The organism is Sorangium sp. So ce362, from assembly GCF_051519845.1.
Lineage (GTDB): Bacteria > Myxococcota_A > Polyangia > Polyangiales > Polyangiaceae > Sorangium.
In genome coordinates, this window is record NZ_CP150332.1 from 3,010,454 (window position 1) to 3,125,796 (window position 115,343).

Annotated in this window: 85 protein-coding genes, 1 tRNA gene and 1 pseudogene (2 of these 87 running past the window's edge); 55 read left to right on the forward strand and 32 right to left on the reverse strand. The window is 71.7% G+C overall.

The genetic code is table 11. The annotated features are described in order from the left end of the window. The 8 genes from treY to WMF17_RS12040 all read left to right on the forward strand — a co-directional run. On the forward strand, window positions 1-2,890 hold the 3' portion of the coding sequence (treY, locus tag WMF17_RS12005) for a malto-oligosyltrehalose synthase (RefSeq protein ID WP_437602176.1). 317 nt of this gene lie to the left of the window's left edge; 2,890 of the gene's 3,207 nt are visible here — the last part of the coding sequence; the start codon falls outside the window, past its left edge; it ends in the stop codon at window positions 2,888-2,890. A 1-nt stretch (window position 2,891) separates the two neighbouring features. Then, the gene (gene treZ / locus WMF17_RS12010) at window positions 2,892-4,721 is read left to right on the forward strand and encodes a malto-oligosyltrehalose trehalohydrolase (RefSeq protein ID WP_437602177.1); all 1,830 of its coding nucleotides are present in this window, start codon (window positions 2,892-2,894) and stop codon (window positions 4,719-4,721) included. A 34-nt stretch (window positions 4,722-4,755) separates the two neighbouring features. Then, window positions 4,756-5,556, forward strand: coding sequence for a tRNA (N6-threonylcarbamoyladenosine(37)-N6)-methyltransferase TrmO (gene tsaA / locus WMF17_RS12015; RefSeq protein WP_437649507.1), 801 nt, complete (start codon window positions 4,756-4,758; stop codon window positions 5,554-5,556). 161 nt (window positions 5,557-5,717) lie between these two features. Further along, on the forward strand, window positions 5,718-8,537 hold the full coding sequence (locus WMF17_RS12020; RefSeq protein WP_437602179.1) for a PAS domain S-box protein: 2,820 nt from the start codon (window positions 5,718-5,720) through the stop codon (window positions 8,535-8,537). Window positions 8,538-8,799: 262 nt separating this feature from the next. Further along, window positions 8,800-9,885, forward strand: coding sequence for a polyprenyl synthetase family protein (locus WMF17_RS12025; protein ID WP_437602180.1), 1,086 nt, complete (start codon window positions 8,800-8,802; stop codon window positions 9,883-9,885). 114 nt (window positions 9,886-9,999) lie between these two features. After that, window positions 10,000-13,167: a cation-translocating P-type ATPase gene (locus WMF17_RS12030; RefSeq protein WP_437602181.1), complete on the forward strand. Its 3,168-nt coding sequence runs from the start codon at window positions 10,000-10,002 to the stop codon at window positions 13,165-13,167. Continuing rightward, window positions 13,164-13,448: a hypothetical protein gene (locus tag WMF17_RS12035; RefSeq protein WP_437602182.1), complete on the forward strand. Its 285-nt coding sequence runs from the start codon at window positions 13,164-13,166 to the stop codon at window positions 13,446-13,448. Before WMF17_RS12030 ends, WMF17_RS12035 begins: the two co-directional genes overlap by 4 nt. Beyond that, window positions 13,445-14,059, forward strand: a complete 615-nt coding sequence (locus WMF17_RS12040; RefSeq protein WP_437602183.1) for an HMA2 domain-containing protein — start codon at window positions 13,445-13,447, stop codon at window positions 14,057-14,059. Before WMF17_RS12035 ends, WMF17_RS12040 begins: the two co-directional genes overlap by 4 nt. A gap of 21 nt (window positions 14,060-14,080) precedes the next feature. Here the strand turns inward: WMF17_RS12040 and WMF17_RS12045 are convergent, their stop codons facing one another. Next, window positions 14,081-14,368: a TMEM165/GDT1 family protein gene (locus WMF17_RS12045; protein WP_437604242.1), complete on the reverse strand. Its 288-nt coding sequence runs from the start codon at window positions 14,366-14,368 to the stop codon at window positions 14,081-14,083. 537 nt (window positions 14,369-14,905) lie between these two features. On the opposite strand from WMF17_RS12045, the gene WMF17_RS12050 reads away from it, so the two are divergent. Both WMF17_RS12050 and WMF17_RS12055 read left to right on the forward strand, forming a co-directional pair. Then, on the forward strand, window positions 14,906-15,121 hold the full coding sequence (locus tag WMF17_RS12050; RefSeq protein ID WP_437602184.1) for a hypothetical protein: 216 nt from the start codon (window positions 14,906-14,908) through the stop codon (window positions 15,119-15,121). Next, window positions 15,118-16,236: a collagen-like protein gene (locus WMF17_RS12055; RefSeq protein ID WP_437649509.1), complete on the forward strand. Its 1,119-nt coding sequence runs from the start codon at window positions 15,118-15,120 to the stop codon at window positions 16,234-16,236. Before WMF17_RS12050 ends, WMF17_RS12055 begins: the two co-directional genes overlap by 4 nt. 218 nt (window positions 16,237-16,454) lie before the next feature. On the opposite strand, the gene carB is transcribed toward WMF17_RS12055, so the two are convergent. The 5 genes from carB to WMF17_RS12080 all read right to left on the reverse strand — a co-directional run bounded on the left by carB (window position 16,455) and on the right by WMF17_RS12080 (window position 24,902). Then, window positions 16,455-19,727 (reverse strand): carbamoyl-phosphate synthase (glutamine-hydrolyzing) large subunit, encoded by a 3,273-nt coding sequence (gene carB, locus WMF17_RS12060; RefSeq protein ID WP_437649511.1) that lies wholly within the window; start codon window positions 19,725-19,727, stop codon window positions 16,455-16,457. A 3-nt stretch (window positions 19,728-19,730) separates the two neighbouring features. Continuing rightward, window positions 19,731-20,894 (reverse strand): glutamine-hydrolyzing carbamoyl-phosphate synthase small subunit, encoded by a 1,164-nt coding sequence (gene carA, locus WMF17_RS12065; protein WP_437602187.1) that lies wholly within the window; start codon window positions 20,892-20,894, stop codon window positions 19,731-19,733. A 364-nt stretch (window positions 20,895-21,258) separates the two neighbouring features. Then, window positions 21,259-22,977 carry a carbamoyltransferase family protein gene (locus WMF17_RS12070; protein ID WP_437649513.1) on the reverse strand — a complete coding sequence of 573 codons (1,719 nt, stop codon included), beginning with the start codon at window positions 22,975-22,977 and terminating at the stop codon, window positions 21,259-21,261. Between the two features lie 162 nt (window positions 22,978-23,139). Beyond that, window positions 23,140-24,357: a molybdopterin molybdotransferase MoeA gene (locus WMF17_RS12075; protein ID WP_437649515.1), complete on the reverse strand. Its 1,218-nt coding sequence runs from the start codon at window positions 24,355-24,357 to the stop codon at window positions 23,140-23,142. Next, complete coding sequence (locus WMF17_RS12080; RefSeq protein ID WP_437602190.1) at window positions 24,354-24,902, reverse strand: MogA/MoaB family molybdenum cofactor biosynthesis protein; 549 nt, start codon at window positions 24,900-24,902, stop codon at window positions 24,354-24,356. The genes WMF17_RS12075 and WMF17_RS12080 overlap by 4 nt, the downstream gene beginning before the upstream one ends. Before the next feature lie 273 nt (window positions 24,903-25,175). On the opposite strand from WMF17_RS12080, the gene WMF17_RS12085 reads away from it, so the two are divergent. The 8 genes from WMF17_RS12085 (at window position 25,176) to rodA (ending at window position 33,857) form a co-directional block, all read left to right on the forward strand. Next, on the forward strand, window positions 25,176-26,147 hold the full coding sequence (locus WMF17_RS12085; protein WP_437602191.1) for a prolipoprotein diacylglyceryl transferase: 972 nt from the start codon (window positions 25,176-25,178) through the stop codon (window positions 26,145-26,147). Window positions 26,148-26,807: 660 nt separating this feature from the next. Continuing rightward, entirely contained in the window at window positions 26,808-27,743 is a 936-nt protein-coding gene (locus WMF17_RS12090; protein ID WP_437602192.1) for an RNA recognition motif domain-containing protein, read from the forward strand. Between the two features lie 192 nt (window positions 27,744-27,935). After that, on the forward strand, window positions 27,936-28,097 hold the full coding sequence (gene rpmG, locus WMF17_RS12095) for a 50S ribosomal protein L33 (RefSeq protein WP_437489944.1): 162 nt from the start codon (window positions 27,936-27,938) through the stop codon (window positions 28,095-28,097). Window positions 28,098-28,209: 112 nt separating this feature from the next. Continuing rightward, the gene (locus tag WMF17_RS12100) at window positions 28,210-29,244 is read left to right on the forward strand and encodes a rod shape-determining protein (RefSeq protein WP_061608178.1); all 1,035 of its coding nucleotides are present in this window, start codon (window positions 28,210-28,212) and stop codon (window positions 29,242-29,244) included. A 141-nt stretch (window positions 29,245-29,385) separates the two neighbouring features. After that, window positions 29,386-30,243: a rod shape-determining protein MreC gene (mreC, locus tag WMF17_RS12105; RefSeq protein ID WP_437602193.1), complete on the forward strand. Its 858-nt coding sequence runs from the start codon at window positions 29,386-29,388 to the stop codon at window positions 30,241-30,243. Between the two features lie 4 nt (window positions 30,244-30,247). Further along, window positions 30,248-30,772 carry a hypothetical protein gene (locus tag WMF17_RS12110; protein WP_437489946.1) on the forward strand — a complete coding sequence of 175 codons (525 nt, stop codon included), beginning with the start codon at window positions 30,248-30,250 and terminating at the stop codon, window positions 30,770-30,772. Beyond that, complete coding sequence (gene mrdA, locus WMF17_RS12115; RefSeq protein ID WP_437602194.1) at window positions 30,769-32,724, forward strand: penicillin-binding protein 2; 1,956 nt, start codon at window positions 30,769-30,771, stop codon at window positions 32,722-32,724. The genes WMF17_RS12110 and mrdA overlap by 4 nt, the downstream gene beginning before the upstream one ends. Continuing rightward, window positions 32,721-33,857 carry a rod shape-determining protein RodA gene (rodA, locus tag WMF17_RS12120; protein WP_437602196.1) on the forward strand — a complete coding sequence of 379 codons (1,137 nt, stop codon included), beginning with the start codon at window positions 32,721-32,723 and terminating at the stop codon, window positions 33,855-33,857. The genes mrdA and rodA overlap by 4 nt, the downstream gene beginning before the upstream one ends. 33 nt (window positions 33,858-33,890) lie before the next feature. Here the strand turns inward: rodA and WMF17_RS12125 are convergent, their stop codons facing one another. From WMF17_RS12125 to WMF17_RS12135, 3 genes are all read right to left on the reverse strand, one after another. Beyond that, complete coding sequence (locus WMF17_RS12125; protein WP_437602197.1) at window positions 33,891-35,192, reverse strand: GTP-binding protein; 1,302 nt, start codon at window positions 35,190-35,192, stop codon at window positions 33,891-33,893. 124 nt (window positions 35,193-35,316) lie between these two features. Beyond that, window positions 35,317-36,021: a PA14 domain-containing protein gene (locus tag WMF17_RS12130; RefSeq protein WP_437649517.1), complete on the reverse strand. Its 705-nt coding sequence runs from the start codon at window positions 36,019-36,021 to the stop codon at window positions 35,317-35,319. A gap of 93 nt (window positions 36,022-36,114) precedes the next feature. Then, window positions 36,115-36,990, reverse strand: a complete 876-nt coding sequence (locus WMF17_RS12135) for a rhomboid family intramembrane serine protease (protein WP_437649519.1) — start codon at window positions 36,988-36,990, stop codon at window positions 36,115-36,117. Window positions 36,991-37,472: 482 nt separating this feature from the next. Here WMF17_RS12135 and WMF17_RS12140 point away from each other — a divergent pair, with 482 nt between their 5' ends. From WMF17_RS12140 to WMF17_RS12185, 10 genes are all read left to right on the forward strand, one after another. Then, window positions 37,473-38,102: an RNA polymerase sigma factor gene (locus WMF17_RS12140; protein WP_437602202.1), complete on the forward strand. Its 630-nt coding sequence runs from the start codon at window positions 37,473-37,475 to the stop codon at window positions 38,100-38,102. Beyond that, complete coding sequence (locus tag WMF17_RS12145; RefSeq protein ID WP_437602203.1) at window positions 38,099-38,956, forward strand: hypothetical protein; 858 nt, start codon at window positions 38,099-38,101, stop codon at window positions 38,954-38,956. Before WMF17_RS12140 ends, WMF17_RS12145 begins: the two co-directional genes overlap by 4 nt. Continuing rightward, on the forward strand, window positions 38,956-39,558 hold the full coding sequence (locus tag WMF17_RS12150) for a hypothetical protein (protein ID WP_437602204.1): 603 nt from the start codon (window positions 38,956-38,958) through the stop codon (window positions 39,556-39,558). The genes WMF17_RS12145 and WMF17_RS12150 overlap by 1 nt, the downstream gene beginning before the upstream one ends. Window positions 39,559-39,653: 95 nt before the next feature. Next, window positions 39,654-41,375 carry a DnaJ domain-containing protein gene (locus WMF17_RS12155; RefSeq protein ID WP_437649521.1) on the forward strand — a complete coding sequence of 574 codons (1,722 nt, stop codon included), beginning with the start codon at window positions 39,654-39,656 and terminating at the stop codon, window positions 41,373-41,375. A 166-nt stretch (window positions 41,376-41,541) separates the two neighbouring features. Then, entirely contained in the window at window positions 41,542-43,371 is a 1,830-nt protein-coding gene (dnaK, locus tag WMF17_RS12160) for a molecular chaperone DnaK (protein WP_437489956.1), read from the forward strand. A gap of 34 nt (window positions 43,372-43,405) precedes the next feature. Then, on the forward strand, window positions 43,406-44,806 hold the full coding sequence (locus WMF17_RS12165) for a hypothetical protein (RefSeq protein ID WP_437602206.1): 1,401 nt from the start codon (window positions 43,406-43,408) through the stop codon (window positions 44,804-44,806). Between the two features lie 110 nt (window positions 44,807-44,916). Further along, a complete protein-coding gene (locus tag WMF17_RS12170) occupies window positions 44,917-46,998 on the forward strand; it encodes a M1 family metallopeptidase (protein ID WP_437649523.1) in 2,082 nt (693 codons plus the stop codon). Further along, window positions 46,995-47,945, forward strand: a complete 951-nt coding sequence (locus WMF17_RS12175) for a hypothetical protein (protein ID WP_437649525.1) — start codon at window positions 46,995-46,997, stop codon at window positions 47,943-47,945. Before WMF17_RS12170 ends, WMF17_RS12175 begins: the two co-directional genes overlap by 4 nt. 177 nt (window positions 47,946-48,122) lie before the next feature. Beyond that, window positions 48,123-48,195 (forward strand) — tRNA-Phe (locus WMF17_RS12180). 335 nt (window positions 48,196-48,530) lie between these two features. Further along, entirely contained in the window at window positions 48,531-49,016 is a 486-nt protein-coding gene (locus WMF17_RS12185; RefSeq protein WP_437602210.1) for a response regulator, read from the forward strand. Window positions 49,017-49,320: 304 nt separating this feature from the next. On the opposite strand, the gene WMF17_RS12190 is transcribed toward WMF17_RS12185, so the two are convergent. The 7 genes from WMF17_RS12190 to WMF17_RS12220 all read right to left on the reverse strand — a co-directional run bounded on the left by WMF17_RS12190 (window position 49,321) and on the right by WMF17_RS12220 (window position 57,289). Beyond that, window positions 49,321-49,656 carry a hypothetical protein gene (locus WMF17_RS12190; RefSeq protein ID WP_437649527.1) on the reverse strand — a complete coding sequence of 112 codons (336 nt, stop codon included), beginning with the start codon at window positions 49,654-49,656 and terminating at the stop codon, window positions 49,321-49,323. 147 nt (window positions 49,657-49,803) lie between these two features. Then, complete coding sequence (locus WMF17_RS12195; RefSeq protein WP_437602212.1) at window positions 49,804-50,376, reverse strand: hypothetical protein; 573 nt, start codon at window positions 50,374-50,376, stop codon at window positions 49,804-49,806. Window positions 50,377-50,482: 106 nt separating this feature from the next. Beyond that, complete coding sequence (locus tag WMF17_RS12200) at window positions 50,483-51,394, reverse strand: SH3 domain-containing protein (RefSeq protein ID WP_437602213.1); 912 nt, start codon at window positions 51,392-51,394, stop codon at window positions 50,483-50,485. A gap of 75 nt (window positions 51,395-51,469) precedes the next feature. After that, window positions 51,470-53,830, reverse strand: a complete 2,361-nt coding sequence (locus WMF17_RS12205) for a DUF4340 domain-containing protein (protein ID WP_437649529.1) — start codon at window positions 53,828-53,830, stop codon at window positions 51,470-51,472. Further along, entirely contained in the window at window positions 53,830-55,500 is a 1,671-nt protein-coding gene (locus WMF17_RS12210; protein ID WP_437649531.1) for a GldG family protein, read from the reverse strand. Before WMF17_RS12210 ends, WMF17_RS12205 begins: the two co-directional genes overlap by 1 nt. Then, on the reverse strand, window positions 55,500-56,246 hold the full coding sequence (locus tag WMF17_RS12215) for an ABC transporter permease (RefSeq protein ID WP_437602216.1): 747 nt from the start codon (window positions 56,244-56,246) through the stop codon (window positions 55,500-55,502). Before WMF17_RS12215 ends, WMF17_RS12210 begins: the two co-directional genes overlap by 1 nt. Further along, a complete protein-coding gene (locus tag WMF17_RS12220; protein ID WP_437649533.1) occupies window positions 56,243-57,289 on the reverse strand; it encodes an ABC transporter ATP-binding protein in 1,047 nt (348 codons plus the stop codon). The genes WMF17_RS12215 and WMF17_RS12220 overlap by 4 nt, the downstream gene beginning before the upstream one ends. Before the next feature lie 277 nt (window positions 57,290-57,566). On the opposite strand from WMF17_RS12220, the gene WMF17_RS12225 reads away from it, so the two are divergent. Next, the gene (locus tag WMF17_RS12225) at window positions 57,567-58,034 is read left to right on the forward strand and encodes a DUF3293 domain-containing protein (protein ID WP_437489968.1); all 468 of its coding nucleotides are present in this window, start codon (window positions 57,567-57,569) and stop codon (window positions 58,032-58,034) included. Between the two features lie 129 nt (window positions 58,035-58,163). Next, a complete protein-coding gene (locus WMF17_RS12230; protein ID WP_437602218.1) occupies window positions 58,164-58,604 on the forward strand; it encodes a hypothetical protein in 441 nt (146 codons plus the stop codon). Between the two features lie 130 nt (window positions 58,605-58,734). Here WMF17_RS12230 and WMF17_RS12235 read toward each other — a convergent pair whose 3' ends face one another. Genes WMF17_RS12235 through WMF17_RS12245 form a run of 3 tightly spaced genes read right to left on the reverse strand, consistent with a single transcriptional unit; the run spans window position 58,735 to window position 61,867 of the window. Beyond that, the gene (locus WMF17_RS12235) at window positions 58,735-59,439 is read right to left on the reverse strand and encodes a response regulator transcription factor (protein ID WP_437649535.1); all 705 of its coding nucleotides are present in this window, start codon (window positions 59,437-59,439) and stop codon (window positions 58,735-58,737) included. Between the two features lie 50 nt (window positions 59,440-59,489). After that, a complete protein-coding gene (locus WMF17_RS12240; protein WP_437649537.1) occupies window positions 59,490-60,515 on the reverse strand; it encodes a sensor histidine kinase in 1,026 nt (341 codons plus the stop codon). Window positions 60,516-60,556: 41 nt separating this feature from the next. After that, window positions 60,557-61,867 (reverse strand): thymidine phosphorylase, encoded by a 1,311-nt coding sequence (locus tag WMF17_RS12245; protein ID WP_437649539.1) that lies wholly within the window; start codon window positions 61,865-61,867, stop codon window positions 60,557-60,559. A 144-nt stretch (window positions 61,868-62,011) separates the two neighbouring features. Here WMF17_RS12245 and WMF17_RS12250 point away from each other — a divergent pair, with 144 nt between their 5' ends. The 4 genes from WMF17_RS12250 (at window position 62,012) to WMF17_RS12265 (ending at window position 68,181) form a co-directional block, all read left to right on the forward strand. Next, the gene (locus WMF17_RS12250) at window positions 62,012-63,430 is read left to right on the forward strand and encodes a cytochrome ubiquinol oxidase subunit I (RefSeq protein WP_437649541.1); all 1,419 of its coding nucleotides are present in this window, start codon (window positions 62,012-62,014) and stop codon (window positions 63,428-63,430) included. Next, window positions 63,420-64,457 (forward strand): cytochrome d ubiquinol oxidase subunit II, encoded by a 1,038-nt coding sequence (locus tag WMF17_RS12255; RefSeq protein ID WP_437649543.1) that lies wholly within the window; start codon window positions 63,420-63,422, stop codon window positions 64,455-64,457. Before WMF17_RS12250 ends, WMF17_RS12255 begins: the two co-directional genes overlap by 11 nt. A gap of 289 nt (window positions 64,458-64,746) precedes the next feature. Beyond that, window positions 64,747-66,588, forward strand: coding sequence for an IgGFc-binding protein (locus tag WMF17_RS12260; protein ID WP_437602224.1), 1,842 nt, complete (start codon window positions 64,747-64,749; stop codon window positions 66,586-66,588). Window positions 66,589-66,852: 264 nt separating this feature from the next. After that, the gene (locus tag WMF17_RS12265) at window positions 66,853-68,181 is read left to right on the forward strand and encodes an ISL3 family transposase (protein WP_437644356.1); all 1,329 of its coding nucleotides are present in this window, start codon (window positions 66,853-66,855) and stop codon (window positions 68,179-68,181) included. Window positions 68,182-68,982: 801 nt separating this feature from the next. Here WMF17_RS12265 and WMF17_RS12270 read toward each other — a convergent pair. Continuing rightward, window positions 68,983-70,322, reverse strand: a pseudogene (locus WMF17_RS12270) (IS3 family transposase); the annotation flags it as partial. Window positions 70,323-70,509: 187 nt separating this feature from the next. Between WMF17_RS12270 and WMF17_RS12275 the strand changes: the two are divergent. Then, entirely contained in the window at window positions 70,510-70,770 is a 261-nt protein-coding gene (locus WMF17_RS12275; protein ID WP_437649545.1) for a hypothetical protein, read from the forward strand. 13 nt (window positions 70,771-70,783) lie between these two features. Then, window positions 70,784-71,665 (forward strand): VCBS repeat-containing protein, encoded by an 882-nt coding sequence (locus WMF17_RS12280; RefSeq protein ID WP_437602226.1) that lies wholly within the window; start codon window positions 70,784-70,786, stop codon window positions 71,663-71,665. A gap of 214 nt (window positions 71,666-71,879) precedes the next feature. Here the strand turns inward: WMF17_RS12280 and WMF17_RS12285 are convergent, their stop codons facing one another. Then, complete coding sequence (locus WMF17_RS12285) at window positions 71,880-73,121, reverse strand: formylglycine-generating enzyme family protein (protein ID WP_437604243.1); 1,242 nt, start codon at window positions 73,119-73,121, stop codon at window positions 71,880-71,882. A 351-nt stretch (window positions 73,122-73,472) separates the two neighbouring features. Between WMF17_RS12285 and WMF17_RS12290 the strand changes: the two genes are divergently transcribed. Continuing rightward, on the forward strand, window positions 73,473-75,209 hold the full coding sequence (locus tag WMF17_RS12290) for an OmpA family protein (protein ID WP_437604244.1): 1,737 nt from the start codon (window positions 73,473-73,475) through the stop codon (window positions 75,207-75,209). A 231-nt stretch (window positions 75,210-75,440) separates the two neighbouring features. Here WMF17_RS12290 and WMF17_RS12295 read toward each other — a convergent pair whose 3' ends face one another. Further along, the gene (locus WMF17_RS12295; RefSeq protein WP_437649546.1) at window positions 75,441-76,580 is read right to left on the reverse strand and encodes a hypothetical protein; all 1,140 of its coding nucleotides are present in this window, start codon (window positions 76,578-76,580) and stop codon (window positions 75,441-75,443) included. A gap of 237 nt (window positions 76,581-76,817) precedes the next feature. On the opposite strand from WMF17_RS12295, the gene WMF17_RS12300 reads away from it, so the two are divergent. From WMF17_RS12300 to WMF17_RS12315, 4 genes are all read left to right on the forward strand, one after another. Beyond that, a complete protein-coding gene (locus WMF17_RS12300) occupies window positions 76,818-78,476 on the forward strand; it encodes a hypothetical protein (RefSeq protein ID WP_437649548.1) in 1,659 nt (552 codons plus the stop codon). A 191-nt stretch (window positions 78,477-78,667) separates the two neighbouring features. Further along, window positions 78,668-80,731, forward strand: a complete 2,064-nt coding sequence (locus tag WMF17_RS12305; protein ID WP_437649550.1) for a MopE-related protein — start codon at window positions 78,668-78,670, stop codon at window positions 80,729-80,731. 223 nt (window positions 80,732-80,954) lie between these two features. Then, window positions 80,955-81,587, forward strand: a complete 633-nt coding sequence (locus tag WMF17_RS12310) for a hypothetical protein (protein ID WP_437649551.1) — start codon at window positions 80,955-80,957, stop codon at window positions 81,585-81,587. A 277-nt stretch (window positions 81,588-81,864) separates the two neighbouring features. Continuing rightward, entirely contained in the window at window positions 81,865-83,115 is a 1,251-nt protein-coding gene (locus WMF17_RS12315) for a helix-turn-helix transcriptional regulator (protein ID WP_437649553.1), read from the forward strand. 129 nt (window positions 83,116-83,244) lie between these two features. Here WMF17_RS12315 and WMF17_RS12320 read toward each other — a convergent pair whose 3' ends face one another. After that, complete coding sequence (locus WMF17_RS12320; protein WP_437602232.1) at window positions 83,245-84,633, reverse strand: KamA family radical SAM protein; 1,389 nt, start codon at window positions 84,631-84,633, stop codon at window positions 83,245-83,247. 209 nt (window positions 84,634-84,842) lie between these two features. Then, a complete protein-coding gene (locus WMF17_RS12325; protein ID WP_437602233.1) occupies window positions 84,843-85,547 on the reverse strand; it encodes a transglycosylase SLT domain-containing protein in 705 nt (234 codons plus the stop codon). Between the two features lie 251 nt (window positions 85,548-85,798). Here WMF17_RS12325 and WMF17_RS12330 point away from each other — a divergent pair, with 251 nt between their 5' ends. Next, entirely contained in the window at window positions 85,799-86,284 is a 486-nt protein-coding gene (locus WMF17_RS12330) for a hypothetical protein (RefSeq protein ID WP_437649555.1), read from the forward strand. A 38-nt stretch (window positions 86,285-86,322) separates the two neighbouring features. On the opposite strand, the gene WMF17_RS12335 is transcribed toward WMF17_RS12330, so the two are convergent. Beyond that, window positions 86,323-87,333, reverse strand: a complete 1,011-nt coding sequence (locus WMF17_RS12335; RefSeq protein ID WP_437649557.1) for a CPBP family glutamic-type intramembrane protease — start codon at window positions 87,331-87,333, stop codon at window positions 86,323-86,325. 212 nt (window positions 87,334-87,545) lie between these two features. Between WMF17_RS12335 and WMF17_RS12340 the strand changes: the two genes are divergently transcribed. From WMF17_RS12340 to WMF17_RS12350, 3 genes are all read left to right on the forward strand, one after another. Further along, a complete protein-coding gene (locus WMF17_RS12340) occupies window positions 87,546-87,923 on the forward strand; it encodes a hypothetical protein (RefSeq protein ID WP_437602237.1) in 378 nt (125 codons plus the stop codon). A 226-nt stretch (window positions 87,924-88,149) separates the two neighbouring features. Next, window positions 88,150-90,081 carry a biosynthetic arginine decarboxylase gene (gene speA / locus WMF17_RS12345; RefSeq protein ID WP_437602238.1) on the forward strand — a complete coding sequence of 644 codons (1,932 nt, stop codon included), beginning with the start codon at window positions 88,150-88,152 and terminating at the stop codon, window positions 90,079-90,081. Window positions 90,082-90,089: 8 nt separating this feature from the next. Beyond that, window positions 90,090-90,821: a heme exporter protein CcmB gene (locus tag WMF17_RS12350; protein ID WP_437649559.1), complete on the forward strand. Its 732-nt coding sequence runs from the start codon at window positions 90,090-90,092 to the stop codon at window positions 90,819-90,821. 51 nt (window positions 90,822-90,872) lie between these two features. Here WMF17_RS12350 and WMF17_RS12355 read toward each other — a convergent pair whose 3' ends face one another. After that, on the reverse strand, window positions 90,873-92,147 hold the full coding sequence (locus WMF17_RS12355) for a 2Fe-2S iron-sulfur cluster-binding protein (RefSeq protein WP_437602240.1): 1,275 nt from the start codon (window positions 92,145-92,147) through the stop codon (window positions 90,873-90,875). Window positions 92,148-92,350: 203 nt separating this feature from the next. Here WMF17_RS12355 and WMF17_RS12360 point away from each other — a divergent pair, with 203 nt between their 5' ends. The 6 genes from WMF17_RS12360 to WMF17_RS12385 all read left to right on the forward strand — a co-directional run bounded on the left by WMF17_RS12360 (window position 92,351) and on the right by WMF17_RS12385 (window position 100,976). After that, the gene (locus WMF17_RS12360) at window positions 92,351-92,968 is read left to right on the forward strand and encodes a hypothetical protein (protein WP_437489990.1); all 618 of its coding nucleotides are present in this window, start codon (window positions 92,351-92,353) and stop codon (window positions 92,966-92,968) included. Further along, window positions 92,952-93,629 (forward strand): nicotinate (nicotinamide) nucleotide adenylyltransferase, encoded by a 678-nt coding sequence (nadD, locus tag WMF17_RS12365; RefSeq protein ID WP_437649561.1) that lies wholly within the window; start codon window positions 92,952-92,954, stop codon window positions 93,627-93,629. Before WMF17_RS12360 ends, nadD begins: the two co-directional genes overlap by 17 nt. A 5-nt stretch (window positions 93,630-93,634) precedes the next feature. After that, entirely contained in the window at window positions 93,635-94,513 is an 879-nt protein-coding gene (locus WMF17_RS12370; RefSeq protein WP_437651332.1) for a DUF2520 domain-containing protein, read from the forward strand. Window positions 94,514-94,790: 277 nt separating this feature from the next. After that, entirely contained in the window at window positions 94,791-98,255 is a 3,465-nt protein-coding gene (locus WMF17_RS12375; RefSeq protein WP_437602242.1) for a sigma 54-interacting transcriptional regulator, read from the forward strand. Window positions 98,256-98,259: 4 nt separating this feature from the next. Beyond that, a complete protein-coding gene (locus WMF17_RS12380; RefSeq protein WP_437649563.1) occupies window positions 98,260-98,661 on the forward strand; it encodes a hypothetical protein in 402 nt (133 codons plus the stop codon). Between the two features lie 107 nt (window positions 98,662-98,768). Next, window positions 98,769-100,976 (forward strand): ATP-binding protein, encoded by a 2,208-nt coding sequence (locus tag WMF17_RS12385; RefSeq protein WP_437602244.1) that lies wholly within the window; start codon window positions 98,769-98,771, stop codon window positions 100,974-100,976. Between the two features lie 68 nt (window positions 100,977-101,044). Here the strand turns inward: WMF17_RS12385 and WMF17_RS12390 are convergent, their stop codons facing one another. After that, window positions 101,045-102,124 (reverse strand): L-erythro-3,5-diaminohexanoate dehydrogenase, encoded by a 1,080-nt coding sequence (locus WMF17_RS12390; RefSeq protein ID WP_437602246.1) that lies wholly within the window; start codon window positions 102,122-102,124, stop codon window positions 101,045-101,047. A gap of 348 nt (window positions 102,125-102,472) precedes the next feature. On the opposite strand from WMF17_RS12390, the gene WMF17_RS12395 reads away from it, so the two are divergent. Beyond that, window positions 102,473-103,402, forward strand: coding sequence for a DUF4388 domain-containing protein (locus tag WMF17_RS12395; protein WP_437602247.1), 930 nt, complete (start codon window positions 102,473-102,475; stop codon window positions 103,400-103,402). Window positions 103,403-103,565: 163 nt separating this feature from the next. Here the strand turns inward: WMF17_RS12395 and hisD are convergent, their stop codons facing one another. After that, the gene (gene hisD / locus WMF17_RS12400) at window positions 103,566-104,951 is read right to left on the reverse strand and encodes a histidinol dehydrogenase (RefSeq protein WP_437649564.1); all 1,386 of its coding nucleotides are present in this window, start codon (window positions 104,949-104,951) and stop codon (window positions 103,566-103,568) included. Window positions 104,952-105,116: 165 nt separating this feature from the next. Here hisD and WMF17_RS12405 point away from each other — a divergent pair, with 165 nt between their 5' ends. Beyond that, complete coding sequence (locus WMF17_RS12405) at window positions 105,117-106,109, forward strand: hypothetical protein (RefSeq protein ID WP_437649566.1); 993 nt, start codon at window positions 105,117-105,119, stop codon at window positions 106,107-106,109. A 46-nt stretch (window positions 106,110-106,155) separates the two neighbouring features. Here the strand turns inward: WMF17_RS12405 and WMF17_RS12410 are convergent, their stop codons facing one another. Beyond that, entirely contained in the window at window positions 106,156-108,075 is a 1,920-nt protein-coding gene (locus tag WMF17_RS12410; protein WP_437602250.1) for a serine/threonine-protein kinase, read from the reverse strand. Between the two features lie 54 nt (window positions 108,076-108,129). After that, on the reverse strand, window positions 108,130-108,621 hold the full coding sequence (locus tag WMF17_RS12415; protein ID WP_437490000.1) for an SMI1/KNR4 family protein: 492 nt from the start codon (window positions 108,619-108,621) through the stop codon (window positions 108,130-108,132). Window positions 108,622-108,861: 240 nt separating this feature from the next. Between WMF17_RS12415 and WMF17_RS12420 the strand changes: the two genes are divergently transcribed. Further along, a complete protein-coding gene (locus WMF17_RS12420) occupies window positions 108,862-109,677 on the forward strand; it encodes a uracil phosphoribosyltransferase (protein WP_437579778.1) in 816 nt (271 codons plus the stop codon). Window positions 109,678-109,710: 33 nt separating this feature from the next. Here the strand turns inward: WMF17_RS12420 and WMF17_RS12425 are convergent, their stop codons facing one another. After that, complete coding sequence (locus WMF17_RS12425) at window positions 109,711-110,790, reverse strand: hypothetical protein (protein WP_437602251.1); 1,080 nt, start codon at window positions 110,788-110,790, stop codon at window positions 109,711-109,713. 10 nt (window positions 110,791-110,800) lie between these two features. Further along, window positions 110,801-113,650, reverse strand: coding sequence for a protein kinase domain-containing protein (locus WMF17_RS12430; protein WP_437602252.1), 2,850 nt, complete (start codon window positions 113,648-113,650; stop codon window positions 110,801-110,803). Window positions 113,651-113,791: 141 nt separating this feature from the next. Here WMF17_RS12430 and WMF17_RS12435 point away from each other — a divergent pair, with 141 nt between their 5' ends. Then, window positions 113,792-115,343, forward strand: partial view of a hypothetical protein gene (locus WMF17_RS12435; RefSeq protein ID WP_437649568.1) — the 5' portion only. 35 nt of this gene lie beyond the right edge of the window; the window shows 1,552 of its 1,587 coding nt (coding positions 1-1,552); its start codon is at window positions 113,792-113,794; its stop codon lies off the right edge, out of view.

The following is a 115,343-nucleotide window of genomic DNA, read 5'->3' on the forward strand; positions in this document are numbered from 1 at the left end:
TCGGCTCACGGACGAGCTCGCGGCGCACGGCATGGGCTTCCTCCTCGACTTCGTGCCCAACCACATGGGGGTCGGCACCTCCGACAACGCCTGGTGGAGCGACGTCCTCCAGAACGGCCCGAGCTCGCTCTACGCGCCGTTCTTCGACATCGACTGGGCGCCGCTCAAGACGGAGCTGAAGCACAAGGTGCTGCTCCCCGTGCTCGGCGACCACTACGGGCGCGTGCTCGAGCGCGGCGAGCTCAAGATCGAGTTCGACAGCGGCGCGTTCGTCCTCCGGTACTTCGATCACGTCTTCCCGGTGAACCCGCGGACGTACGGGATGGTCATCGGGCCGCTCGTGCCCGGGCTCGTCGCCGCGCTCGGCGAGGAGAACGACGCGCTGCTCGAGCTGCAGAGCATCATCACAGGGCTCCGCAACATGCCGCCGCGGACCGAGACGCAGCGGGCCAAGGTGATCGAGCGGCGTCGGGAGAAGGAGATCCTCAGGCGGCGGCTCGCGGCCCTCGTCTCCGACTCGCCCGACGTCGCGTCGGCGGTGGCGGAGGGGGTCGAGCGCGTCAACGGCAAGGTGGGCGATCCGCGGAGCTTCGACCCGCTCGAGGCGCTGCTCGAGGAGCAGGCCTACCGGCTGAGCTACTGGCGCAGCGCCGCGGAGGAGATCAACTACCGCCGGTTCTTCGACATCAACGAGCTCGCGGCGATCAGGATGGAGCACCGGCCGGTCTTCACCGAGGCGCACCGGCTCGTCTTCGAGCTCTGCGAGCGCGGACAGGTCACGGGGCTGCGCATCGACCACCCCGACGGCCTCTGGGACCCGATCGGCTACTTCGAGGACCTGCAGCGGGGCTACCTGATCGAGCGCTGCCGCCGCCGCTTCCTCGCCGAGGCCGAGCCGGAGCCGCGGAGCCGTGAGGACGCGCGCAGCCGCCCGCCGGCCGCCACCCGCTTCGCCAAGCTGGAGCCGGCGATCCGCGCGGCCATCGACGAGCGCGCGGGCGCCGGGGGGGCGCACGACCCGCGCGGCGCGTCGATCGCGCGGCCGATGTACGTCGTCGTCGAGAAGATCCTCGCCCGCGGCGAGACGCTGCCCGAGGCGTGGCCCGTCCACGGGACGAGCGGCTACGACTTCACCGCGGCGGTCGGCGAGCTCTTCGTCGACGCCTCGAGCGAGGCGTCGATGAACGCGATCTACGAGCGGTTCATCGGCGATCACCTGGAGTTCGAGGCGCTCGTCTACGAGAAGAAGAAGCTGATCCTGCGGACGGCGCTGGCGAGCGAGCTCAACGTGCTCACGCACGCGCTGAACCGGCTCACCGAGCGCGACCGCCGCTTCCGCGATTTCACCCTGGGTTCGCTCAACGAGGCCCTGCGCGAGGTGATCGCGTGCTTCCCGGTGTACCGCACGTACGTCAACGAGCAGACGCCGACGATCTCGGACCACGACCGGGTCGCGATCGGCCGCGCCGTCGCCCTCGCGCGCCGGCGCAACCCGACGATGGAGGCCACGATCTTCACGTTCGTGCGCTCGGTCCTGATGCTCGACCCGGATCTCTTCCGCGAGGAGGACCGGCGCCACTTCTGCGAGTTCGTGATGAAGCTCCAGCAGCTCACCGGGCCGGTGATGGCGAAGGGGCTCGAGGACACGTCGTTCTACATCTACAACCGGCTCGTGTCGCTGAACGAGGTCGGCGGCGAGCCAGAGCGCTACGGCGCGAGCGTGCTCGCGTTCCACCGCGGCAACGTGCAGCGGCAGAAGACGTGGCCCGCCTCGATGCTCGCGACCTCGACGCACGACACGAAGCGGAGCGAGGACGTGCGCGCGCGGATCAGCGTGCTGTCGGAGATCCCGTCCGCATGGGAGGAGGCGCTCCTCCGCGCGGCCGCCGCGGCGGCGCCGCTCAAGGCCGAGATCGAGGGCCGCCTCGCGCCGGACAGCAACGAGGAGTACCTCTTTTACCAGACGCTCCTCGGGAGCCTGCCGATCGATCCGCTGCTCGGCGCTCCCGGAGGCCCGCGCGCGCCCGAGGGCGACGCGCTCTCGTCCTACGCGGACCGGCTCGTGCACTACATGCGCAAGGCCACGAAGGAGGCGAAGGTCAACACGTCCTGGATCGACGCGCAGCCCGAGTACGACGCCGCCGTCGAGGCGTTCGTGCGCAAGGCGATCTCGTCCGCGGACGTGGTGGGCGCGCTCCTGCCGCTCGCGCGCGTGGTCGCGTGCCACGGCATGTGGGGCTCGCTCTCGCAGACGCTCCTGAAGCTCACGTCGCCGGGCGTGCCCGACATCTATCAGGGCAACGAGGTGTGGGACTTCAGCCTGGTCGACCCCGACAACCGCCGCGTGGTCGACTACGCGTCGCGCGAGAAGGCGCTCGCCGAGATCCGCGCGCGGTGGAACGGCGGCGACCTCACGCTCGCGCGCGAGCTCTGTGCCGGGGCGCGCGACGGCCGCATCAAGCTCTTCGTCACGCACGTCGCGCTCGAGCTGCGCCGGCGGCACCCGGCGCTCTTCGGGGCCGACGGGGACTACGCCCCGCGCGCCGTGATCGGCGACCGCGAGACGCACGTGGTCGCCTTCGCGCGCCGCGGCCAGCAGGACGGGCGCTCGCTCGTCGTGGTCGCGCCCCGGTTCAGCGCGCGGCTGCTCGGCGGGGCCTGCGCCCCGCCGACGGGGAAGGCGTGGGCGGGGACGTTCGTCGACGTGGAGCCCGGCCTCTACACGGATCTCTTCACCGGCGCCGAGATCGAGGCGTCGCCGTCCGGCTCCTCGCCGCGCGACGCGGCCGCGACGTCCGAGCCGAGGGACGGCGCGGTGCTCCCGCTCGACCGCGTGCTCTCCGATTTTCCCGTCGCCCTGCTGCTGCGGGCGGCCCAGCGAGGTCAGTGACATGAAGGCGATTCGCACGATGGGCGCATGGATCGAGGGCGGCGCGGTCCGCTTCCGCGTCTGGGCGCCCGACCACGATCGGATCGAGATCGTCACCTACGGCAAGGACGGCGAGGAGATCACGGGCACGCTGCCCGCGACCCCCACCGGCGGCGGCACCTTCGAGGCGACGGCGCCGGGCCTCGGGGCCGGCGCGCTCTACAAGGTGCGGATCGACGGCGAGGGGCCGTTCCCGGACCCCTACGCGCGCGCGCAGCCGTTCGGCGTGCACGGCCCGTCGGCGGTCGACGACCCCTCGTTCGCGTGGACCGACGCGGGGTGGAAGGGCGTCGCGCTCGAGGACCTCGTCATCTACGAGGTGCACGTCGGCACGGCGACCCCGGAGGGCACGTTCGACGCGCTCATCGGGCGGCTCGCCGACCTCCGGGAGCTCGGGATCACCGCGATCGAGCTCATGCCGGTCGCGAGCTTCCCGGGCGAGCGCGGGTGGGGGTACGACGGGGTCGACCTCTTCGCCCCGGCCGCGGCCTACGGCGGCCCCGAGGGCCTCCGCCGCCTGGTCGACGCGGCGCACGCCGCGGGGCTCGGGGTGATCCTCGATTGCGTCTACAACCACTTCGGCCCCGACGGGAACTACCTCCGCGCCTATTCGAAGCGCTACTTCACCGATCGCCACAAGACGCCCTGGGGCGACGCGGTGAACTACGACGGCGAGGGCGCCGAGCAGGTGCGCGCGCTCGCGATCACGAACGCCGAGATGTGGATCCGCGACTACCACATCGATGGCCTCCGCCTGGACGCGACGCACGCCATCGTCGACGACACCGAGCCCCATATCCTCCGGGAGATCGCCGAGCGCGCGCGGGCGGCCGGCGAGGGGCGCCACGTCGTGGTGATCGCCGAGGACAGCCTGAACGACGCGCGCCTCGTGAAGCCCGTCGAGCAGGGCGGGTACGGCCTCGACGGCGTGTGGGCCGACGACTTCCACCATGAGCTCCGCGTCATCTTCGCCGGCGATCGCGACGGCTACTTCGAGGATCACCGGGGCACGGCCGAGGACCTCGCCGCGACGATCCGCAAGGGGTGGCTCTACGAGGGGCAGGTCTCGAAGCACGCGGGCAAGCCGCGGGGGACGCCCGCCGAGCCGGTGCCGCCGCCGCGGTTCGTGCACTGCATCCAGAACCACGATCAGATCGGCAACCGCGCGCTCGGCGATCGGCTCGGGGACAAGGTGAGCCCGGCGGCCTTCCGGACGACGTCGGCGCTGCTCCTGCTCACGCCGTACACGCCGCTCCTGTTCATGGGCCAGGAGTGGAACGCGCGGACGCCGTTCCAGTACTTCACCGACCACAACGCCGAGCTCGGCCGGCTCGTGACCGAGGGCCGCCGGCGCGAGTTCCAGTACTTCTCCTCGTTCGGCGACGCGGAGGTGCCGGATCCGCAGGATCCGCGGACGTTCGAGCGCTCGAAGCTCGACTGGAGCGAGCGGCAGCGGCCGGAGCACGCCGGCGTGCTCGCCTGGTACCGCGAGCTCCTCGGCCTCCGCGCGTCGCACCCGGCGCTGCGGGGCCGCGCGCGCGACGCCTTCTCGGCCGAGGCGCTCTCCCCGGACGCCGTCCGGATCGAGCGCCGCGGCGGCGAGATCGCCGTGATCGCGCTGGTCGCGCTCCGCGGCGCGCTCGCCCTGGACCTCGGCCGCCCGGAGGCGCGGGGGCTCGCGTTCAGCGAGGAGCCGCGGTTCGGCGGCGCGGCGCAGCGGGCCCCGATCGAGCGCGGCCGGGTGGCGTTCGAGGGCCCGGCGGTCCTGATCGTCGAGGTGCCGCTCCCGTGACGGAGGCGACGGCGATCCCATGGATTCCGGTCCGATGCTGAGGCCTGTCACGTTCACGCCGATCGGCGTGGTGCGCACCCCGTTCCCCGACCGGGTGAGCGCGCCGCGACAGCCGCACGCCGCGGCCGGGGCGGAGGGGACGATCGAGCTCGTGCCCGGCCGCGGCCTGGACCACGCGCTCTGCGACATCGAGGGGTGGGACTACCTCTGGGTGGTCTTCTGGTTCCACCTCAACGAGGGCTGGCGCCCGAAGGTCCTGCCGCCTCGGAGCGCCGGCAAGCGGCGCGGCGTGCTGTCGACACGCTCGCCGCACCGCCCGAACCCGATCGGCCTCAGCGTGGTCAAGCTCCTCGCGGTGGACGGCCTCACCTTGCGCGTGAGCGGCGTGGACATGATCGATGGCACGCCGGTGCTCGATCTGAAGCCGTACGTGCCGTACGCGGACGCCTACCCGCACGCGCGCACCGGCTGGGTCGCGCCGCTCGCTCCGGCCGAGGCGCCGGCGGATCCGGAGCCGGGCTTCGAGGTGGTCTGGGGCGAGCGGGCAGCCGAGCAGGCCGCCTGGCTCGATGCGGCGCACGGGGTCGCCCTGCGGGAGCGGGTGGACCGGGTGCTCGCGCTCGGCCCGCAGCCGCACCCTTACCGGCGGATCCGCGTCGACGGGGACGCGATGCGGCTCGCCGTGACCTCGTGGCGGGTGCGGTTCAGGTCCGAGGGGCGGCGGATCGAGGTGCTGTCGGTGGCGACCGGCTACCGCGAGCAGGAGCTCTGGAGCGGAGATGCGCCCGAGCTCGCCGCCCACCGGCAATTCGTGGAGCGGTTCGGACGCGGCTAGGGCGCGCGCTCTTCTGGCCAGGATCGTCGGGTCTGCCTGGCATGCCGAGGACTCCACCTCGGCGGTCCATCCCCGGCCCTTGCCGAACAAGCTGAGAGCAGCCAAAGCGTCCACAACGTTTTGTCGACAACGCCGGGCGGAGTCGATCGGCTCGAATGGGCGTGATCTCTACAAAGTATGTTCGCAGTGCCAGGCCGTGTGGAGCCGAGCAGCGGGGGACGGATCCGCAGTTCCGTCTGCTCGCCGAGGGCATCCCGCAGCTGGTATGGGCCGCCGGCAGCGACGGCTCGTGCAACTATGTCAACGGTCGCTTTCGCGAGTACACCGGCCTGACGGCGGAGCAGGCGGCCTGCCTCGGGCTGGCCGCCGTCCTCCATCCGGAGGATGCGGCGCGCTGCACCGCCGCGTGGAAGGCGGCCGTCGAGCGGGGCGCGGCGCTCGAGCTGGAGGTCCGCGTGCGGCGGCATGACGGCGCCTATCGCTGGTTCCTCGCTCGATCGGAGCCCATCGCGGACATCGGCGGCCGGGGGGCCCGCTGGCTCGGCACGGCCACCGACATCGACGAGCCGGCGCGAGGGGAGGGGGCGCCGCGCCGGCAGATCGACGGCGAGCCGCACCTGAAGGCGGCCGTCCTGGATCAGGTCGGCGAGGCGCGCCTGCGCGAGAGCGAGGAGCGGTTGCGGCTGGCCCTCACGGGCGGCCAGCTCGGCGTCCGGGAGTGGGATGTGAGCTTCCGCAACATGGCCGATCCGTCGCCCGTCATGGTCTGGGCCACCGGCCCCGACGGGCGCGCCACGTACGGGAACCGGAGCTGGTCCGAGTTCTCGGGCCAGACCGAGGCGACCTCCCTCGGCTTCGGCTGGCTCGACGCGATCCACCCCGAGGACCGCTCGGCGACGATGGAGGTCTTCCGGCGGGCCGAGGCGCGGCGCGAGCCCTTCCGGCTGGATTACCGCCTGCGTCGGCACGACGGCGAGTTCCGCTGGTGCATCGCCTCGGGCTCGCCGCGGCTCGGCCCGGGCGGCGAGCTCCTCGGCTACGTCGGCTCGATCATCGACATCACCGAGCGCAAGCATGCAGAGCTCCTGCTGCAGGAGAGCGAGGCGCGATTCCGCCGCGCCGTGATGGCGGTCCCGTTCCCCATCATGATTCACGCCGACGACGGCCAGGTCGTCTGCGTCAACCGCGCGTGGACGGACATCGCCGGCTACGCCAGCCGGGAGATCCCCACCGTCGAGGAATGGCTCGACAGGGCGCATCCGGCGCAGAAGGACGCCATCCGCTCCAGGATCAAGGCCCTGTACGCGCTGGAGGGCGCCACCAGCGGCGAGCTCGAGGCCGCGATCATCACGGCGAACGGCGAGCAGCGCACGTGGCTGTTTCGCGGGGCTCCGCTGGGAAATGACGCGGCGGGCAGGCGGCTCGTCATCAGCATCGCCCACGACATCACCGTGAGGAAGCAGGTCAGCGACACGCTCCGCGAGAGCGAGGCGAAGTTCCGGTCGCTCGCCGAAGCCATGCCGCAGATCGCCTGGACGGCGCGTCCGGACGGCGGCATCGATTACTACAACCGCAGGTGGTACGAGATCTGCGGTGTGAAGGAGGACGAGGCGACCGGCGACAGCTGGGTCCCCTTCGTGCATCCGGACGATCGCCAGCTGTGCACGGACAGCTGGTTTCGTTCGGTCCTGTCCGGCGAGCCGCTCCAGATCGAATACCGCTTCTGGGTCCTCGGTGCCCGTGAGCACCGCTGGTACCTGGGCCGCGCGGTGCCCGTGCGCGGGCCTTCGGGCGAGATCGAGAAGTGGTATGGCACGTGTACGGATATCCACGATCAGAAGTGCGCCGAGGTGACGCTGAAGGAGGCGGACCAGCGCAAGGACGGGTTCCTGGCGATGCTCGCCCACGAGCTGCGCAACCCGCTCGGGCCCCTCCGCAATGCCGCCGAGCTCCTGCGGCGGTCCGGGCCCCAGCAGCCGTCGACGACGTGGGCGTGCGGCGTGCTCGATCGACAGGTCTCGCACATGGCCCGGCTGGTGGACGATCTCCTCGACGTCTCGCGCGTGGCCCGCGGCCGGATCGAGCTGCGCAAGCAGCGCTGCGACCTGACGCAGCTGCTCCGGCAGACCGCCGAGGACTACCGCAGCACGCTGGAGGCGAGCGGCCTCGGGCTCTCGCTGGAGATCCCGGCCGCGCCGCTGTGGGTCCTCGGCGATCCGACCCGGCTGTCGCAGGCCATCGGCAACGTACTGCACAACGCGAACAAGTTCACCGACGCCGGCGGCCAGGTGACGGTCACCCTGTCGGCGGCGTCCGAGAGCTCCGCCGCGATCCGCGTCCGCGACACGGGCATCGGCATGGATGCGGCGATGCTGGCGCGCGTCTTCGTGCCGTTCAGCCAGGCCGATCGCAGCCTGGACCGCAGCCGGGGCGGGCTCGGGCTGGGCCTCGCGCTGGTCAAGGGGCTCGTCGAGCTGCACGGCGGCGCGGCCTCGGCCGAGAGCGCGGGCATCGGCCATGGCGCGGAGATCGTCCTCCGCCTGCCGCTGGAGCGCGGGATCGCGCCGTCGGTCGGGAGCGCCGCGCCGGCGGCGGACATCGCGGCGCGATCGCTGCGCATCCTGATCATCGAGGACAACGTGGACGCCGCGGAGACCTTGCAAGCGTTGCTCGCCATGGAGGGGCATCAGGTCGAGGTGGCCCTGTCCGGGCCTGCCGGCGTCGAGGCGGCCCGCTCGTTCCTGCCGGAGGTCATCCTGTGCGACATCGGTCTTCCCGGCGGGATGGACGGATACTGCGTGGCGCGTGCTCTGAAGGGAAATCCAGGTCCGTCCCCCTCGCTCATGATCGCGCTGACCGGCTATGGCCGGGAGGAAGATCGGCGCCGGGCCCAGGAAGCCGGCTTCTCGATGCTCCTCATCAAGCCGATCGAGCCGAGCGCGCTGCAGACCCTCCTCGCCTCGATCGCCGCGCGGGGGTGAGACGCAGGGCGCGGGGCTTGCCGGCGCTCGGCGGCCTCGGCGCCTCCACGCCGGAGGCGTGAGGGGGCCGCCTCGACGATCGATCACCGGGCGGTCCCCCCGCCGTCCACGGCCATGGCCTCCGGGGGATCTCCGTCTCCTCTTGGCGCTCGTCGCCCGGGCGACGGATGCTGTGCGCGCGTCGTCATCGGAACGCACGCGGTGCTCCGCGCGAGGCGGGCGCGGCTCCGTGTCACCCGGTCTGCCATATAGCAATGAATCCATGAGCGAGCCGCGGTCGAGCCCTCCTCCTGCAACCCACCAGCGCGACGAAGATCCGGACGGGGAGCGACAGGTGAACGGCCCCACGCGGGGAGATGCGTCGCGCGAGCCGCCCCTGACCCGCGCCTTGCAGCGGGCGCTCGGCGCGCTCCCCGCGGCGCTGCCCGAGGAGCTGTGGGGCGAGGCGCTGGTCGGGCCGGCGCGGGGCTTCTTGCAGCGCCCCGGCAAGGACTTCCGCGCCCGGCTCGTGGCGCTCAGCTGGGCGCTCGGCGGCGGCGACGCCGCGCGGATGCCCGACGAGCTGCCGCTGCTCGTGGAGATCCTCCACGCCGGCTCGCTGATCGTCGACGACGTTCAGGACGACTCCGCCGCGCGGCGCGGCGCGCCGGCGCTCCACCGCGTGTGCGGGGTGCCGCTCGCCATCAACACGGGCAACTGGATGTATTTCTGGGCGTTCGACCTGCTCGGCCGCACGCGCTTCGGCGCCGCGACCCGGCTCGCGCTCTACCGCCGCCTCGGCCGCACCCTCTTGCGCTGCCACGAGGGGCAGGCGCTCGATCTCACCGTGCGCGTCGCGGCGCTGGAGCAGCCGCTCGTGCCCCGGGTGGTGGCGACCATCACGCGCCTGAAGACGGGCAGCCTGATGGGCTTCTGCGGCTACCTCGGGGCCCGCGCTGCGGGCGCGAGGGAGCTGCTCGCGCGGCGCATCGCGCGGTGCTGCCGCGAGATCGGCGTGGGCCTGCAGATGCTTGACGACCTCGGCGGCATCACCTCCGCGGCCCGCGCCGAGAAGGGGCTCGAGGACCTGCGCCACCGCCGCGCGACCTGGCCCTGGGCGTGGCTCGCCGAGAGCGCCGATCCCGCGACCTTCGCCGACGCGCAGCAGCGGCTCGCCCTGGCCGCGGACGAGCGCGCCCTCCGGAGCGTCGCCTCGACGCTCCGCGAGCGGGTCGAGGCGACCGGCCGGATCCACGTCGCGGGCCACGTCGGCGGCGCCCTGGCCACGCTCCGGGCCGCGGTCGGGGGCGCGCCGGCGGTCGTCGAGATCGAGCGCGAGATCGAGCAGCTCAAGCGGAGCTTCGGCTGAAGCCGCGCGCGGCCTGCGCGCCGCCGCGCCGGCCCGGCCGGGCGATGTGGCCGGCTCGCACACCGGCGCTGGCTCGACCTTTGAAGAGGTCTCGATCCCAGCGCGGAGAGGATCATGGGGCGTTCGGGCACGGGCTGGATCGATCTTACCGGCGCGGGCAGGGGACGCGGCGGCGGCAGCGCGCGGCGGCTCCGCCGCTCGCCTGGGCGCGATCTGCACGGGCGCGCCGGGATCGCGCGGGTGCGCGCCGAGGTGGACGGCCTCTTCGGGGATCCTGCGCGCGCCGCGCGCATCGAGCGCGACCTCGCCGCGGTCCCCGGCGTCGTGTCCGCGCGGGCGAGCGCGCGGACCGGGCGGGTGCTCGTGCTCGTGCGGGAAGACGCGGCCGAGGCGTCCGCCGCCGCGCTCGCCGCCCACGCCGTCGTTGGCGCCCCGCCGCCGCCGTCCGCGCGCCGTGCCGCGCTGGCCGTGGCCGAGGGGGTGAGCTCGCTCGTCCGCGGAGCGTACCGTCGCGTGCGCCGCGAGGGCGCGCCGGCCGGACGCGATCGTCGCAGCGGGCGCGCGCCGGCCGAGCGAGACGGCGAGGGCGCCGCCGCTCCCCACCGGGCCCACGCCGAGGACGTGGGCGAGGTCGCCCGCGCGCTCGACGTCGAGCCGACCGCGGGGCTCGGCGCCGACGAGGCGCAGCGCCGCCTCCGCGACGTCGGTCCGAACGAGCTCGCGGGAGTCGCGAGCCGCTCGTCGATCGAGATCCTCGCTGAGCAGATTTTTACAGTACCAACCGCGCTGCTCCTCGGCGCGGCGGGCCTGTCGCTCGCGCTTGGGGATGTGGTCGACGCGGGCGCCGTCCTCCTCGTCGTCGGCGCGAACGCTGCGATCGGCACGTACACCGAGTCGCGCGCCGAGGAGCTCCTGCACGCCTGGGGCGACCTCAGGGTCGGGTGGGCGCGCGTCGTGCGCGACGGGCGCGAGCAGCGGCTCGCCGCGTCGGAGATCGTGCCGGGCGACGTGCTCGCGCTGCGCGCCGACGAGCCGGTCGCGGCGGACGCGCGCGTCGTCGCGTCGCGCGAGCTCGCCGTGGACGAGAGCACGCTGACGGGCGAGAGCGAGCCCGTCGACAAGGGTCCCGCGAAGGTCGACGCCGGCGCCCCGCTCGCCGAGCGCCGGGGCATGGTGTACGCGGGCACCACGGTCGCCTCGGGCGAGGGGACGGCGGTGGTCGTCGCGACGGGCGGGCGGACCGCGCTCGGGGACATCCAGCGGGCGCTCTCCCGCGAGGGCGAGCGCACCCCGCCGATCGAGCGGGAGCTCGCCTGGATCGGCCGGCGCCTCGCGGCCTTCGCGCTCGCGAGCTCCTCGGCGGTGGTGGTCGTCGGCCTCGCGCGGCGTCGGCCTCTCCGCGTGCTCGCGCGGAGCGCCGTCGCCCTCGGTGTCGCGGCCATCCCCGAGGGGTTCCCCGCCGTGGGCACCACCGCGCTCGCTCTCGCCAGCCGCCGCCTGCGCGGCCGCGGTATCGTCATCCGCCGCCTCGCCGCGGCAGAGACGCTCGGCGCCGTGAGCGTCGTCTGCGCCGACAAGACCGGCACGCTCACCGAGAACCGCATGCGGGTCGCCGAGATCTTCCTCCCCGGCGAGGGCGTCCTGCGGGTCGCCCGCGCCGCGCGTGACGAGCGCGGCGGCGGCTCGGGGTCGCCGCGCGGGCTCACGCTCGTCGGCGAGGACGGGCGCGAGGTCGCCTCGAGCGCCCCGTGCGTGCACGCGCTCGCGCGCATCGCCGCGCTGAACGCCGACGTCGAGCTGAGCGACGTCGGCAAGGTCGTCTACGGCAGCGGCACCGAGCGCGCGCTCGTCGAGTTCGCGCTCGCGGCCGGCTATCCCGTGTCGTCGCGGCGCGTCGCCGCGCGGCGCGTGAGCGAGGAGCGCCGCTCGGCCGAGCGCGCGTTCATGGTGACGGTCCACGACCACCCGGAGCTCGGGCACATCGAGCTCGTGAAGGGCGCGCCCGAGCAGGTCGTCGCGCGCTGCGACGCCCCGCGCGGCGCCGGCCGCGACGAGGTGCTCCGGCAGAACGACGCGATGGCCTCGCGCGGGCTGCGCGTGCTCGCCCTCGCGTGGCGGCGGAACGGCCGGCCGGACAACGACGCCCCGCTCGAGCTCGCCGGCCTCGTCGGGCTCCGCGACCCGGCGCGCGCCGGCGCGCGGGAGGCGCTCGCGACCCTCTCCGACGCGGGCATCCGCACCCTGATGCTCACGGGCGATCAGGAGCGGACCGCGCGCGCGATCGGCGTCGAGCTCGGCATTCCGGACGACGCCGTGCACAGCCGGGTCACGCCCGAGGCCAAGCTCGACATCGTGCGCGCGCTCCAGCAGCGCGGCGAGATCGTGGCCATGACGGGCGACGGTGTGAACGACGGCCCCGCGCTCAAGGCGGCGGACGTCGGCGTGGCCATGGGCAAGCGCGGCACGGACATCGCGCGGGCGGTGGCCGACGTGGTCCTCGCCGAGGACGACCTGCCGAGCCTCACCGAGGCGGTCTGCGAGGGGCGGCGGCTGCACGACAACGTCCGCCGCGCGATCGCGTACTTCGTCGCCACGAACGCGAGCGAGGTCCTCGCGATGCTGGCCGGCGCCCTGGCCGGCGTCTCGCCGCTCACGCCCCTGCAGCTCCTCTGGATCAACCTGCTCACCGACGTCGCGCCCGCGCTCGCGCTCGCGCTGGAGCCGGCCGAGCCCGGCGTCATGCGGCGCCCCCCGCGCGACCCTGCCGCGCCGCTGCTCGGCCCGCGCGACCTCCGCGCGCTGGGCCTCGACGCGGCCTTGATGTCCGGGGCGTCGCTCGCTGCCTACGCGCTCGGCGGCCGCGCGGCTGCGGGGTCGAGGGCGTTCACCGCGCTCGTGACCGCGCAGCTGCTCCACATCCTCGCCTGCCGCGCCGGCGCCGCGGAGGAGGCTCCGGGGCCCCTGCCGCGCCAGGACAACCCGCACGTGGCGCGCGCGCTCGCCGCGACCTCCGCGCTCCAGGCGCTCGCGCTCGGCTCCCGCACCCTCGGCCGGGTGCTCGGGGCGCCGCGCCTCCGCGCCGGCGAGCTCGCGCTCGCCGTGCTCGCGGGCGCGCTGCCCTCGCTGCTCCGCGGCTCTCTCGGGCGCGCTGCGGGCGCCGGCCGCGAGATCGTGATCGTCAACCCGGACAACACCGTCGACGTCGTCAACATCGAGCGCGCGGACGAGGACGTGAGCGCCGCGCGCGCCGCCTGTCCGCGCAAGGGGAATAGGGTATCATGAGGTTTCATCCACCGTCGTTCGCCCTGGGGGTCGGCAGCGCCGTCCTCCTGATGGGCAAGAAGCAGCATCTCCGGCCGGTGGTCGTCGAGATCGCGGCGCTCGGGCTCCACCTGGGCAGGCTGGGCCTCGCCTTGGTCGAGCGCCAGCGGGAGCACGCCGAGGATCTCTGGGCCGAGGTCACGGAGCGCGTCCGGCACAAGGCCGGGGGCGCAGTGCGCGGCGAGCGCGCTCCGCGCAGGAGCAACGGCGCCTCGGTGCTCCACGGCGAGCCGTCGTCATGAGGCCGCCGGTGCTCGTCGTCCACGTCCTGGAGCGGCGCGTCCGCCTGCGCGCGCCGGCGCTGTCCGGCCATCGTCGCGCGTGCGAGAGCGTCGCGGCGCAGCTCGCGGCCGATCCTGGCTGCGAGGTCGTGACGGTCCGTCCGGCCACGGGCTCGGTGATCATCGAGCGCCTCGAGGGCGGTCTCGATCCGGAGCGGCTCCGCGCCCGGCTCGCCGAGCTGGTCGGCGAGGCGCGCGCCGACGACGGCCACCTGCTCGTCGCGCCGCGGCCCGAGGGCCACCCTGGCCCGACGCGCGTCGCGCGCGCCGTCGCGCACGCCGTCGTCGGGATCAACGCGGATGTGCGTGAGGCCATGGACTACCGCGCGGATCTCGGCACGCTCTTGCCGGTCTTCTTCGCGACGGCGGGCCTCGCCGAGGTCGGCGTGACGCGCCGGCTGCCTGCGCCGGCCTGGTTCAACCTGCTCTGGTGGTCGCTCCGGTCGTTCATGACGTTCAACCCTGGGGCGGTATCGGAGGAGCTGCGCACCGCCGCCGGCGGGGCGCCCTGCTCCCCGGCCGGCGCGGGCGACCGGCCAGGCGGCGCGGACCCGCCCCGTGGCGAGCTGTAGCGGCGCGGAGCGCGCCGCGGGCTATCCCGCGGCCGGTCGGAGCGCGCCGACCAGGTAGATGCCGCCCATCACGATGAGCAGGGCGCCGGCGAGCCCTTGAGTCCAGCGCGGGTTGATGCGCGAGTTGACCGCCTCGGCCAGCGCGACGGCGATCAGCGTGCTAAGCACCAGGGCGGCGGACGCGCCGATGAACACCGATATGCGGCTCTTGCCGGCGGCGCCGAGCGTGAAGACCGCGATCTGCGTCTTGTCGCCGAGCTCGGCCAGGAACACCGTCCAGAAGGTCGCCAGAAGGACTTTCAGATCCATGGCCAAGATAAAGCACGCTCCCTCCGCGAAGTCTCCTCCGTCGTACAGCGCCGGAGCGCAGTCGGCGGGCTGAGCGGCGCGCGGGGTGAGCGGGCTCTCGGCTGGACCGGCTGCGCGGCGCGAACGCAGAGGAGCGGATTCAGGAGGGGGCGAGAGCATTCCGCCGGAGAGCGAATGTTTCTCGTAGCGCACCTCGCCTCGGACATCTTCTTGCGACGTGAGCGTTTCGGCGCGCTGTCGTGCTCGTGGCGCCTCCGTCGACCCCGACGTAAAGCGGCGATGTCTCACGATGGCTCGGGATTCGATTGAACCTTGGTGGCCTCGCGCGTACCCTTCTGTTCCGGATCGTAAGCCCCGGAAGCAGAGGGGAACACGTTGATGGCGCGATGGCAATTTTCTGTATGGATTGGCCTGTTTATTGCATCGCTCGCCCTGTCTCCCGGCTGCAGCTGCGGCAGCGATGATGTGACGGTGACCGGGCCTGGGTCTGGCGGCGGGGGGTTTGGGGGCGCTGGTGGCGCGGGAGCTGGCCCGCAGGTGGCTTCGAACGGCGGGGGCGGGGAGGGGGGGACCGAGGTCGCGGACCAGGGTGTCGCTGCGAGCGATGTGGTCAGCGCGGGCAAGGTCGTGAGCAGTCCGAGCTACCGCATGGTCTTCACGCTCGGTCAGCCGACCCAGAATCAGGGAAAGACGACCTCGCCGAGCTACCGCATGCAGGGCGGGCTGGCTGGGGCGAACGGGAGCTTGCCATGAACGGGATGGGACGGCGTGTCCTCGCGATTTGTGTCCTCCTCGCCGCCTCGGTCGGCGTCGTGCGCGGCGCGTCCGCCGCGGTGCCGACGCAGATCACGCACCAGGGTCGGCTCTTCACGGCGAACGGAGAGCCGGTCAATGACGCGCTCCTTGTGACGTTCGCCGTCTACGGTGCCGAGGCGCCCGAGGACGACGATTCACCTGTCTGGAGCGAGACGCTCTCGATCTCCTTCGATGACGGCTATTTCTCCACGGTGCTCGAGTTCACCGAGGCGCAGGCCGCGAAGGTCTTCGACGGCTCGGTCCGCTACCTTGGAGTCACGGTCGCGAACGATCGGGAGATGGAGCCTCGCACGCCGATCGGGAGCGTTCCGTACGCGATGGTCGCGAACAATGCTGTTGGTGAGATCACGCCGAAGCTGGTGAAGATCGGTGACAAGGTCATCATCGACGAGAGCGGCAACTGGGTCGGCAACCCGAGCGGGATCGCGGGGCCGCCGGGGCCTCCTGGGTCCCAGGGTCCAGCGGGTCTGCCTGGCGAGATGGGTCCTGCGGGTCCCCCGGGGCCGCCGGGCCCTCCTGGGCCCGATGGGCCGATGGGCCCGGCGGGTCTATCTGGCGACAGGGGTCCTGAGGGCCCCCAGGGGCCTCCCGGGCCGGAGGGCCCGCAGGGGCCGGTCGGTCCGTCGGGTGTGCTCGCGACGTTCACGCTCGCGGGCAATGTTGCCCCCTCTTTTGATGGCGGCAGCGCCGCGTATGTCTTCGTCGGTCCTGCGGGGTCGGTGACCATCACCGGCAGCCAGCGTGTGACCGGATCGGCCTCTGCGATACTCGGGCTGGGGCCGTCCAGCGCTCCGTTCGTCACCCCGGTCGGCCTCTGCTACCAGGGGCGTGACGGCACCGGCGAGATCGTCAACTTCCTCGGAAACCGCTTTGCGTTTCACTATTTCACGCCGACCCCCACAACCTACTCTGTCTCTGGCACGACCGTGCTGTCCGAGGGGTCGTGGAATATCGGCATGTGCCTCCGCAATGAGGGGACCACGATCCTTGGATCGCGCTCGACGACCGCCGGCAGCATGCTGAACGGCTGGTTCATCGTCACGAACGACTGAGGGCGAGTCTCTCGCGCTCGACCTCGCCCTTGAGTCCGCGACAACGATAGGATCGAGGCGCTTCAGAGCCCGCCGTATCGAGGAGCTCCGGAGTGGTGAGCCCGGCGAGCCTCGGAGCCAGCCATATCGAGGAGCTCCAGAAAACGGGAGGCCCGGTGAGCCCCCGCGCCGCGGGACGAACAGGGGCTCACCGGGCCGGGCATCTCGGCAAGAGCCAGTCAGCGCAGCGCCACCGGGCTCCGCGCGATGTACTCGTCGTAGGCGAGCGTCCGCAGATCCTTGATGTCCTTCGCGCGCATCGCCCCGATGACCGCGCGCGCGAGCTGGAGATCCGTGATGAGCGGGATGTTCGCGTCGACCGCCCGCCGCCGGATCAGGTACCCGTCCGGGCGCCCGAGCTGGTCGTACTCGCGGGGGATGTTGATCACGAGATCCACTTTCCCCTGCTCGATCGCGCTCATCGCCGTCTCCCCCTCGTCCGGCTTCTTCGCGAGGCTCGTGCACGCGAGCCCGAGCGCCCGGAGCGCCTCGGCCGTGCCCGGCGTCGCGAAGATGGGGAGCTTCAGGTGCTCGGCGATGACGCGCGCCTCGTCCGCGAACCAGTACTTGTCCTCGAGCGGGCCGAGCGACAGCAAGACGCCCTTCTTGGGGAACCGGAAGCCGGTCGCGAGCAGCGCGTGCAGGAGCGCCTCGTGCATGTCGTCCCCGAAGCAGCCGACCTCGCCGGTGCTCGCCATCTCCACGCCGAGCATCGGATCGGCCCCCACGAGGCGCGAGAACGAGAACATCGGCGCCTTCACGGCGACGTAATCGAGGTCGAGCCCGCGGTTCTCGACCGGCTGCGACACGCCGAGCATCCGGCGCATCGCCTCGCGGACGAAGTTGTTCCCCGTCACCTTGGACACGAACGGGAAGCTCCGCGACGCGCGCAGGTTGCACTCGATGACCTTCACCGTGTTGTGCTTGGCCAGGAACTGCATGTTGAACGGCCCGGTGATCGAGAGCGACCGCGCCACCTGCTGGGCGATCTGCTTGATCCTGCGGATCGTCGCGATGTAGAGCGACTGCGGGGGCAGCACGAGCGTCGCGTCGCCGCTGTGGACGCCGGCGTTCTCGACGTGCTCGCTGATCGCCCAGAGGACGAGCTCCCCCCGGTCGGCGACCGCGTCGATCTCCACCTCGCGGGCGTGGGTCTCGAACTTCGAGACCACCACGGGGTAGATGGGCGAGACGGCCTTGGCCCGGGCGAGGATGCGATCGAGCTCGTTGGGCTCGTGCGCCACGCTCATGGCCGCGCCGCTCAGCACGTAGCTCGGGCGCACGAGGACGGGGAAGCCGCCGAGCTTCTTCACGATCTCGCCCGCCTCGGCCGCGTCGACGACGTGGGCCCAGCGCGGCTGATCGATCTCCAGCCGGTCGAGCAGATCGCTGAATTTCTTCCGGTTCTCGGCGGTGTCGATGCTCCCCGGGCTCGTGCCGAGGATGCGCACCCCCGCCTCGTGCAGCCGGAGCGCCAGGTTGTTCGGGACCTGCCCGCCCATGCTGACCACGATGCCGTACGGCTGCTCCCGCTCGTAGATGTCGAGCACCGTCTCGAAGCTGATCTCGTCGAAGACCAGCTTGTCGCACGTGTCGTAGTCGGTGCTGACCGTCTCCGGGTTGTAGTTCAGCATCATGGTCTCGTAGCCGAGCTCCGAGGCCGCGCGGATCGCGTTGACGCAGCACCAGTCGAACTCGACGCTCGATCCGATGCGGTAGGCGCCGGAGCCGAGCACCATGATCTTCTTCCGCCAGGACGGCGCTACGTCCGTGGCCGACGCGTGATAGCTTGAATAGAGGTAGTTCGTCTCGGCGGGGAACTCGGCCGCGAGCGTGTCGATCTGGGCGAGGTGCGGCACGACCCCGTGCCGCTTCCTGAGCTCACGGATCGAGCCGCGCGCGGCGCCCGTCAGCGTGCCGATCATCCGGTCGCTGAAGCCGAGCTGCTTCGCGTCCCGCAGGATCGCCTCGTCGATCGCGGGCTCCTGCACGGGCGCGGCCCTGTCGGCCTGCGCCGGGACGGGGACCTTGAGCGCCCTGAGGTCCTTGTGCATCCGCACGACGGGCTCGATCTGGTGCAGGAACCACCGGTCGATCTTGGTGAGATCGTGGATCTCGTCGACCGACATCCCCTCCTGCAGCGCGCGGGCGACCGCGAAGATCCGGAGCGGGGTCGCGTTCTGCAGCTCGTCGCGGAGGTCCGTGAAGGTGAACGCCTCGGGGTCGAGCCCCTTCACCCCGATGTCGAGCATCCGGAGCGCCTTCTGGATGACCTCGGGGAACGTCCTGCCGATGGCCATGACCTCGCCGACGCTCTTCATCTCGCTGCCGATCCGCATCGAGGCGCCGCGGAACTTGCCGAGATCCCAGCGCGGGGCCTTGCAGACGAGGTAATCGAGCGCCGGCTCGAAGAACGCTGTCGTCCTGCGGGTGATCGCGTTGGCGATCTCCGGCATCGTGTAGCCGATGGCGATCTTCGCGGCGACGTAGGCGAGCGGGTAACCCGTCGCCTTGCTGGCGAGCGCGCTCGACCGGGAGAGGCGCGCGTTCACCTCGATGACCCGGTAATCGGTGCTGTGCGGGTCGAGCGCATACTGGATGTTGCACTCGCCGACGATCCCGAGGTGGCGGATCGTCTTCAGCGCGACCGAGCGGAGGAGCTGGTACTCCTCGTCGTTCAGCGTCTGCGACGGGGCGACGACGATCGACTCCCCGGTATGGATCCCCATCGGATCGAGGTTCTCCATGTTGCAGACGGTGATGCAGTTGTCGCGTCCGTCGCGGACGACCTCGTATTCGATCTCCTTCCAGCCGCGGAGACACTCCTCGACGAGCACCTGGGGCACGCCGCCGGCGAAGCCGCGCCGCACGGCGTCATCGAGGTCACGCTCGCTCTCGACGATGCCGCTGCCCTTGCCCCCGAGCGCGTAGCCGCCGCGGAGCATGACCGGGAACCCGATCTCGCGCGCCGCGGCCGCGGCCTCGGCCGGCGTGCGGCAGGCGCGGCTCCGGGCCGTCTTCACGCCGATCTCGTCGAGGCGATCGATGAAGAGCCGCCGGTCCTCGGTGTCGCGGATGGACTTGATCGGCGTGCCGAGCACCCGCACGCCGTACTTGTCGAGGATCCCGGTGTCGTGGAGCTCGAGCCCGCAGTTGAGCGCCGTCTGTCCGCCGAAGGAGAGGGCGATCGCGTCGACCTCCTCCTTGACGATGATCCGCTCGACGAACTCCGGGGTGACCGCGCAGAGGTGGATACGGTCGGCGAGCCCCTCGCTCGTCTGGATGGTGGCGATGTTCGGGTTCACGAGGACGGTGGCGATCCCCTCTTCCTTGAGGGCCTTGATCGCCTGCGACCCCGAGTAGTCGAACTCGCCGGCCTGACCGATCTGCAGCGCGCCGGAGCCGAGCACGAGGACGCGCCGGGGTTTCTTGGGGAGGTAGGCGCCGTACATGGCTCAGCTCTTTCCTGCGGTGGGGGTGGGGCGGGGATCCGCGCCGGCGGTCCCTGCGGCTTTGAATCGCGCGTCGGCGGACCCCTTCATCGCGCCGCAGAGGCGCAGGAAGTCGTCGAACAGGTAGCCCGCGTCCTCTGGCCCGGGCGTCGCCTCGGGGTGGAACTGGACGCTGAAGAAGGGGCGCAGCCGCGAGCGGATGCCCTCGTTCGTGCCGTCGTTGATGTTGACGAACCAGGGCTCCCACTCGGCGGGGAGCGACTCGTGCTTCACCGCGTACCCGTGGTTCTGGCTCGTGACGTAGCAGCGGCGGCTCAGGAGGTCCTGCACCGGCTGGTTCACGCCGCGGTGGCCGTACGGCAGCTTGTAGGTGTCCCCGCCGGCGGCCAGCGCCAGGATCTGGTTGCCGAGGCAGATGCCGAAGATCGGCTTCGTGTACGTGTCGAGCAGGCCGCGCACCGCGGCGACCAGCTGGCCGAGGTCCTTCGGGTCGCCGGGTCCGTTGCCGATGAGGATGCCGTCGGCGCGCTCGGCGAGCTCGGCGATGTTCGCGTGGTAGGGGGCGCGGACGACGGTGACCCCGCGCTGGAGGAGCGAGCGGACGATGTTGTCCTTCGCGCCCGCGTCGATGAGGAGCACCTTCATGGGACCGCCCTCGTACGTGATCGGCTCGCGGGGCACCACGAGGCGGAACACGTCGCGCATGTCCACGGCCTCGGCCGAGCGCTTCACTCGCTCCAGGTCCATCTCGGCCGGGAACAGCCAGCCCTTCATGGTGCCGGCCTCCCGGAGCCGCCGCGTCAGCGTGCGCGTGTCGATCCCCGTGATCGCCGGGATGCCCTCGCTCGCGAGCCAGGCGCCGAGGGAGCGGACCGCGGCCTGGTGGCTGTAGCGCTCCACGTAGCTCTGGACCACGAGCCCCTGCAGCTGGATCCGGTCGGCCTCGTAGGGCCCGTCGACGCTGCCTGCCTGCCGCGGCGCGGGCACGCCGTAGTTGCCCACGAGCGGGTACGTGATCGCGAGGATTTGGCCTCTGTACGAGGGATCCGTGAGCGTCTCGACGTACCCCGTCATGCCGGTGTTGAAGACGACCTCGCCGCTCACCGCGCGCGGGGCGCCGAAGCACCGGCCCGTCATGGTCGTGCCGTCTTCGAGTACGAGCTTCATCCGATTCGCATCCATCCTCTTTGACCGCCTGGGCCGCCGCGGCGCGGACCCTTACGCAGGAGGGGCCGCGAGCGCGTGCCGCGCCGTGGGCCCATGGGGTACCAGGTCCGCGCGCGTTCCGCGCGGCGGGCCGGCATCATGCTCGAGGCTGGGCGTCCAAGCACCTCCGGTCGCCGGAGCCTCCAGCTCCGGCATTCCATCGAGGTGGGCATGACGCCCGGCGTCCCGTTCTTCCACATGCCGGGAACGCCCATTTGCCGTCCCCTCGCTCCACGTCAACCAGGAACTTTCGCCTGAGGCTCCCCGGCCGTTTCCTGAGCGCTTTTCGCCGCTCTTCGTGAACCGCCGGGCTGCGCGCCCCCGCCTAGGGGGCCTGCGCGCGCTCGACGTAGGCCCGCTCGAGGACGAGCACATCCATCCTCGTCCGGACGAAGCAGTCGAGCGCCTCCTTCGGGGTGCAAACGATGGGCTCGCTCGCGTTGAACGAGGTGTTCAGGAGGACCGGCGTGCCGGTCAGCCGGCCGAACTCGAGGAGGAGCGCGTGGTAGCGCGGGTTCTCCTGGGCGGTGACCGTCTGCGGGCGGCCCGTGCCGTCGACGTGCATCACGGCGGGGATCTCGGCGCGGCGCTCGGGCTTGAGCTTGTAGACCTTGACCATGAACGGGTCCGGCGAGGTCTGCTCGAAGTAGTCGCCCACGCGCTCCAGCGGGAGCGCCGGCGCGAACGGGCGGAACATCTCGCGGCGCTTGATCCGCTCGTTCATGACGTCCTTCATGTCCGGCCGCCGCGGGTCGCAGAGGATGCTGCGGTTGCCGAGCGCGCGGGGGCCGTACTCCATCCGCCCCTGGAACCAGCCGACCACCTTGCCCTCGCTGATCGCCCTGGCGACGCGGGGGATCAGGTCCTCGTCGGGGAGCGTCTCGAACGCGACCTGCTCCTTGCGGAGCACCTCCTCGATCGCCTCCTGCGAGAAGGCCGGGCCGAAGTAGCTGTGCGTCTGGTGGAAGGCGCGCGGGTTGCCGAGCTTGTGGTGGTGGACGTAGAGCGCCGCCCCGAACGACGTGCCCGCGTCGCCGGCCGCGGGCTGGATGAAGACGTCGTCGAACAGCCCCTTCGGCCGGATCTTCCCGGCGGCCACGCTGTTGAACGCGCAGCCGCCCGCGAGGGCGAGGCGCGGCGAGCCGGTGAGGTGCTTCGCCGTCGCGAGCAGCTCGAAGTAGACCTCCTCGAACACCGCCTGCGCCGAGGCGGCGACCGCCTTGAAGCGGTCCTCCACCTGGCTCTTCGGGCTGCGCGCGGGGCCGAGCAGATCGATCAGGCGCTCGGAGTGGATGGCGCCGTAGCGGGGCTCGCCCTCCCAGGTCATGGAGATGCCCTTCGTGTGGTGCTGGAAGTACTCGAGCCCGAGCTCGAGGGCCCCGTCCTTGATGCGCACCACCTGCCGGAGCTTGTCGAGCAGCTCCGGCTGACCGTAGGCCGCGAGCCCCATGACCTTGTACTCGTCGCCGAACTTCGGGAAGCCGAGGTACTGCGTCAGGCCCGAGTAGAACAGCCCGAGCGAGTGGGGGAAGCCGACGCGCCGGAGGATCTCCAGCTTGTTGCCGCGGCCGCGCGCCCACATCGTGCTCACGAAGTCGCCGAAGCCGTCGATCGACACGACGGCCGCCTCGTCGAAGCCCGAGGGGAAGAACGCGGAGGCGAGGTGCGCGCGGTGGTGCTCGACGTTGTGCGGCTCGGCGCGGATGCGCTTCGGGTCGATGCCGAGCGCGGCGCCGAGGTGCACCTTCGGGTCGCTCGCGCTGAGCGAGCCCTTGAGGAGCCCGGCCGGCGAGCGCCGCGTCAGCGCGTAGAGCAGCTTGTCGCCGAGGTGCGCCCGCGTGTCGCGCCCGATCGCGATGTGATCGATGTCCTCGACCCGCGCGCCGGCGGCGCTGAGGCAGTACTCGACCGCGAGCCGCGGGAAGCCCGCGCAGTGCTTGATCCTGCTGAACCGCTCCTCCTCCGCCGCCGCGACGAGCTGTCCGTCGACGAGCAGCGCGGCCGACGCGTCACCGTGATAGGCGTTGATCCCGAGGATGAGCATGTTTCAGCCATCTTCCGGCGCCCCTGCGCGAGGGTCAAGGCGCGCTCGCCGCGCGGGGGCGCGACAAAAAAGCACGGGATCGTAGGCAAAACCGGCCGCCGCTGGCCAACGCGACGCGGTCGCGCGCCGCCATGCGAACACGCATTCGCACGGCGCGCGCGATCAGATCTCGGCGAGGCGGATGGCCTCGAGGCGATCGCCCTCGTCGATGCGCTCCTGATCGGCCGGCACGAGGACGAGCGCCTCGGCCTCGGCGAAGCTCGTGACCGCGCCCGAGGCCTGGTTCGCGGCGATGCGCGCGACGAGCTCGCCGCTCGAGATCTCGAGGCGGGCGCGGAGGAACTCGGCGCGCCCGGGCTGGCGCCGCAGCGCGCCGGCCGCGCGGACGATCACGCGGGGCGGCAGCGGCGCGGCGTCGCCCTGGAGCGCGCGCAGGAGCGGCACGCCGAAGAGGACGAAGGTGAGCGAGGCGGAGGCCGGGTTGCCCGGCAGGCCGATCACGTGCACGACGCCGCTCCGCGAGAGCTCGGCGCGCCCCACGGCGAGCGGCTTCCCCGGCTTGATGGCGACGCGCCAGAAGTCGAGCGTCACGCCCGCGGCCTCGAGGGCGGGGCGGACCACGTCGTGGTCGCCGACGCTCACGCCCCCGACGGTCACCGCAAGGTCCGACCCGCGCAGCGCCGTCGACACCGCCTCGGCGGCGCGCGCCGCGTCGTCGGGGACGAAGGGCGCGACGCGGACCGCCGCGCCCGCTGCGCGCGCGGTCGCGGCGATGAAGTAGCTGTTCGACTCCGCGACCGTGCCGGCGGGGCCGGGCGAGCCGGGCCCGCGCAGCTCGTCGCCGGAGCACAGCAACGTGACCACGGGGCGGCGCGCGACGAGGACGCTCGGTCGATCGAGCGCCGCCGCGAGCGCCACCTTCCCCGGCGTGAGGCGCGCTCCGCTGCGCAGCGCGACGGCGCCCTCCGCGAGGTCCGCGCCCCGGCGTCGCACCCAGGCGCCGGCGCGCGGCGCCTCCTTCAGGGTGATCTCGTCGCCGCTCCGCTCTGCGTCCTCCTGCGGCACGATCGCGTCCGAGCCGGGCGGCAGCCGCGCGCCCGTGAAGATCCGGCACGCCGTGCCCGGCTGGAGCGATGGCAGCGGCCGGCCGGCAGCGCTCTCGCCGCGCACGGGGAGCCTGAAGGGCCCGCCGCCCGTGAGGTCGGCCAATGCGACGGCGTAGCCGTCCATCGCGCTGTAATCGAAGGCGGGCATCGCGTCGGCCGCCGCGATGTCCTCGGCGAGCACGCGCCCGGCCGCGTCGTCGAGCGGCACCCGCTCCGGGCCGACCGGGACCGCGGCCGAGAGCAGCCGCGCGAGCGCCTCTTCGAAGGGGATCATCCGCGCTGCTCCTTGTCCTGGGTGCTGTCTTTTGTGTGCTGCGTGTGCCGGTGGTGATGGCCGCCCTTGCCCGACGCGAGCGCGACCGCGTGCGCGAGGACAGGGCCGATGAGCTGCGTGACGGCGAGCTCCACCGCCTTCGGGCTGCCCGGGAGCGCGATCACCACGAGCCCTCGCGCGACGCCCGCGGCGGCGCGCGACAGGATCGCGTTCGGCCCGATGGCGTCCCAGCTCAGGCGCCGGAACGCCTCGCCGAAGCCGTCGAGCGTCTTCTCGAAGAGCGGCGCGAGCGCCTCGACGGTCCGGTCGCGCGGCGCGATCCCGGTCCCGCCCGTCGTGACGATCGCGTCGGCCGCACCTGCGCTTGCGATCTGCTCGATCGCCGCTCGCAGCAGCTCCGGCTCCTCGCGGACGACGGCGTGGGACGTCACGGCGAAGCCGGCCTTCTCGAGGAGCTCGCCGAGGAGCTGTCCGCCCTCGTCGTCGTCGAGGGTGCGGGTGTCACTGAGCGTCAGCGTGGCGACGCGCACGGGGGAGCGGCTCATGCGGCAGATTTACGCCTCTCCCTGGCGAATGGCGAACTCTTGATGACGCCGGCGTGGTCATCGTGGTCATCTCGGGGGGCCTGCCCGCGAACGCCGCGGCCGCCCGAGCGCGGGCGGCCCTCGAGCCCCCGTCCGCCGGCGCCGCGCGGAGCGCGCGTCGTCGGCCATCGGTCGTCGAGTCGTCGACGCCGCGCGCGCGCCGTTGCCCTGTGTCGCTCCGGTGTCGTTGACGGCGGATGGCTTTCGCATCGCCGCTGCGCTAGGGGGAGCGGCGTGTCCGGCCCCCTGATCCCTTACATCGATCTCCCCGAGATCCCGCTGTCGTTCCTCGAGCACATCCCGCTCGTGGGCCAGCTCATCGATCCGGCGAAGCCGCCGTCGATCAAGCCGTTCGGCACGCTTGTGGCGCTCGGCGTCTACATCGGCGCCGTGGTCGCCACGCGGCACGCGCGCGAGCGGAAGCTGGACGAGAAGAAGATGAGCGAGTTCATCTTCTGGGTCGTGGCGGCCGGCTTCATCGGCGGGCACGTCTTCGATGCGATCTTCTATCACCCGCAGCGGGTCGCCCGCGATCCTCTCTACCTCTTCGCGCTCTGGGACGGCCTGTCGAGCTTCGGCGGCTTCACCGGCGCGCTGATCGGCGCCGCCTCCTGGCGCTTTTATCGCCGCGAGAAGATCCTGCCTTACTGCGAGGTCGTCAGCAGCGCGTTCCCGCTCGCGTGGGTCTTCGGGCGCGCCGGCTGCGCGTCGGTCCACGATCACCCGGGCCGCCTCTCCGACGCGTGGTTCGCGGTCCAATACCCGCTCGGGAGCGGTCACGTCGGCCGGTTCGATCTCGGCCTCTACGAGTGCCTGCTCACGATCCCCCTCGCGATCGCGTTCGCGGTGCTCTGGCGCCGGAATCCCCATCGTCCTCTCGGGTTCTACATCGGGATCATGTGCACCGCGTACGCGCCGGTGCGGTTCGGGCTCGACTTTCTGCGCGAGCGGGAGGGCACGCTCGTCGGCGGCGATCCGCGCTACGGCGGCCTCACCCCCGCGCAGTGGGCCTGCTTCGGTCTGCTCGCGGTGGGCATCTATTTCCTGCGCATGGCGGCGCGCGGCGAGCCGTCGAGCGCCGGGGTGGGCCCGCTCAACGGCGCTCCGCGCGTCGCGGACGATGACGCGTCCGACGACGACGAAGGGGACGATGAGGGCGACGAAACCGAGGAGCCCCGGGCGTCGCGCGCCCGGGTCAATCGGTAATCCCCCCGAGCCGCGCCCTGCGGCCCTCGTGCGCCCCGGCTGTCGAACCCTTCCTCCGGCGCTTCCATGCTGCAGCAGAGGCGGCGAATGGCGCCCTCGCAGGGCCCGTCGTCCAGGCGGCCCTTGGCTTCCTGGAAAGGCGCATCGGGGCCCACGCGTCTCGCTGTACCGCAAAAATTCATTGTATTTTCAATTACTTGCGCGCCGTCGTCCGGTCGTGTCGGACAGAACGAGATCGCGCGATCCCCTCATGATGCGGCCAGCCCTGGGCGACGTGGCCCTCCCGAGCGCTGCTCTTCCCGACGCTGATGTCCGGCGCCGCCCGCCGGTGACGGGGGGTGGGCGGCGCGGCTGCCCGGTCCGCCGGAGCTGTGCCTCTGGCGTTGGGGGGGCCCGGGACCGCTCCTTACGGGCCTGCTTTGGGCTCGCTCGCCCGTGGCGGGTCCCTTGACGCGCCAGGGGCGCTAGATATCGTGGGGTGGAGTTTGCACCAGAGGGTCGGCCCGCCGACCTTCGCTCGATTGAGCTCGGTTGCCCCTTCCGCCGAAGGCGGGGTCGATCGAGGCGCGCTCGCGAAACGCTCCGCATCATCGACATCGATCACGGAGCGAGTGGACCAAATAAGAGGGAACGCAGGGGCCAACCCCAGGTTTTTCTACAATGGCTGAAGATTCGCGTAAGTTGTTCGTGGCGGGCTTGCCCGACTCCATCACCGAAGACGTTTTGCGGCAGCTCTTCGAGGCCACCGGCGGCAACGTCGTCGAGGTCAGTCTTCCGAAAGATCGTGCGACAGGTCGTCCGCGCGGCTTCGGCTTCGTCACGCTCTCGACAACCGGCGAAGCCAACGCCGCGCGCGAGTCGCTCGACGGGTCCTTTCAGGGCGGCAAGTCCATCTCGGTCCGCCCCTTCCAGGCCGAGCCCCCGCGGCGCGAGGGGCGCCCGATGGGCCCCGGCGGCGGCCCGGGCGTCGGTGGTGGTCTCGGCGGCGGCGGTGCGGGCCTCGGGCCGGCCGGAGCGCCCGATCGGACCCTCTACGTCGGCAATCTCCCCTATGACGCGAGCGTCGAGGAGGTCGAGGGGCTGATCGGCTCGACGGGCGCGGGGCCGGTGGTGCGGGTCCACCTGCCCATGGACCCTGATGGTCGCAAGCGCGGGTTCGGCTTCGTAACGATGGCCAGCGCCGAGGCGGCGCGGGGGGCGATCGATGCGCTGCGCGGTGTGGACGTGCGTGGCCGGCGCCTCGTCGTCAACCTCGCTCATCCGAAGGGCGAGCGCCCCGAGCGCGAGCAGCGCCCCGGCGGCTTCGGCGGCGGCGGCTTCCCCGGCGGTGGCGGCGGCGGTGGCTTCCCCGGCGGCGGCGGTGGCTTCCCCGGCGGCGGCGGCGGTGGTGGCGGCGGCGGCTTCGCGGGCGGCCCTGGCGGCGGCGCGCCTCCGCCTCCTGCGCGCAAGACGTTCGACGATCGCCGGCGGCGCGGCGCACACGACGGCGACGGCCCTCCCGGTGCTGGTGGCGGTGCCGCCGGCGGTGCCGGCCGTCGCAGCAACAACAAGAACTGGGATCGCGGCCGCACGGGTGACGACTGGGACGACGAATGAGCTCTCCCGGTTGACAACTGCACCATTTCTCGTAGGGTAGGCGCCCTCCAGACGGGCGGTCGGGCGTCGCTGAGCCCGCTCACGTCCACTGGTCCCCTGCCGGTTGCGGTGCCAGCGCTCCCGTGCTGCCCGCGCCTAGGTTCAACCAGGGCCGTCTGTGAAACAGATCGGCCCTGTCTTCGGAGATCTCCGATGCGCGACATCATCAAGCTGACGTGCGGTACCTGCGGCCGCGCGAACTACCACACGACGAAGAACAAGCGGACGATGACGGAGAAGTTCGTCATCAAGAAGTTTTGCCCCACCGAGCGCAAGCACACCGAGCACAAAGAAGGCAAGATCTCGAAGGGCTAGGCCCCGCTGCACTGCTGGCTGCTGCCGCCGGGCCCGCCCTTTCGGGCCTCGGGTCTGGCTCCTGCGCCCTCGCGGTGCTCGGCTTAACCTTGTCCATTTCTAGGGCGAAGCGATGATCTTCGACTGGCTCTTCGGCCTGTTCTCGAACGATCTCGCGATCGATCTCGGCACCGCCACCACCCTCATCTACGTGAAGGGCAAGGGGATCGTCTCATGCGAGCCCTCGGTGGTCGCCGTCCAGCGCGATGCTCGCGGCGGCAAGAAGGTGCTCGCCGTCGGCCGCGAGGCGAAGGAGATGCTCGGGCGCACCCCGGGCAACATCCAGGCGGTGAGACCGCTGCGCGACGGCGTCATCGCCGACTTCGAGATCACCGAGGCGATGCTCCGGTACTTCATCGCGCGCGCGCACACCCGCCGCACGCTCGTCAAGCCGCGCATCATCATCTGCGTCCCCTTCGGGATCACCGAGGTCGAGAAGCGGGCGGTGAAGGAGAGCGCCGAGGGCGCCGGCGCGCGCGAGGTCTACCTGATCGAGGAGCCGATGGCGGCGGCGATCGGCGCCGGGCTGCCGATCACCGAGCCCAGCGGCAACATGGTCGTCGACATCGGCGGCGGCACGACCGAGGTCGCCGTCATCTCCCTCGCCGGCATCGTCTACTCGCAGAGCGTTCGCGTCGGCGGCGACAAGATGGACGAGTCGATCATGGCCTACATGAAGCGCAAGTACAACATGGCCATCGGCGAGCAGACCGCGGAGCGCATCAAGATCACGGTCGGCAACGCGTACCCGCTCGAGCAGCAGCTCACGATGGAGGTCAAGGGGCGCGACATGGTCGCGGGCATCCCCAAGACGGTCGTCGTCAACTCGGACGAGATCCGCGACTCGCTGAGCGAGCCGACGAACGCCATCGTGGACGCCGTGCTCATCGCGCTGGAGCGCACGCCGCCGGAGCTCGCCGCCGACATCGTCGACAAGGGCATCGTGCTCACCGGCGGCGGCTCGCTCCTCAAGAACCTCGACGTGCTCCTCCGCGAGGAGACGGGGCTGCCCGTGATGGTGTGCGACGACCCGATCAGCGCCGTGGTGCTCGGCAGCGGCAAGGCGCTGGATCACCTCGAGCTCTTGAAAGAGGTCACGATCAGCTGACGACTGGTCTCGTGCTCCGCCCGTGAGCTTGCCGGCGGGGCTCTGCTGCTGCGGCGCGCGCCTCGCGGGGGCGGGCGCCGCGCGGCGACGACAGGGGTGGCCTCGCGGGTCGTCCCGTACTACCTGGGTCCGGGAGCCACGGTGAACCTGAAACGCTACCGCGACTTCGTGATCGTGCTGCTGGCGCTCGCGGTGCCGTTCTGGTTCCTGCGCGCCAGCATGCGCGACCCCAAGCACAACACGGGGGCCGACCGGATCATCATCGGCCTCGCGGCGCCGATCCAGTACGCGGCCGCGACCCTGGCGCGCGGCCTCTCGAACCTCTGGGGCGACTACATCTACCTGGTCGACGTCAAGGAGGACAACGCCAGGCAGGCCTCGCAGATCGCCCGCCTCCGCGAGCGGGTGCGGAAGCTCGAGGCGCTCGAGGAGGAGAACCGGCGCCTGCGCAGGCTGCTCGATCTGCGCCAGAGCCTCCGCACCGACGTGGTGAGCGCCCAGGTCGTCGGCAAGAGCACCAACGATTTCTTCCGCGTGGTGCGCGTCACCCTCGATCGCGAGGCGCGGGACATCGGCTCCAACCTGCCGGTCCTCTCCGCGGACGGCGTGGTCGGCACGACGCTGAAGAGCGCCGGCGACACGGTCGACGTGCGGCTCGTCGTCGACGGGGGCAGCGGCGTCGATGTGGTCGTCGAGCGGACCGGCGCGCGCGGCTTCGTCCGCGGCACGGGCGACGAGAGCAAGTACTCCTGCAGCGTGGAGTATGTGCAGCGCACCGACGAGATCGAGGTCGGCGACCTCCTCGTGACCAGCGGCGTCGGCCGGCGCTTTCCGAAGGGGATCCCGGTCGGGACCGTGACGCAGGTCATCCGCCGCGATTTCGGCATCTACCAGCAGGTCTACGTCGCCCCGGCCGTCGATTTCTCCCGGCTGGAGGAGGTGCTCATCGTGACGACGACGCCTCCGGAGGAGGCGCCGCCGCAGGCGCAGCGGAGGTGACGCGATGAGAAACTCCGCGTTCCTGGCGATGGGCGCCGCCCTGCTGATCGTTCAGTCGAACCTGTTCCGGCTCATCGGCAAGCTGAACATCCCCGGCTCCACGCCGAGCCTGCTCCTTCCGCTCGTCGTGTTCATGGGGGTGCACGAGTACTCGATGGCGCGGGGCGCCGCGCTCGCCTTCCTGCTCGGCTACCTGCTCGATCTCTTCACCGGCGCGCCGGTCGGCCTGTTCACCTTCATCACCGTGGCGACCTTCGTCGTGTCGCGGGCGGCCGGCGTGCGGCTCGCCGCGCAGACGCTCCTCACGAAGATCGCGCTGGCCTTCGTCTTCGGCCTCGTCGAGGGGGTGCTCATCGTGATCCTCACCGCCATCTTCGGAGGCGACGCGGCGCGCCCCCGCGCGCTCGCCTTGCTCGTGGCGCCGCACGCGGTCTCGACGGCGCTCTTCGCGCCGTTCGTCTTCGCGCTGGCCGAGCGCGTGCACCAGGCGACGATCAACGTCCCGCGGCCGGGGGAGAGCCCGCGGTGAGCCTCCTCGTCCAGCGCTCCGACGTGAGCGAGTTCCGCCGGCGCTTCCGGTGGATCGCGCTCGGCATGATGGTCGGCTTCATGCTGCTCATCGGGCGCCTGTTCTACCTCCAGGTCCTCGAGGCCGACGAGAACATGGCCATCGCCCGCGAGAACATCGTGCGGCGGGTGACGCTCGCGACCACGCGCGGCATCATCCGGGACAAGAACGGCAAGGTGCTCGCGGCGAGCCGGCCCTCGTACAACGTGTACGTCGTCCCGCGGCGCCTCGACATGGAGACGACCTGGCCGAAGATCGTCGAGTACCTCGGCGTCGGGATCGACGAGCGCGCGCGGCTCGAGGCGCTCATCACCTCGATCCGCGCCGACGAGGGCCCGCGCAAGAACCAGCAGATCCTGCTGAAGGAGGACATCTCGCGCGACGCCGTGGCGATCCTGGCGACGCATGACGCCGAGCTGCCGGGGGTCGACGTGGTGCCGGTCCCGGTGCGCTACTACCCGTACGAGGAGGTCGGCTCGCACGTCCTCGGCTACATGGCCGAGGTGGACGCCGAGCGGCTCGCGTCGCTCCGGAGCGTCGGCTACATTGAGGGCGACCGCATCGGCGTCACCGGGATCGAGCGCGCCTGGGAGAGCTACCTCCGCGGCACGCGCGGCTGGGAGAAGGTGCTCGTCGACGCCAAGGGGCGGCGCCGGGCGGGCGGCGAGGGGATCATCGAGGAGCCGCGGCGGGTCGACCCGATCCCCGGACGCGACCTCCGGCTGACGCTCGACGCCGACATCCAGAAGGCGATCGACAAGGCGATGCGCGGGGCGCTCGCCGGCGGCGTCGCGGTCATCGACGTGCGCACCGGCAGGATCCTCGGGCTCTACTCGAAGCCCGGCTACAACCCGAACGCGCTGTCGGGCGGCTCGGGCAAGCAGGTCATCCGCGACGCCTTCCGGCGGCTCTACTCCGATCCGCTGAAGCCCGCCCTCGACAAGACGCTCTCCGGGGCGTACCCGCCCGGCTCGACCTTCAAGCCGTTCACCGCGCTGGCGGCGCTCGAGAAGGGGCTCATCGATCCCCGGCAGTCCTCGCGGTGCCGGGGCGCGCTCACGTTCGGCAAGCGCACCTTCCGGTGCACGCACGTGCACGGGCCGGTCGCGATGCAGAAGGCCATCGCCGAGTCGTGCAACGTCTTCTTCTACCGGCTCGCGGCGGAGTACGGCGTCGGCATGGACGTCATCGCCGAGATGGGCCAGCGCTACGGGCTCGGCGCGCGGACGGGGCTCGGCATCAACGCCGAGGCGGGCGGCAGGATGCCGACTCGGGCGTGGATGACGCTCCGGAACAAGGGCCAGTACCGGCTCGGGTTCGGCCTGAACGCGGCGATCGGCCAGGGCGCGACGACGGTCTCCGTGCTCCAGCTCGCGCTGGCGTACGCGGCGCTCGCGAACGGCGGCACGCTGTACCAGCCGCAGATCGTGCGGGCCGTCGAGACGAGCGCCGGCACGGTCGTCCAGGAGTTCACGCCGCGCGTGCGCCGCCAGATCGACATCCGGCCGGAGAACCTCACCCTCGTGCACCGGGCGATGGTCGCCGGTGTGAACGAGGAGGGCGGCACGGCGTTCAAGGCGCGCGTCGCCGGCGTCGAGATGGCGGGCAAGACCGGGACCGCGCAGGTCTCGCACCGGCTCACGCGCGGCGTCGAGGCCGAGCGGGTCTGGTACTTCAACCGCGAGCATGCCTGGTTCGCCGGCTACGCGCCGGCGCGCGCGCCCGAGGTCGCCGTGGTCGTGCTTGTCGAGCACGGCGGCGCCGGCGGCAAGCACGCGGCGCCCGTCGCCTTCGAGGTCGTCCGCGCGTACCAGGAGCTCGCGAAGGAGCGGCGCGGCGGCCCCAGTGAGGGGCCGCGCGCGGGCAAGAGCAGCGCGGGCCGCACGCCCGCCGCGTCGGGGCGCACGCCATGATCCGGGGCGATTCCCTCTCAGCTCGTGATCGCGACCATTTCGACTGGCCGCTCTTCATCGCCGGGGTGTCGATCGCGGTGCTCGGCGTCGTCAACCTCTACAGCGCGACGAGCGTCTACTCCGGCTCGCGCGCGGAGCTCTACATCAGCCAGGTCTACTGGCTGTTCATGGGCGGCATCATCGGCGGCGTCCTGATCGCGATCGACTACCGGCACCTGGAGCGCCTCGGCTACGTTCTCTACACGTTCGGCGTCTTCTCGCTGGCGCTCGTCTTCGTGCTCGCGCGCGACGTGCGCGGCTCCGCGCGGTGGATCGAGTTCGGGGCGTTCCGCTTCCAGCCCAGCGAGTTCATGAAGGTGTTCCTGGTCATCGCGCTGGCGAAGTTCCTGCACGACGACCCGCGCAACGAGGGCCGCACCCTCCGCGATCTCGCGATCCCGGCGACGCTGACCGCGGTCCCTGCGCTCCTTGTGCTCAAGCAGCCCGATCTCGGGACGGCGACCATCCTCGTGTTCGTCTTCCTGACGATCGCGGCGCTCACGCGGGTGCGGTGGAGGAGCGCCGCGCTGTTCGTCGTGTCCATCCTCATCGCGGTGCCGATCCTCTGGGAGTACGTGCTGCTCGATTACCAGCGCGCCCGCGTCCTCGTGTTCCTCCACCCCGAGGAGGACCTCCTGCACCGCGGCTGGCACGCCCACCACTCGCGCGTGGCGATCGGCAACGGCGGGCTGTTCGGCAACGGGTATCTTCGGGGCACCCAGAACCAGTTCCTCTTCCTGCCGGACCAGTTCACCGACTTCCCGTTCCCGGTCTTCGCCGAGGAGTGGGGGTTCGTCGGGAGCGTGGTCCTCGTGTGCCTCTATGCGTTTCTGGTCGTGTGGGGGATCCGCATCGCGTCGATGGCGAAGGACCGCTTCGGCGCGGTGCTCGGCGTCGGCTGCGCGGCGATCATCTTCTGGCACGCGGTCATCAACCTCGGCATGACGTCGGGCGCGCTGCCGGTCGTCGGCGTCACGCTGCCCCTGTTCTCGTACGGCGGATCGAGCGTGACCACCGTGATGGTCGCGATCGCGCTGCTCATGAGCGTGTCGATGCGCCGCTACTCCGGCGTCGCCTCGCTCGATCGCCTGTGACGGCGGCGGGGCTGCCCTCGCACCTGCGCCGCGTCAGATCGCACTCTCGGCGAGCCGCGCTTCGATGGCGAACGCGAACGCCTTGAGCGCGTCGCGCTCGGTCACCTCGCTGCCGGAGCGCGCTCTCCGGACCGCGGCGCGGAAGCCGAGGTAGCGGCGCCCGTCCAGGCCGAGCAGCGCCGGCACCGTCGAGGCGTCGCGCGGCGCGTCGGTCGAGCCCGCGAGCTCCGCCGCCTTGTCGAGGATCCCCGCGACGAGCGCGTCGCAGCGATCGAGCGCCACGGCGTACCGCTCGGCGGCGATGTCCGCCTCGATCTCGGCGACCACCTCGCGCTCGGCGGTCGGCCACAGCGCCACGAACGAGAGGCCCGGCTGGGCGAGGTGCCTCGTGGCCGCGGACGGTCCATCCGCGCGCGCGGTCGCCGGGGCCTCCGCCGACGCGGCCAGCCTCCGGGCGGCGAGCCGCAGCGACGGCGGTATCCCGCGGCTCACCGGATCCCGGACGCCGGTGCTGCGCGGCGGGACGTCGAGACCCGGCGAGGAGGTCGCGCCGGGCGCGGCCTCTGCCTCGTCCGGGTCGTCGATCGTGGAGTGCGGGGGCATCGTCGACCACGGCTTGCTGGGCGGAGCGAGCCGCGAGATCACCGCATCGAGCTGCGCCGACGGCGGCGGCGACGCGTCGCGAAGCGCGGTGACGAGCCCGCCCTCGATCGCGTCGAACCCGCCGAGCCCGATGCCCATCGCGTCGGGCAGGCGGCTCTCGAAGGCGCGCAGCACCGTGGCGCTGATCTCCTCGAGCCCCTCGTAGATGCCGAGCCCCGTCTTCGCCGACGTGGCCAGCGAGACGGCGCGGGACGGGTTCAGCATCGCATCGAGCTCCTCCAGGGGGAGCAGATCCAGCAGATCGCGCTTGTTGTGCTGAAAGACCAGCGGGATGTGCCTCAGCTCCCGGCCCTGCTCGGCCAGGTTGTCGCGCAGGTTTTCCAGGCTTTCCATGTTTGCGTCGGCGCGAACGGCCTGCGAGTCGCTGACGAACACGATGCCGTCGGCGCCCGTGAGCACCAGCTTTCGGGTCGCGTTGAAGTAGACCTGCCCCGGCACCGTGAAGAGCTGGAGCCGCACGTTCATCCCGCGCAGCTGCGGGAGTCGGACCGGCAGGAAGTCGAAGTAGAGCGTCCGGTCGACCGGCGTTGCCAGGGAGACGAGCTTGCCGCGGTACTCGGGCTTCGCGGTGGCGTGCAGGTACTCGAGCGTGGTCGTCTTCCCGCCCAGGCCGGGCCCGTAATAGACGATCTTGAATACGAGCTCGCGCGACAGTGGGTTCACCGACGCCATGGGCGGCGGCGACGATACACGAAAAGGGGATCGGGGGCGCCGTGGCGTGCGCGCGTCAGCCCGCCGCGCGCCGCGCCGGACGGCGCTGGCCGAGCTCCGGTCGGCCGGCCGGCGCGGTCCTTCGTCAGCGGAGCCCGACGAGCGGCTCGAGCTTGTCCTTCTGGCCCATCTGGAGCAGGAGCGCGACCTGGCCCCGCTGCGCCTGGAAGTAGTCGAGCCGCAGCCGGTGCGTCCCCTCGGTGAGCCGCGTCTCGCCGTCCGCGCTCTTCGCGCTGTGGACCCCGTCGTTCGCGAGCACGCGCTTGTCGTCGATGTAGAGGATCGCGCCGTCGTCCGCGGTGAGCCGGAACTGGTACATGCCCTCCTGGGGCGCCTTGAACTCGCCCTCGAAGCGGATGGCGAACCACTCGTTCTGCGCGAGCGCGCCCGGGAAGCCGGCGGAGAAGTCCTGCGACTTCACCTCGAACTTGTCCGTGTACAGCACAGCGAACGGCACGAGCCCGTCGAAGCTCGGGAGCGTCCGGCTGTTCTCGGGGATCACGTAGGCGAGCCCCCGGAAGGCGCCGTTCTCCCCGTTGCCGAACACGTTCGGGGCGGTGATGCGCGGCGCATTGTGCGTGGGCAGGCGCCACTTCGGGGATTTGCGGCGCGCTGGCTCCGGCTCCGGCTTGGCCGGCTTGCGCGACCGGGAGGCGGTCTTGGCGGGGGGAGGTGGGGGCGGCGGCGACGTCTCTGCCGGCTTGCTGCCGCTCTGGAGGGTGACGTGGCAGCCGCCGAGGAGAGACGCGGCAAGCACGCACGAGGCGATGCGCGATGAGGTTCGGACCATGACGTCTCCGGAGAGGGAACGGACGGACAGGCCCGCCCCCACGTGAATGCGAGGATGGCGCTTAGACGTTCGGGCAGGGCGCGGCAATCAGCGTCACGCCTCGTCAGGGCCGTCCGGCGCGGGCGACCCCGCCGATCGCGGCGACAGCGCCCCGGTCGTCTCCCGCGGAGCCGCCCCGGGCTCGTCGCGCTCCTCGCGTGCGGGCGCCTCGATCCGCGAGAGCCCGTCGATCGACTCCGTGGCACGCCAGAGCGGCGAGCGCTGGGCGAGCCCGAGCGCGGCGAGGCAGGCGAGCACGCCGGCGAGCGCGCCGGCGTTGATCACGCCCTCGAACCGGATCCGCCCCGGGCCCGCGTAGATCAGCCCGAGCAGCGCGCCGCTGGCCAGGCCTCCGATGTGCGCCGCGTTGTTGATGCGGATGCCGGTGTTCGACGCGTTCACGACGAAGCCGAAGAGGACGATGTAGAACACGGCCTGGAGCGCCAGGTCCTTCCAGCGCGGGTCGCGGCGGCGGAGCAGCCAGCCGAGCAGGAGGCCCATCACGCCGAACACCGCGCCGCTCGCGCCCGCGGTGCACACGACCTCGGGCTGCACGAAGAGGTTCCAGGCGGCGCTCGCGACGAATCCGAGCAGGCCCGTGAGGACGTAGGCGATCGCGAACCGCGCCGAGCCGACGGCGGGCTCGGCGGCGCGGGCGAGCATGCCGAGCGTCAGCATGTTCATGCCGAAGTGGACGACGCCCATGTGGACGAAGACCGCGGAGAGCAGGCGGAACGGCTCGAACGGCTCTCCTGGCTCCACGAGGAGCGCGCCGAAGCGGAGGTAGTTCGACCTGTCCCACGCCGAGAGGAGGCCGAGATCGCGGGAGTGCGCGGCCACCATCTGCCCGACGAATACGAACGCCGTGAGCCCGCCGAGGATCTTGGTCGCGAGCAGGCTCCGCCCGTCGAAGGGTCCCCTCGCCGGCACGGCGCGGGCTGCAGGGAGGAGCAGCGGCGCTCCACAGCGGATGCATCGGCTGAAGTCGCTCCCGTTGAGGGCGCCGCAGCGCGCACAATTCAGCGAGCGTCGCCGCTCGCCGGACGGCCCTGCCGTCACAGGCTGGTCCCGACGCGTCGCCCAACCCCGGGGCGTGCGCGAGACCTGAACGTTGTATCGAGGGTCACGAGGGCTTCCTTTCACGGAGAACGCTCCGCGTCGAGGCCGGCACAATGTGGAGGCTCCGGGCCGTAAGGTCCACGGCTTTGGGCCGTTGTCGAGGTGTGAATGCGGCAGCCTCCCCGCGCTCGGTCCCCGCCGCCGCGTGGCGCCCTCGCGGCGGCGCGCGGCGGCACCCCGGCGGCGCGCCCGCGTTCCACCGGGGCCGCGGGGCGCGCCGTCCCGCCGCGGGCGCAAGGCGGACTTCGGTGCGAACCGTCCCACGTCCGGGTATCGTCGCCGCTGTGACGGCGGTGGCAGCAGCGAGGCCCGATCTCGAGGCGGAGCGCCTCCAATGCGAGCGCGCCGCGCAGGGCGATCGCGCCGCGCTGGGCCAGCTGCTCCGCAGGTACGGGCCTGCGCTGTACCGCGCGGTGCTGCTGCCCCGCCTCGGCTCCGACGCGGCCGCGCAGGACGCCCTCGCCGAGACGTACGCGCGGGTGGTCGAGCGGTTCTCCCAGTTCCAGTGGCAGAGCTGCGGCATCTACCCCTGGCTCCGCGTGATCGCGCTGCGCATCGCGCTCGACATGCTCCGCGCGCGCCGCCGCGAGGCGCTCTTCGAGCCCGAGGATCTGCAGCGCGAGATCGACGCCGCCGAGACCGATCTCACCGCCCGCGGCGAGGTCGAGCTCTGCGAGAAGCGCGACCTCGCCGACGCGCGGGCGCGGGTCGATGACGCGCTCGGGCGCCTCAACCCGCGCTACGCCGAGGCGATCCGGCTCCGGGTGCTCGAGGAGCGGTCCCGCGACGAGGTGGCCCGCGCGCTCGGGGTCAGCGTGGCGACGTTCGATGTCGTCCTGCACCGCGCCATGACCGCGCTGAAGAAGGCGCTCGCCGCGGGGGTTGCCGCGCCGCACGCGGAGCATAAGGAAGGGGCGCGATGAAGCCGCGGCGGCCCTCGGATCCGCGCCCCCCGCCGACCGGAAACGGGCCCGTGGAGCGCCGCGGCGGCCCGGAGCGCGGCCGGCGGCTCGCGCTCGTCTCGCCCGAGGCGGAGCCGTTCGCGCCGGCGCCCGACGACGAGCAGCGCGCCGCGCGCGAGCTCGCGGAGGCGCTCGATCGCGGCGAGGTCCCGCTCGCGGAGGCGCTCCGGGCCGCAGCTCGGCCTCTCGGGCTCGACAGGGCCGACCACGAGGCGCTGCTCGCGCGCGCGCTCGGTGACGACGGCGCGTCGCCGACCAGGGCCGAGCGGCGCGCTGCCGAGCGCCTGCGGGAGGCGCTCGATCCTGCGGCCGCCGGCCGGGGCGGGCCCGGGCGGGGCGGCGGCTCCGGCGGCGACGGGGAGCTCGCCTCGCCCGGCGCGCGCGACGAGCTCGCGGAGCTCGCCGTCGCGCTCCGGGCCGCGTGGCGCCCGGCGCCGCTCGCGGAGCTCCGGAGCCGCGCGCTCGTCGAGGGGGCCCTCCGCGCCTCGCCCGCGCCTCGCGCCCGGCGCATCGCGCCGGTCACGATGGCGGCGCTCTCGACCCTCGCCGCGGCGGCGGCCGCCGCGGCGTTGATCTTCGGCCAGCTCCGGGAAGAGCGCGCCTCCGTCGTGCGCGCGTCCGGCGACGACGGCGCGCCGCCCGCGGCGGCCGCGCCGTTGCCCTCGCTGATCGAGGCGCGCTCGACCACCGCGCTCTTCGATCCGGCCGCGCCGTTCCCGAGGGAGGGCGGCCAGACGGAGCGGATCGATCGCATCGCCGCCGCGCGCGCGTCCGATCTGCGCCAGAACCGGTATGCGGCGTGGGGGGTGCGCTGATGCGGAGCGCCCGCCTCGTCGTCGCTTGCCTGGGGCTCCTCGCAGCGGCGCACCTCGGGTGCGCCCGGGACGACGAGCGTGCGCGCGTCGGCGCGGCCCCGGGCGATCCGGCGTGCGCGTGCGCCCCGGCGCAGATCGTCGATCCCACGCTGCTCGCCTTTCTCTCCCGGGCGCGCGCGGCGCACCACGCCGCCGACGTGGCGCTCGGCGCGGGCGATCGCGTGGTCGCGGTCCGCGCCCTCGAGGGGATCATCGCAGCGCCGAGGCCGCCGGGCACGCCGCCGGAGGTCGCCGAGGTGACGGCGGACACCTACGCCCGGCTGGCGGAGCTCCGGGGCGAGGCCGGCGAGTTCGACGCCGCGGCGCGCGACATCGACGCGGGCCTCAGGCTGGCGCCGGCGCCCTCTCATTACGAGGGCCACCTCTACGAGGTGGCGGGCGTGGTCGAGGAGCGCCGCGCGAAGGCGCTGGAAGAGAAGGGGGAGCGCGCGGCGGCGGCGCAGGCCCGCGCGCGCGCGGTCGGCCTGCTGGAGCGGGCGATCTCGATCCAGGATCACGTTATCACCGAGGCCCTGAAGGGCGCCCAGGAAAAGCCTCGCTGAAGCGCGCGCCGGCCGTGGTCTCCAATTGCGACGGGCGCGCGTTCCTCGTTAGACTCGGCGGGAGGGCGTCGCTGCCCGACCCGATGACGCTCCGTGTGCCAAGGCCGAAACCCGGGTACGACCTCAAGTCGCTCCCGCTGAAACCCGCGGACGCGTTCCTCCTGTCCCGGATCGACGGCGTCCTGACCGATCGGGATCTGTCCTTGATCACGGGCATGTCGCACGGCGACACCGTCGAGGCGCTGCGCCGCCTGCGCGATTTCGGCGCCATCCTCCTGGACGGTGAGCCCTCTGGCCCACCTCCGCCGCGGGGCGCGGCCGACGCTGTGCGGCGTGGGGCCGCGGCGGATCCGGAGCGGCCGACGTCGTCCGGGGGCGAGTCCGTCCCGCTCGGCCGCGACGCGCTCCAGCAGGTGGACTCCCTGCCGCTCTACGATCCTTCCGAGCTGGACGAGCCGGTCGAGCTCGCCCCCGACCGGAAGCGGCGGATCCTCGACCTCTACTATCGGCTCGACGATCTCAGCTACTACGCGCTGCTCGGCGTCTCGGACCAGGCGGACAAGAAGCAGATCAAGAGCGCCTATTACCAGCTCGCGCCGGAGTTCCATCCGGACACCTACTTCCGCAAGCAGCTCGGCTCGTACAAGCAGAAGATCGAGGCCCTCTTCACGCGCATCACGCTGGCGCACGACACGCTGACGTCGAAGCAGCGGCGCGCCGAGTACGACGGGTACCTCGAGCAGACCCACAAGAACCGGACGATGGCGGCGCTGATCGAGCAGACGCCCCGCGACATCGCCACGATCTCCACCGCCGTCGACGCCTCGGTGCGCGCTGCGTTCGCCGATCCGCACGACGTGGTCGGGTCGCCCGGACGTTACTCCTCCGAACGCCCACCCGCCGAGCAGGCCCCCGCCGCGGCGTTCACGCGCGCAGCGGCGCCGGCGCAGCCGTCCTACGCGGCGAGCTCGCCGGACCACGGAGGCGCGCCGGCGCGGAGCGCGTCGGCCGGCTCGCCCGCCGCGCCCGCTCCCAGCGCGAAGGATCGGCGCGAGACGTTCGCGCGCAAGCTCACCGGAGGCCTGCGGCGCGCTCCGGCGGGCGCGCCCTCCCCGGCGCCTGCCGCAGCGGCGGCCCCGGCGCCTGCCGCAGCGGCGGTCACGGCGCCCGCCGCTGCGGCGGTGTCGAGGGCCCCGGGCGGCGTCCGATCGCCCGAGTCGATGAGGGCGGTCGAGGCGCTCAAGGCGCGCTACGATTCCGCCCGCAACGAGGCGCTCCGGAACCAGATCGCGCGGCACGCCGAGGCGGCTCGGTCCGCGCTCGACCGGAACGACTACGCGGGGGCGGCCAACGCGTTCCGGATCGCCGCGTCGCTCGCGCCGGAGGACGCCGCGCTCCAGAGGGCGTCGGCCGACGTGCAGCGCCTCGCGGCGGTGGCGCTGGCGGACGGCTACCTCAAGCAGGCCCACTACGAGGCACAGACCGGGCGCTGGGTCGATGCGGCGCTGAGCTATGCGAAGGTGTGCAACGGTCGCCCGGACGACGCCGACGCGCACGAGCGGGTCGCCTACGCGACGCTCCAGGCCGGGGAGAACACGCGACGGGCGGTGGAGTTCGCACGCCGGGCGGTGGAGCTCGTGCCCGCCTCGGTGGAGTACCGGCTGACGCTCGCGCTCTCGTACGCGGCCGCGGGGCTCACGAAGAGCGCGACGGGCGAGCTCGACCGCGCGGGCGAGCTCGCAGGGAACGACGCCCGGCTGCGCGACCTCATCGCCCAGGCGCGCGAGCAGGCCAAGGCGTACGGGAAGCAAGTCTAGCGCCGCCCGGTAACGCCCGCCGCGGTCGGGCCGGGGGCGGCGCCTTCGGAAGGGGCCGAGCACGATTGGCCCGCTCGGCTCCGCGAAACGGTCTAGCATCGTGACCTCGGCGGCCGTTCGGGCCGAAGATCACTAGCCGAAGATCACAAGAGGAGCAGCGGCATCGATGGAGCGTGTCATCGGCATTGACCTTGGCACCACGAATTCGTGCGTTGCCATCGTCGAGGAGGGCGTCCCGACCGTCATCCCGAATCGCGGTGGGTACAAAACGACGCCGTCCATGGTGGCGATCACCGAGGCCGGCAAGCGGCTCTGCGGGCACATCGCGAAGCGGCAGGCGATCACCAACGCCGAGAACACGGTCTACGCCGCGAAGCGGCTGATCGGCCGCAAGTGGTCGTCCCCGCAGGTGAAGAACGCGATCCTGACTGCCTCGTACAAGATCGTCGAGGGGCCGCACGGGGACGTCCGCATCCAGCTGCGCGACAAGACGTACTCGGTCCCCGAGATCAGCGCGATGGTCCTCCAGGAGATGAAGCTGTTCGCCGAGGACTACCTCAACGAGCCCGTCTCGAAGGCGGTGATCACCGTCCCCGCCTACTTCAACGACAACCAGCGGCAGGCGACGAAGGACGCGGGCCAGATCGCGGGGCTCGACGTCATCCGCATCGTCAACGAGCCGACGGCGGCGGCGCTCGCGTACGGGTTCGGCAAGAACTTCGAGAAGACGATCGCCGTGTTCGACCTCGGCGGCGGCACGTTCGACATCTCCGTGCTCGAGATCGGCGCGGGCGGGGTCTTCAAGGTCATCGCCACCGCGGGCGACACGTTCCTCGGCGGCGAGGATTTCGACGCGCGGGTCATCGACTGGCTGGTGCAGGGCTTCAAGGAGCAGCACGACGTCGATCTGCGGCAGGACAGGATGGCGCTCCAGCGGCTCAAGGACGCGGCCGAGAAGGCGAAGTGCGAGCTGTCCAGCGTGCTGGAGACCGAGATCAACCTGCCGTTCATCATCTCGAGCGCGCGCAACGAGGCGCTCCACCTGCAGCGCACGCTCTCGCGGGTCACGCTGCAGGAGCTGTGCGAGGACCTCGTCGAGCGGTGCGTCGAGATCTGCAGCCAGACGCTCGAGGATGCGCGGCTCGATCGCGACGAGATCGAGGACGTCGTGCTCGTCGGCGGCATGACGCGCATGCCGCGGGTGCAGGAGGCCGTGCGCGACTTCTTCGAGCGCGAGCCGTGCAAGGGGGTGCACCCCGACGAGGTGGTCGCGCTCGGCGCGGCGGTGCAGGGCGCCGCGCTCGTGGACGAGACGAAGCAGATGATCCTGCTCGACGTCACGCCGCACGCGCTCGGCATCATGACCTTCGGGTCGAACTTCGAGGAGCTCATCCCGCAGAACACCACCGTGCCCACGAGCCGGTCGAAGATCTTCACGACGAGCCGCGACAACCAGACCGCGGTGAAGATCCTGGTCATGCAGGGCGAGCACCAGAAGGCGACCGACAACGAGCTGCTCGGCGAGTTCATCCTCACGGGCCTGCGCCGCGCACCGAAGGGCCAGGTCGAGATCGAGGTGACGTTCGAGATCAACAGCGACGGCATCGTCTCCGTGAGCGCGAAGGATCTGGAGACGGGCCAGCAGCAGTCGATCCAGGTCACCGCGTCGAGCGGCCTCACGAAGGAGGAGGTGGGCGAGATGATGGAGGCGGCGAAGGAGTACCTCGTCGATCGCCGCGTGAGCGACCAGTTCGAGGGCGTCCGGCAGGAGGCCGAGAAGCTCATCGCCGAGATCGAGCGGATGTTCCCGCAGGTAGAGCAGATCGTGGCGTCCAGCGATTTCGGCCGCGACGCCATCGGCAAGGCGCGCGGGATCGTGGACCGCTCGCGCCAGGCCATTGGCCGGCGCGACGCGGCCGCGGTCAAGGAGCAGATGGAGGCGCTCTCGCGCACCCACCGGATGTTCAAGGGTGTCGTAGCCAGGCCACAGGGATGAACGGTGGCCGCGATGAGGGAAGACGATGCGGTCGGTGCCGCCTGACTCCAAGACCCTGGACTCCTCCTGGGGGCACGATGAGGTGGACGAGCTCGAGGACACCCAGCCCGTCGCCTCGAAGGAGATCCTCGCGCGCATCGCGCTGACGCGCGAGGGGCAGGGCTCACCCCGCATGGCGACCCCGCCCTCCGGCTTGCCCCCGCAGCCGGACGCCGAGGGCAAGATCACCCTTCCGCCGCCAATCCCGGTCAGCGAATACGTGGCAAAGATGATGACCCGTCGCTCTCATTCGAGCTCCGAGATCACCGCCCAGCGGCCGCGCCCGCCCGAGGGGCCTCCGGAGGGGTACCCGCCCGTGCCGACGCGCAAGACGATCCCCTGGGAGCCGCCGCCCGGCAGCAGCTTCTCGGGCAAGCACGGCCCGTCCAGCCTGGAGGCCGCGCGGCTCGACCTGGAGGCCGCGCGGCTCGGCCTGGAGTGCGACGAGCCCGGGGTTCCGTCGCGGCCCGGCGGCCGGATGGGCTTCGGATCGCTCGAGGGCGAGCACGAGCTCGGGCCGGACCTCGACGATTTCCTGCGCGAGCCGGGCCAGGTGTACCCGCACAGCTTCGGGGAGATCGACGTCTTCGGTGGCCCTCCGGTCGATGCGCGGGACGTTCACGACCCCCAGAGCGCGCGGGGGCGCGGATACGCACCCGAGGACGCAGGGCCGCAGGGCATCGATTTCCGGCTCGATCTCGGCTTCGAGGAGCCGGGCCTCGCCATGGATGAGCAGCCGGTCACGCCGCCTCCCGGCACGCTCCGGTACGGCCTGATCGTGGAGGACGACGAGCCCGCCTTCCGCGGCGGGACGGGCGCGCTCGCCGGCTCCACCTCGTACCGGGTCTCCGGCGACACGCAGGGCGGGGCGCGCGCGCCGCGCCGGATCGAGACGGATCGCGCGCCGCGCCGGATCGAGACGGATCGCGCGCCGCGCCGGATCGAGACGGATCGCGCGCCGGCGGCTGCCGCGAGGGTGGACAAGGGGGTCCACTCCCGTGCGACCGAGCCCCAGCTGAGCCTCCAGGGGCCGCGCGAGCAGATGCAGCACCGGTTCGATCAGGGGGACTTCGGGGGCGCGCTCGTCCTCGCGGAGGGCCTGCTCGAGGAGAACCCGAAGGACTCGATGGCGCGGCAGTACGCCGACAGCTGCGTCGAGATGTTGCGGCAGATGTACCAGTCGCGCCTCGGCGACGGCTCGCGCGTGCTCCGCCTCGCGGTGTCGCCGGACCAGCTCCGCTCGTTGAACCTCGATCACCGCGCGGGCTTCTTGCTGTCGTGCATCGACGGGTACAGCTCGATCGACGAGATCCTCGACGTCTCGGGCATGCAGACGCTCGAGGCCTTGCGGCTCCTGTACGAGCTCATGCAGGAGGGGATCGTCGGCGGCGTGTAGGCGTCGGGATCGCCTGAGGTCCCCGGTCCCGGCCTCGAATCGTGCCGGGCGGGCTGCGGCGCGTGTTGACGCGCCTTTCCGCGATGGCGCTGGCTCGCTAGGTTGCACCGGTGCGCACGGCTCTCCAGGCCGCCATCGGTCTCCTCCTCGCGCTGCTCGCCGGCCGAACGGGGGCGTCCCTCGTCGCCACGATCGCGCGCGGCGCTCCAGCGCAGCCGCCGCCGGCCGCTCGCGCAGGCACCGTCGACGCCGCGGGCGCCACCGCAGCCGCTGCCGACGCGGAGCCCGCGGGCATCACCGCAGCCGCTGTCGGCGCCGCCCACGTCACGCCATCGCCGGCGCCTCCTGCCGACGCCGAGCTCGCGGCGCACGCCGATCCGATCGCGAGCTACACGCTGCGCGCGAGCCTCGATCCGGTGCAGCACACGATGCGCGGCGAGGGCACGCTGGTCTGGCGGAACGCGTCGCGCGAGCCGCAGCGCGAGCTGTTCGTCCACCTCTACCTGAACGGCTTCAAGAGCGAGCGCACCGTGTTCCTCCGGTCGGCCATCGGGGGCTTTCGCGGCAACGAAATCTTGTACGATTACGGACACATCCAGGTGAAGCGCTTCGCGGTGCGCGAGATGGGAGGCGCGGACGTCTGGCCCCAGGGGCGCCCCACGACGCCCGGCGATCCCGAGGACGAGACCGACATCCGCGTGGAGCTGCCGCGGCCCGTCGCTCCAGGCGAAGCGATCACGATCGATCTCGCCTGGGACGCGCACCTCCCGTCGCTCGCGCTCAGGACGGGCCACTACGGGAGCTTTCACATGGTGGGGCAGTGGTTTCCGAAGATCGCTCGCCTCGAGCCCGACGGGACCTGGGCGCACTTCCCCTACCATCGACTCTCGGAGTTTTACGCCGACTTCGGGGCCTACGACGTGACCGTCGACGTGCCGGAGCGGTTCGCGGTCGGCGCCACCGGCCGGCTCGTGGAAGAGCGGCGGCTCGACGGCCGCGCGATCCGCCGGTTCGTGCAGGAGGACGTGCACGACTTCGCCTTCGCCGCGTGGGACCGCTTCCGCGAGATGCGCGCGACGACCGACGACGGCGTCGCGATCCGTTGCCTCTTCCCCGAGGGAAGCGAGCGCGAGGCGGCGCTCCAGATCGACCTGGCCCGGTTCGGCCTGTCGCATTTCGGCGCGGCGTTCGGCCGCTACCCGTACGGCACGCTCACGATCGTGCATCCGCCGGAGGGCGCCGAGGAGGCCGGCGGAATGGAGTACCCGACGCTCATCACGACCGGCGGCAGCTGGCTCTGGCCCGTGGTGGGCTTGCGCTTCGTCGAGGCGGTCACGGTGCACGAGCTCGCGCACCAGTGGTTCTACGGCCTCGTCGCCACCAACGAGCACCGCTACCCGTTCCTCGATGAGGGCCTCACCACCTACGCCGAGGCCGAAGCGCTCCGCGCCCGCTACGGCGACAGCTCGGCGGCGCGGCTGCTCGGGCTCGAGATCGACCTCCGGACGCAGTACCGCGCCGACGCGCTCGCGTCGGGCCACAACGGCGCCGTCGCGCAGCCGGCGACGGGCTTCGTGGACGGGGCGGACTACGCCGGCCTCGTGTACGGAAGGCCCGCGGTCCTCCTCGCGACCCTCGCCGGCGTATACGGCGAGGACCTCGTGCGCCGGGCCGTGGGCCGCTACGCGCGCGAGAACCGGTTCCGTCACCCCGGCCCCGAGGCGCTGCTCGAGGCCGTGCGCCGCGAGGTGGGCGACGGGGCGGCCGAGGCGCTCCGCGCCGGGCTCTTCGAGGGCGGGTGGGTCGACTACACGGTCGCGACGTTCCACTCGTGGCCCGCAGGCGACGCGGAGCCCGCTCCGGGTGAGGGCGGCCACGAGGGAGCGGGTTATCGCGGCCACGCCGTCGTGCGGCGCCGCGGCTCGCTCGTGCTCCCCGTCGACGTCGCGCTGCACGGCGAGGACGGCGGCGTGCAGCGGGTCCGGTGGCAGGCGCACGAGAGCGCCGCCCGGATCCCCTACGCCGGCGCCTCGCCGCTGGTCGCCGTGGTGATCGACCCCGACCACCGGGTGCTGCTCGACGAGGACCTCGCGAACAACGCGCGCCGGGCGGATCCGGACCTCCTCGCGCCCAGCGTGCTCTCGCGCGCGAGCTTCGCCGTGGGGCTCGCGCTCACGCTCCTCGGGCCATGAGCGAGCCGGCGGAGGAGGAGGGCGCGATGGTTCCGGGCTCGACGGCGGCCGCAGGGGGCGATCCGCCGCGCGCCCGGCCTGCCGCGCGGCGCGCCGCCGCGCACGAGCGGCCCGGCGCGATCGCGCTCTACTTCGGCTATCGCGTGCTCGCCTCGCTCGTGGTCGCGGCGCCGCTGTCCGTCTTCGCGGCCCAGGTCGTCGGCGATCATCCGCGCGGCGACGCGATCCTGTTCGATCCCGGCGGGCTGATGCTCGGCGAGCTCGGGCGCCTCGGGGCGCTCGCCGCCGCGTCCCTCGCCGCGCAGCTCGGCGTGGGCACCCTGCTCGCCGCCGCGCTCGGGCTGATCCCGCTCGCGGTGCTCCTCGCCGCGCTGAGCCAGGCGGGGCCGCTCTCGGCGCAGGCCCTGGGCGGCCGCGCGGCGCGCGCCATCGGCCCGCTCGCCTTGCTCTGGGGCGTCGCGCTCGCGGCGCAGGTCACGGCCGCCGCGCTCGTCCTGTTCCCCGGGATGAAGCTCTGCGCGGCGCTCCTGGCCCTGCCGCGCAGCCGCGACCTCGCGGCGGCGGCCGTCGCCGCGGTCGCGCTGGTGCACGTCGTGGCCATCGGTCTGCTCCACGACCTCGCGCGGGCCGCCCTCGTGGCCGAGCAGCGGGGCTTCTACACCGCTGTCGCCAGGGGGGTCGACGCGCTGTGCGCCGCGCCGCTCGCGGCCGCCTGGGCCTGCGCTTCTCGAGGCGCGCTCGCCGCCGTCGCGCTCGCAGGCGGGGCGTGGGGGATACACCTCGCCGGCGTCGGCACGGGCCCGCGCGTCGCCGCCGCGTTCGTCGCGCAGCTCGCGGCGCTCGCGGCCGCCGCCTACCTGCGCGCCTCGTGGCTCGCGGCCGCCTTCCGGCTGGTCGATCGCTCCGCGCCCGCGCAGGGCACGGGGACGGACGACACCGCCGAATGACGGCTCCGCATCGCGGCCGCGCCGGCGGTGGCTGCGCCGACAATCACCGCCGCCTCCTGGGCTTCCGACGCGGCACGAGCAGCTCGGGATGCAGAAATCCTTTGACTTACGTCTACATCCGCGTAACGTAGCCCGCCCGTGACCGACGCCTCGGCGTAAGCGCGGGGTCTGCAGCAAGCCCAGGTAGCTCAGTTGGTAGAGCAGAGGATTGAAAATCCTCGTGTGGGCGGTTCGATTCCGTCCCTGGGCACTACCCTTTCTTTCTTGTGCCGGCGATCAGGCTCCGCCGAGCCCTCTTTTCACGCTCTTGCGTGCTCCTCCGCTCCACACGGCTCGGCCGTTGTCGTGGACGCCCGGGCGATTCCACCTCTCGGCCAGGCGCCAGCCGGCCTCATCGGCTGGCCGCTGGGGAGGGCGCGGCGGTCTGTTCAGGAGTACATTCGCGGGTTTGGCCACATCGGGTGACAGTGGAACTTGGTTCCGGTGCGGTAGCGATCCTGGTAAGGTGACGAGGGGACCACTCGTTGCAACCTGAACACTCCGGAGGCGCCCTAGGGAACGGCGCCTCCTCATGGAGGCTCCCTCATGGCCGATCGTCGTGTCGACTCCTCGCGAAAGAGCTCTCCGGAAACGGCCTCCGCTTCCGACTCGGCGCCGCGGAGCCGGCCGTCCGCGCCTGGTAACCAGGCCAGCGAGGGAGCTCGGAAGAAGAAGATCCTCGTCGTCGACGACTCGCTGACTTCGCTGCTGTCACAGCAGCTGGCGCTCGGTGCGGACGACTACGACATCGTCATCGCGCGCAACGGCAAGGAGGCGATCGCGAAGGCCGTGTCGGAGCGCCCCGATCTCATCCTGATGGACGTCGTCATGCCCGCGATGGACGGCTTTCAGGCCTGCAGGTGGCTTCGCGCGTTCGACGCGACGAAGACCGTGCCGATCATCATGATGACGACGAGGAGCGATCAAACGAGCATCAAGATCGGCTTCGCCAACGGGTGCACCGACTACCTCATCAAGCCTTTCGACGGCGACCTGCTGCTCATGAAGGTCCGCACCCACCTTGGCCAATAAGGCCCTCTCGGCCACCCCGGCGCGTGACCGGTCCGCTCCGGCGACCCCCTCGCGATGGGGTCAGGACCTCCACAAGGAGGAACGCACCTTTGCCCACCCGACCTCGGCAGACGGGACCGCAGGCGCTGCGCGAGGGGACCTCAGCGTGCGCCGAGCGCGACGCGGCAGGTAGAGCGTACGGCAGGACGCGCGCGTGGAGGGCTGTCCACCGCGCACGAGGCGCTGTGTCACGATAGGCTCGAAGAGACTACGCCGATTGTCAACGCGCCGCATGGCATCCCCGGCGCCGGCGCTCTGGCCAGGGCTAGAACTGGGCCCAAACGAGAGCGCTCACGTCCAGTCCGGCGCATTCGGTTAGAGCCGCCATCGGCCGGCTGCACCCGGAGACAGCGACGTCGTCGCCGTCGCACACGAACTCATCGTCGATGCAGGAGATGAGCTCGTCGAACTGGTCCTGACAGCCTTCGTACCCTGCAGACCTCTCGGCGTCCTCGATGCGGTCGATACACTCCACCTCATCTCTCTCGCTGCAAGATCCCGTGCAGTCGCACTTGTCTTCGCACAGACTCGAGGGCGAGGCCCCACAGCCCGCGAGCATGGCGAGCGCGAGGGCGACCGTGAACGAGGGGACGAGCTTCAAAGGCGGTATCCTCCAATCGGGCCGCGCAGCGCGCGAGCTACGATGACGCTGCTCCTCTTATCGCGTTCGTGATGGAGGTACAAGCCGCACGTGGGTCGCCAGCGCTGCGCCAGGGGGCTGGCGAGCCTGCGATAGCCTCTCAGTTCCTCAGTTCCGCGTGGCGCCTTCGGCCTGCGCCGGCCAGAGCCGGCGGAAACCGACGCCGACGATGCCCCCGTCGTCGCGCTGCACCAGGCCTCCGAAGCGGCATTTCTCGACCAGCGTGCCTTCCGCCAGCTCGCCGCCGTCCTGGAACCGGATGCGCTGGCCCTCGCTCAGGGCGGCAAAGACGCGCGCATCCGCAGCGACGGCCATGAGCGACTCCAGGGCAGGGACGCGCAACGGCGCGATGTCCGCTGTGCGGGCGCGGTGAACCAGGCCCCGGTGGGTCATGGATCGCACAGAAACAGAGGGCTTATTTTTGTCCGGGGCGGATGACGTTGCTTCGGGGGAGGCAACCCACACGTCGACCGTGGCGCCACGTCTGAAGAGGACCACCCCGGGCAGCGCCTTGCTCGCGGCGGTGGTCAGGAGGACCAGCTCACCCACACCTGGCTCGGTCGACGCGCGCCCGCCGAGGCGGTCGCGCACCGCGTCGACCGTGGGCTTCGCGGCGGCAGACGCCGCGATGTCCGCGGATCGGCCCAGGGGAATCAGCGGGAGCGACAGCTTGCGCGTCATCGGACCCCGCCATTCTACGCGAACCGACGCGCGTTCGCCCGGGCGCAGGCCTTGAATCCGCGTCTGGCGCCGCCCGCGCGCGCCCGCCGGCTCGCGCCTCGCTCGGCTAAAGGCCGATGGCGCCGCGGTAGATCCAGCCCGTCTTGCCCCGGTGCTCGACCTTGTACCAGTCGTTCTGCCGGCCAACGAGCTTGACGCGCGTCCCACGCACGAGGCGCATGACCACATCGCCCTCCTTGGGCACCCCGCGGACGAGCGCGGTGTCCCAGCTGACCGTGGCCAGGCCGCTCGCTGCGCTCTCGCTCGTGGTCGCTCCGGCGGCCGGCTCCTGCACCTCGCCGCCGGCGTCCGCCTTCGCGGCCTCGGCCTGCGCGCCCGGGGGATGGAACGTGGCGGTGTACACGAGGGAGTAGCGGCGGTACTTGTGCGGGACCTCCTCGAGGGAGACGTTCGAGAACTCGCGCGCGGCGCACTGGAGAATGCCGCTGATCGTCGAGGAGGGCAGGCTCGCCTTCTTTCCCTTGACGACCTGGACCTCTTTCTTCTCGAAATTCAGCTCGAAGCCGATCGGGAGCTTGCCGTCGACGCCGAGCGCCGCCGGACACTGGGCGAGCTCCTTCAGCCGGGGCAGCGCGATCGGATCGAACTGGAGCTCTCCGCAGTTCTCGATCTTCTTGTTCTTCTTGTCGGAGCAGCGCGTGATCCTGCCGGGGCCGACCACGACCTGCTGCTGGTTCTTCGCGGGCTCCGGCGCCGTGGCGTCGGGCTCCGCCGTCCCGGGCACGGCAGCTGCTGGGGAGGGCGCCGCGGCCGCTGCCGCGGTCTCGGCGGTCGCCTTGGGGTCGCCGGGGACGCTCGGGCCGATGCGGACCCCGGCGAGCCTGGGCCAGGCGACGCCCACGACGAACCCCACGAGCGCGATCACCCCGATCCGCGACCAGACCGGCTGCTCATCGCCGGGACGGGGGATGTCGACCGTCAGCGGGCGCTGCCGCTTCGCCATGTCCGCCTTCGCCATGTCCACCACGTCGCCTAGCACAGGTGCGCCGCCAGAACGAAATAGTACGAAACAGTCCGCTCGCTCAGCGCCGCGTCAGTCGACGCCCGCGACGCCCGCCGCCTCGAGGAGCGGTCGCACCCTGGACTGCGCGATGGCGTAGACCGCGCTCACGCCGTCGCGACGGGCATAGAAGACATTCGTGCCGCGGAAAGCGTCGCCCGCGCCGATCGCGATCGTGAACGACCCCTCCGACGAGCGCGGCGGGCTCGCGCCGCCTTCGCCCGCGGGCGCGGCCTGCGGCCGGGCAAGCTCGATGGTGACCCGGAGCCGCGGCGGGCCGAGGCCGTGCTGCCGCTCCGGCTGGCCCAGGGCCACGGCGCCCTCGGCGCGTAGATCGGCGAGGGCGTCCAGGACGCGCGCGGCGGTCGTGGTGGCGCTCGCCTGGTCGGCCGCCCCCGCGACGGTGAGGCCGCGCGGCGAGCCCTCGAGCACGACCGGCTTCCCGTCCCGCGGGGACAGCGTCACCCGCGCGATGTCCTCAGGAGGGACGAGGAAGACGTCGCGGCGGAGCAGCAGGCGCCCGGCCGCGGCCTCGAGCGCCGGCGGCGCGACGAAGACCGCGGCGCTGTCGCCGGTGCGCGCGAACGAGCCTGCGCCAGCGTGCGCGCCGAGCTCCACCCGGGCCGCGCGCGCCGCCGCGTCGGAGGCGCCCGCGCCCGGCTCCAGCGCGGCGGTCAGCTCGGCCTCGACAACGAGCCGGGGCGCGCCGAGCCCGTAGCTCTGGCCGGCGTCCGCGGCGACCCAGCGCTCGGCCTTGAGGCCGGCGAGCTGCCCGGCGAGCTCGTCCGCGAGCCCGCCGTCGGCCGCGAGGCCCACGCCGCTCGGCGCGACGAGCTGCCAGGCGCCCTCGCTCGTCCGGCGGAGCCGCTGGACCAGGCCGGGGCGCTCGATCCGCAGCGCGTTGATCTGATCCGGCGCGAAATCGAACACCTCCATGGAGCGCAGCGACACCTCGGAGGGGAGGAGCGCGTCAGCGGCCGGGGCCGGGACCTCGGCGATCGCGCCGTCCTCGAGCCGCCGGACGTGCACGACGCCGGCCTGCTCGGCGCCGATCTCGAGCGTCTCGATGCGCTCCTGCGGCTCGCCCTCGCCGGCGGACGCCGGCGTCGAGACGACGCGAAGGGTGGCCCGAGGCGGATCCAGGCCGAGCGCCTTCGGGGAGCTCGCCGTGGGGAGGAGGCGCGCCGCGCGGACGCCGAGGATCGCCTGCACCAGGGCGCGGCCCGTCTCGGTCGGGACAGGGCGGTCCTGCGGGGCGCGCAGGTGCCACTCGCTGCCGGTGCGCGCGAGCTCCAGCGAGCGCGCGCCGCGCTCGCCGGCCGCGAGCTTCACCTCGGCGACCTCGTCGAGCGGCGCGGCGATGAGGGCGAGATCGACGAAGCGCGCGGCCTCCTCGGTGAGCGGATCGAGCACGCTTGCGGGCACGCAGGCGGCCGCGCGCGTGGGCTCGCGCCGCGTCGCGACGACGTGGTCGGGCTTGCCCGGGCAGGCGCCGCCGACGTCGATCACGCCGCGCTTCGCCGAGGGATCGCTCGGCAGGAGCGTCAGCGTGACCCTGAGGCCGCCGGAGGCCGCGGCCTGCGCCGCTTCCTCCTCGGAGAGGAACGCCTCGGCCTGCATGCGGCCGAGCGCCGAGAGCACGAAATCCAGCGCCGGCGCGCTGACCCGGACGCCGCTGCCCTCGGGCGAGCCCTCGGCGAAGCGGAAGCCGGCGCCGCGGCCGCCACCCCACGGGGCGCGCACGAACCGCCGCGAGCCGCCCTCGCCGTCGAGCGTGAGCCCCGAGAGCTCGGCCGGGACGTAGGGGACGAAGCTCCGGGAGCGGAAGCGATCCGGCGGCACGTCGAGGGTCGCGGCGAGCTGCTTCGTGACGACGAAGACGCCGCGGCCGGCGACCTCGGCGTAGACCGCGCCGGGCGGCGTGGGGGCGCTGCCGCCGAGCAGCAGCCGCTCGCGGCGCGGGCCCATCGTGAGGGCGATCGTGAGCCGGGGCGCGGACAGGCCGAGGGCGGCCCGATCGCTCGCCTCCTCGGAGACGCGGCGCTCCGCCGTCGCGAACTCGAGCGTTCCGAGGAGCTGGTCGACCGTGGGCTCGTCGGCGGGGTAGCGCTGCCCGTCGATCTCGACGTTCCACGGGCGCTGGCCGGCGTCGTTGACGTCGCCGCGGGTGAGCCGGGCCGTCTGCTGCGCGGCGGGCGGCGCGCCGGGCGGGGCCATCGTCACGGTGAGCTCGGTGATCTCGTCGGCGCGCCACGCCTCGAACAGGTGCTTCTTGCGGCGCTCGGCCTCGTCGGTGGACACCGAGCCCCGGTCGAGCACGAGGAGCGCGACGGCCGCCGCGGCGGCGAGCGCGACAAGGATCAGCGTCGTCGCGTGCCGGCGGAGGCGCCGCATCACGACGCCCCTTCGCGCTCGGTCCCGCCCGGTGATCCGCGCCCGGCGGGGGAGCCGGGGCCGCCCTTGTCGCCGGGGCGGCGCTCGGAGCCGCGCCGCGCGAGGTGCACGGCGAGGCCGAAGAGGGCCGCGGCGAGCGGCATGTAGACGATGACGTAGCGGAAGATGCCGGCGAGCGAGTCCTCGCTGAGCCGGAGGCCGGCGGTGACCGCGGGCTTGTCGGGGATGTCGAGCATGGGCGGGCTCGCGGCGAGCCAGGACAGCGCGCTCTCGACGAACACGGCCGTCCCGCGGAGCTCAGGGCTCTGCCAGTTCGCGCCGTAGAGCGCGCTGGGCGAGCTGACCACCACGACGCGCGGCCCGTGCGCGGCGCTGGACCCCGCGGGCTTCGGCAGCTCCGCGGCGTAGGCGATCGTGAGCGGCCCCCGGTGATCGCCGTCGCGCGGCTGTGGCTCGGACGGATCCCGGGCCCAACCGAAGAAATCGACCATGCCGAAGGCCCTGTCGCTCGTGACGAGCAGCGGCGCCGGGGCCACGGGCCCGCTCGTCGTGGGCGCGAGCGAGCTGGCCACGGTGAGCACCGGGCCGAGCCCCTGATCGGCCACCTTGACGAGCCCCTCGGTGATCGGGTGCGGCCTCACCAGGGGCGAGAAGGTCTCGCCGAAGCCCTGCGTCGAGCGGAGCTTCGGGTCGAGCTCGAACACGAAGTCCGACCGGAGCTCGACGCCCGCCACGGCGAGCAGGCCCGAGAGCCCGAGATCCACGTACCGCTGATCGCTCTCGTCCGGCACCGGGCCGAGCGCGAGCAGCGCGCTGCCGCCCTGCTCGATGAACGCGCGGTAGCGGGCGACGTCGCGGGGGGGCACCGGCTGGCTCGGCTCGGCGAGGACGAGCACCCGGCAGCGGCCGAGATCGACCTCGGGCGCCGGCTCCTTCGGCGCGGCGCCGGGTTCCTCGTCGTCGCCGTGGTCGTGACCGCCGCGGCCGCCGCCGAGCTCCACGACCTCGTAGTTGTTCTTGTTGAGCCGGTCCTTGAGCGCCGCGAGCCCGCCGGCGCCGCCGACCTCGATCGACTTCTCGCCGTGGCCGCTCGCGAAGCAGACCCTCGGCCGATCGGCGCGGACGACGCTCCGGATCGCGCCGGTCAGCGCCTGCTCGAGCCGCGGGCGCGCCCGCAGGTCGTCCTCGTCCTCGACCTCGACGAGGTCGCTCGCGGTGAGGAAATGGGGGCGATCCCCGCGCGCGACGATGATCGCCGCGTCCGTGACGATGCGCCCGTCCTCCGTCTTGCCCGCGACGACCCCGTAGCGCTGCTGCACGGCGAGGAACTCCGCGGGGCGCCGGTCGGGATCGGTCACGTCGACCTCGAGCCGCGTCGTCTCGGCCCGGTACGCGTCGAGCAGGTGCCGCACCGAGAGCGTCAGGGGGTCGGCCTCGGAGAGCAGGACGTAAACGCGGATCGGCTCCTCGAGCGCGCGCAGCGTCGAGACGGTCGCGTCGCTCAGCGTGTACAGGCCGCCCTGCGTCCAGTCCCAGCGCTTGTAGTGGCGCGCGACGAGCAGGTTGACGAGCACCGCGAGCACCATCGCCGCGATGATCCCGACGCTCGTCGAGAGCTTCTCGCCGAGCGGGGTGCCAGGAGGAGCGCGATCGGGCCGCTCTTCGCCCATCAGCCCCACCTCCACGCATCCACCGCGCGCACGGTCACGAACAGCGGCAGCGCGATCACCGTCCCGTCGAACACGAGCCGGCGCAGGTCGACGATCCCGCGGGAGAAGTCGTTCATCTGCGTCCACACCGAGACGTAGGCGCAGAGCTCGTGCGCCGGGCCGTCCGGGAAGATGAACTCCCCGATGCCAAGGATGAACAGGCCCATCACCGCCATCGTGCTGAGCACCGCGGCCATGAGCTGGCTCTTCGTGAGCGCGCTCGTCATCGTCCCGATCGCGAGGTAGCCGGCGCCGACCGCGACGACGGCGAGGTAGCTCGACCCCACGACCCGCCAGTCGAGCTCGCCCGTCCGGGCGATGAGGACCACGTAGAGCAGCGTCGGCGCCCACATCGCGACGTACGTCACGAGCGCCGCGGCGTACTTCGCCAGCACGACGCCGGCGGAGCCCACCGGCGCCGTGAGGAGCGCCTCGATGGTGCCGCTCCGGCGCTCCTCGGCGAAGAGCCGCATCGTGAGCAGCGGGCACACGAAGAGCAGCGGCAGGTAGATCAGGATCGTCTGGCCGAAGAAGACCTGCACCGGGCCCGTGTCGGCGGAGAGCTCCACCTCGCCCGCGAACTGGGTCGCGATCAGGAAGAAATGCACGCCCTGCACGAGCAGGAACGTGGTGATCAGCACCCACGCGAGCGGCGTCACGAAGAGCGAGAAGAGCTCTCGCTTGAAGATCGGCCAGAAGCCCCTCACCGCGCCGCTCCTTCATCGCGCCGCGCCGCGCGCCCCTTCTTCCGGGCCGCCGGCCGCGGCCCGTCGCCATCGCCCGCCGCGCCGGGCTCGTCGTCCGTGGCGGTCAGCTCGGAGAACACCTGCTCCAGCGACGGGGCGTGGGGGACGAGCTCGCGCACCCCGAGGCCCGCGCCGACCAGCGCGCTCACGAGGCGCTCGGTGGCGTCGCCCGCGTCGGCGCCGGCGTCGAACTCGACCGTGAGCCGCGCCGCGTCGCCGGCCGCCTCCGCCTCGGCCGAGCGGACCCCCGCCGCCCCGCGCGCCGCCGCGAGCGCCGCGTCGGCCGCGCCGCGCACGGCGACGCGCACGCCGGACGAGCGGCGCTTCGCGCGGATCTCGTCGATCGAGCCCTCCGCGACCAGCCTGCCGCGCGCGATCACGAGCGCCCTCGTGCACGTCGCCTCGACCTCGGAGAGGATGTGCGTCGAGAGGAGCACCGTGCGGCCTGGGCCGAGCCGGCGCACGAGCGCGCGCACCTCGCGGATCTGGTTCGGATCGAGGCCCGCCGTCGGCTCGTCCAGGATGAGCAGCGGCGGGTCGCTGACGAGCGCGTCCGCGAGGCCGACCCGCTGGCGGTAGCCCTTCGAGAGGTGGCCGATCATGATGCTCGCGACGTCCTCGATGCGCGCGTCGCGGAGGGCGCGCGCGACCGCGTCGCGGCGCGCGCGCCGCGGCACGAGCTTCAGCTCGGCGCGGAAGGCGAGGTACTCCGCCACGCGCATCTCCGGGTAGAGCGGCGAGGTCTCGGGCATGTACCCGAGCGACGCCCGCGCGCGCATCGGCTCCTCGGCGATGTCGTGGCCGGCGACCCGCACCCGGCCGGTGGTCGCGCCGAGGAACCCCGCGAGGATGCGGAGGGTCGTGCTCTTGCCGGCCCCGTTCGGCCCGAGGAACCCGACGATCTCGCCCTGGCTCACCCGGAAGGAGAGATCGCTCACCGCCTGGTGGGGGCCGTAGGACTTGGAGAGGTGCTCGACCTCGATCATCGGGACATCAGGGCGCAAGGGGTCAGGGCGGTCGGCGCGACGCGCGGCGGACAGGCCGGGCGATCGCGCGGAACGCTTAGCGCACCGGGCGGGGCAGGGGAAGCGCGCGCCGGGCTTCCGCGCGGCTCTGGCGACTCGCCGCCGCGGGACGCCGGCGAGTAGCCAGAGCCGCGCGTCTCTGGTAACCCTCCGCCGTCGCGCCCGGCGGCCCGGGCGCTCACGCCATGGGCCCCTCTGCAAGGCGACGCACCCGGTGCGCCGAGCGCCGCGGCCCCCTCACACCCACCGCTCCACGATGGATCAGACGCTCCTCCGGTCGTATTTCTCGACCATTTACGAGTTCCCCACGGCGGCGGGGACGCTGCGCGTCTCGCTCGACGGCGAGATCGTCCAGGATCAGGCCGGGCTCCCCGAGCTCCTGACCCGCAAATTCGCCGTGCTCACCGCCTACAACCCGCGATCGATGCTCATCCCCCGCCGGGTCAACGATCAGCGCCACCACGTCCTCCGCGATCTCCTGATCCTCGGATGTTACCGGGTGGAGCCGTGCGTCGGATCCGAGGCGGAGCCGGAGGGCATCTGGCGCGAGCCGGCCTGGCTCGTCCACGGCATGGACCGGGACGAGGCGATCGCCTTCGGCCGCGTCTTCCGGCAGAACACGATCGTGTTCGCGCAAGGCGGCCGGCCGGAGCTCATCATCACGGATCCGACAGCTGACGACATCGGTCGAACTTTCCAGGGCAACTGGCGAGTTCGGTCATGACCGGTGCGGCGCCCGCTGACGCGGGACGCCGATTCCATGTTGAAACATACCCGCAAAATGTGGGTTCATGCCGTGGCGTTCAGGGATGGGCGGACCGGCCTCGCTCACCACATGAGGAGACACAGCAGAATGCGCACCCAGGTCACCCTCGCAGCGCTCGTCGCCGCGCTCGGGCTCGTCGCCGGCGCTGGCGGCTGCGGCCAGAACAAGGTCTCGGAGTGCAACGCGCTCATCGAGGTCATCAACAAGGGCGTCCAGAGCATCGAGAAGGGCACGAAGACCGGCGCCGATCAGGGCGGGTCGAGCGAGCTGAAGACGATGGCCGAGGCGATGGACAAGGTGGCGGCCGACGCGGCGCAGGTGAAGCTGACCACCCCGGAGCTGCAGAAGTTCTCGGGCGAGTACCAGGCCATGGCGAAGGAGGTCGCCAAGGCGGCGCGCGATCTCGCGACGGCGGCGGACGCGAACGACGCCGAGAAGAGCAACACGGCCCAGGCCGCGATCGAGAAGGCGATCAAGCAGGAAGATCCCCTCGTCGACAACATCAACAAGTTCTGTCAGGCGCCCTGAAGGGCCGCGCCCGCCGGGCGACTCCGGCCGGGCTCCCGCGTCGCGCGCGGCGCCCGCGAGGCCCACGTGCCGCCTGGAACACGCGCCTGCGCGTGCAGGCTGTGCGCGGCCTGGCGGGCGAGCCGAGCGATCAGGGGACGAAGCGGTAGCCGACGCCGCGCACCGTCAGGATGTGGCGCGGCGAGGTCGCGTTTTCCTCCAGCTTGTTGCGGAGCTGGAGGATGAAGTTGTCGATGGTGCGCGGGGTCCCGTGGTGGGTCGGGCCCCACACCTTGGCCTGGATCTGCTCCCTGGACAGGACCCGGCCGCCGGCCTCGGCGAGGCAGAGCAGGACGTCGAACTCGGTCGCCGTGAGCTCGAGCAGCTCCTCGCCGCGGCGGACCTCGCGCGTCGCCGCGTTGATCACGACGTCGCCGGCGCGCAGCTGCGCCCCGTCGGCGCGCGCGATCGCGTCGCGCCGGAGCACCGCCTTCACGCGGGCGAGCAGCTCGGCCAGGCTGAACGGCTTCGTGATGTAGTCCTCGGCGCCGAGCTCGAGGCCCATCACCTTGTCCATCTCGGCGCCGCGCGCGGACAGCATGATCACCGGCAGGGTGCGCCGCTCGTTGCGGAGGATGCGCAGCAGCTCGAAGCCGTTCAGGCGGGGGAGCATCACGTCGATGATGATGAGGTCGATCCCGCCGGCGCGGGCGAGCGCGAGCCCGCGCTCGCCGTCCTCGGCCACCATGACGCGGTAGCCCTCGGCGGTCAGGTTCATCTCGAGACCCATAGCGATGCTGGGATCGTCCTCGACGAGCAGGACGGTCCGCGCCGGTGCTTGAGGGTTCCGGGTCATGCTGAGCACGACCTCTAGCATGTTCATGTCCGGACCGGAGACGGCCGCGCCTACCGCGGCGCGTTCGCTCCGGCGCCCTGCTCCGCCGCTCCGGGGTGCGCCGCGGCGACGTTGTGCGCGGCGTCGGGCGGGTGTCTCCCGGCGGCGCTCGCCCTCTGCGCGCCCCGGAGCGGGAGCACGAGCGTGAACGTGCTGCCCTTCCCGGGCTCGCTGTCGACGAGGATCCTGCCCCTGTGCGCCCGGACGACGTGCTTGACGATCGACAGCCCGAGCCCGGAGCCTTCCTGCTGCCGCGCGAGGAGGTCGTCGACCCGGTAGAACTTCTCGAAGATCCGCTTGTGCTCCTTGCGGGCGATGCCCTTGCCGTTGTCGCGGACCGTGATCTGCGCCGACCGGTTGTGGACCTGGGCGGAGACGCTGATCGTCCTCGGCTGACCGCCGTACTTGTAGGCGTTCGAGAGGAGGTTCACGATCGCGTCGACGAGCGCGCTGCGGTCGCAGAACACGGGCGGCAGGTTCGCGTCGACGGAGATGTCGAGCTCGACGCTGCGCTTCTCGCGGGTCGGCTCGAAGGCGTGGATCGCCTCGTCGACGACCTGCCGGAGGTGGTGCTCCGAGAGCTCGTAGACGCGCCGGCCGCTCTCCATCCGCCCCCAGTCGAGCAGCCGATCGATGAGCTGCTGGAGGCGGGCGCTCTCCTTGGTGAGCGCGTCGATGCAGCGATCCTCGCTGTGCGCGTCGCCGCGCCTGAGCTTGAGCGTCTCGGTGAACATCCGGATCGACGTGAGCGGCGTGCGCAGCTCGTGCGAGACCTTGGACACGAAATCGGCCTGGAGCTCGGACAGGTTGCGCTCGCGCCGGAGGAAGACCCAGACGAGGATGACCCCGGTCGCGAGCGTCCCGCAGAACGTGAGGACCAGGATCCCCATGATGAGGTTGTACTGGGCCTCGCCGAGGACGAGCAGGAGGAAGCCGACGCCCGACAGGAGCACGCCGGGGACGATGACCAGGTAGACGAGGAGCTGGATGATCCGCCGGTAGCCGAGCGTGGTGAGGTCGCGTCTCGGGCTTCGCATGGACGGCAGCTTAGTTGGGCGGCGCGGCGGCCGCGAGCCGCCTAGGCGTCGATCCGCTCCAGCACGAGCGCGGGCGCCTCGGCGGGCGCCGGGCCGAGCCGGAAGGCCGCGCGGACGCGATCGGCCGCGACGCGCGCGTCGTCCGCCCGGCGCGCGTGGACGCGGGCGAGGGGCGCCCCGCGGTCCACGCGATCGCCGCGCACGGCGGCGAGCTCGATGCCCACGGCGGGGTCCACGCGCTGGTCGGCGCGCGTCCGCCCGGCGCCGAGCGCGACCGCGGAGAGCCCGATCTCCAGCGGATCGACGGCGACGACGTACCCCTCGTCCTGGGCCGCGACGTCGACCACGACGGGGGCGGCGGGCAGCCGCCCGGGGTCGTTCACCACGGCCGGATCGCCTTTCTGGGCGGCGATCATCCGCGCGAGGACCTCGGCCGCGGCGCCGCTCGCGATGGCGGCCTCGAGCTTCGTCCGCGCCTCGGCCGCGCTCGCCGCGGCGCCGCCGGCGATCAGCATCTCCTCCCCGAGGGCGAGCGTGCACGCGACGAGGTCGCCCGGCCCGCGCCCGTGCAGCACCTCGATCGCCTCGCGGGTCTCGATGGCGTTGCCGACGGTGCGCCCGAGCGGGGCGCTCATGTCGGTGAGCAGCGCGGAGACGCGCTTGCCGGCCGCGGTCCCGACGCGCACGAGGGCGGTCGCGAGCGCGCGGGCGTCGTCCTGGGTCTTCATGAACGCGCCCCGCCCGACCTTGACGTCGAGCACGAGCGCGTCGATGCCCTCCGCGAGCTTCTTCGAGAGGATGCTGGCGACGATGAGCGGGATCGACTCGACCGTGGCCGTCACGTCGCGCAGCGCGTAGATGCGCTTGTCCGCGGGCGCGATCCGCTCGGTTTGCCCGATCATGCACGTCCCCACCTCGCGGACGATGCGCGCGAACGCGCCGACGTCGAGCGCCACGTCGAACCCCGGGATGGCCTCGAGCTTGTCGAGCGTGCCGCCCGTGTGGCCGAGGCCGCGACCGGACACCATCGGGACGGGGACGCCGCAGGCCGCGACGAGGGGGGCGAGGCAGATCGAGACCTTGTCGCCGACGCCGCCGGTCGAGTGCTTGTCGACCTTCCGGCCGGGCACGCCGGACAGATCGAGGACGTCGCCCGAGTGGAGCATCGCGCGGGTGAGCGCGACGGTCTCCGCGTCGTCCATGCCACGGAAGAAGATGGCCATGAGCAGCGCGCTCATCTGGTAGTCGGCGAGCTCGCCGTCGCCGAGGGCGCGGACGAGCCGCGCGATCTCGTCCTCGGACAGCCGCCCGCCGTCACGCTTCTTCGCGACGAGCTCGACAAGGGTCTGCATCGGCCGGAAGCTTAGCCGGGTTCACCCCTATTTGTCCCCTGCGCGACCCTCCCTATTGTCCGCGGGAGCGCGCGGGCCGCCCCGCGGGAAAGCGGACACGCAGCCGGTCGCGGTCGCACTGAGAAGGGAGCCGTACGGGGCCTCATGAACAGCCTCCTCTATGCCAGGGCCCAGATGGGCCTCTCGCTGGGATTTCACATCGTCTTCGCGGCCGCCGGGGTGGCGCTGCCGCTGATCATGGTCATCGCGGACGCGCTCTGGCATCGGACGGGCGATCGCGACTATCTCGAGTTCTCGAAGCGCATGGCGAAGGGGACCGCGATCCTGTTCGCGGTGGGCGCCGTCTCGGGGACGGTGCTCTCGTTCGAGCTCGGCCTCCTGTGGCCGAGCTTCATGGGGACGTTCGGCGAGGTGATCGGGCTCCCGTTCTCGCTCGAGGGGTTCGCCTTCTTCACGGAGGCGATCTTCCTCGGCATCTATCTCTACGGGCGCGGCAAGCTCCCGCCGAAGCTGCACCTGCTCTCGGGCGCGCTCGTGGCGCTGAGCGGCGCGCTCTCGGCGTTCTTCGTGATCCTGGTGAACGCGTGCATGAACGACCCTGCCGGGTTCACGATGGTCGACGGTCGCCCGGCCGACATCGACCCGCTGGCGGCGATGTTCAGCCCGCCGTGGAAGCACGAGACGCTGCACGGCATCCTCGCGTGCTATCAGGCGACCGCGTTCGTGATGACGGGGATCCACGCGCTGGTGCTCCTGCGGCACCCGAGGAGCCCGCTGTTCCGGAAGGCGTTCGCGGTGACGCTCGCGATCGCCGGGGTGACGGCGCTGGCTCAGCCGTTCGTCGGCCACTTCGCGGCGGTGGAGGTCGGCAGGAGGCAGCCTGCGAAGCTCGCGGCGATGGAGGCGCACTTCGAGACCTCGGCCCGCGCGCCGCTGCTCGTCGGCGGCCTGCCCGACGTGGAGCGGCGCGAGGTCGACTACGCGCTCGAGATCCCGGGGGGGCTGTCGATGCTCCTGCACGCCGATCCCGACGCGGTGGTGCCCGGGCTCGACGCGATCCCGCGCGACGAGTGGCCGCCGGTGACGGCGACGCACCTCTCGTTTCAGGTGATGGTGGGCGCGGGCTCCGCGATGGCGCTGCTCGCGGTGGTCGCGGCGGGGCTCGCGTTGCGCCGGCGGGGGATCCCGGATCAGCGCCCGTTCCTCTGGGCGGTGGTCCTGGCGAGCCCGCTCGGCATCGTGGCGATGGAGGCCGGCTGGCTTGTGACCGAGTTCGGCCGCCAGCCGTGGATCGTGCGGGGCGCGATGCGCACGCGCGACGCGGTGACCCCGTTCCCGCACCTCGCGGCGCCCTTCTGGATGTTCACGGCGCTCTATGTCTTCCTCGGCGTCGTGGTGGTCTACCTGCTCGTGCGCCAGCTCCGCGCGGCGCCGCTCGCGGTGACGGGCGGCGGCGGACCGCACGGGGGCGGGGCGACGGGCGGCGGCGGACCGCGCGGGGACCGGGCGACGGGCGGCGGCGAGCCGGGGGCGCTCGGGGGAGGCGTGGCCGATGGTCGTTGAGTGGCTCCTTGGCGGGGTGATGGTGGTGGCGCTCGTGCTGTACGCGCTGCTCGGCGGGGCGGATTTCGGCGGGGGCGTCTGGGATCTCCTCGCCTCCGGCCCGCGGAAGCAGGAGCAGCGAGCGCTCATCGAGCGGGTCATCGGCCCGATCTGGGAGGCCAACCACGTCTGGCTCATCCTGGTCGTGGTGCTGCTCTTCACCGCGTTTCCTCCGGCGTTCGCGGCGATCTCGGTCGCGCTGCACGTCCCCCTCACGCTGTTCCTCGTGGGGGTCGTGTTCCGCGGCTCGGCGTTCAGCTTCCGCAGCTACGACTCGCGGCGCGATCGGCGGCAGAAGCGCTGGGGGCTCGTCTTTTCGCTCGCGAGCGTGACCGCGCCGGTGCTGCTCGGCATGATCGTCGGCGCGGTGGCGTCGGGGCAGATCCGGGTGGCGTCGGGGGTGGTGACGAGCGGCTTCTTCGCGCCGTGGCTCTCGCTGTTTCCGTTCGTGGTCGGGCTGTTCGCGCTGGCGCTCTTTGCGTTCCTCGCGGCGGTCTACCTGACGAACGAGGCGGCGGAGCCAGCGCTGGTCGACGACTTCCGGCGGCGGGCGCTCGCCTCGGGCTGCGTGGTCGCGGCGCTCGCGCTTGCGTCCTTCGCGGCCTCGTTCCGGGGCGCCCCGCTCATCCGACACGGGCTGACGGATCATCCGATCACGTGGCCGCTTCACCTCACGACGGGCGTCGCGGCCACCGCGGCGTTCTACGGGCTGTGGACGCGCCGCTTCCGTCTGGCGCGCTTCGCGGCCGCGGCGCAGGTCACGCTGATCCTGCTGGGGTGGGCAGCCTCGCAGTACCCGTTCCTGGTGGTGCCGGACGTGACGCTCGCGGGGGCAGCGGCGAACCCGAGGACGTTGCGATTGCTTGTCTGGGTCCTCGGCGTCGGTTTCGTGCTGCTGTTCCCGTCGCTGTATGTGCTCTTCCGTGTCTTCGGCAGCGGCCGGGCGGGTGCGGCGGCGGAGAGCGATGACGATCATGAGCGGGAGTAGGGGCGAGGTGCGTGGAAGTCGCGGGATTCGAAAGCGACGGACCACCTCGTCCTACCAAGGAGGGGTGCGAGGACGGCTCGCTGAACAGGGCCTCTCTGTCCGTCCGGGTGCTAGAGGGAGAGGGTGCGAGGTCGGGCGCGCATTGCATTCCTGAAACCTGCAACCCTCTCTCATGAGGCCGCCGAAAAATCGCCTGCGCTTTCGCGAGCCTCCCCAGGGCGGTCGAACCGTGTTACGCTCGCAGTCGCAAAGTTTTCAGGATGCTTGTGGGGGAAGGAGCCCTGTAGAGATGGCGAACATAGTTAGATACCGTCGACACGCGATTGTGGGGGTTTTTGCAGCGGCAGCCGGTGTGACGGGCTCGTTCGCCGCGTGCTCGGACTCGTACCGTGGAGAGCTCACCGGCAGCGGCTCGGGTCCCGGCGGGGCGGGTACCACCGGCACCGGCGGCGCGGGCGGGGAGGCGGGGGGGAGCACGGGGACCTTCGGGCAGGGAGGGCAGTGCGAGGCGACGTGCTCCAACGATCTGAAGAAGGTCATCAGCTGCAACGGCGCGGAGCTGCATGCTTGCGGGCCGGAAGAGGGGTGCGTCAACGCGGAGTGCATACCGGATCCATGCGAGGCGGCGAGGAGGTCGAAGAGCTCGTATGGATGCGACTACTGGGCGCTGAAGACGGCCATGGTGAACAATGGAAGCGGGACGTGCTTCGCTTCATTCGTGGCCAACACGTGGGAAATGCCCGTAAGAATCACCGTGGAGTACCAGGGGAACGAGCTGACGAACCCCGACTTGCCCTCCGACTTCATCTTTATTCCGGAGACGCAAGGCGCCACGACTACGTATCGGCCCTATGATCCTTCAGCTGGTCTTGGTGTAGGCGAGGTAGCTGTTCTGTTTCTTGCCAGGAATCCCTTCGGAGGGTCCACTGCTGACGATTGCCCCGACCCCGCAGTGGCAGCAATTCAGGACGAAGTCGGAGTCCGTGGTACGGGTCGAGGGAGTGCCTTCCACATCTCGACGGACTATCCGGTTGTCGCTTACCAGATGGCCCCGTTCAGTAGCTCAGGTGTGGCGCTCTCGTCGGCGACCCTGCTCATCCCGACGAGTGCCTGGGACGATAACTACGTAGCAATCAATGCCTATGGCTACTCTGGAGCTCCTGCCTACGGGTCCCCATCCTTGGACATTGTCGCCTACGAGGACGATACCGAGGTGACCCTTCTTCCCCGTGTTGCAATCGAAGAGGGAGACAATGTGGTGGGTTCTGAGGCGAATGAGCCTGTGACATACACTCTCGGTGTGGGTGAGTTTCTGCAGATCACTCAGCAGGCTGAGCTGACCGGGAGCCCTATCGCGTCGACGAAGCCTGTGGGGGTCTTCGGCGGGCATGAGTGCATGAAGGTGCCCGATGATGTGAATGATTGTGATGCTGCTCAGCAGCAGATCGCGCCGGTTCGTGCGACGGGCAATGAGTACGTCGGCGTGCGTTATCGCGGGCGTGGTGGGAACGACGACGAGGCTCCCCCCTGGCGTATTGTCGGCATGGTGGACGATACGGAATTGACATGGATCCCGAGCGCTCCGGAAGGCGCCCCCACAGCGATCAAATCGGGTGAAACATACCAGTTCAACGCTAGCGGTCCGTTCACGGTCAAGAGCCAGAGCTCGAACAATCCCTTCTATCTGGGCGCCTACATGACGGGTGGTGTGCCGTTCGGTAGAGAAGGCGACCCCGAGTGGGTGAACGTTGTTCCTCCGATCCAGTTCTTGGACTATTACGTGTTCTTTACCGATCCCAACTTTCCTGAGACGAGCCTCGTGGTCGTTCGGACGCCATCCAAGCGCGATGGCTCGTTTGCTGACGTGGAGCTTGATTGTGCCGGACCGCTCACCGGCTGGGAGGATATCGATGGGTACCAGTACACGCGCGTTAATATCGTAAGCGGGAACTTCGAGGGGTTTGCTGACTGCTCGAACGGACGTCGTGAGATGATTAGTGAGCTTCCGTTCGGCGTTACCGTTTGGGGCTGGGGCGCGATCCAGAATCACCAGCTGGTCTCGTATGCATACCCAGCTGGAGCTGGCTTTCAGCCTATCAACGAGGTCGTTGTTCCCCCCACCGTTCAGTGATGACTGATGTCGTCATCCGAGTCGTTGGGGTGAGGTTCCATGCTGGCTGAAAATGATGGCCGTCGGTGCATGCACAGCCGATGCATGCACAGTCGAGCAGTGCGACGGCCGTCGCCAGCGTGAAGCGAATCCGTTGCTGCGGAGATCCGCAGGGGTGGAGGCATCCGCACGCCAAAATTAGGGCTCTCCGAGATGTTTGGTGGAAGCGCGGCTGCGTGACCTGGTCCCGGCCCCCGCGGCGTTGCGGGCGAGCTCGGCGCAGGAATGGCGCGGTGCGATTGGGGATGGAACGCGCACAGCCGACGGGCTACCTCGGGGGTTACGACACCAACCCTTGGAGCCCGATCGGCTGTGCGCGCGACCACTCTGCTCAACAATGTCCTCGGAATCAAGTTCACTCGCGTCACGGGCGCGCAATTCACGGCGGACGGGCTGGTCTGCGACGTCGAGCCGACCACGGAGATCCCTCGCTGCGGAGGGTGCGGTCGCCCGGTGAGGAAGGTGTACGACCAGCGGAAACCGCGTTGCTGGCGTCACCTCGACCTCGCGGGGATGTCGCTGGAGCTCCGGTACTCGCCGCGGCGGTTGCGTTGCCCGCGGTGCGGAGTGACTACCGAGATGGTGCCGTGGGCCGACCCGATGAGCTGGTTCACGCACGCTTTCGAGGAGACGGTCGGCTACCTGGCGCAGATGACCTCGAAGACCGTCGTCTCGACGATGATGCGCGTCGCGTGGGCGACGGTCGGTGCAATCATTAGTCGCGTGGTCGAGCGGCGGCTTCCCCGCGACATCCTCGACGGGCTCACGCACATCGGCATCGACGAGCTCTCCTACAGGAAACACCACAAGTACGTGACCATCGTGGTCGACCACGTCACCGGGCGCGTGGTCTGGGCGCGAGAGGGGAAGAACGCCGACACGCTCCGGGCCTTCTTCCAAGAGCTCGGCTCGGAGCGATGCGCGCTCATCCAGGCGGTCACGATCGACATGTCGAAAGCGTACATCTCGGCGGTCTCGGAGTCGGCGACGAACGCGCAGATCATCTTTGACCGCTTTCATGTCCAGCGGCTGGTTCATGACGCGCTCGACGAAGTACGCCGTGCAGAAGTGAGGACAATCGAAGACCCCGAAGACCGCAGCGCGCTGAAGCATACCCGATTCGCGTTGCAGAAGAACCCTTGGAATCTGACTGCAATCGAGCAAGCGAAGCTGACGGAACTGCCGAAGACGAACGCGACGCTCTACCGCGCCTACCTGCTCAAGGAGTCGTTCGCAGCCATTCTCGATCGGCGTCAGCCGAATGTCGTACTGGCGAAACTCGAAGAGTGGATGTCGTGGGCCACGCACTCGGGTCTCAAGCCCTTCGCCAAAGCGGCGCGAACGATTGGTCACCATCTCGACGGCATCGTCGCCTACGTCGCGAGCGGGCTGTCGAACGCACGCTCGGAAGGCACCAATGGCAAGGTGCGCACCATCACGCGACGGTCCTACGGCCTCCACGGAGCCTCCTCCCTCATCGCGCTGATTCATCTCTGCTGTTCAGGTCTCTCGCTGCAACCTGTTCACACGTGGCCACGCTTCCACCAAACCTAAAAGAGAGCCAAAATTAGCGGGACGCACTCGCCTCAGAAGAAGCGCATGAACAAGCATCCTGTTGTAGCCATCGCGAACGATTGCGCTTCTTGGAACGTCCTTCAGCTGCGGAATGATCTTCGGCCTCGATGAGTTCGCCGACGCGGCAGGCTCGGGCGTCGGTGGCTCGACGGCGGACTCTGGCAGCGGGGCGTCGATAACGACGGGCGGCGCAGATGCGGGTCTGGTCCCGACTGTGCCGGTCCCGAGGCTTCCCATGAACGGTGCAGATGTCGGCACGATGCGGAAGAGCGGATCGCGACGCCCCAGGTTCGCATGGGAAGCTTCGACGGCGGGGACGGACTGGCCGATCGAGTACGAACTCCAGTACAGCACCGACCCGACGATGGCTGATGCTGCAACGATTTTCTCCACGCGAGCCGAGTACCAGCTCGATTCCGATCTGGAAGGGGAGCTGCTTCCGCCTGTCGGAAGACGCTATTATTGGCGAGTGCGGGCCTGTTCGCAAGGAGAGTGCTCTCCGTTCTCTCCTGTGCGGTGGTTCAACGTCGGTCGGGTGAGGTGCGATTTCAATGCGGATGATTATGATGATATCGCGGTGCGGAAGTTGCCAACACGTTTGAGACAGGCCGGACGATAGTCCTATGAGTGGATCGCGTTGAGGGACGCGTTCCGGCTCTGGGATGTGAGCGGTTGAGGTCGCGCCGCGGCGGTGGACGTGGCGCCAGGTTCGGACGCGTCGCAGGTCGTGCCCGTGTGCGGCGGCGCCGCGGCCTCGCAGGCGGCGTCGTCCACGGACAGCGGGTTGATGACTACCGAGGCAGGCGGTCTGCGCACGACGGGCGGGCCGTTCGGGAAGCGTTCCGGATGCGCGGCGTAGGCCGCGTCGAGGGCGACCTGTCGACGGGCCGCGATCTCGTCGACACGGTCGTAGAATACATCAGCAGGTGTGAAGAGCGCAAGGCCAGAATGCTGATGAAGGTCGTTATACCAGTTGAAGAACTCCTGGCACCACGCTCGTGCATGAGCCAGCGAGGCAAAGCGGTCCGGATAGTCGGGCTGGTACTTGAGCGTCTTGAACTGCGCCTCGGAGAACGCGTTGTCATCGCTGACGTGAGGCCGGCTGAAACTACGAACGACGCCGAGCGAGCCGAGGAGCTGAGCGAGCCCCTCCGACCTCATCGCGGAGCCGCGGTCGGCGTGCACCGTGAGCGAGCCGGGCTCGACGCCGTGGCGGGCGACCGTCTCTGCGAAGAGGTGCTCGGCGAGCTCCGCGCTCTCGCGCTCGGCGAGCAGCCAGCCGACGGTCATGCGACTGAACAGGTCGAGGACGACATACAGGCAGTAGCAGACCCCGGGCAGCGGCCCGCGCAGCTTGGTGATATCCCACGTCCAGATCTGGTTGGGGGCCGTGGCGGTAAGCGTCGGCTTGGCATGCTTCATCGGCCCACGCTGCGCGCGTCGCTCGTCGCTCTCGCCGGACGCCGCGAGCAACCGGTACATCGTGCGGATGGAGGCGAGATAGACGCCGCGCGACAGGAGCGTCGCGTAGACCTCCGGCGGGGGCTGGTCGACGAACTCGTCGCTGTGCAGCACGTCGAGCACGGCGTGCCGCTCGGGGTCGCTGAGCCGGCGTGGACTCGGAGCGGGCTCGTGCAGCGCGGGCGGCGTCGCGGGCTGGGTCTGCCGGTAGAGTGTGGCGCGGCTGACGCCGAGTGCCGCACACGCCTGCGCGATGGGGACGTGCGGATCATCGAGCTCTTCGATGACGTCCATCAGCGCTCTTCGTCGTTCGTGAGGTTGACGCCCAGAATGGCAGAGACTTTTTTTTGGAGGTCGATGAGCTTCTCAGCGAGCGCGAGCTTCTCCTCCAGCCGGGCCGAGCGCTTCTCGAACTCGGCGATGCGCCGGTCCTTCGCGTCGTGCTTCGGCTTGCGGCCGGGCTTGCGCCCCGCGAGAGCCTCGCTGCCGTGGAGGGCGAGCTGCTTGCGCCACGCGGTCAGGAGGGAGCTGTAGATGCCCTCGCGGCGCAGCAGCGCCTCGATGTCTCCGCGCTGGGTGCACGCGGCCGCCGCGCGAACGATGCGCAGCTTCTCAGCCGCCGAGAACTTCCGCCTCTTGCCCGGCTTCGGCAGGGTCTCGACGGCGACGCCACTCGGGCGGGGAGCAGCGCCCTGCGCCGCTGGGGCGGGGGTAGGGTCGACGGATCGGAGATGGGAAGGCTTCGGCACGGGTCAGGTCCATTCTCCGCCCTCTCACCACAGATTTCCAGGAGAAGCCTGTCTCACCCGACGTTGGCACAGAGGGGTGGGTGCTATCTCGGTCACGATGACTCGGAGCAATGCTGTCTACTTCTACTACGGAGCCGCCGGGGCGGAGTTCGACGCGACTCCCAATGGCATGAAAACAAGGCCGAATGACTCGGTCAGCGGGTTCGGTGCGGCCCTTTCATGCGCGGGCGACGTCGACGGCTTCGCGGACATCCTGGTAGGGGCGCCGTTCAGCGCCAGCTTGGAGGGCGAGGCCTGGGTCTATTTCAGCGATGGCGGCGACATTTTTTTCTGGCAGATCCTCCGGTGGTCTTCGTGATTCGCACGAGGGGGTGGAATTCGGCAGCACCCTGTCCGCTGCTGGAGATGTCAATGGGGACGGGTTCGACGACATCATCATAGGGGAGTGGGACGGACCCTATGCGTACCTCTACATGGGACACTCCTCCGGGCGACTTTCGCCTCCCACGGCGCTCTCTCTGGACATGAACGTGTCGAGCATGGCTTCGACAGTATCGTCGGCCGGCGATGTGAACGACGATGGCTTCTCCGATGTGATGGTAGCTTTTCAGCCTGTCTCGTCTCTTGGGCGTCAGGCGGTGGGCCTGTACTTCGGGGGGTCTGGTTTCGATGCTGTGCCAGACGTGGAGCTCGCCGCGCCCATGGAGGACTCAAATTTCGGCTTCGCAATCTCCTCAGCAGGCGATGTGAATGGTGATGGCTTCGGGGATGTGATCGTCGGATCGCACGGGCTCGATCGTGCGTACATATACGTTGGAGGGTCTGATGGGTTGGATACCGCCCCATTCTTGACGCTTGAGGGGAAGGAAGGTACGAATTTCGGTCTGGCAGTTGCTTCGGCGGGGGACATGAATGGGGACGGGTTCGGCGACGTTGCGGTCGGTACGAGCGATTATGCTGGGGATCCTGGGACGGTTTACGTCTACATGGGCGGTGCGGGAACGATGCTGAATGACCGCGCGGACGTGGCCTTCCATAGGCCTGCCCGAGGGGGTGGTTTTGGGCCTGTCCTGGGTTCGTCGGGAGATGTGAACGGCGATGGCTTCTCGGACCTCACGGTCGCTGCGCCGCAGGATGATGCCGTTTACATGTTCTTCGGCAAGTCGGAGAGCGAGAACCCTGATCCGGAGGACGGCTCCGTGGTGCAGCCGTTGCTGGACTTGACATTCGGCGCCTCGGTGTCAAAGCGGTAACGTAACACTCCGCTTTGAGCTATATGCTTCGGGGAGGTCAGAGTTTCATACTTCTTCGGTGGTAGGTGCTTTTGTGTCGCCAGCCTCATGAGGCTGGCCTGTCCGCTCGTGTTCCCGTGGCGAGATTGCCGCGTTCAGCTGTGCATTTGTATGGCAGGTACGGGGCCGTGGGACATGTGAAGCCTAGATTTTACGGACCGATTCCTTTGATTATTTAGGGTTTTCTCGCGCAGCGTACGCCCTGAGTCCGGCTTGTGCGGTATTCCCTGTTTCTGAACGTTGTGTCGTAGAGCGGTGCGATGGCATTCCCTCCGCGTACCACGTGTTCAATTGATCCCGAGCAGCCATGGTTCGAGCAGTTCTCGCACGGTACTGGATAGTCTCCGCTGCAATCCAGGGTCCACTCCGAGGTGTTCCCTAGCATATCGGCATGGCCCCACCTGGCGTCGCCAGACGGCGAGAACGAGCCAACGGGTAGGAAAGCGGAGATGTTGCATCCAGTAGAGGAGCCGTTGCCTCTGCATCCATGCGCAGCGAATCCAGGCTCCCTCGAGGAGCCCCACGGATATGTCCTTTGCTCCGCGCCGCCAGCGGCGGCGTAGTTCCACTCCGCCTCGGTGGGCAAGTGACCCCCGTCCCATACGCAGAACGCGAATGCCTCGTACCATGTGACGCAATGGATCGGCCGGTTTTCATTGGGGCCTGGTGTGGCTGTCCATGTCGGATAGTAGTCGCACTCGAGCTGTGTCTTGAGCTCCGTCGTGTTCGCGGCCAGCGCAGACGTCCAGCCGAATTCCCACCCGCTGTCTGCGACCCCGGGGCGCTCCCCAGCTCCAGGCGGTGGCGGATCGGCCTGCGTCCCCTTCAAGGCGTCCACAAAGGCCCGAAATCGCCCCACGGTGACTTCGTACCTGTCTAGCCGGAACTGGCTGACGGTGGCTGGGTATCTGTCATTGTTGCCCCGGTAAAACGTGCCCCCCGGCACCACATCCATGGCGCAGCAGTCCGTACGCCCGTCGGCACCACAGTCAATCCCGGTGCCAGGCGCTTCCCCGAACTGACAGCTTGTGGGAACGCATTGCCCATCGCGGCATCCGGGGAGCGGTGTCACGCACGCCGCTTGCTCGATCCACGCCCCGCCTTCGCATCGTTGCGGCCTGTTCCCTGCACAGCCGCGCTCGCCCTCGGTGCATGGCACGCAGCCGCCTTGCGCGCAGACTGGGGCCTCTCCGCTGCAAGGCCGCTGGTGAACCCACTCCCCGTCTGCGCACTGCCGCGGCGTGTCGCCGACGCAGTCGCGCGCGCCGTGCGCGCAGCCCGGCGCACCCGAGCTGCCGCTGCTCTCGCCGCCGGCGCCAGTCCCACCAGCGCTCGCTCGGGGCGCATCTTCGAAGTCGTCAAGCCCGAGCAGCAGGCCGCAGCTCACCTGCGCGGCCGCCACGCATGTCAGAGCCATCCGGGTGCCCGCGCGTCGACGTATGCACTGTCTCTCCACCTTCGCCACGCACCCCACGCTACACGTTCGCCGCGCGTCCACGCTACGCTCCCCCGCCGCTTACGAAGGCGCCGGCGTGCCCGCCTCCTGGCCGCCGCGCCCGCCGCGCCCGCCGCGCCCGCCGCGCCCGCCGCGCGCGCGCCCCGGACACAGCCGCGCCCGCTCCGCGGGGCTTCTCGCACCTCCTGGCTCGACCCAGGAGACATCCTCCCCCGGCCCGAGTAATCTCCCGCCCGGACGCCGGCCCGCATGCGGCGGAACGCCCGCGTCAACCTCGTTTCTCGAGCGTTGCTTGGAGGACAGCTCACCGTGATGGATCGAAGAACCCTGCCGGGCGGTAAGCCGCGACGCCGGTCGCGCCTTCGCTGCGCGCTGACCGCAGCAGCCCTGGCCGCACCGGCCCTCGTCGCGCTTGCGCCCTCCGCCGCGCGCGCGCAGGAGCGGACCTTCTACCTCGATCGCCTCAGGATGGCCGGCGCCCCCGACGACGGGTTCGGGGTCTGGCGCCCCCACATGGGGGAAAAGACGCGCATCTTCGGGCAGCTCGGGCTGGGCGTGTCGGTCCACCCGCTCCGCAACGACAACTACGTTGACGATCTCGCCATCGAGGAGCAGCTCGAAGGCGACGGACCCGTCACCTCGCAGCTCATCACCTACCTGAACGCGGGCGTCGAGATCCTCGGCCGCGGCGCCCTCCAGGCCTCGTTCCCGATCGTCGTCTTCCAGGACGGCAACGAGACCTGCCACCCCGATCCGTCCCTCGGCCTGAACCAGTGCGTCAACCTGAGGACCGCAACCCCCATGGACCTCCGGCTCGAGGCGCGCCTCGTCGCGCTGGAGCTCGACGAGCGCCGCTTCCGGCTGGGGCTCTCCGCCGCGGTCTTCGCGCCCATCGGCAACACCTACTCCTTCGGCGGCGACCGGACCGTGAGCAGCGCGTTCGGCCTCGGCGCCGAGTACGACTTCACGGATTTCCTCGTCACCCTCAACACCGGCGTCGCGATCCGGCCGCCCGTGCAGCTCCACGAGCTCCGCGTCGGCAGCGAGCTCACGTACGGCGTCGGCGGCTACGTCCCGCTGCGCGACGGCACGATCCGCGTCGGGGCCGAGATCTTCGGCTCGTTCGGCCTCCTCAAGGACACGCTCGGCGAGCTCGACGCCTCGCCCATCGAGTGGCAGCTGAACGGCAGGATGGCCCTCACCCAGGACAAGGCGCTCTACGCCGGCGCCGGCGTGGGCACCCGGCTGAGCGGCGGCTACGCCCCCGATTTCCGGGGGGTCGCCGTCGTCGGCTACTCGTTCAGCATCACCGACTCCAACGCCCGCTCGCCCGGCTTCAACTACGTCATCGAGGCGGAGAAGGACGCCGACGGCGACGGCTACCCCGACGTCATCGACCTCTGTCCGGAGGACCCCGAGGACGGCAAGCAGCCGAAGCCGAGCGACGGCTGCCCGGACATGCCCGATCGCGACGGCGACGGCATCCCCGATGTGGTCGACAAGTGCCCCGATGACCCCGAGGACAAGGACGGCATCGACGATCGCGACGGCTGCCCCGAGGAGGACGCGGACCAGGACGGCATCCCCGACGCCGAAGACAAGTGCCCGAAGGAGCCGGGGCAGGTCGTCGTCGACGATCCCGAGAAGAACGGCTGCCCGTACTACATCCGCAGGATCACGGGCTCCGCCGAGATCGAGATCATGAAGCAGGTCGAGTTCGAGTTCGACAGCTCCAGGATCCTCCCGCAGAGCTATCCGATCCTCGACGAGGTCGAGCGGCTGCTCAAGGCGAACCCGGAGATCAAGCTGCTCAGCATCGAAGGGCACACCGACAACCAGGGCACCGCCGACTACAACGACCGGCTCGCGCACAACCGGGCGATCGCGGTCAGGGTCTACCTGGTCAACAAGGGCATCCAGTCGGAGCGGCTCACCTCCGTGGGCTACGGCTCCCGCCGGCCGCTCGTCGCCAACGACACGCCGGAAGGCCGGCAGCGCAATCGGCGCGTCGAGTTCCACATCAAGTCGCAATCGATCGAGGGCCGTTAAGCTCCCGCCGGAGCGGCCGGCCGGCCCTCCGCCGAGAGCAACCGACGTTTGCATGCACGTGCCTCGCCACGCGCATGCAAACGTCGCCTCCGCGCCGCGCCCACAGGCTTCGTCCTGGCCGGGCGAGCGCGCAGCGGGCGTGTGGCTCGCGCGAGAGCCGCTCTCGCGGAGCGCGCTAGCGGGCGCGCCGCTCGCGCGGCCTTATCCGGGCGCGCGCCGCCCGACCGGCGTTCAGTCGTCGTGGTGCCCGAGCGCCGGGCGGCGATGGTCGCGCTTGCCGGGGATCGGGAAGCCGCAGACGGCCTCTTCGAGCAGGCAATCCTGCTGTGCCGGACACTGCTCCGGGTCGAGGACGCCCGGATCGCACGGACGAGAGCAGAAGTCGGGCCTCGGCAGCGGAGCGTCGTAGCGGCCGTCGCCGTCGATGCCGATGATCACCACCCAGGAGTCGCGCTCTGGCACCGTGAAGGTGACCTTGCCGCGCACGTCGACGAGCGCGCTCGGCCGCATCTCCGGGTCCAGCAGGCGGATCATCGCGCCGTTCAGGTAGATCTCCACCCGATCGACGCCGAACCAGCTCGCCGTCTGGACATCAAAGAGCAGCTCGCTCGATTTCCCGGTGCTCGCCGCCGCCACCTCACCATAGGTCTTGCCGCCGATCGTCGCCAGGATGAGGGGGCCGTACGTCGGGATGGCGTGCGCGCCCCGCAGGCCCTCGACGGCGGCCGGCGTCTGGAGCGCGGCCGGGGAGTCGGTCGCGCTGCGGAAATAGGTCCGCGGAAAGCCCGGCTCCTTCGAGCCGTCGTGGCTGTCGCTGCTCGCGATCTGCGCCGGAACGAAGCCCCGCTCGAGGTAGCGGAAGCGGTCGTCCACCTGGCCCGCCCGGTACGTGCAGGGCTCATCACGCGCCTCCGCGGCGACCGGCTCGTCGCCGAGCGCGGCGGGCCCGCAGAGCTCCTGGCTCTCAAGAGTCGTGCCGGGGAAGCTCCAGTTCTTCGCCTGCTCGTCCGGCGTTCGAGCGAGGACGCGCTTCACGAGCGCCCACGCGAGCTCGGTCCGGGCGTCGAGCGCGCGTGCCGCCGTCACGCCTCCCCACGCCTCGTGGATGCGCGCTGTCTCCTCGTCGCCCCCGGCGAGATCCATCGAGATGGCGAGCCGGACGAGCCCCGCGACGTCGCCGCGCAGCCCGGCGCGGACACGGCGCAGGCGGAAGCCGGGCTGCTCGGCGCTGTCCCCGACCTGGGTCGTCGCCTGCTGCCCGCGCCTCGGCCGGCGTCGACCCCTCGGCGGCGCGCTCCTCGGCGGCGGGCTCGGGCTCCTGCGCGCGCCGAGGAGAGGGCCAGCAGGACGGCGGCGCAGCCTGCGACGCAAGCAAGATGCCTCATGGCTTCAGGTCTCCTGGAGGGCTGCGTGGAGCGCCCCGTGCCGCTCCGGATGGCCGGTGGGTGTCATCGCGTGCCGTGTCCGCCTGGCGAGGTGCCCGGGAAACTAGAGGAAGACACGCGTCGCTGCAATCGGCGCTGCGTCCTGTGCTAAGGCTCGCATCGCCTCGCGGGCCTGCCCGCGCCTCGCGCCGCACGCGAAGGGCAGGGGAGGGCCACCGTTCTCATGGAAATGCCCGGTTCGAGCCCGCCCGAGAGCGACCTCACGCCCGGGGTCGGCGCGCCCGCCTCCGTGTCACGCCGGCGCGCCGGCGAGGCGGAGCCCCCCGCGCCGCGGCGAGGGCCGCGCTGGGCGAGCGATCGCGGTCTCATCGCGACGTTCGCGCTCCTCGCCGTCGCGGCCATCGTGCCGATATGGCGCGTGCGGTTCCTGCCCTTGCTCGATCTGCCGAATCACCTCGCGGCCGTCCATATCTGGCATTACTTCGATGCACCGTGGACTCGCTACCAGGACTTCTACGAGCTCAGCCTCCGCCCGGCCCCCTACGGTGCCTATCACGTCCTGATGCACCTCATCGCTTTCGCCGTCGATCTCGAGGCCGCGAATCGGATCGTGCTCTCCGCTTATGTGCTCTCCATCCCCGCGGCGGCGCTCGGCTGGGCGCACCGGACGAGGCGCAGCCCGTGGCTCTCGCTCCTCACCTTCCCGCTGGCGTTCAGCCTCTCCTGGGCGTGCGGCTTCCTGCCGTTCCTCGTCGGCATCTCGCTGCTGCTCGCCGGCGTCGTCGCGCTCGACGCCTATCTCGAGCGGCCGAGCCGCGGGCGCGCCGCCGCCGTGGCGTTGCTCAGCGTCGGATGCGGCCTCAGCCATCCGCTCATCCTCTTTGGTTATTACGTCTGCGTCGCCGTCCTGATGCTCTGTTACCTGCCCCGGTGGTCGCGGATCGCCGGCGCGCTGCCGCTCTTCGCGCCCGCCGTCGCGCTCCTCGTCTGGCAGCTCGTCGCCTTCGAGAGCCCCATGGTCGATCTGCGGAGCGGCCCGCGATTCAAGGGCGCCTGGGTGCCCTGGCACGAGATGCTCCGCTCCTTCCCCGAGTACACGCTCAACTCGGTATCGGGCGATCTCGACACCCAGCTCTTCTGGGGGCTGCTCGCGGCGGCGTCGTCGCTGGCGCTCTGGAGCTTCGCTCGGCGCTCCGGCTTCCTGCCCACGCGCGAGCCAGCCACGCCCGCCGGCTCGCCTCTCGGCCGGCTGCACAACCACCGCTCCCTCGTCCTGTGCGCGGCGATGGTGGCCTGCTATTTTCTCGTGCCGCTGCACCTGGCTCGCCCGTTCGACTGGTGGTTCGTGAGCGGGCGCTTCTCGCCGCTCATCTGCTTCTTCGGATTCCTGTCCATCACGGCGCCGCTCCGGGGCCTCTCTCGCCTCCTGATGGTCCCCGCCGCGGCGGTCGCGCTCGTGCTGCCGCTCCACCTCTCGGAGAAATATGCGAGCTTCGACGAGCGGATCGAGCCGTTTGCCCGCATGGTCGGGCGGATCCCGCCGGGCGCAGAGGTCCTCTTCGTGTCGCTGCCCCCTCGGACCGACGAGGCCCTGATCATCGAGGGCACGAACCACTTCTCCTCGTGGGTGCAGGTCATGCGCGGCGGCTTCAGCGCGGATGGCTGGCACAACGTGGGTTTCCCCTTCAAGCTGAAGCGCCGTCTCCCCGCGCCGCCGTCGAACCGCGGTGAGTGGTTCAAGCCGGATGTCCACGGCGTCGCGTACGACTACGTGATCCTCCGCAACGAGCGGCTGGAGAAGCCGGTGTTTGCCGCGGCGCGCACCTCGTTTCGCCGGATCGAGCGCGAGGGCGCCTTCTCCTTGTACGAGCGCGCGCGCTGACCGACGTCTCGGTCGCACGTCCGCTCGGCCCGGCCGCTTGCGCCGCGCGGCGCAAGCGTCATCGCCCGTCCAGCGACGCGACCCCTCTCCGCGGATCTGCCGTCGTCCGCGGCGCCGGCGGAGTATTCTACGATCCTTGCGGGCAGGCGCCCCTCGGGGGCGCCGCGCCCGCGGAGGGGAGCCGCTCGCCGATGTCGACCAGAACCCGCGCTGTCCGTCGCCGCCCGCTGGCCTGGACTGGAGGGCTGGCCGCCGCCCTGGCGGGGCTCGCGCTGGCGCCCGGGGTGGCGCCGTCCTGCACCGCCACCGGAGCCCCCGACGTCCCCCGGGGCGGCGGCGGCGAGGGCGGCGTCGACTGCCCGACCGACTGCGCCGCGGACTCGAGCGCTCCGCTCTGCGATCGCGCGACGGGCAGCTGCGTCGCGTGTCTCCCCGGCCCTGACGCGTGCCCGGCCGGCCAGGTGTGCGACCCCGAGGCGAAGCGCTGCGTGGCCGGATGTGAATCCAAGGGCGACTGCCCCGCTCCGCTCCTCTGCGATCCGGAGCAGCATGCCTGTGTTGGCTGCATCACGGACGGTGACTGTCCTCCTGGCACGCTGTGCACCGGAGAGGGCGAGTGCGTTCACGGCTGCTCGGCGACGCGCCCGTGCGACGGCGGCGCGGCGTGCTGCGATGGGCTCTGCCGGGATCTCGAGACGGACGCGCAGAGCTGCGGCGTGTGCGGTCGGGCCTGTCCCGAGCTCGGGCACGGCGAGAGCGCCTGCGTCGCGGGCGGGTGCGTGCTCAGCGCCTGCGACAGCGGCTTCATCGACTGCAACAAGGACCCGGCGGACGGGTGCGAGCACGACGTCGCGGCGCACGGGCCCTGCTCGTGCACGCCGGGCGAGACGAGGGCGTGTTACCAGGGGCCGCCGGGCACCGAGGGGGTCGCCCCCTGCGCCCCCGGGGTCTCCACCTGCAGGTCGAGCGGCCTCGGCTGGGGCCCGTGCCTTGACCAGGTGCTGCCGGAGCTCGACGCGTGCGCCGACGGCATCGACAACGACTGCGATGGAACGGTCGACAACACACCCGATCAGGACGGCGACGGGTGGACGAGCTGCGAGGGCGATTGCTGCGACGCCACGTCGGACAGGTGCGGCTCCCCGTCCCTCGTGAACCCCGGCGCCTTCGAGGTGGCGGACAACGGGGTCGACGACGACTGCGACGGCACGGTCGACAACGCCTCTCCTTGCGACGAGGGGCTCGCGAGCGACTCGGCGACCGCGCTCGACTACGCGAAGGCGATGGATCTCTGCGCCACAACGACGGCGAGCCCGTCGTCTCCCGCGCAGCGCACGTGGGGCGTCATCTCCGCGAGCTTCCGCCGCGCCGACGGCACCGGCGCGCCCGCGGCGGCCCAGCGGTCGATCCGCCGGGGCTTCGGCTCGGGCATCCTGCCGCTCCAGGGCGCGCGGCTCGCGGTGCTCTCGACGGGCGTCGCCGCCGCGCAGGCGTCGCCGAACAACACGAGGCCGAGCTTCGCCCCCTTCCAGGGCGGCCAGGACATGGGGACGTCGAGCGGCATGCCCGCGGACTGGCTCGAGGCGAACGGCGGCAACCTCCCGAACGCGCCCGGCTGTCCGGAGCCGCAGGGCGGCACGACGGCCCACGATCCCGTGATGTTGCGGCTCCGCGTGCGCGCGCCGACGAACGCGAGCTCGTTCAGCGTCTCGACGTTCTTCCTCTCGTCCGAATACCCGGAGTGGGTGTGCAGCGCGTTCAACGACTTCTTCCTCGGGCTGCTCGACTCGACGTTCGACCCCTTCCCGGGCGAGACGCCGAACCCCGCGGACAAGAACCTCGCGTTCTACGACCCGCCGCCCGCCGGCGGGTCGGTCTATCCGCTGGGCGTGAACCTCGCATTTGGCGGCACCGGGCTCTTCACCCAGTGCGTCAACGGGCCGACCGGGTGCGGCGGCGGCGCCAACGCCGGCTCGACGACCACCTGCGCGGGGATCGGCCAGCTCCTCGGGACGGGGTTCGACATCACGAGGCCTCCAGCCCAGCCTCCGAGCGAGCCGGGCTGGTGCGGCACGAGCGAGCGCGCCGGCGGCGGGACCGGCTGGCTGGTCATGAACGGCAACGTCAGCCCGGGAGAGATCCTGGAGCTGCGCTTCGTCCTCTGGGACACCGGGGACCCGTGGAACGACTCCGTCGCCCTCCTCGACAACTTCCGGTGGTCGGCCTTTGCCGCGACGCCGGGCACACGCGACTGAGGCGCCGAGCGCGGTCTGACCGGGGGAGAGCGGGGGCGTTGTGGGACATCGCCTCGCGCGGCGGCGCCTCGGGGATGGCCCCGAGGCCGGCGGCGCCAGGGAGCGCGCGAACGCAGCGGACGCACGGCGACCCGATTACACTGCGCGTCGAGCCGGGGACCGCGGCACGCATCCCTCGGTCGCGCTCGAAGGAGCGCCTCTGTTCATCACCCAAGGAGACTGCATGAGGAGAACGATCACGCCGCTCGCGCTGTTGCTCGCGAGCCTGTCTTTCGCCACGCTCGGCTGCGACAGCAAGGGGAGCGACGAGACGACCCCGGGGGCGGTGGCCGAGGGCAAGCCGACCGAGAGCGCAGCCCCGGCGGCGACGGCCGCGCCGGCGGCGACGACCGCCGCGCCGGCCGCTGCCACCGTCGAGCCGACGGCCGCCGCGCCGGCGGAGACGGCCGTCGCGGCCGCCGAGCCGGCGGAGACGGCCGCCGCGGCGGCGCCGAAGGCGACGGCCGCGGCGGCCGCAGCTGCGGCCGCTGTGCCGGCGGCGACCGGCGCCGCCCAGGCGGGCGAGAAGAAGGTCGAATGCGGCGCGAAGGGCCAGAAGCTCTGTCCGATGCAGGCCTGGATGAAGAGCACGATGGCCTCGGCGACCTCGAGCGGCGACGGCGCGAAGATCGCTGCGGCGCTCCAGTACGTGGCCGGCAAGCCGCCGCCCGGCATGGGCAGCTGGGGAGCCATCTCGAAGGCCGGCGCCGCCAAGGCGAAGGCCGGCGACATCGACGGCGCGAAGGCGAGCTGCAAGCAGTGCCATGACCTCTACAAGGAGCAGTACAAGAAGACGATGCGCGATCGCCCCTGGTGAGCCGTCCGCCGCGCGCGCGGGCGGCGATCGCCGCCCGGCCGGCGGAGCGCGGGACAAACATCTTGGATGGGAGGGGGTGATGCGATAGAGCGCTGAGCTGATGGCGCGCGCTGTTCGCACAGGCCCCGGGGGTGCCCCAGCGCCGGCCACCTCGCCCACTCGCGCGCGGGGTGCCGGCGGCTCGAGCGGGGCCGCGAGCGCGCCTCGCGCGCGTGTCGGCCAGGCGGCCGACCCGTTCTCCAGCAGCGCGCTGCCGCCCTCGAAGCCGCGTGCGGGCGTGACGCCGCGGCTCACGGGGGACGCGGCGCTCGACGTCAGGCCGAGCACGGCGGCCCCGCCTCCGCCGAGCGTGCGCCCCCCGGCGGCCCCTGCACGGGCGGACGCGAGCTCTCCTGCGACCGCCTCGAAGAGGCCGCCTGCGCCGGACTCGAAGAAGCCGCCTGCGCTGGAGGACGACGACGAGGACGACGAGGACGACGCCAAGGGCGGCGCGCAGCGCGGCCGGCCGCGCGGCCCGTTCACGCAGCACCGGCGGCTCGACTCGCTGCGCAGCTTGCTGCAGAAGCACCCTGCCGGCCTGACGATCTACGAGCTGGCGCGCGAGCTCAACGTCACGCCGCGCTCGCTCCGGCGCTACCTTGTCGAGGTCAAGCGCGAGCTCGACCTCGTGTCGGTCGCCACGCGCCCCGGCGGCCCTCGCCTCTGGCGGCTGTCCCCGAGCGAGGCGCCCCGGCGCGTCGAGGTGCGGCGGACGCAGGCGTACGCCCTGCTCGCCGCCCGCCGGCTCTTCGAGCCGATGCGCGGCTCGACCCTCTTCGAGGAGATCGACCTCGCCGCGCAGCGCCTGCTCGGCGTCGCGCGCAGGCCGGGGCGCGGCCCGAACGCCGGCGTCGCCGACGCGCGGCTGGAGGAGCGCTTCCTCTATCTCCCGTTCGCCCCGAAGGACTACGCCGCGCGGACCGAGGAGCTCGACGACCTGTTCCAGTCCGTCGCCGACCTGCGCCCGCTCCGGTGTCGCTACCGCCGCTCGCGGGACGGGCGCGAGGAGCGGGTGCTCATCCACCCGTACGCGCTCGTCCTCTACAAGGACGCGATCTACTGCGTGGGCCTCCACGTCAGCCGCGGCGAGGTGCGCACGTTCCTGCTCGATCGCATGCGCGACACGGAGTGCGCCGTCACCGAGCGGTTCGAGCTGCCCCCTGATTTCTCCATCGACGACTACTTCCAGGGCCAGTTCGGCATCTGGCGTGGGGGCGAGCCCCGGCGCGTCGTGATCGACTTCGACGAGCGCGTGACCGAGTTCGTGCGGACGCGCAAGGTGCACCCCTCTCAGGAGATCACGCCGCTTCCCGGCGGCGGCGTGCGGCTCACGATGCACATCGGTGACATGACGGAGCTCGCCACGTGGGTGCTCGGCTTTGGCGAGACCGCCCGCGTCGTCGAGCCGCCCGACCTCGTGGACCGCGTGAAGCGTGAGCTGGCCGGCGCGCTCGCCCGCTACGCAGAGGCGCCGCCGGCCGAGGCCTAGGGCCCCGCGCGAGCCCGCCTGCCGGCGCTGTGGCTGGCAGGCGGCTCGATCCGGAACGTCGATCGATGGAGCCCGCGCGCGAGCGCTCGCTGCGCGCGGCTCCTCCTCCGCCCGTGCTCGTGCGCCGCCTCAGCGCGGCGGTGCGCGGAGCGCCTCGTCGATCATCTTCTGGTGCTCCGCCGGGTCCGCCCAGCGGCCGCGCCCCTCCGGCGGGAGCTGATCGATCGGATCGAAGTACGTGTACCGCTGCCCCGGCTTGACGCTCGGCGCCTCGAACACCGAGATCCCGGTCGTGCGGTCGTAGTGCTCGAACGAGTGCGCGTCGCGCTTGCCACCGCCGCCGGGGGCGTCGACGACGAACGTCGGCGTGTTGAACCCGGCGGTCGAGCCGCGCACGTGCTTCTCGATCATGAGCCCGGTCGCGAGCGTGGTCCGGAGGTCCTCCACGCCGCGGACGAGGTCGTGGATGTAGACGTAATAGGGGTGCACATGCAGGTGCCCCAGGCGCTTCACCAGCAGCTTCATCGTCTCGGGCGTGTCGTTCACCCCGCGCTGCAGCACCGACTGGTTCCTGACCGTGATCCCGCGCTCGAACAGCTTGTTCATCGCGTCGCGGGTGACGCCCGTGATCTCGTTCGGGTGGTTGAAGTGCGTGTGGATCACGACCTCCTTGTGCAGCTTCCGTCCGAGCTCCACCGTGCGCGTGACCGCGTCGATCCACTCGTCGTCGGTGAGGATCTTCTGCGGCATCACGGCCGGGCCCTTTGTGGCGAGGCGGATGCGCTGGATGTTCGGCATCCCGAGGAGCGTCTCGCCGATCGCGCCGAGCTGCTCCGGCCGCAGGTTGTACGCGTCGCCGCCGGAGACGACGATGTCCTCCAGCTCCGGGCGCGAGGCGATGTACGCGTATGCGCGCTTCCACCGCTCCTCGTCGACCTTGAAGTGGGTCTTCTCGACCTCGTCCGTGTCGATGCCCACCGCGTAGCTGCGCGTGCAGAAGCGGCAGTACACGGGGCAGGTGTCGAGCGGGAGGAACAGCGCCTTGTCGGCGTACCGGTGCGTCAGCCCGGGGACGGGCGCGTCCGCGCGCTCGTGCAGCGAGTCGAGCCCGAGCTTCGGGTGATCCGGCAGGAAGCGCGAGGCCAGCGGGATGAACTGCGTCCGTAGCGGATCGTTGTACGGATCGCTCCAGTCGATCAGCGAGAGCATGTACGGCGAGACGCGGACGCTCATCGGCGCGTGCGCGAAGCCCTCGGTGGCGTCCCGGATGAAGTCGTCCGACACCATCCCGCGCAGCGTGTCGAGCAGCTTGTCCGGGCGGGTGATCGACTTCTTCGCCTGCCACCGGTGGTCCATGAACTGCTCGTCGGTCACCTCGGCGTACGCCGGGATCCTCCGGAAGTCGGGCACCTCGAGCAGGTTCGTGTGCTGGAGCGACGCCGGATCCACCGGCGGCTTGAGGGGCGCGATGTCGGGGCTTCGCTTTGTGAGTTCGATGAGGCTCGAGGTGGTCGTCATGTCGTGGACCCTTGCCCGCGCGGAGCAGAGAGAGCGTCAGGAGATTGGCCGCGTGCGCCTGTGCTTCCCGGGGCCTGCCCGGGGAGAGGCAGCGGCAGCGGTTCCTGGGATCGTAGCATCGCGGTACGCCTGTCGGGGGCGGTGTGCGCTGCGCTGTCGAGCGGCGCCTCCGGCTGGCGGGCGGAAGGGCTGCGCGGCGGGCGAGCCCGTCAGGGCTCGATGGAAGCTACCGTCGTATCCCGGGTGGTTCGGTAGCGCGCATAGTAGGTCCGCACGCGCGTCACGTAGGCCTGGGTTTCGGCGTAGGGAGGGATGCCGCCGTACCGCATCACCGCCCCTTCGCCAGCGTTGTATCCGGCGATGGTGAGATCGAGATCTCCGTTGAAGAGGTTGGCCAGGATGCGCAGGTACCGCGTTCCTCCGAAGATGTTCTCTCGCGCGTCGAACGCGTCGCGCACCTGCATGCGGAGGCCGGTCTCGGGCATCAGCTGCATCAGCCCCTGGGCGCCGACGGGCGAGACGGCCCGCGGATCGTAGTCGCTCTCGCACTTGATGATGGCGCGGACGAGCTCCTCGGGGATCTGGTAGAGCGTCGCGGCCTGCCGGATCCACGGGTCGTAGCGGCTGAAGCGCTCGAGGGATTTGTCGCTCGGGGCGACCGGGGTCACGCCGGGGCGCGTCGAGGAGCGGCGCCCGTCGCCCTTGATGTACAGCTTGAACCGCGCGTCGCCGGCGGAGCGGTTCGAGAAGTGCACCGTGCCGTCCGCGTCGGTGTACGTGAAGATATCGGCGAGCGCGCTGCCCGGGTGAAGCGCGAGGGCGCCGAGCCCGAGCGCGGCGGCGAGGGCCCGCAGGGGCACGCGAACGGAGGAGCCGGAGGTCGACGACTGGACGGGCATCTCTCGGCTCAGCATAGGTTGGGATCGCCTGCTCGCGCAAACCGCACCGTGGCGGCGGAAAGGAACGTCGCGATGCGGCGTCGTGACGAATGTCGCGGGGGCGCGGCGTCGTGACGAACGCCGCGGGGACGCGGCGTCGCAGTGAACGCCTCGGTCCGCGGCGTCATTCCGGGGACGCCCGCGCGAGGCCGTCCGCCGCGCCGCGGTGTCTGCGTGGAAGCTCGCTCTGGTGAGCACGTTCCGGGCGCTGTACTAAGGCGGACGCCATGGAGATCGGCTGGCGACACGTGCTCGCGGGGGTTGCGGCCCTCTTCATCCTGTTTCTCATGGTCAAGATGCGCCCTGCCCGGCGGCGCCGGGACGCGCTGAGCGCCGAGGTGCAGGCCGCGCGGGAGCGCGCGCGGCGCGCCACGACCCCGCGCGAGCGGGCCGAGGCGCTGTGCGACGCGGGCGTGCAGGCGATGCGCAGCGGCCGCCGCGTCACCGCCGCCGTGGGCTTCTTCGTGCGCGCGATGCGCGCCGACCCCGCATCCGCCCGGGTCATCGAGCTCGCGAGCGGCGCGCTGGCCAGGCGCCGGCCCCGGCTCCTGGAGAAGATCCTCTGGCGGCGGCTCGCGGTGCTCCCCTGGGACGGCGAGCACCGCGACGCGGCGCGCGCGGTCGCCGTCGCGCTGGAGGCGCTGTACCGGCGCGAGATCCGGGACCGGAGCCGCGCCGAGATCATGCGCAAGCTGACCCGGACGCTCGGCTGAGCCGCCGCGCGAGGGCCGGCGGCGTCACCTCGCCGGCGTCACGTCCCCCAGAACGATTTTGGCAGCGCGCCGCGGTTCGAGAGCGCGACGAGGTCCATGAGCAGCGCGACGGTGACGTGGACCAGGAAGCCCGAGTAGATGCTCTTCGTGCGCATCGCGAGCGAGCCGAGCGCGATCCCGGCGACCACGGCGCCGGCCGCCTCCAGGTACGGCTTGCCGAAATGGATCATGCAGTAGGGGACGATCATCGCGAAGATCGCGCCGGAGCCCAGGGTGTGCCGGAGGCCGGCGAGCCAGAAGCCGCGGAAGAAGATCTCCAGCGCGAAGAACTGGGCGAAGTACATCGCTTCCCAGGCGATGAGGTCGAACCAGGAGCGGGAGGACTGCTTGTAAAAGGGGTAGTAGCTCCCGAAGTCGGGCGCGCTCGCGACGAGGAACACCGCCGGGACCACGACGGCGAGGCAGAGCCCATAGATCCACGCGTGCTTCGCGAGCCCCCGGACGCGCAGCCCCATGTCGAGCAGGCTGTCCTTGGGGAAGCAGAGCTTCCACGCGCCCATGGGGATGGCCACGTACCCGAAGACGCGGGTGAACGACCACCACACGTAGCTGTAGAGCTCGTCGTAACGGTGGAGCGAGATCGGCACGAACACCCCGGCCGGCGAGAGCGTCTGGGCGAGCTCGAGCTCGCGCAGCCACGGCCGGATGTGCACGTCGTAGACCGCCCTGCCGCCGTAGTACTGCTGCAGCATGAGCACGACCGCCGTGATCGTGAACAGGACGGCGGGGCGGCGGTCGTAGCCCCCGGCGGCGAGGGTGCGCCGCTGGTGCTCGTGGGCCTCGACGTCGAGCTCCCGCCAGGTGCGTCGGAAGAAGAGCCAGAGGACGGGCGCGAGCGCGATGAACGCGACGACCGGGAAGAGCGCCTTGAGGAGGGTGCTCGCCAGGGCGGAAGAGGGCTCGGCGAGGCGGGAGCCCACGCCCGAGGGCGGCCGGAGGGGCCGGAGCCGGTCGACGAGCGCCACGAGCCAGCTCCCCAGGTTGAGCATCGGCGCGCCCTGTACCATGATCCGTGGCCCAGCACAGCGGTGACGCGCTGGCCCCGCCGCCGGCGCGCCCTCCGCCGCCCGCGGGGGCCATCCGCGGCGCGCCCTTGCGGTGACCCAGGCCGCTCTGCTAGATCGCGCCCCCTCTTCAATGCCGTGCGAGTCATCTCGCGCATGTCCGGTGCAGGCCTCGCCTGCCCGTGGGAGTTTCAGCAATGGCCAGCAAAAATCCGCTTGCAATCGTGAAGGAGCGCTTCGGCGACAAGGCAAAGCTCGTCGAGGCCGTGAAAGGGTTCGCGACCGAGGATCTCTGGCTCGGGCGCGTGAGCTCCGATCGGGGCGGCTCCAAGGGGCTGGACCACGTGTCGAACACAAAGCTCCTCCGCCTCCACGCGACGTTCAGCGCGGTGAAGGAGCAGTTCGGGACGCGGGCGAAGCTCATCGACGAGACGCTGACGGTCCTGAACCGGTCGAAGGACCAGGGCTACAGGAAGCGCCTCGAGACGTACCCCGTCCCGCGCCTCTACGACCTCTACAAGTCGGCCTCGAAGCGGGCGAAGGCAGCCTCGGCGACCCCGAAGGCCCAGGCCTGAGCTACCCGCTCGTCGAGCGCACCGTCCATGCCGGATCGCATCGGGCTGCCTGCCCTTGAAGGTCCGGCGTTCCTATCGTAATTGAGCCGCGTCGCCAGCGCGCGGCGTCCAGCCGTCCAGCGTCGGACCGACGATCTGACGTCCCCCTGATGAGCCTGAAGCCCCTCTTGGGCCCTCCCAGAAAGGTGGGTGTCGCCCGCCGCGAGCCCCGCCAAGGAGAACGACTGTGAGCAGCGCGCACGAGATCGAGACCGGCGACTGGACCACGGAAGACGCCAAGTCGCTCTACATGATCGACCGCTGGGGTCGCGGTTATTTCGATGTGAGCCCGGACGGCAACCTCACGGTCGCGCCGCTCCAGGAGCGCGGCAGCAAGATAGCGATCCGCGACGTCGTGGACGCCGCGCTCGAGCAGGGGCTCCGCACGCCGCTCCTGATCCGCTTTCAGGACCTGCTCCACCACCGGGTACGGTCGCTCAACGAGGCCTTCAACAAGGCGATCGCCGAGAGCAAGTTCCGCGGGACGTACCGCGGCGTGTTCCCGATCAAGGTGAACCAGCTCCGGGAGGTCGTGGAGGAGATCCTCGACGCGGGGAGGGCCTATCACTACGGCGTCGAGGTCGGCTCGAAGCCCGAGGTCTTCGCCGGCCTGTCGGTCCATACCGACCCCGAGTCGCTGATCGTCTGCAACGGCTACAAGGACGAGAACTTCATCCGGACGGCGCTGATCGGGCGCAAGCTCGGCAAGAAGGTGATCCTCATCGCGGAGAAGCTCTCCGAGGTGCGGATGATCACCCGCGTCGCCAAGGAGATGAACGTCGAGCCCATCATCGGGCTCCGGGTGCGGCTGATCACCGAGGGTGCGGGCAAGTGGAAGACCTCCGGCGGGGAGAACGCGAAGTTCGGGCTCTCCACCGCCGAGATCCTCGCGGCGATCCGGATCATGGACGAGGCGGGGATGAGCGCCGCGTTCAAGCTCCTCCATTTCCACATCGGCTCGCAGGTGCCCGACATCCTGATCATCAAGCGCGCCGTGCGCGAGGCGACGCGCTACTACGCGAAGCTCCGCAAGATGGGGCAGCGCATCGAGTACATCGACGTCGGCGGCGGGCTCGCCATCGACTACGACGGCTCGCGCTCGACCTTCCACTCCTCGATGAACTACTCGGTCGAGGAGTACGCGCGCGACATCGTGCACAACATCGCGGACATCTGCGACGACGAGCGGGTGCCTCACCCGAACATCGTCTCGGAGTCCGGCCGCGCGATCGTCGCGCACCACTCGGTGCTGGTCGTCCAGGCGTTCGGCTCGATCGAGAAGACGCCGATGTCGCCGATCGACATCCAGACCGAGGAGCACAAGCTCATCCAGAACCTCCTCTACATCAAGGACAACATCTCCGGGCCGAACCTCGGCGAGTCGTGGCACGACCTGCTCCAGATCAAGGAGGAGGCGCAGAAGATGTTCGAGCTCGGCCTGCTCAACCTCGACGTGAAGGCCCGGGTCGAGATCCTCTTCTGGGAGATCGCCGAGAGCATGCAGAAGATCGCGTCGGAGCTCGATCCGGAGGAGGTGCCGGACGATCTCGGCGAGCTCCGCAAGCAGCTCGCCGATCAGTACATCTGCAACTTCTCGGTGTTCCAGTCGCTGCTCGATCACTGGGCGCTCGGCGCGCTCTTCCCGATCGTGCCGATCCACCGGCTGAACGAGCGCCCCGCGGTGGACAGCACGCTCGTCGACATCACCTGTGACTCCGACGGCAAGGTGAGCAAGTTCATCGATCTCAACGACGTGAAGGACACGCTCCCGCTGCACCCGATCTTGGGCGACGAGCCGTACTACGTCGGCATCTTCCTGACCGGCGCGTACCAGGACATCATGGGCGACATCCACAACCTCTTCGGCCGGGTCAACGAGGTGCACGTCTTCCTCGATGAGGACGAGGACAGCGGGTACTACATCGAGGAGACGATCGCCGGGAACAAGATCCATGAGGTCCTGGCGCTGACCCAGTACGACAACCGCGATCTCGTGGGGAAGGTGAAGGCCCAGGTGGACGGCGCGATCAAGCAGGACCTCCTCAAGCCGACGGAGGGCATGCGGCTCCTCGCCGACTACGAGCGGGGGCTCAAGGACCAGACGTACCTGAGCCTCTGAGCCAGTCCGTGCTCTCCGACACCACGGAGCCCGCGGGCCCCGCGTCGCTCCTCCGGCGCCGGCCCGGGTGGGTGCGTCAGGCGATGCTCGTCGCGCGGAAGGACCTCGCGATCGAGCTCGCCACGGGCGAGATCGTCACCACGAGCGGGTTCTTCGCGGTGCTCGTCGCGGTGATCGCGTCGCTCGCGTTCTACGCCGGGCAGGACGCGGTCGAGCGGGTGGCGCCCGGCGTCATCTGGGTGAGCGTGGCGTTCGCGTCGGTGCTCGCGCTGAGCCGCACGTGGCAGCGGGAGCGCGAGGACGGCGCGCTCGCGGGCCTGCTCGTCCTGCCGATCGCGAGGAGCGCCCTCTTCGCCGGCAAGGCGCTCGGGCTCTGCGTGTTCGTGATCGCGGTCGAGGCGATCATCATCCCGGTCGCGGCGCTGCTCTTCGCGGTGGATCTCGCGGAGACGGGCGCGGGGCTCGCGCTCCTCTGCCTCGCCGCGACGCCGGGCATCGCCGCGAGCGGCACCCTCTTCGGGGCCATGACCGTGCGCACGCGCGCCCGTGACCTCGTGCTCGCGAGCGTGCTCTTCCCGCTGCTCGCGCCCACCCTGCTCGCCGCGGTCGCGGGGACGCGGGAGCTCTTCGGCGGCGCGACGATCGGCGAGCTCACCGATTACGTGGCGCTCATGGGCGTGTTCGACGTCGTGTTCATCGCGGGCGGGCTCGGCCTCTTCGATCTGATCATCGAGGGCTGACCTGCGGCGCGGCCGCGCCGGGCTGCTCGCGGCGCGCCGCGGATCGGAGGCTCAGGCGGCCGCGCTGCGCGCCGCGAGCACGTCGTCGGCGAGGGTCTTTGCCGCCAGCTCGATGCCGTCGAGATCGAGCGCGGCGCCGGTGCACTCGCCGAGCGCCCACACGCCGTCGCCGGCCCGGCCGCGCGCGTCGACCCTCACGGCGTACCCCGCGCGCGGGTCGACCTCGACGCGCGCGCCCGCCTGCGCGGCGACCTCGAACGAGGGCGCGGCGGGCACGTCCACCGCGAGCGCGACCACCTTGAGGTCGCTCGTCGGGCTGTCGGGGGCGAAGGGCGCGTCGCGCACCGTCACGCTCTTCACCTGCGAGATCCCGTTCACCGCGGCGAGCGCGGCGAGCGGGATCCGCGCCGCGACGCGGCCGACGAGGGCGCTCGCGAGCTCGTCGGCCCAGAAGCCCTCGCCCGCGATGGCGACGGGGCCGGTCGGCTCGACGCCGCAGGCGAGCAGCCGGCAGAGCGCGCGCGCCGAGAAGACCCCCGGCAGATCGTTGTTCGGGAACGCCGCGACGCCGTCGTGCGCCCCGGTGGCGAAGACCATGGCGGGCGCCCTGATCACGGTCGCGCCCGCGTCGCCGGCGACCAGGAGCTCGCCGAGGTAAACGCCGGCGGCAACGTGCTGGCAGAGCACGCGGACCCCGTCGAGCGGGTGTCGCGCGAGGAGCTCCGCCGCCCGGCGCGGTGCCCCGGCGAGCGACCCGGCAGGGGCGAGCGCGTCGTCGATCAGCGCGACGCGGAGGCCGCGCGCCGAGAGCGCCGAGGCCGCCGCCACGCCGGCGGGCCCGCCGCCGATCACCGCCGCGTCCAGGTCGAGCCGCGCGGCGGGCTCCGGCGGGAGCGCCGCGCTCGGCAGCCGGCCGAGCCCCGCCAGCTTGCGCGCGATCGACTGCATGACCCCGGACAGCCCCGGGACGCCGGCCATCAGGTGGTGGTGATCGATCCCCTGCGGGAAGAACCAGTCGGTCACCCGGAGCAGGTCCGCCTGCCGCGAGCCCACCACGTTCTGCACCTCGATGCGCTCGCCGCCGGCGGCCGGCCGCAGGCAGGTCATCACGTTGGGCACCCCGTCGACCCGCGCGAGGCAGCCGTCGCAGCCTCCGCGCAGGCAGGTCGGCGCCCGGGGGCGGTGCAGCTTCGGGCTCCGCGCGAGCGTGACGCGCCCCGAGGCGAGCAGCGCCACGGCCAGGGGCTCTCCCCGTTCCGCCGGGACGTCCGCTCCGTCGAGGGTGATGGTGACCGGATGCTGGAGCGCGCGACCTCGCCGAAACATGGGCGGACGCTAGCAGACGCGCGCCGGGGGGGCGCGCGCCATGGCCACGGAACCGCGGGGGAGGAACCGCGGCGCGACCGCGGCGCAGGAACCGCGGCGCAGGAGGCGCAGGAGAAGAGAGCAGGGGCGGTGGAGCCACCGGCGCGAGCGCGCGGCGCGGAGAAGGTGCCCTCCTCTTCGCGCGCTGATCTATGCTGTGACCGATGCGCCTCGGCGTCCTCGGCCCTGCACAGGGTGATCTGCCCGCGCTCGCTCGCGGCGCGCAGCACCTGCTCGACGAAGGCCACGCCGAGCGGGTCATCTACGTCGCCGAGGACGACGCCCTCGACAGGGTCGTCGAGGGCTGGGCGCAGAGCCTGGTCGGCGCGAACCCCACCGAGGGCGCCCTGTTCGATCGGGCCGCGCGCTGCGCGACCGCGACGCCGGAGCAGCTCGACGCGTTCGTGGCGTCCGAGCGGGCCCGGCTGCGCCTCAAGGTGCTGATGAGCCTCCCGCCGGGCCAGCGCACGATCGAGATCCTGGACGGGCGCGTCGCGCTCTTCGTGTTCGACAAGGCGGCGCTCGACGAGGAGGACATCGTCGCAGCGTCGCTCCTCGTCTTCGGCAAGAGCTCCGAGCCGCTCATCAAGAAGGTCGGCCCGCGGACGTTCTTCTCTCCCGGGCCGATCGGCTCGGAGGGCGGCCGGGCGCTCCTCGACGACGGGCAGGGCGGGGTGCGGATCGAGGTGATGAACGCGAGCGGCGCGGTGACCGCGCGCGAGATCGTGGGCCCGTCGGCGGCCGGCCCCAAGCTGAGGGTTCAAGGTGGCTCGCACGGCTGAGGCGCACGCGGTCGCGACGCCCGGGGTGGCGCCCGAGGCGCGCCGCGTCGCGATCTTCGGGGGCAGCTTCAACCCGCCTCACGTGGCGCACGTGCTCGCGGCCACCTACGCGATCTCCGTCGCGCCGGTCGACGAGGTGCTCGTCGTCCCCGTCTACCGCCACCCCTTCTCCAAGGAGCTCGTGCCGTTCGAGCATCGTCTGGCCATGTGCCACCTCGCCCTCGGCTGGCTCCCGTGCGTGTCGGTCTCGGCCGTAGAGCGCGATCTCGGCGGCGAGAGCCTCACGCTGCGCACGCTGGAGCACCTCGCCGCGGCGCACCCCGACTGGGCGATGCGCCTGCTCGTCGGCGCCGACGTGCTCCTCGATCTCCCGCGGTGGCACCGCTTCGACCGCATCGAGCAGCTCGCGCCGCCGATCGTCCTCGGCCGCTCCGGCTTCGCCGCGACCGGCGCGGAGCGCCTCGACGCGGCGGCGGCCGCTCCTCGCCCGCACCTGCGCCCCGACCCCCTGCGCCCCGCGGACGTGCTGCTCCCGCAGATCTCGAGCAGCGAGATCCGCCGGGCGTTCGCCGCGGGGGATCTGGAGGCCGTCCGCCAGCGCGTGCCGCGCGCCGTGCTCGACTATGCGCTCGCGCATGGCCTCTACGGGAGCAGCCCGTGAGCGAGATGGACAGCACGCGCCCGTCGCCGGTTCACCGGGACGACGGTCCTCGCGACGACAGCGCCGTTCCGGAGGTGTTCATCTACGGCGGCGGCAAGGTGGGCCGCGGGCTCGCGCGCGCGATCCGCGACGCGGGGCTGCCGGTCACGCTCCGGCCCGCGCGGGACGGGCTGCCGGCGGAGCGCATCGAGGCGGACCTCGTGATCCTCGCCGTGCGCGATCGGGACATCGCGCCCTGCGCCGAGGCGCTGCGCGACCGGCGGCTCGTCGGCCACAGGGACGCCGCGGTGGTGCACTGCGCCGGCGCGCTCGGCCCGGAGGCGCTCGCGGCGGTGCGGGGCCGCCGCGTCGCCGTCGCGCAGATGCACCCGATGATCTCGTTCGCCTCGCCGGCGTTCGCGCCGCTCCTCGAGCGCGGCCACCTCCACATCGACGGCGATCCCGCCGCCGTGCGCGCCGCGCGCTCGCTCGGGGTGCGCCTCGGGATGACGCCGCGCACGGTCTCCGGCCTCGACCGCGTTGCCTACCACGCCGCCGCGGGCCTCGTCGCCAACGGCGCCGCGGCGCTCGCCGCCGCCGGGGTCGACCTGCTCGAGCGCGCCGGCGTCGAGCGGAAGACCGCCGCCGAGATGCTCGGCCCGCTGCTCCGCACGGTCGCCGACAACGTCGAGGTGCTCGGCGTGCCCGACGCCCTCACAGGGCCCGTGCGTCGCGGCGACGCGGCCGGCGTCGCGCGGCACCTCGAGACGCTCCGCCGGCTCGCGCCGCGCCTCGTGCCCTTCTACGTCGCCGCCGCGGCGACGCAGCTCCCGCTGGCCCGCGCCCTGGGCGAAGCACCTCCGGACGCGTTCGACGCAATTCAGCAGGTCCTGGACGGAACTTAGCAGCTTTATTGAAAAGTTCTTTTGACACGGCACGCGCTTATCGATGCGCTGACGGCGGGATCCATTGATGCGACGTCCAGCGGAGAGGTACGCTTCTGTTGCCTTGGGATCTGTTGCCGCAGCCTGTGCTCTCTCTGCCACGACGAGCGATGCCGGGGGGTTCCGGGCGCTCGACGAGCGCGTTCGTGAAGCCGCGTCGCGTGGGGTGCTCCACGTCCATGGACAGCGGCCGATCCTGGACGCGGTTTGCTCCCACCTCGCGCGTCGTGCTCGAGGTGTGGGGCGCTCGCTGATCTCGGCCGCGCATGCCGCGGATCGGGATCCCTGGCGCGACCTTGCGCTGCGCTGCGGGGTCGCCTCGGCGGACCCGGCCGCGGTCGCGCAGGGCATCAGCGCCGCCGCGCAGGGCGCGCTCCTGCTCGTCTCCGAGGGGGAGCCGACGAGCTGGGGGAGCCTCGTGCTGGAGGAGGTCTCCCGCCTCATCGCGGAAGGGTCGAGCTCCGCGCTGGTCATCGTGTGCAGCGACGCCGCGAGGCGGATGTGGACGAGCGCGATCACGATCGACGGCATCGCGTCGCCCGACGAGCTGCACCGCTTCTGGGAGGCGTTCGCGGCGGACGCGGAGCGCCGGGTCGTCGCGAAGCTCGACCGGCTCGACGCGCTCGAGGGCTGGTGCTCGGCCGTGCTGGCCGCGCCGGCCGAGCCGCGCCCCCTGCAACAGCAGCCGAGCCGCGATGCCAAGCGGCTGCTCGATCGGCTCGCGCTGAGCCAGCGGCCCTGGCCGACCGGGCAGCTCGGCCTGCTCGCGGCGCGACGCGCGGAGCAGGGGTCCGGGGCCGTCGTGCACCCCCTCGCCGGCGAGGAGCTCGCGGCCCTCGGGCTGATCGAGGCCGACGATCGCGGGTGGGTGGCGGCGCGGCGCGCGGCCGTCGACCCGGCCAGCGTCGACCCCGAGGACGTGCTCGCGGTCGCCGAGGCGCTCGAGGAGCTGTCGTCCGATCCGTGGAGCCTCTTGCGCGCGAGCGAGCTCTTCGCCTCGCTGGGCCGGGACGACCGCGCCGAGGCGGCGGCGACGCTCGCGATCTCCTCGGTCGGCGAGCCGTCGGCGCGCGCCGATTTCTGGCGGCGCTGGGCCCGATCGATGCGCTCGCTTTCCGGCTCGCCTCCCGGCGAGCGGCTGCTCCGGGCCGCGGAGCTCGCGCTCCGGCTCGGCGACGTCGAGTTCGCGATCGACTTCTCCTCGGCGGCGATGCTCGAGGGGGAGTCGTTCGCCGCGCTGCTCGTGCACGGCCGCGCGACGAGCGCGCGCGGCGACCTGACGACGGCCGCGATGGTGCTCTCGCGCGCGGTGGCCGCCGCGGCCACGCCCGCGGAGCGGTCGCGCGGCGCCGTGGAGGTGGCGGAGCTCTGCTGCAAGACGGGCGATCTCGAGGCCGCCGAGGCGCACGCGGAGGAGGGGCTCGCCGGCGCGGGCGAGACGATGACGCGCCTCCAGGCGCGCAACATCCTCGGCAAGCTGCTCCTCACGAAGCAGGCCTGGTCCGAGGCGGAGCGGCACTTCGCGGCCGACGCGTGGGAGGCCGCGCGCGCCGGTGAGCACGTGAGCGAGCTGCGCGCCCGGCTGAACCGCGCCATCGCGCTGCTCTCCAGGGGCCGGCTCGACGAGGCGCGCGCGATGCTCGCGGCGGTGCTCGACGACGGCGAGCGGCGCGGCGAGCGCGTGGCGACCGGCTACGCGCTCACGAACCTCGCGGTCATCGCCAACCTGAAGCACGAGTACCCGGAGGCCTTGCGCCTCTTCGAGCGCGCGATCGGCATCTTCCGCAAGATCGGCGACAAGGTCGCGCTCGTGAACCTCATCGCGAACCTCGCGGAGATCCGGCTCCAGCTCGGGCTCATCGAGGAGGCCGAGCAGGCGCTCGCGTTCGCGCGAAAGGTCTCCGGCCCTGGCATCCCCGGCGTGTGGATCACGCACGTGGCCTACGTCGCGGCGCAGATCCACCTCGAGCGCGGCCGCACCCACGACGCCGGGGAAGAGCTCCGCGCCGCCTTCACGTACGGCGCCGGCCCGAAGCTCGGCGAGTGCTACGCCGTCGCGGCGCGCATCGCGCTCGACGACGGCGACCTCCTGCTCGCCGCGCAGATGATCAAGGCGGCGCGCGCCGAGGCGAAGTCCGACCGCCACCTCGCCGAGGTCGCGCTGCTCGAGGCGCTGCGCGCGCGCGCCGCCGGCGAGCCGTTCGGGCAGCTCGCCGCCGAGGCGCTCGCGCTCTCACGGAAGGACCACGGCTGCGAGCGCGCCCTGGAGGCGCACGTGCTGCTCCACCACGCCTCCGCGTCCGGGGGTCGACCGCCGCGCGCGCCGGACGACGCCGCGGCCACGGGATCGCACCTCGCGGCGGCGACCCTGCTCCGCGATCGCATCGCCGCGTCGCTCCCTCCCGAGATCGCGCGCAGGTACCTCGCGCGCCGGACCTTCGCGGAGCTCGCCCGGCTGGAGGTGTGCGCGCGCATCGCCGCCGAGGCGGAGCCGAGGGGCTGCGAGCTGTGCGGATCGAGCGCGTGCACCGGGTGCGCGCGGGTCGCCGCGCGCGCGCACCGGCCGTCGGCCGTGGTCCCCGCGATCAAGCGGCTGGTGGGGACGGCGCCCGCGCTGCTCAGCCTGCTGCACCAGGTCGAGAAGGTCGGCGCGAGCGACGCGACCGTGCTGATCCACGGCGAGAGCGGCACCGGCAAGGAGCTCATCGCCGAGGCGATTCACGAGGCGAGCGGGCGGGGCGGGCCGCTGATCAAGGTGAACTGCGCCGCCCTGGTCGAGACGCTGCTGCTCTCGGAGCTGTTCGGACACGAGAAGGGGGCGTTCACCGGGGCGGCGTCGCGCCGTCGCGGGCGCTTCGAGATCGCCGAGGGAGGAACGCTGTTCCTCGACGAGATCGGCGATATCTCGCCGCGCACGCAGGTCGCGCTGCTCCGCGTCCTGCAGGACAGGACCTTCGAGCGGGTCGGGGGTGTCACCCCGCTGCGCGCCAACGTCCGGATCCTCTGCGCCACCCACCGCGATCTGCGTGCGATGGTCGCCCGGGGCGAGTTCCGGGAAGATCTCTACTATCGCCTCCAGCAGGTCGTCCTGGAGGTCCCGGCGCTCCGGCAGCGGCCGCGCGACGTGCCGGTGATCGCCGCGGCGATCCTGGAGCGGATCGCCGCCGAGCGCGGCACCGCGCCGAAGCGCCTCTCCGGCAGGTCCGTCTCAGCCCTCTCGCAGCACGCCTGGCCGGGCAACGTGCGCGAGCTCGAGAACGCCTTGCGCGCCGCGGCGATCTTCGCGGACGGCGAGGTGATCGATCTCGAGGACTTCACGGCGAACGTCGAGGGGCTGCGGGTCCTCGAGGCCCTGGAGCCGGCGAGCGCTCCGGCGACATCGAGGCATGGCATGCAGCCTGCTACTCCTGCCGCCGAGCCGTCGAGCGGTCCCCGCTCCTCGGCGCCGGAGCGGGCGGAGCCTGAGTCTCACCCCCCGTCGATGCCCATGGATCGCACGCCGCTGGAGCTCGCGTACGCGCATGTCCGAGGAGGGGTCAGCCTGAGCGACATGAAGCGCGAGATCGAGCGCGAGTGTATCGCCCGGGCGCTCGACGAAAGTCGCGGGAATATCACGCGCGCCGCGGTGCTCTTGGGTATGAAGAGACCACGTCTTTCCCAGCTTGTGAAACAGTATGGCTTTGGCGGGACGTCGGAGGATTGAAGTGATGCGACGTTGCAGGAGGGGTTGGCTGTCCGGGGGCCTCGCGCTTGCGCTGTCCGCCCCCGTGCTGCTCGCGGGGTGTGCGCTCGCACCCGGGGAGCGCGACGAGCAGGCGGGCGACGCGTGGAGCGAGCTCGATTCGATGACCTCCGACGAGGCGCTTGGATGGGGCGCTGACGGGGAGAACGTCGAGCGCGACGCCGACGCTCCCGTCGTCGATCCGGCGAATCGGCCGCAGCTCCGGCTGCGCGAGGCGGCGCATCCGTCCGCCGGCGAGGGGAGCTCGCGGACGCCCACGTACGCGCGGTCGAAGGACTCGCACATGCCGGAGCCGCTCCCCTGGCACGCCCAGGGGAGCACGGACGGCCGCGACAAGACCTCGTCCGAGAGCGACGGGACGCGCTGAGCCGCGGGCCGAGGCCGCGCCTTCGTCGCCGCGCCGCCGCACCCGGCGCCACGGCTCCCCGGCGCGTTTCGGGGTTGCCGCGCGGCGCGCTGCGGTAGCCTTCGCGCGTGGCGCCGCTCGGGATCGATCTCCGCACACGGACGACCCTGGTCTGCGGGGCCCTGGCCCTCGCCATCGCGGCCTCGACGCTGCTGCGAGGCCGCGTCCGGCGCGTCCACCTCTTCTTCGCCGCCTTCGCCGCCGACGTCGGGCTCTGGTACCTCTCCCAGTCGCTCTTCGGCTTCTTCCAGGCCTCCATCTGGGAGCGCTTCACGGCGATCCTCGCCGTGCTGCTCCCGCAGTTCGCGCTGCAGCTCTTCGAGGCGATGATCCCCCACGACGGGGACCGGCGCTCGCGCCTGCTCCGGTTCGCGGGGGTGCTCGTCATCCCGCTGTTCATCCTCGCGCTGATGAGCCGGGAGCCGGGCTCGTGGCTCGACTGGCTCACGCGCGGCTGCATCTTCCTCTACGTCTTCGCGCTGCTCACCGCGGGGCTGTACACGCTCGGCCAGCGCGGCAAGCAGAGCTCCTCGCGCGCGACGCAGCGGCGCGTGCGGTTCCTCGTGGTGATCGGCGCGCTCGCCGCGCTCGCCAGCGTCGCCGACTTCGCCTGGTTCCTCGGCGCGGAGCCGCCGCCCGTCGGCGCGGCGCTCTCGATCGTGTTCCTGTTCGTCCTCGCCCAGGCCCTGCGGCACGAGCGCCTGCTCGACGCCTACGAGATGCTCGCGCGCCTGCTCGTCGCCACGGCGGTCGCGTTCCTGATCGCGCTGATCTTCTATCTCCTGCTCACGTTCATCGGCGGCTTCAACACGATGTACCTGAACGCGGTGCTCGCCGCGATCGTGATCCTGGTGCTCTTCGATCCGCTGCGGGAGCGGGTCGAGGAGCAGCTCCAGCGCCTCTTCTTGCGCGAGCGCTTCGATCTGGATCGATCGCTCGCGGAGGCGCGGCGTCGTCTCGTGCACACGCTCGAGGTCGAGGAGATGGGCTCGATCGTGATGAGCGCGCTCGAGCAGTCGCGCCGGGTCACGGCGGCGGCGCTCTACCTGCGCGATCAGGACGGGACGGGCTTCGACCGCCTCACCTCGCTCGGGCCGCGGGTCCCCGAGCGGATCGAGGTGGCGACGGCGCGGGCGCTGCTCGATCGCCTCGATCGCGGGCCGCTCGCGATGGAGGAGCTCGAGCGCGAGGCGCGCGAGCGGCGGGCGCGCCGCAGCCGCAGCGACGCGGACGACGACGGCAACTTCGCGAGGCGGACGGAGGTGCGGCCCCAGGTCCCCGAGGACGCGGTGCTCGCGGCGGCCGAGGTGCTCGGCAGCCTCTGCTCGGGCGTGGTGCTGTGCGCGCGCGATGAACAGGGCGAGCCGATCGGGCTCCTCGTCGTGGCGGACACCCGCGTGCGCGACGCGTTCTCGCCCGAGGAGCTGACCCTGCTCGAGACGCTCGCCGCGCAGATCGGCGTCGTCCTGGAGAACTCGCGCCTCTACGCGCAGATGAAGGAGCGAGACCGGCTCGCGCTCCTCGGCCAGATGGCGGCCGGGCTCGCGCACGAGATCAGGAACCCGCTCGGCGCGATCAAGGGGGCGGCGCAGCTGCTCGCCGATCCCGTGCCGGAGACGCAGATCGATCCGGCGTCGCGCGAGTTCATCGGGATCATCCTCGAGGAGGTCGATCGGCTCGACCGCGTCGTGGGCTCGGTGCTCGATCTCGCGCGGCCGGCGCAGGGCTCGGTCGTCCCGACCGACGTGAACGCGATCGTGCGCCGCACCCTGCAGGTGCTCTCGATCGAGCGCAGGAACGACCAGCTCGAGGTCGAGGTCACGCTGGACCCTGATCTCCCCCGGGTCGCCATCGATCCCGAGCAGCTGCGGCAGGTGCTGATGAACCTGTTCCGCAACGCCGTCCAGGCCATGAAGGGCCGGGGCAAGGTGGTCATCTCCACGCGCGTCCGCTTCGGCCGCGGCACGCGGCCCGGCTCCGGCTCGGACGAGCCGTTCGTCGAGCTCAACGTCACCGACAACGGCCCGGGCATCTCCCAGAAGGTGCTCGCGAACATCTTCCTGCCGTTCTTCACCACGAAGGACAAGGGGACGGGGCTCGGGCTGTCGATCAGCCAGCGCATCGCGCAGAGCGCCGGCGGCCGCATCGAGGTCCGCTCGTATGAAGGGAAGGGGAGCACCTTCGCCGTGATCCTCCCGGCCGCCGTCGACAAGCTGGGCGCGCCGGCGCCGGCGCTCTCGGCGGTCGAGCCGACGGCTCAGAATCGGCCCGGCTGAAGCTGGCGCCGCGGTGTCTCCGGCGGCGCCGAGGCGCGCGCCCGCTCGCGCTGCGCCGCCGCGTGCGCTCAGCCGTAGCGCGACGACATGAGCCCCGCGAGCGCGGGGCGCTCGCGCACGAGCGCGAGCGTGTGATCGGCGTGCCCGTGCGCGTAGCCGTTGCCGATGTAGAGGTCCACGTCCTTGCCGATCCCCTCGGCGCCGAGGGCGGCGGCGGTGAAGCTCGTGCTCATCGCGAAGAAGTACGTCTTGCCGCGGTCGCGCGTGGCGACGATCGCGCTGAGCTCCACCCCGGGGACGTTCACGCAGGAGAGCGTGAGATCGGCGCCCGCGCCGCCCGTGAGCGGCAGCACGGCGTCGCGCACCGCGAGGGGGTCGCGCGCGTCGACGACCGCGACGTGGTCGCAGAGCGCGAGCGCGCGCAGGTCGGCGGCGAACTCCGGAGACGCCTCGATCCCGATCACGCGCCCGCCGCGGCCGACGCGGCGCCGCGCCTCGGCCGCGCACAGGAGACCCGACTTCCCGCCCGCGCCGAGCACCGCCACGGTGTCGCCTGGGCCGGCGAGGCGCGCCACCTGGGGCGCCGCGCCCGCGACGTCGAGCAGCGCGAGGGCGAGCCGCTCGGGCATGTCGGTCGGCATCCGCGCGAGCGGCGCCGACGCGAAGAGGATCGCGGTGCCCTCGACGTCGATCTGCGCGGACGCGGGCCGCACGGCGACGATCCGGCGGAGCGAGAGCGGCGTCAGCGACAGCGACGCGAGCGTCGCGATGCGGTCGCCGACGGCGACGCCGCGGTGCGCTGCCAGCGAGCCGACCCGGCGCACGACGCCGAGCAGCATGCCGCCCGAGCCGGTGACCGGGTTGTGCTGCTTGCCACGGCGCGCCACGGTCTCGAGGACGAGCCGCGCCACGCCGTCCGGGCTGCCGGAGGCATCCTCCATCTGACGGAAGCTCGCTGCGTCGATGTTCAGCGTCTCCACATCGACGACGAGCTCGGTCTCGAAGCTCCGCGAGGCGTCGGCGTCCAGCCGCTCTGCCGGCTGCGGCAGGGCCCCCGGTGGATCGAGCACGCGGTGCGTGCCGAGCGGATCACCTGCAGCAAGGGGGCGTTGCGTCGCTTCGTAGCTCACGCCGAGGCCGTTCAACATGCCGGGCCTGAAAGCAAGGGCAATAGGCCGAGCGGCCGCTGTCCCTGCGGCCGAGGCCGCCCGGCGCCCCGCCGAAAAAGACCCGGAAGCCGGCCGCCCGGGCGACGTGAAGCGGCCTGTTTCCCGCAGATTTGGATGCATTTGCGCCCCTTCGGGCGCCGCGCGGGCGGGCCTCCGAGGGGGCTCAGGGGAGGGGGGAGGGCCGGGGGCAGCGCGCTGCGTTAGGACGAACGAGCCAACTCATTTGAAAGAACCGCCCGGATCTCTTGACCATCTTTGCCGGGTGAAACTAGACTTTGCCCCCTGCTGGCGCTCGCGTAGCGCCCGAAGGTTTCTACTCCCCCTGCGATGGATAACCACGCTCCCAAGGTGTCGGCAACGCGGCAACTGGCGTTGCGCTTCATCTCCGGGAAGTACCAAGGCGGCGAATTCCCCCTCGGGGAGCAGCAGGAGATCGTCGTGGGTCGCTCCAGCGACCTCGACATGGTCCTCGTCGAGGACATGGTCTCCCGGCGCCATGCCCGGATTGCCTGTACCGAACAGCAGATCGTGATCGAGGATCTCGGCTCGACGAACGGCACGTTCGTCAACGGCGAGAAGATCAAGAAGACGACCCTGAAGGAGGGCGATCGGGTGCTCATCGGCACCAGCATCCTCAAGGTCGTCTCCACCGATCCGAGCGCGCCCCCGGCGCGCCGCCGGATGGACGAGCCCTCGCTCAGGAGCGGTCAGACCCGGTCGATGTCTGGGTCGATCGACGAGATCCCGCTCCCCGATCTGCTCCAGCTCTTCGGCACATCGAAGAAGAGCGGAGTCCTCGTCGTCCGTTCCGACGACGACGTCGGCAAGATCTACCTGCGCAAGGGCATCGTGACCTTTGCGACGATCAACGATCTGACCGACGTCCCGCCGCTCAAGAGCGTCTACCGGATCCTGACGTGGGTCGGCGGGACGTTCGATCTGGAGCCGGCCGAGGAGCGGGTCATGACCGGCGAGATCAGCGCGACGGTGCAGGAGCTCCTCATGGAGGGGCTCCGGCAGATCGACGAGCTGAACAACATCCGCCACCAGCTCCCGGATCTGTCGGCGCGTCTGGTCATTCCCCAGCCGCTCAAGCCGCTGCTCCGCGATCTCTCGCCCGTCGATCTGGACGTCCTCCAGGTCGTCTACAACCACGGGCACCTCGCGATGGTCCTCAACAAGAGCCCCGCGACGGATCTGGAGACCGCGCAGTCCGTGCTGAAGTTGATCAACGGGGGCTACCTCCGCGTCGAGTGAGCCCGCGCGCCCTGGGGGGCGGCGGGCGATCACGCGGCTGCCGCCGAGGGGAACGGGGCGCGCCGAGGCAGGCGCAGGAGCTAGCGCGTGCTCGAAGCGCGCACGCCGCCGTCCAGGCGCCGCGCTTCGGTGGGCGCGGCGCGCTCGACGGCAGCGCGAGGCGTCAGGATCGCGGCGCGCCGCGCTTCGCTGCCGGGCCTTCGGCCGCGATCGCGAGGCGGAGCGACACGGCGCGGGCGTGCGCCTGCAGGCCCTCGGTCTGCGCCAGCTTCTCGATGGTCGGGCCCTGCGCCTGCAGCGCCGCGCTCGAGTAACGGATGAGGCTGGCGCGCGTCACGAAATCGTAGACCCCGAGCGGCGATCCGAAGCGGGCCGAGCCCCCGGTGGGGAGCACGTGGGAGGGCCCCGCGAGGTAGTCGCCCGCGGCGACCGGGGTGAGGCTGCCGAGCAGCGCCGCGCCGAGCGTGCCGATCTCGGAGAACAGCCCCTCGGCGTCGGTGACGTGGAAGGCGACGTGCTCGACCGCGAGCTGATCCGCGACCTCGGCGAGGCGAGCGCGCGAGCCGACGACGAGCGCAGCGGCGTGCGTCGAGAGCGACGCCTGCACGATGGTGCGCCGCGTGAGCTCGGGGAGCGCTGCGTCGAGCTCGCGCGCGACCGCCTCCGCCAGCTCGACCGAGGTCGTCGCGAGGAGAGCGTAGGACGCCTCGTCGTGCTCGGCCTGCGAGAGCAGATCGGCCGCGACGAGCCGCGGATCGGCGGTCTCGTCGGCGAGCGCCAGGATCTCGCTCGGCCCGGTGATGCCATCGATCGACACGTCGCCGAAGACGAGCCGCTTCGCGCAGGCGACATAGGCGTTACCGGGCCCCACGATCTTGTCGACCGACGCGAGCTCCGGGAGCCCGTACGCCATGGCCGCGATCGCCTGCGCTCCCCCCGAGTCGAGCAGCGTCGTCACGCCGGAGAGGTGCGCCGCGGCGAGCGTGGCGTCGTCGGCCGCCGGGCTCGCGAGGACGATCTCACGCACGCCGGCGATGCGCGCGGGGATGGCCGACATCAGCACGCTCGAGGGGTAGCGGGCCTTGCCGCCCGGCGCGTAGACGCCGACCCGACGCAGGGGGCGTACGCGCATGCCCAGGAGGACGCCCTCGTCCTCGTAGCTGAAGCCGGCTTGCAGCGGGGGCCCGTTCGCCGCGGCGTCCGCGGGCCCGAGGTCGCCCGCGTCGCGCTGTCGCTCATGGTAACGCGCGATCCTCGCAGCCGCGGTCTCGAGCGCGGCGCGGACGTCCGGCGGCAGCCGCGCGAGCGCTTCGGCCCCGCCGAAGCCGCCTTCCGCCTCGGGCCCCGCATGGCGGACGAGCGCCTTCGACGTCCTCCGCTCGAACGTCTCGATGTAGCGGAGGACGGCGGACATGCCCCCGCGCCGCACGTTGTCGATGATCTCGGTCACCGCAGGCGTGACGTTCGCGAGATCGCCCGTGCCGCGGGTGCGCAGGGCAGACAGGGTGGAATCGAACTCAGGCGAACCTTCGATGTAGATGGGCAGCATGGCTTGATGTGGACCGGCGCGGCGGAATCTCCGCGCGGACGGCGACACCCCGTACCACACCACCCCGGCCGCCGGTACGTCGGCCGCGCCCCCCGGGCGCCGCGCGCACGGCCGCGCGTCGCTCCGTGAGTTTCCCGGCCCGAGCGGATCGGGTAGGGTCGCCCCATGCGGTCCGGCTCGTTCGGCCTCGCCCCCACCGCGCTCTCGATCGTGCTGCTCGCGCTCGCGCCGGCGGTCCTCATCGGGTGCCCGGAGAACTCCTGCTTCCTCAAGATCTGCCAGGGCAGCAGCTGCCGCTGCTCGATCTCGTCGTGCAGCGACGGAGCTGCCTTCGACACAAACCAGAACCGCTGCCGTTGCCTGAAGGGCTACCTCGCGATCGCGGGCCAGTGCCTCACGCCCCAGGCGGCGAACGCCTACTGCGGCGTCGGTCGCCACTACGAGGCCGGCGGGTGCGCCCCCGACCGCTGTCGGCCAGGCGACGAGATCGACCAGAGCACAGGCTTCTGCGTGTCGCGCGAGCAGGTGGCGACAAACGCCGGGGTCCCCATCGGCGCCGGGCAGAAGCTCGGATGCCCGCCCGGCCAGGAGCTCATCGTCGACGGCTCGACCGCCGCGTGCGTCCCGCTCTCGCAGACCTGCGCGCGCGACGAGGTCTGGACCGGTCAAGCTTGCGCCAAGGTGGGGCGATGCCCGACGGGCGCGATCTGGGACCCCGCGCTCGCTCAGTGCGTCCAGTACGCGCAGGGCTCGGGCGACAGCGGGCTCACGGTCAACGTCGGACAGTGGGCGTCGGCGAACTACGGCCCGAACGGCGGCATGGGCACGAGCGGCTTCTGCGGAGCCTTCGCGAAGAAGCCGCACAGCTTCGGGATCGTCGAGGGCGCGTCGGCCTACGTCCGCATCACGGTGATGATGTCCTTCCCGGAGAGCGAGATCGCCCGCGGCGTCGCGCAGGCCGTGACGGTGTTCGACGCGAGCGGGAACCCGGTTCCGCCGCGCGGCGCCGCGGAGGTCGATGCAGCGGCGCGCAACATCTTCGGCACGCTCGTCCTCGGGGGCGGGCGAGCGAGCGCGCCGACGTCGTCGACCACCGTCCGGTGCGCGGTCATCCACGCCGGAAAGCCGCAACCCGTGCCCGCCGTCGGCGGCCTCTGAGCCCCGTTTGGCGAAGGGGATGCCGGGAGAGGGCGCGCCCGGGGGGTCACGTCCTCGATAGCGTGCTCACGACGCGCGTGGCTGGGAGCGCGCTGAGGCCGACGCAGCTCACGACCCTGCCGCGCTCGATCACGAAGTTGCTCGTGGTTGGCTCGATCTTCGCGAACTCGACGCTCAGGCGCGTCCCGTCGAAGCTCGCGCGCAGGGGACGGCCCTCCACGTCGCTGCGGACGTCCTGGCAGGTGCCGCGCGAGCGGGCCGGATCGAACTGGCGTGACTCGGGCGCGATGAAGCGGAGCCGGTCCTCCACGGCGAACACCCCGCTCTCGCCGGGGATCTCGCGCAGCGAGAAGCGGGCCTCGCCCTCCGTATAGTCCTGCGGGGTGAACTGCTCCGGGCGGCGGACCCGGAACTCGAGCGCCTCGCCGGCCAGCACGGCCTCGAGCTCGCGCCCGTTGCCGACCCACAGGCCCGTCAGGCCGGCGAGCGGCGACGGCTGCGGCTGCTCCGCGCTCGCCTCCGCGGCGGCGCTGCTCGCGCTGGCTGCCGGGCGCGATTGCTGCGAGGCACCCCTCCGGCGGCCGTCGCGCGGCCTGTCGAGCACGCCCAGCGCGAGCAGCGCAGCCGCCCCGCCGAACATCACGAGCGCCCCGGCGCCGATCGCGAGCCGCGAGCCCCGCGCCCGCTGCGACCCGGCCGGCCTGCTCGCCAGCGCCGCGCCCGACGGCGATCGCGCCACGTCGCGGACCTCGTCGACTGTCGTGGCGGCGGGCGGCGGCGGGCGGCTCGACACGCCGAGCGGCGCCGAGGTCACGGGCGACGCAGGGCGGGCGGTCGCGTCGAGCGCCGCGAGCATCTCCTCGCAGCTGACGAAGCGATCCGCCCTGTCCTTGGCGCACGCCTTCTGCAGGAACACGTCGAGCTCCGGAGGGACGTCGTGACGCACGGCGCTGACGCTGGGGAGCGGCACCTCCGCGTGCAGCCGCATGATCTCGATGTCGCTCTCGGCGTCGAACGGCACCCGCCCGACCAGCATCTCGTAGAGCACGACGCCGAGCGCGTAGATGTCCACCCGCTTGTCGAGATCGCGGCGCCCGAGGACCTGCTCCGGCGACATGTAATAGAGCGATCCGATGATCCCCTTGGTCATCCCGCGCCCCGCGAGCGCGTCCGCCTCGGCCTTGGCGATGCCGAAGTCGGTGACCTTCGCGACGCCGTCCTTGCCGCGGAGGAGCACATTCGCCGGCTTGAGGTCGCGGTGGATCACCCCCTCGCGGTGCGCGGCCGCGATGCCGGAGGCGATCTGCCGGAAGATCGAGAGCGCCTCGGGCAGCGGCATCGGCCGGCGCTCGTCGGCATACCTGGCGAGCGCCTGCTCGAGGCTCTCCCCGTCGATGTACTGCATGACGAGCCAGAGGTCGTCCCGCTCCGCGACCACGGCCTTCAGGTGGACGACGTTCGGATGATCGATCTGCGCCAGCGCGCGGCCCTCGGCGAGCGTCCGCGCGCGCACGTCGGGCCGGTGCCCGAGCTCTTGCCGCACCGCCTTCAGGACGACGTGCAGCCCGGTGTGGACGTCCCGGGCGAGATAGACGACCCCCATGCCGCCCTCGCCGAGCACCCGCTCGACCACGTACTTCTGATCGACGAGCGTCCCCGCCGGCAGGTGACCCCCCGGTAGGCGCCGCGGGAGCGAGCCCGCCAGCGGCGCTGGGACGACGTGCGGCGCCGCCGCGGGCCCGCTCGCACCGCCGGCCCCGAAGGCCGGTAGGCTGACCCGGCGCGCCGGGTCCTCGGGCAGCAGCGCCTCCAGCAGCGGTTGCCCAGGGACGGTCGCCCGCGCGCCGGGCGCAGGGAGCGCCGAGGGGGCCGCGCCGGGGTGCTTCGCGGCGATCGGCGCGCCGCACGCCACACAGAACCGGGCAGTGTCCGGGTTCTCCGCGCTGCAAACCGGGCACCTGGCCATGGCACGGTCAGCTCGATCCACGGCGCCCGCGAGCAGCGCGCCGTGGACGCCACGTCATGTCCAGTGACCCGCGCGGAGGGCCGCGGAGTCGATCGTCTTGATCTTCGGCGCGAGCGTCTCGCGGAAGATGGCCTCGTCGTCGTCGTCGAGGCCGCTCTCTCCGAAGCCGGAGGCGACCTCCATCGAGGTCGCGAGGATGCGAAGGAATTGCTGGAAGCTCGACGCGCAGAGCTCCGGCTTGAGCGCGTCGATCCCGGTCATGCAGGTGAACACGGGGCAGTCTCCCTCGGCGTCGAGCTTCGAGATGTCGAGGAAGTAAGGGTCTCCCAGGAGGGCGCTGCGCGCGATCAGGATCCAGCTCTTGCGCCAGCCCGCGAGGGAGCTGTCGCCGCCGCTCGCTTGCTGCTCGGCCGTGAGCTTCTCCGAGGGGATGAGGCGTACGCGCTCGACCGGAGTCACCGTCTCGACATCGAGCGGGTCGGCCTCCTGCAGGAAAGCGCGGTACCTGGCAGGCACGCGCAGCGTCCTGCGCAGCTCTTCCACCACCGCCGGAGCCGCCTTTCCGAACCTCGCTGGGATACCTCTTCGGACAAAGGCATCCTTGAGCGCCGTAACCGACTCGGCAAGGTCGCTATCCACCGAACATCCCTTCCTTTGCAAGTCCACCGGACAGCCCGCTGGGCGGGCGCCCTCATCGCTTCGAAAACCGCTTCGCTCCCGGGGAGAGCACCGGTGCGCACCCGGAGGAATAACCCGCGCCGGGTCAGGTAGTGTAACAGAAAAACGATGGTCGACGTTGCGTACGCTGAGAGTCGATTCCGGCCCCCGGAAATTGCGCACCGATACGGTCCTGGCGTGCACCTTCTCGATGATCCGCTCGCGTGGACTCTGCTGGCTCGCGCTTGCTCCCCGGAAACGGTTCAGCCCGATGTCGGGCGTCTCGTCGGCTTTCTCTACCAGAACCTGGCGCGCGCCGTCCTCGCCACCGAGCTGGAGCGCACCCGCGTCGACGTCCCGACCCGGATGATCTCGTCCCATCCGGAGGCCATCTATCGCGGCGCCGCGCTGTCCCGCGCGACAAAGGTCGTCACCGTGGGCATCGCGCGCGCCGGGACGATGCCCTCCCAGGTCGTCTACGAGCTCCTGAACGAGGTCCTCGACCCCGCGCTGGTGCGGCAGGATCACCTGTTCATGAGCCGGCAGACGAACGAGCAGGGCGAGGTCGTCGGCGCGACCTGGCACGACGCCAAGATCGGGCGCGACGTCGAGGGGCGCCACGTGCTCTTCCCCGATCCGATGGGCGCCACCGGCTCGTCGATGGTCAGCGCCCTGACGTATTACAAGACCGCGCTCGAGGGGCGGCCGGCCAAGTGCGTGGCCATGCACCTCATCGTGACGCCCGAGTACATCCGCCGCGTCACCGAGGCCCACCCGGACGCCATCATCTACGCGCTCCGGCTCGATCGCGGCCTCTCGCCGGCGCGCGTGCTCAAGACCGAGCCAGGCACGCACTGGGACGAGGAGCGCGGCCTGAACGCCATCCAGTACATCGTCCCGGGCGCCGGCGGCGTCGGCGAGATCCTCAACAACGCCTGGCTGTGAGCGAGCGGCCATCGCCGCCCCCGGCGCGCGCCGTCAGCGACCGCGCTTCGAGCGGCGGTTGTGACCGGCGGCGAGCGCGCGGTAGTCGATGGCGGCGTGCGGCCGGCTCATGGCGGGGCGCAGATCGCTGCAGAGCCGCGTGAGCTCCGCGACCATCGCGCCGAGGTCGCTCGCGCCGGCGGCCCTGCGCTGCGCGAGCTCGCCGTAGGCGGCCTCGAGGGACGCGATGCCCTTGCCCGAGACGTGCCCGCGGCGGGACAGGTCGACGTAGCTCCGCGCGAGCGCGACGCTGTCGAAGTTGTGGGCGACGACAAGAGCCTGCGCGACGCGGAGCACGGCGTGCGCGGCGATCCGGTCGTCCTCGTGGAGCACGAAGGCCGCCTGCAGGTAGTTGTAGAAGGGGACGACCCGGTCGCCGAAGATCCGGAAATCCGAGGGGGATGACTGCCGATCGAGGTGGATCAGGATGCGCTCGACGACGGGGCCCTTCTCGACGTAGCTCGCGAACCGGGTCGCATCGAGGATCGTGTCGTCGTAGGCGTGCCCGAGCCGCATCACCTCGCCGAGCTCCAGCGGGGTGACCCTCCCCTCGCAGACGTCGGCGTACAGCGAGTAGACGAACGCGTCGGCCTCGGCGTCGTCGCCGAGGAGCACCTCGCGGATGAGCGCGCCGTCCGGGGCGCGCTGGCTCGGGAGCTGGCAGCGGCGCTGGAGCAGCGCGGGCAGCTTGTAGCCGAGCTGCCCGCGCAGCGCGCGGAAGCGCAGCCGGAGGATGTTCTGCAGGTTGGGCTTCAGCGTGAGCGACGCCCAGCGCGCGCCGTCGAGCCGCAGCTTCTGCTCGATGCGGGAGCGGAGCTGCTCCGGGCTGCCCGAGAGGATGTGGGTCTCGACGCCCGCGCGGCCGAGCTCGCGCAGGAGCGACCCGGCGCCCGGCACGGTGCGCTTCTGATCGGGCCGCTCGATCGCGGTCCGCACGAGGTCGCGCAGCGTCTCGAAGTCCGTCCTGAGGTAGGTCTTGTCGAGGTCCCACCGCGCGATGAACGGCGCGCGCTCCGCGGGCGCCGCGGCGTTCGCCGGAGATCGGGACCCTTGCGCTCGCTCCTCGCTGTTCACCGGTTCTCGCTCAGCGCGTCATCCACTCGCGCCGCATCTTGTCGAGCGACTGCACCACGTCGCTGTCGGCGCTCTGCCGGGCGAGGTCCATCGCCTCCCGGAGATACATCGACGCCTCGCTCGTGCGCTCGCGCTGGTGCGCCACGTGCGCGAGCGCGCCCAGGACGAGCGCGCGGTCGGGGCCGCCGGGGCCGGCGAGATCGAGCGCCTCGCGCAGCACGCCGTCGGCGTCGGTGAGATCGTCGGCGCGCGCGAGCGCCTCGCCCAGCTTCCGGCTGAAGATGAGGACGGCGCGCACCGGATCGTCGAGCTCGCCCCGGAAGATCTCCCGCCGCGCCAGATCGAGGCCGCGGCGCAGCGCGAGCACGCTGCCGGCGGTGTCCCCGCGCGCGGCCGCGCGATCCGCCGCCTGCTCGAGCAGCATCAGCGCGACGAACGCGTTCTGCGAGTGGTAGGCGTGGATCGCCTGCACCTCGATCGGCAGCGCGAGCGGGTCGCCCGCGCCGTCGAAGGTCGCCTTGGCGTGCAGATCGCGCCGGACGCCGGCCGGGATCGTCGCGAGCGTCACGTCGCGGAGCAGCGGGTGAGCGGTGCGGATGCCGCTCGCCTGCTCCTCGATCATGCCCGCCGCGACGAGCTTGCCGAGCAGATCGTCGAAGGCGCGGATGTCCGGGAGCAGGCGCTGCAGCGTGGCCCGATCCGCCGCGTCCCCGATGACCGTGAGCGCCTGCAGCGTGCGGCGCGCGTCCTGCGGCAGCCGCTCGATCCGCGCGGCGACGAGATCGGCCATCCGCGCGGGCGGATCGCTGCCCCCCTCGAGGGTGTAGCGGACCAGCTGGTCGATGTAGAGCGGCGGCACCGTCGCGGCCTCGCCGCCGAGGCCGGCCGGGGTCGCCGCGCTCGGCGGCAGGCCCAGCGCGGCCTGATCGGCCGCGCCGTCCGCGGGCTCGCGCCGCGGCGACGGCCGCGCCCCGCCCGCGCTCTGCGGCGTCTTGCGGGCGGCGCGGTGATCGAGGCTCATGCTGCTCCGGAGGAGCGAGAGCGCGATGTCCTTCGGCAGGCCGCCGAGCGCGCGCACGGCCCCGCCCCACTCCGGCTCGAAGCCGGGCGTGTGGCTGGCGACGATGAGCAGCGCCGCGAGCGGCGGCTCCGCGATCACATCGGCGAAGGCGTTCCGGCTCGCGCCGTCGACGGCGTGCAGATCGTCGACCGCGAGCAGGACCCGGTGCGGGAAGGCGGACTGCTGCGCGCGTGAGAGCGCCCAGCGCAGCGCCTCCGCGGCGATGAAGCGGCGATCGTCGGGCGACAGGCCGCCCACGGCCGGCTTGTTCCAGGCGTTCCTGCGCACGTCGGTCGCGCGGTCACCCTTGCCGAAGATCTCGAGCAGCCCGCGCCGCGCCTCCGGCGTCGCGCCGTTCCAGTTCGACGCGTTGCCGCCGTCGGGCGGGAGCTCGGCGAGGCCGGCGATCGCCCAGCGGAGCGCGTAGTAGCCGACCTCGGCGCCCCACGGGTCCGGGCCGGTCTGGATGACGACGTCGCCCCGGCTCGCGGCGACGTCGAGGAACTCGCGGAGCAGCCGGGTCTTGCCGACGCCGTGATCGCCGACGATGCGCGCGGCGACGACCGAGCCCTCGACGTCGGCGAGGCAGGCGTCGAGCCACGCGAGATCGTCCTCGCGCGCGGCGAACGGCAGCGGGAGCGGGGGGGCCGAAGGCGCGCGATCGCGCCGCGCGGTCGGGGGCGCCGCGCCCGCCGCGGCGCGCGGCGCCGGAGCCGGCGAGTGCGGCTGCGCGATCCTGGCGCCGCACTCGCCGCAGAACTTCTGTCCGCGCGGCACGATGGCGCGGCAGGCGGCGCAGATGACGGTCGCCTCGGCGAACGAGAAGCGGCCGGAGGGCGTGTCGAACGTCCCGACCGCCGCGCGCAGCGCGGCCGAGAACTCGTCCGCGGTCTGGTAGCGCCGCGCGGCGTCCTTCTCGAGCGCCCGCAGGGTGAGCTCGACGAGCGGCTCCGGGATCTCGCGCTCCGGCGCGATCAGGGCGGGGTCGGGCGGGGGCAAAGAGAGGTGCATCAGCACGACCTGCGTCGGCGACTCCGCCTCGAAGGGGAGCCGGCCCGTGAGCAGCTGGAACAGGATGACGCCGCACGCGTAGAGGTCGCTCCGCGCGTCGATCGGGTCGCCGCGGCCCTGCTCCGGGGCCATGTAGTCCGGGGTCCCGCAGACGATGCCGGGGCTCGTGATGTTCGTCGGCGTGACCTCTGCCTTCATCTTCGCGAGGCCGAAGTCGACGACCTTCACGAAGTCGCCGCCCGAGCGCATCTTCTCGAGCACGATGTTCTCGGGCTTGAGATCGCGATGGATGATGCCGAGGTGGTGCGCCTCGGCCAGCGCCGCGAGCACCTGGCAGAGGATGTCGATGATGCGGCGGAAGGGGAGCGGGCCGTCCTCGTAGACCACGCGGGCGAGGTCGCGCCCGCGCAGGAACTCCATGACGAGGTAGAGCTGCCCGCCGTTCTTGCCGAAGTCGATGACCCCGACCGAGTTCGGGTGGTTGAGGCGGCTCGCAGCGCGCGCCTCGGTGATGAACCGGACCGACGCGCTCTCGTCCCCGAGCAGGTGGGGGTGGATGATCTTGACGGCCACCGTGCGCCCCAGGGCCTTCTGCTCGGCCCTGTACACGCGGCCCATGCCGCCCACCCCGACGAGCTCCAGGATCACGTAGTTGCCTGGGAGCGTCGTCCCGATGAGCGGATCGTCGGACGTCCGGTTGAACTCCGAGATGGGGAAGCCGCAGACCGGGCAGAATTTGTGCGCCTGCTCGCACGGATTCGCGCATTGCGGGCAGACCACTGTGGACACGCGCGGGACCTTACCACGTTCGGGATAGCGATTGGAGTCGAGGTCTCCCCCGGCCCCTGCGGGCTCGCCGGGAGGGGGGCGGAGGGGCTCGTCCAGTCGTCTGTTAGGTCCTGGATCCCACTTGGGGTAACCTCGGGCGCGATGGTTACGCCTCGCCTACGTCTCGGTCAGCTCCTGGTCGACGCGCGGATGATCACCCAGGACGCCCTAGAGAGGACCCTGGAGCAGCAGCGCACGGACGGCCGGCGGTTGGGGACGCTCCTCGTCGAGCAAGGTCTCATCAACGAAACCCAGCTGACGCAGATCCTGTCCCACCAGCTCGCTGTCCCCTGGGTCTCCCTGCTGCACATCGAGTTCTCGAGGCAGCTGCTCAACCTCGTGCCGCACGACGTGGCCGAGCGTTACTGCCTCGTCCCGATCTACGTGCGCCACGTCCGCAACCAGGGCGAGACGCTCTACGTCGCGATGGACGATCCGACCAACGAGGACGGCATGAAGGAGTGCATGGCGTTCTCCGGCCTGCCCGTGCGCGCGATGATCGCTCCGCCGAGCGACATCCGGAACGCGATCCGGGTCTATTACGGGGCGCGCGCCCGCTCGGTGCCGCCGCCAGCGGCCGCGCCGCCGGCCCAGGCGAACGAGCCTCCGTCGCGGGCGCGCCCGGTCGACCCGCCGCCTTCCTCCGAGCTCTCCGGAGCGCCGGAGAGCGCCAGGCACTCGGAGGAGGTCTCGTCGACGCCGGAGCCCTTGCTGCTGACGCGGCCCGCGCTCCGCGCCGAGGCGCGGCCGGTCGATGACGCGGTGCCGGCGATCGAGACCTCCGACATCGACGCCGCCGAGATGGGCGTCATGGAGGACGAGCTGGCGTGGGAGCCGGCTCGCCCCGCGACGCGGCCCGAGGAGCGGGAGCTCCCTGGGCAGCCGGAGGAGCAGGAGATCCGCGGGCGGCCGGAGGAGCGGCTGATCCGCGGGCGGCCGGAGGAGCGGCAGATCCGCGGCCGTCCCGACGAGCGCTCGCGGCCGACGCTGAAGGTCGCGCCGTCGCCCGAGCTGCTCGCGGCGGCGCAGGCGGCGCAATCCGCGCAGGCGGCGCAATCCGCGCAGGCGGCGCAGCCGGCGCAGGCCGCGCAGTCGGAGCGCCGGAAGACGCTGCGCCCCAGCTCCGCGCCGGGGCCGCTGACGCCGCCCGCCAGCGAGTCCGCGCGGAGCACGGACGCGGCGCCGACGTCGAGCTCGCCGGCCGCGGCGCTCCTGGGCGCCGTGCTCGGGCGCGCCAGCGCCGCGGCGCGCACCGTCCCGGAGAGCGCCCCGGACCACGGCGAGGAACCCCCGAGCGAGCGCGAGGTGCGCAACATCCCCGCGCCGCAAGGCCGAGGCCGCCGGCGGATGGTCTCGCTCACCCTCCTCGACGGGACGACGATCACGCTCCCCGCGCGCGGGACCAAGCCCCAGCAGCAGCAGCAGCAGCAGCCGCCGCGGCAAGCAGCCCCGGCCCCGCGGGCCGCCGCCCAGTCCGAGCCACCGCCCCCGCTCACCACGGACGATCCGGGCCTCACCGCGCGCGACCTCGTCTCCGCGCTCCGCGCCGTCTCGCACGGCGCCGACGCGAGCGAGATCCTCGGCAACAACGTGCGCTGGGAGGCGATGTTCGCCGCGCTCCTGTCGCTGTTGCTCAAGAAGCACCTCATCGCCG

Excerpts from the sequence above, each read along its gene's own strand:
- WMF17_RS12320 (WP_437602232.1), bottom strand. The coding sequence starts at position 84,633 with ATGACGACCACCTCGAGCCTCATCGAACTCACAAAGCGAAGCCCCGAC.
- WMF17_RS12235 (WP_437649535.1), bottom strand. The coding sequence starts at position 59,439 with ATGACCCGGAACCCTCAAGCACCGGCGCGGACCGTCCTGCTCGTCGAG.
- WMF17_RS12360 (WP_437489990.1), top strand. The coding sequence starts at position 92,351 with ATGCGCCTCGGCGTCCTCGGCCCTGCACAGGGTGATCTGCCCGCGCTC.
- WMF17_RS12245 (WP_437649539.1), bottom strand. The coding sequence starts at position 61,867 with ATGCAGACCCTTGTCGAGCTCGTCGCGAAGAAGCGTGACGGCGGGCGG.
- WMF17_RS12130 (WP_437649517.1), bottom strand. The coding sequence starts at position 36,021 with ATGGTCCGAACCTCATCGCGCATCGCCTCGTGCGTGCTTGCCGCGTCT.
- WMF17_RS12125 (WP_437602197.1), bottom strand. The coding sequence starts at position 35,192 with ATGGCGTCGGTGAACCCACTGTCGCGCGAGCTCGTATTCAAGATCGTC.
- WMF17_RS12340 (WP_437602237.1), top strand. The coding sequence starts at position 87,546 with ATGGCCAGCAAAAATCCGCTTGCAATCGTGAAGGAGCGCTTCGGCGAC.
- WMF17_RS12255 (WP_437649543.1), top strand. The coding sequence starts at position 63,420 with ATGGTCGTTGAGTGGCTCCTTGGCGGGGTGATGGTGGTGGCGCTCGTG.
- WMF17_RS12055 (WP_437649509.1), top strand. The coding sequence starts at position 15,118 with ATGAACGGGATGGGACGGCGTGTCCTCGCGATTTGTGTCCTCCTCGCC.
- rpmG (WP_437489944.1), top strand. The coding sequence starts at position 27,936 with ATGCGCGACATCATCAAGCTGACGTGCGGTACCTGCGGCCGCGCGAAC.
- WMF17_RS12290 (WP_437604244.1), top strand. The coding sequence starts at position 73,473 with ATGGATCGAAGAACCCTGCCGGGCGGTAAGCCGCGACGCCGGTCGCGC.
- WMF17_RS12070 (WP_437649513.1), bottom strand. The coding sequence starts at position 22,977 with ATGCTCATCCTCGGGATCAACGCCTATCACGGTGACGCGTCGGCCGCG.
- WMF17_RS12335 (WP_437649557.1), bottom strand. The coding sequence starts at position 87,333 with ATGCTCAACCTGGGGAGCTGGCTCGTGGCGCTCGTCGACCGGCTCCGG.
- treZ (WP_437602177.1), top strand. The coding sequence starts at position 2,892 with ATGAAGGCGATTCGCACGATGGGCGCATGGATCGAGGGCGGCGCGGTC.
- WMF17_RS12230 (WP_437602218.1), top strand. The coding sequence starts at position 58,164 with ATGCGCACCCAGGTCACCCTCGCAGCGCTCGTCGCCGCGCTCGGGCTC.
- WMF17_RS12380 (WP_437649563.1), top strand. The coding sequence starts at position 98,260 with ATGCGACGTTGCAGGAGGGGTTGGCTGTCCGGGGGCCTCGCGCTTGCG.
- WMF17_RS12355 (WP_437602240.1), bottom strand. The coding sequence starts at position 92,147 with ATGTTTCGGCGAGGTCGCGCGCTCCAGCATCCGGTCACCATCACCCTC.
- WMF17_RS12390 (WP_437602246.1), bottom strand. The coding sequence starts at position 102,124 with ATGTTGAACGGCCTCGGCGTGAGCTACGAAGCGACGCAACGCCCCCTT.
- WMF17_RS12250 (WP_437649541.1), top strand. The coding sequence starts at position 62,012 with ATGAACAGCCTCCTCTATGCCAGGGCCCAGATGGGCCTCTCGCTGGGA.
- WMF17_RS12260 (WP_437602224.1), top strand. The coding sequence starts at position 64,747 with ATGGCGAACATAGTTAGATACCGTCGACACGCGATTGTGGGGGTTTTT.
- carA (WP_437602187.1), bottom strand. The coding sequence starts at position 20,894 with ATGAAGCTCGTACTCGAAGACGGCACGACCATGACGGGCCGGTGCTTC.
- WMF17_RS12410 (WP_437602250.1), bottom strand. The coding sequence starts at position 108,075 with ATGGCCAGGTGCCCGGTTTGCAGCGCGGAGAACCCGGACACTGCCCGG.
- WMF17_RS12310 (WP_437649551.1), top strand. The coding sequence starts at position 80,955 with ATGAGGAGAACGATCACGCCGCTCGCGCTGTTGCTCGCGAGCCTGTCT.
- WMF17_RS12075 (WP_437649515.1), bottom strand. The coding sequence starts at position 24,357 with ATGATCCCCTTCGAAGAGGCGCTCGCGCGGCTGCTCTCGGCCGCGGTC.
- WMF17_RS12300 (WP_437649548.1), top strand. The coding sequence starts at position 76,818 with ATGGAAATGCCCGGTTCGAGCCCGCCCGAGAGCGACCTCACGCCCGGG.
- WMF17_RS12275 (WP_437649545.1), top strand. The coding sequence starts at position 70,510 with ATGACTCGGAGCAATGCTGTCTACTTCTACTACGGAGCCGCCGGGGCG.
- WMF17_RS12265 (WP_437644356.1), top strand. The coding sequence starts at position 66,853 with ATGGCGCGGTGCGATTGGGGATGGAACGCGCACAGCCGACGGGCTACC.
- tsaA (WP_437649507.1), top strand. The coding sequence starts at position 4,756 with ATGCTGAGGCCTGTCACGTTCACGCCGATCGGCGTGGTGCGCACCCCG.
- WMF17_RS12030 (WP_437602181.1), top strand. The coding sequence starts at position 10,000 with ATGGGGCGTTCGGGCACGGGCTGGATCGATCTTACCGGCGCGGGCAGG.
- WMF17_RS12405 (WP_437649566.1), top strand. The coding sequence starts at position 105,117 with ATGCGGTCCGGCTCGTTCGGCCTCGCCCCCACCGCGCTCTCGATCGTG.
- WMF17_RS12420 (WP_437579778.1), top strand. The coding sequence starts at position 108,862 with ATGGTCGACGTTGCGTACGCTGAGAGTCGATTCCGGCCCCCGGAAATT.
- WMF17_RS12025 (WP_437602180.1), top strand. The coding sequence starts at position 8,800 with ATGAGCGAGCCGCGGTCGAGCCCTCCTCCTGCAACCCACCAGCGCGAC.
- hisD (WP_437649564.1), bottom strand. The coding sequence starts at position 104,951 with ATGCTGCCCATCTACATCGAAGGTTCGCCTGAGTTCGATTCCACCCTG.
- WMF17_RS12150 (WP_437602204.1), top strand. The coding sequence starts at position 38,956 with ATGCGGAGCGCCCGCCTCGTCGTCGCTTGCCTGGGGCTCCTCGCAGCG.
- WMF17_RS12080 (WP_437602190.1), bottom strand. The coding sequence starts at position 24,902 with ATGAGCCGCTCCCCCGTGCGCGTCGCCACGCTGACGCTCAGTGACACC.
- WMF17_RS12330 (WP_437649555.1), top strand. The coding sequence starts at position 85,799 with ATGGAGATCGGCTGGCGACACGTGCTCGCGGGGGTTGCGGCCCTCTTC.
- rodA (WP_437602196.1), top strand. The coding sequence starts at position 32,721 with ATGATCCGGGGCGATTCCCTCTCAGCTCGTGATCGCGACCATTTCGAC.
- WMF17_RS12175 (WP_437649525.1), top strand. The coding sequence starts at position 46,995 with ATGAGCGAGCCGGCGGAGGAGGAGGGCGCGATGGTTCCGGGCTCGACG.
- WMF17_RS12090 (WP_437602192.1), top strand. The coding sequence starts at position 26,808 with ATGGCTGAAGATTCGCGTAAGTTGTTCGTGGCGGGCTTGCCCGACTCC.
- WMF17_RS12395 (WP_437602247.1), top strand. The coding sequence starts at position 102,473 with ATGGATAACCACGCTCCCAAGGTGTCGGCAACGCGGCAACTGGCGTTG.
- WMF17_RS12045 (WP_437604242.1), bottom strand. The coding sequence starts at position 14,368 with ATGGATCTGAAAGTCCTTCTGGCGACCTTCTGGACGGTGTTCCTGGCC.
- WMF17_RS12370 (WP_437651332.1), top strand. The coding sequence starts at position 93,635 with ATGGACAGCACGCGCCCGTCGCCGGTTCACCGGGACGACGGTCCTCGC.
- dnaK (WP_437489956.1), top strand. The coding sequence starts at position 41,542 with ATGGAGCGTGTCATCGGCATTGACCTTGGCACCACGAATTCGTGCGTT.
- WMF17_RS12225 (WP_437489968.1), top strand. The coding sequence starts at position 57,567 with ATGGATCAGACGCTCCTCCGGTCGTATTTCTCGACCATTTACGAGTTC.
- WMF17_RS12240 (WP_437649537.1), bottom strand. The coding sequence starts at position 60,515 with ATGCGAAGCCCGAGACGCGACCTCACCACGCTCGGCTACCGGCGGATC.
- WMF17_RS12305 (WP_437649550.1), top strand. The coding sequence starts at position 78,668 with ATGTCGACCAGAACCCGCGCTGTCCGTCGCCGCCCGCTGGCCTGGACT.
- WMF17_RS12325 (WP_437602233.1), bottom strand. The coding sequence starts at position 85,547 with ATGCTGAGCCGAGAGATGCCCGTCCAGTCGTCGACCTCCGGCTCCTCC.
- WMF17_RS12195 (WP_437602212.1), bottom strand. The coding sequence starts at position 50,376 with ATGACGCGCAAGCTGTCGCTCCCGCTGATTCCCCTGGGCCGATCCGCG.
- carB (WP_437649511.1), bottom strand. The coding sequence starts at position 19,727 with ATGTACGGCGCCTACCTCCCCAAGAAACCCCGGCGCGTCCTCGTGCTC.
- WMF17_RS12285 (WP_437604243.1), bottom strand. The coding sequence starts at position 73,121 with ATGGCTCTGACATGCGTGGCGGCCGCGCAGGTGAGCTGCGGCCTGCTG.
- WMF17_RS12185 (WP_437602210.1), top strand. The coding sequence starts at position 48,531 with ATGGCCGATCGTCGTGTCGACTCCTCGCGAAAGAGCTCTCCGGAAACG.
- WMF17_RS12210 (WP_437649531.1), bottom strand. The coding sequence starts at position 55,500 with ATGGGCGAAGAGCGGCCCGATCGCGCTCCTCCTGGCACCCCGCTCGGC.
- WMF17_RS12205 (WP_437649529.1), bottom strand. The coding sequence starts at position 53,830 with ATGCGGCGCCTCCGCCGGCACGCGACGACGCTGATCCTTGTCGCGCTC.
- WMF17_RS12145 (WP_437602203.1), top strand. The coding sequence starts at position 38,099 with ATGAAGCCGCGGCGGCCCTCGGATCCGCGCCCCCCGCCGACCGGAAAC.
- WMF17_RS12200 (WP_437602213.1), bottom strand. The coding sequence starts at position 51,394 with ATGGCGAAGGCGGACATGGCGAAGCGGCAGCGCCCGCTGACGGTCGAC.
- WMF17_RS12035 (WP_437602182.1), top strand. The coding sequence starts at position 13,164 with ATGAGGTTTCATCCACCGTCGTTCGCCCTGGGGGTCGGCAGCGCCGTC.
- WMF17_RS12110 (WP_437489946.1), top strand. The coding sequence starts at position 30,248 with ATGAGAAACTCCGCGTTCCTGGCGATGGGCGCCGCCCTGCTGATCGTT.
- WMF17_RS12040 (WP_437602183.1), top strand. The coding sequence starts at position 13,445 with ATGAGGCCGCCGGTGCTCGTCGTCCACGTCCTGGAGCGGCGCGTCCGC.
- WMF17_RS12100 (WP_061608178.1), top strand. The coding sequence starts at position 28,210 with ATGATCTTCGACTGGCTCTTCGGCCTGTTCTCGAACGATCTCGCGATC.